This is a genomic window from Arthrobacter sp. 05N428_2, assembly GCF_056397065.1.
Genome location: NZ_JBFTMR010000001.1, coordinates 1 through 113,352, shown reverse-complemented (window position 1 = coordinate 113,352; position 113,352 = coordinate 1). Strand labels below are relative to the sequence as shown.

General features: G+C 68.6%; 105 protein-coding genes and 1 pseudogene (1 of these 106 only partly in view). 39 read left to right on the top strand and 67 right to left on the bottom strand.

Annotated features, from left to right (window positions below; all coding sequences use genetic code 11):
- Positions 1-564, top strand: the end of a protein-coding gene (locus AC1DGI_RS00530; RefSeq protein WP_476897361.1) for a C40 family peptidase. Its footprint begins 870 nt before the window's first position; the window shows 564 of its 1,434 coding nt (coding positions 871-1,434); the start codon falls outside the window, past its left edge; the stop codon is at positions 562-564.
- 24 nt (positions 565-588) lie between these two features.
- Here the strand turns inward: AC1DGI_RS00530 and AC1DGI_RS00525 are convergent, their stop codons facing one another.
- From AC1DGI_RS00525 to AC1DGI_RS00505, 5 genes are read right to left on the bottom strand one after another with little or no spacing between them, the layout of a single operon-like run.
- Entirely contained in the window at positions 589-1,431 is an 843-nt protein-coding gene (locus AC1DGI_RS00525) for an ABC transporter permease (protein WP_476897519.1), read from the bottom strand.
- 31 nt (positions 1,432-1,462) lie between these two features.
- Entirely contained in the window at positions 1,463-2,518 is a 1,056-nt protein-coding gene (locus tag AC1DGI_RS00520) for an ABC transporter ATP-binding protein (protein ID WP_476897360.1), read from the bottom strand.
- Positions 2,515-3,615 carry a LolA family protein gene (locus AC1DGI_RS00515; RefSeq protein ID WP_476897359.1) on the bottom strand — a complete coding sequence of 367 codons (1,101 nt, stop codon included), beginning with the start codon at positions 3,613-3,615 and terminating at the stop codon, positions 2,515-2,517. Before AC1DGI_RS00515 ends, AC1DGI_RS00520 begins: the two co-directional genes overlap by 4 nt.
- A 38-nt stretch (positions 3,616-3,653) precedes the next feature.
- Complete coding sequence (locus tag AC1DGI_RS00510) at positions 3,654-6,515, bottom strand: PEP/pyruvate-binding domain-containing protein (protein ID WP_476897358.1); 2,862 nt, start codon at positions 6,513-6,515, stop codon at positions 3,654-3,656.
- Between the two features lie 47 nt (positions 6,516-6,562).
- Positions 6,563-7,600, bottom strand: a complete 1,038-nt coding sequence (locus AC1DGI_RS00505) for a universal stress protein (RefSeq protein WP_476897357.1) — start codon at positions 7,598-7,600, stop codon at positions 6,563-6,565.
- A gap of 377 nt (positions 7,601-7,977) precedes the next feature.
- Here AC1DGI_RS00505 and AC1DGI_RS00500 point away from each other — a divergent pair, with 377 nt between their 5' ends.
- Positions 7,978-8,631 (top strand): FAD-binding protein, encoded by a 654-nt coding sequence (locus tag AC1DGI_RS00500; RefSeq protein ID WP_476897518.1) that lies wholly within the window; start codon positions 7,978-7,980, stop codon positions 8,629-8,631.
- On the opposite strand, the gene AC1DGI_RS00495 is transcribed toward AC1DGI_RS00500, so the two are convergent.
- A complete protein-coding gene (locus AC1DGI_RS00495; protein WP_476897356.1) occupies positions 8,628-9,329 on the bottom strand; it encodes a copper resistance CopC family protein in 702 nt (233 codons plus the stop codon). The genes AC1DGI_RS00500 and AC1DGI_RS00495 overlap by 4 nt on opposite strands.
- Before the next feature lie 112 nt (positions 9,330-9,441).
- Between AC1DGI_RS00495 and AC1DGI_RS00490 the strand changes: the two genes are divergently transcribed.
- Together AC1DGI_RS00490 and hutG are read left to right on the top strand one after the other, a co-directional pair.
- Positions 9,442-10,887 carry an NCS2 family permease gene (locus AC1DGI_RS00490; RefSeq protein WP_441401936.1) on the top strand — a complete coding sequence of 482 codons (1,446 nt, stop codon included), beginning with the start codon at positions 9,442-9,444 and terminating at the stop codon, positions 10,885-10,887.
- A 172-nt stretch (positions 10,888-11,059) separates the two neighbouring features.
- Positions 11,060-12,031, top strand: a complete 972-nt coding sequence (gene hutG / locus AC1DGI_RS00485) for a formimidoylglutamase (RefSeq protein ID WP_476897355.1) — start codon at positions 11,060-11,062, stop codon at positions 12,029-12,031.
- Here hutG and AC1DGI_RS00480 read toward each other — a convergent pair.
- From AC1DGI_RS00480 to AC1DGI_RS00425, 12 genes are all read right to left on the bottom strand, one after another.
- The gene (locus tag AC1DGI_RS00480) at positions 12,012-12,896 is read right to left on the bottom strand and encodes an HAD family hydrolase (RefSeq protein WP_476897354.1); all 885 of its coding nucleotides are present in this window, start codon (positions 12,894-12,896) and stop codon (positions 12,012-12,014) included. The two genes, hutG and AC1DGI_RS00480, sit on opposite strands and share 20 nt — an antisense overlap.
- The gene (locus tag AC1DGI_RS00475; protein WP_476897353.1) at positions 12,893-15,535 is read right to left on the bottom strand and encodes a phosphoribosyltransferase domain-containing protein; all 2,643 of its coding nucleotides are present in this window, start codon (positions 15,533-15,535) and stop codon (positions 12,893-12,895) included. Before AC1DGI_RS00475 ends, AC1DGI_RS00480 begins: the two co-directional genes overlap by 4 nt.
- Positions 15,532-16,713, bottom strand: a complete 1,182-nt coding sequence (locus AC1DGI_RS00470) for an HpcH/HpaI aldolase/citrate lyase family protein (protein ID WP_441402209.1) — start codon at positions 16,711-16,713, stop codon at positions 15,532-15,534. The genes AC1DGI_RS00475 and AC1DGI_RS00470 overlap by 4 nt, the downstream gene beginning before the upstream one ends.
- A gap of 51 nt (positions 16,714-16,764) precedes the next feature.
- Positions 16,765-17,547, bottom strand: coding sequence for a hypothetical protein (locus AC1DGI_RS00465; protein ID WP_476897352.1), 783 nt, complete (start codon positions 17,545-17,547; stop codon positions 16,765-16,767).
- A gap of 2 nt (positions 17,548-17,549) precedes the next feature.
- The gene (locus tag AC1DGI_RS00460; RefSeq protein WP_476897517.1) at positions 17,550-18,092 is read right to left on the bottom strand and encodes a TerD family protein; all 543 of its coding nucleotides are present in this window, start codon (positions 18,090-18,092) and stop codon (positions 17,550-17,552) included.
- Between the two features lie 8 nt (positions 18,093-18,100).
- Positions 18,101-18,622, bottom strand: coding sequence for a hypothetical protein (locus tag AC1DGI_RS00455; RefSeq protein WP_476897351.1), 522 nt, complete (start codon positions 18,620-18,622; stop codon positions 18,101-18,103).
- A 34-nt stretch (positions 18,623-18,656) separates the two neighbouring features.
- A complete protein-coding gene (locus AC1DGI_RS00450) occupies positions 18,657-19,853 on the bottom strand; it encodes a toxic anion resistance protein (protein WP_441402206.1) in 1,197 nt (398 codons plus the stop codon).
- A gap of 32 nt (positions 19,854-19,885) precedes the next feature.
- Complete coding sequence (locus tag AC1DGI_RS00445; RefSeq protein WP_476897350.1) at positions 19,886-20,467, bottom strand: TerD family protein; 582 nt, start codon at positions 20,465-20,467, stop codon at positions 19,886-19,888.
- Positions 20,468-20,534: 67 nt separating this feature from the next.
- Positions 20,535-21,116 carry a TerD family protein gene (locus AC1DGI_RS00440; protein WP_441402289.1) on the bottom strand — a complete coding sequence of 194 codons (582 nt, stop codon included), beginning with the start codon at positions 21,114-21,116 and terminating at the stop codon, positions 20,535-20,537.
- Positions 21,117-21,176: 60 nt separating this feature from the next.
- Positions 21,177-21,767, bottom strand: coding sequence for a TerD family protein (locus AC1DGI_RS00435; protein ID WP_441402290.1), 591 nt, complete (start codon positions 21,765-21,767; stop codon positions 21,177-21,179).
- A 56-nt stretch (positions 21,768-21,823) separates the two neighbouring features.
- Positions 21,824-22,930, bottom strand: a complete 1,107-nt coding sequence (locus AC1DGI_RS00430) for a DUF475 domain-containing protein (protein ID WP_476897349.1) — start codon at positions 22,928-22,930, stop codon at positions 21,824-21,826.
- A gap of 193 nt (positions 22,931-23,123) precedes the next feature.
- Positions 23,124-24,428 carry a cation:proton antiporter gene (locus tag AC1DGI_RS00425; protein WP_476897348.1) on the bottom strand — a complete coding sequence of 435 codons (1,305 nt, stop codon included), beginning with the start codon at positions 24,426-24,428 and terminating at the stop codon, positions 23,124-23,126.
- Positions 24,429-24,618: 190 nt separating this feature from the next.
- Between AC1DGI_RS00425 and AC1DGI_RS00420 the strand changes: the two genes are divergently transcribed.
- Positions 24,619-24,855 carry a hypothetical protein gene (locus AC1DGI_RS00420; protein WP_441402293.1) on the top strand — a complete coding sequence of 79 codons (237 nt, stop codon included), beginning with the start codon at positions 24,619-24,621 and terminating at the stop codon, positions 24,853-24,855.
- 65 nt (positions 24,856-24,920) lie between these two features.
- Here AC1DGI_RS00420 and AC1DGI_RS00415 read toward each other — a convergent pair whose 3' ends face one another.
- The 4 genes from AC1DGI_RS00415 to AC1DGI_RS00400 all read right to left on the bottom strand — a co-directional run bounded on the left by AC1DGI_RS00415 (position 24,921) and on the right by AC1DGI_RS00400 (position 29,735).
- Positions 24,921-25,157 (bottom strand): hypothetical protein, encoded by a 237-nt coding sequence (locus tag AC1DGI_RS00415; RefSeq protein ID WP_476897347.1) that lies wholly within the window; start codon positions 25,155-25,157, stop codon positions 24,921-24,923.
- Between the two features lie 151 nt (positions 25,158-25,308).
- On the bottom strand, positions 25,309-26,901 hold the full coding sequence (gene hutH / locus AC1DGI_RS00410; protein WP_476897346.1) for a histidine ammonia-lyase: 1,593 nt from the start codon (positions 26,899-26,901) through the stop codon (positions 25,309-25,311).
- Positions 26,902-26,997: 96 nt separating this feature from the next.
- The gene (locus AC1DGI_RS00405) at positions 26,998-28,752 is read right to left on the bottom strand and encodes a urocanate hydratase (protein ID WP_476897345.1); all 1,755 of its coding nucleotides are present in this window, start codon (positions 28,750-28,752) and stop codon (positions 26,998-27,000) included.
- Between the two features lie 158 nt (positions 28,753-28,910).
- Positions 28,911-29,735, bottom strand: coding sequence for an IclR family transcriptional regulator (locus AC1DGI_RS00400; protein WP_476897516.1), 825 nt, complete (start codon positions 29,733-29,735; stop codon positions 28,911-28,913).
- A gap of 281 nt (positions 29,736-30,016) precedes the next feature.
- Here AC1DGI_RS00400 and AC1DGI_RS00395 point away from each other — a divergent pair, with 281 nt between their 5' ends.
- A complete protein-coding gene (locus AC1DGI_RS00395; protein WP_476897344.1) occupies positions 30,017-30,439 on the top strand; it encodes a hypothetical protein in 423 nt (140 codons plus the stop codon).
- A gap of 291 nt (positions 30,440-30,730) precedes the next feature.
- Here the strand turns inward: AC1DGI_RS00395 and AC1DGI_RS00390 are convergent, their stop codons facing one another.
- On the bottom strand, positions 30,731-31,480 hold the full coding sequence (locus tag AC1DGI_RS00390; RefSeq protein ID WP_476897343.1) for a 3-hydroxybutyrate dehydrogenase: 750 nt from the start codon (positions 31,478-31,480) through the stop codon (positions 30,731-30,733).
- Positions 31,481-31,681: 201 nt separating this feature from the next.
- Here AC1DGI_RS00390 and AC1DGI_RS00385 point away from each other — a divergent pair, with 201 nt between their 5' ends.
- Positions 31,682-32,596, top strand: coding sequence for a LysR family transcriptional regulator (locus AC1DGI_RS00385; RefSeq protein WP_476897342.1), 915 nt, complete (start codon positions 31,682-31,684; stop codon positions 32,594-32,596).
- A gap of 28 nt (positions 32,597-32,624) precedes the next feature.
- Here AC1DGI_RS00385 and AC1DGI_RS00380 read toward each other — a convergent pair whose 3' ends face one another.
- Complete coding sequence (locus tag AC1DGI_RS00380; protein ID WP_476897341.1) at positions 32,625-33,572, bottom strand: spermidine synthase; 948 nt, start codon at positions 33,570-33,572, stop codon at positions 32,625-32,627.
- Between the two features lie 181 nt (positions 33,573-33,753).
- On the opposite strand from AC1DGI_RS00380, the gene AC1DGI_RS00375 reads away from it, so the two are divergent.
- From AC1DGI_RS00375 to AC1DGI_RS00355, 5 genes are all read left to right on the top strand, one after another.
- Positions 33,754-34,650: a hypothetical protein gene (locus AC1DGI_RS00375; protein ID WP_476897340.1), complete on the top strand. Its 897-nt coding sequence runs from the start codon at positions 33,754-33,756 to the stop codon at positions 34,648-34,650.
- Positions 34,647-35,078: a phage holin family protein gene (locus AC1DGI_RS00370; protein ID WP_476897339.1), complete on the top strand. Its 432-nt coding sequence runs from the start codon at positions 34,647-34,649 to the stop codon at positions 35,076-35,078. The genes AC1DGI_RS00375 and AC1DGI_RS00370 overlap by 4 nt, the downstream gene beginning before the upstream one ends.
- Positions 35,079-35,093: 15 nt before the next feature.
- On the top strand, positions 35,094-35,702 hold the full coding sequence (locus AC1DGI_RS00365) for a DUF3618 domain-containing protein (protein WP_476897338.1): 609 nt from the start codon (positions 35,094-35,096) through the stop codon (positions 35,700-35,702).
- Positions 35,703-35,783: 81 nt separating this feature from the next.
- Positions 35,784-36,908, top strand: a complete 1,125-nt coding sequence (locus tag AC1DGI_RS00360) for a YihY/virulence factor BrkB family protein (protein ID WP_476897337.1) — start codon at positions 35,784-35,786, stop codon at positions 36,906-36,908.
- A 132-nt stretch (positions 36,909-37,040) separates the two neighbouring features.
- The gene (locus tag AC1DGI_RS00355) at positions 37,041-38,045 is read left to right on the top strand and encodes a zinc-dependent alcohol dehydrogenase family protein (protein WP_476897336.1); all 1,005 of its coding nucleotides are present in this window, start codon (positions 37,041-37,043) and stop codon (positions 38,043-38,045) included.
- A 73-nt stretch (positions 38,046-38,118) separates the two neighbouring features.
- Here the strand turns inward: AC1DGI_RS00355 and AC1DGI_RS00350 are convergent, their stop codons facing one another.
- Complete coding sequence (locus AC1DGI_RS00350; protein ID WP_476897335.1) at positions 38,119-41,271, bottom strand: HAD family hydrolase; 3,153 nt, start codon at positions 41,269-41,271, stop codon at positions 38,119-38,121.
- A gap of 61 nt (positions 41,272-41,332) precedes the next feature.
- The gene (locus AC1DGI_RS00345; protein ID WP_476897334.1) at positions 41,333-42,310 is read right to left on the bottom strand and encodes a polysaccharide deacetylase family protein; all 978 of its coding nucleotides are present in this window, start codon (positions 42,308-42,310) and stop codon (positions 41,333-41,335) included.
- Between the two features lie 158 nt (positions 42,311-42,468).
- On the opposite strand from AC1DGI_RS00345, the gene AC1DGI_RS00340 reads away from it, so the two are divergent.
- Entirely contained in the window at positions 42,469-44,376 is a 1,908-nt protein-coding gene (locus tag AC1DGI_RS00340; RefSeq protein WP_476897515.1) for a heavy metal translocating P-type ATPase, read from the top strand.
- On the opposite strand, the gene ppsA is transcribed toward AC1DGI_RS00340, so the two are convergent.
- The 7 genes from ppsA to AC1DGI_RS00305 all read right to left on the bottom strand — a co-directional run bounded on the left by ppsA (position 44,324) and on the right by AC1DGI_RS00305 (position 54,130).
- Positions 44,324-46,723 carry a phosphoenolpyruvate synthase gene (gene ppsA / locus AC1DGI_RS00335; protein WP_476897333.1) on the bottom strand — a complete coding sequence of 800 codons (2,400 nt, stop codon included), beginning with the start codon at positions 46,721-46,723 and terminating at the stop codon, positions 44,324-44,326. The genes AC1DGI_RS00340 and ppsA overlap by 53 nt on opposite strands.
- Positions 46,724-46,804: 81 nt before the next feature.
- The gene (locus tag AC1DGI_RS00330) at positions 46,805-49,450 is read right to left on the bottom strand and encodes a cation-translocating P-type ATPase (protein WP_476897332.1); all 2,646 of its coding nucleotides are present in this window, start codon (positions 49,448-49,450) and stop codon (positions 46,805-46,807) included.
- Positions 49,451-49,608: 158 nt separating this feature from the next.
- Positions 49,609-50,409: a glycosyltransferase family 2 protein gene (locus AC1DGI_RS00325; RefSeq protein ID WP_476897331.1), complete on the bottom strand. Its 801-nt coding sequence runs from the start codon at positions 50,407-50,409 to the stop codon at positions 49,609-49,611.
- Positions 50,406-51,785, bottom strand: a complete 1,380-nt coding sequence (locus AC1DGI_RS00320) for a PIG-L family deacetylase (protein ID WP_476897330.1) — start codon at positions 51,783-51,785, stop codon at positions 50,406-50,408. The genes AC1DGI_RS00325 and AC1DGI_RS00320 overlap by 4 nt, the downstream gene beginning before the upstream one ends.
- Positions 51,779-52,915: a hypothetical protein gene (locus AC1DGI_RS00315; protein ID WP_476897329.1), complete on the bottom strand. Its 1,137-nt coding sequence runs from the start codon at positions 52,913-52,915 to the stop codon at positions 51,779-51,781. Before AC1DGI_RS00315 ends, AC1DGI_RS00320 begins: the two co-directional genes overlap by 7 nt.
- Before the next feature lie 158 nt (positions 52,916-53,073).
- On the bottom strand, positions 53,074-53,751 hold the full coding sequence (locus tag AC1DGI_RS00310; protein WP_476897328.1) for an O-methyltransferase: 678 nt from the start codon (positions 53,749-53,751) through the stop codon (positions 53,074-53,076).
- 52 nt (positions 53,752-53,803) lie between these two features.
- Entirely contained in the window at positions 53,804-54,130 is a 327-nt protein-coding gene (locus AC1DGI_RS00305; protein ID WP_476897327.1) for a thiamine-binding protein, read from the bottom strand.
- Between the two features lie 123 nt (positions 54,131-54,253).
- Here AC1DGI_RS00305 and AC1DGI_RS00300 point away from each other — a divergent pair, with 123 nt between their 5' ends.
- Positions 54,254-54,922 carry a TetR/AcrR family transcriptional regulator gene (locus tag AC1DGI_RS00300; protein ID WP_476897326.1) on the top strand — a complete coding sequence of 223 codons (669 nt, stop codon included), beginning with the start codon at positions 54,254-54,256 and terminating at the stop codon, positions 54,920-54,922.
- Positions 54,923-54,972: 50 nt separating this feature from the next.
- On the opposite strand, the gene AC1DGI_RS00295 is transcribed toward AC1DGI_RS00300, so the two are convergent.
- From AC1DGI_RS00295 to AC1DGI_RS00285, 3 genes are all read right to left on the bottom strand, one after another.
- Positions 54,973-55,203: a hypothetical protein gene (locus AC1DGI_RS00295; protein WP_476897325.1), complete on the bottom strand. Its 231-nt coding sequence runs from the start codon at positions 55,201-55,203 to the stop codon at positions 54,973-54,975.
- A 71-nt stretch (positions 55,204-55,274) separates the two neighbouring features.
- Complete coding sequence (locus AC1DGI_RS00290) at positions 55,275-55,586, bottom strand: AzlD domain-containing protein (protein ID WP_441401703.1); 312 nt, start codon at positions 55,584-55,586, stop codon at positions 55,275-55,277.
- A complete protein-coding gene (locus AC1DGI_RS00285; RefSeq protein ID WP_476897514.1) occupies positions 55,583-56,338 on the bottom strand; it encodes an AzlC family ABC transporter permease in 756 nt (251 codons plus the stop codon). The genes AC1DGI_RS00290 and AC1DGI_RS00285 overlap by 4 nt, the downstream gene beginning before the upstream one ends.
- 219 nt (positions 56,339-56,557) lie before the next feature.
- Here AC1DGI_RS00285 and AC1DGI_RS00280 point away from each other — a divergent pair, with 219 nt between their 5' ends.
- Complete coding sequence (locus AC1DGI_RS00280) at positions 56,558-57,541, top strand: ABC transporter ATP-binding protein (protein WP_476897324.1); 984 nt, start codon at positions 56,558-56,560, stop codon at positions 57,539-57,541.
- Positions 57,534-59,126 (top strand): ABC transporter permease, encoded by a 1,593-nt coding sequence (locus tag AC1DGI_RS00275; RefSeq protein ID WP_441401699.1) that lies wholly within the window; start codon positions 57,534-57,536, stop codon positions 59,124-59,126. The genes AC1DGI_RS00280 and AC1DGI_RS00275 overlap by 8 nt, the downstream gene beginning before the upstream one ends.
- Positions 59,127-59,198: 72 nt before the next feature.
- Here the strand turns inward: AC1DGI_RS00275 and AC1DGI_RS00270 are convergent, their stop codons facing one another.
- Positions 59,199-59,456, bottom strand: a complete 258-nt coding sequence (locus AC1DGI_RS00270; RefSeq protein ID WP_144662938.1) for a metal-sensitive transcriptional regulator — start codon at positions 59,454-59,456, stop codon at positions 59,199-59,201.
- A 124-nt stretch (positions 59,457-59,580) separates the two neighbouring features.
- Between AC1DGI_RS00270 and AC1DGI_RS00265 the strand changes: the two genes are divergently transcribed.
- The 6 genes from AC1DGI_RS00265 (at position 59,581) to AC1DGI_RS00240 (ending at position 64,578) form a co-directional block, all read left to right on the top strand.
- Positions 59,581-60,198 (top strand): rhodanese-like domain-containing protein, encoded by a 618-nt coding sequence (locus AC1DGI_RS00265; RefSeq protein WP_441401697.1) that lies wholly within the window; start codon positions 59,581-59,583, stop codon positions 60,196-60,198.
- Positions 60,195-60,953 carry a sulfite exporter TauE/SafE family protein gene (locus AC1DGI_RS00260; protein WP_476897323.1) on the top strand — a complete coding sequence of 253 codons (759 nt, stop codon included), beginning with the start codon at positions 60,195-60,197 and terminating at the stop codon, positions 60,951-60,953. Before AC1DGI_RS00265 ends, AC1DGI_RS00260 begins: the two co-directional genes overlap by 4 nt.
- Before the next feature lie 37 nt (positions 60,954-60,990).
- Entirely contained in the window at positions 60,991-61,332 is a 342-nt protein-coding gene (locus tag AC1DGI_RS00255) for a rhodanese-like domain-containing protein (protein ID WP_476897322.1), read from the top strand.
- A gap of 30 nt (positions 61,333-61,362) precedes the next feature.
- The gene (locus AC1DGI_RS00250) at positions 61,363-61,659 is read left to right on the top strand and encodes a rhodanese-like domain-containing protein (protein WP_476897321.1); all 297 of its coding nucleotides are present in this window, start codon (positions 61,363-61,365) and stop codon (positions 61,657-61,659) included.
- Between the two features lie 121 nt (positions 61,660-61,780).
- Positions 61,781-63,190, top strand: coding sequence for an MBL fold metallo-hydrolase (locus AC1DGI_RS00245; protein WP_476897320.1), 1,410 nt, complete (start codon positions 61,781-61,783; stop codon positions 63,188-63,190).
- A gap of 188 nt (positions 63,191-63,378) precedes the next feature.
- Positions 63,379-64,578 (top strand): MFS transporter, encoded by a 1,200-nt coding sequence (locus AC1DGI_RS00240; protein ID WP_476897513.1) that lies wholly within the window; start codon positions 63,379-63,381, stop codon positions 64,576-64,578.
- Between the two features lie 72 nt (positions 64,579-64,650).
- Here the strand turns inward: AC1DGI_RS00240 and AC1DGI_RS00235 are convergent, their stop codons facing one another.
- The 3 genes from AC1DGI_RS00235 to AC1DGI_RS00225 all read right to left on the bottom strand — a co-directional run bounded on the left by AC1DGI_RS00235 (position 64,651) and on the right by AC1DGI_RS00225 (position 66,497).
- Complete coding sequence (locus AC1DGI_RS00235; RefSeq protein WP_476897319.1) at positions 64,651-65,430, bottom strand: polysaccharide deacetylase family protein; 780 nt, start codon at positions 65,428-65,430, stop codon at positions 64,651-64,653.
- 354 nt (positions 65,431-65,784) lie between these two features.
- A complete protein-coding gene (locus tag AC1DGI_RS00230) occupies positions 65,785-66,096 on the bottom strand; it encodes a DUF202 domain-containing protein (RefSeq protein ID WP_441403225.1) in 312 nt (103 codons plus the stop codon).
- Between the two features lie 20 nt (positions 66,097-66,116).
- Positions 66,117-66,497 (bottom strand): YidH family protein, encoded by a 381-nt coding sequence (locus tag AC1DGI_RS00225; protein WP_441403226.1) that lies wholly within the window; start codon positions 66,495-66,497, stop codon positions 66,117-66,119.
- 185 nt (positions 66,498-66,682) lie between these two features.
- Between AC1DGI_RS00225 and AC1DGI_RS00220 the strand changes: the two genes are divergently transcribed.
- Together AC1DGI_RS00220 and AC1DGI_RS00215 are read left to right on the top strand one after the other, a co-directional pair.
- Positions 66,683-67,759, top strand: a complete 1,077-nt coding sequence (locus AC1DGI_RS00220; RefSeq protein ID WP_476897318.1) for an MBL fold metallo-hydrolase — start codon at positions 66,683-66,685, stop codon at positions 67,757-67,759.
- On the top strand, positions 67,756-69,111 hold the full coding sequence (locus AC1DGI_RS00215) for an MFS transporter (RefSeq protein ID WP_476897317.1): 1,356 nt from the start codon (positions 67,756-67,758) through the stop codon (positions 69,109-69,111). Before AC1DGI_RS00220 ends, AC1DGI_RS00215 begins: the two co-directional genes overlap by 4 nt.
- Positions 69,112-69,136: 25 nt before the next feature.
- Here the strand turns inward: AC1DGI_RS00215 and AC1DGI_RS00210 are convergent, their stop codons facing one another.
- Together AC1DGI_RS00210 and AC1DGI_RS00205 are read right to left on the bottom strand one after the other, a co-directional pair.
- A complete protein-coding gene (locus AC1DGI_RS00210) occupies positions 69,137-70,066 on the bottom strand; it encodes a LysR substrate-binding domain-containing protein (RefSeq protein ID WP_476897316.1) in 930 nt (309 codons plus the stop codon).
- A gap of 68 nt (positions 70,067-70,134) precedes the next feature.
- Complete coding sequence (locus AC1DGI_RS00205; protein ID WP_476897315.1) at positions 70,135-71,022, bottom strand: glycerophosphodiester phosphodiesterase; 888 nt, start codon at positions 71,020-71,022, stop codon at positions 70,135-70,137.
- 50 nt (positions 71,023-71,072) lie between these two features.
- Here AC1DGI_RS00205 and AC1DGI_RS00200 point away from each other — a divergent pair, with 50 nt between their 5' ends.
- Positions 71,073-72,383 (top strand): DUF445 domain-containing protein, encoded by a 1,311-nt coding sequence (locus tag AC1DGI_RS00200; RefSeq protein ID WP_476897314.1) that lies wholly within the window; start codon positions 71,073-71,075, stop codon positions 72,381-72,383.
- Between the two features lie 65 nt (positions 72,384-72,448).
- Here AC1DGI_RS00200 and AC1DGI_RS00195 read toward each other — a convergent pair whose 3' ends face one another.
- The 15 genes and pseudogenes from AC1DGI_RS00195 to AC1DGI_RS00125 form a co-directional block, all read right to left on the bottom strand.
- Positions 72,449-73,627, bottom strand: coding sequence for an MFS transporter (locus AC1DGI_RS00195; RefSeq protein ID WP_441401932.1), 1,179 nt, complete (start codon positions 73,625-73,627; stop codon positions 72,449-72,451).
- Between the two features lie 89 nt (positions 73,628-73,716).
- Positions 73,717-74,330: pseudogene (locus AC1DGI_RS00190) on the bottom strand (respiratory nitrate reductase subunit gamma).
- Positions 74,331-74,332: 2 nt separating this feature from the next.
- A complete protein-coding gene (gene narJ, locus AC1DGI_RS00185) occupies positions 74,333-74,953 on the bottom strand; it encodes a nitrate reductase molybdenum cofactor assembly chaperone (RefSeq protein WP_476897313.1) in 621 nt (206 codons plus the stop codon).
- On the bottom strand, positions 74,950-76,650 hold the full coding sequence (gene narH / locus AC1DGI_RS00180; RefSeq protein WP_476897312.1) for a nitrate reductase subunit beta: 1,701 nt from the start codon (positions 76,648-76,650) through the stop codon (positions 74,950-74,952). Before narH ends, narJ begins: the two co-directional genes overlap by 4 nt.
- Positions 76,650-80,360, bottom strand: a complete 3,711-nt coding sequence (locus AC1DGI_RS00175) for a nitrate reductase subunit alpha (RefSeq protein ID WP_476897311.1) — start codon at positions 80,358-80,360, stop codon at positions 76,650-76,652. The genes narH and AC1DGI_RS00175 overlap by 1 nt, the downstream gene beginning before the upstream one ends.
- A gap of 81 nt (positions 80,361-80,441) precedes the next feature.
- Positions 80,442-81,191 carry a LamB/YcsF family protein gene (locus AC1DGI_RS00170; RefSeq protein WP_441400260.1) on the bottom strand — a complete coding sequence of 250 codons (750 nt, stop codon included), beginning with the start codon at positions 81,189-81,191 and terminating at the stop codon, positions 80,442-80,444.
- Positions 81,175-82,023, bottom strand: coding sequence for a hypothetical protein (locus tag AC1DGI_RS00165; protein ID WP_476897512.1), 849 nt, complete (start codon positions 82,021-82,023; stop codon positions 81,175-81,177). Before AC1DGI_RS00165 ends, AC1DGI_RS00170 begins: the two co-directional genes overlap by 17 nt.
- Before the next feature lie 125 nt (positions 82,024-82,148).
- A complete protein-coding gene (locus AC1DGI_RS00160) occupies positions 82,149-82,592 on the bottom strand; it encodes a YdeI/OmpD-associated family protein (RefSeq protein ID WP_441400258.1) in 444 nt (147 codons plus the stop codon).
- A gap of 61 nt (positions 82,593-82,653) precedes the next feature.
- Positions 82,654-82,992: a YciI family protein gene (locus tag AC1DGI_RS00155; RefSeq protein WP_441400256.1), complete on the bottom strand. Its 339-nt coding sequence runs from the start codon at positions 82,990-82,992 to the stop codon at positions 82,654-82,656.
- Positions 82,989-84,395, bottom strand: coding sequence for an RNA polymerase sigma factor (locus tag AC1DGI_RS00150; protein ID WP_476897310.1), 1,407 nt, complete (start codon positions 84,393-84,395; stop codon positions 82,989-82,991). Before AC1DGI_RS00150 ends, AC1DGI_RS00155 begins: the two co-directional genes overlap by 4 nt.
- Positions 84,377-84,703, bottom strand: a complete 327-nt coding sequence (locus tag AC1DGI_RS00145; RefSeq protein WP_476897511.1) for a YciI family protein — start codon at positions 84,701-84,703, stop codon at positions 84,377-84,379. The genes AC1DGI_RS00150 and AC1DGI_RS00145 overlap by 19 nt, the downstream gene beginning before the upstream one ends.
- A 108-nt stretch (positions 84,704-84,811) precedes the next feature.
- The gene (locus AC1DGI_RS00140) at positions 84,812-87,145 is read right to left on the bottom strand and encodes a glycoside hydrolase family 65 protein (protein ID WP_476897309.1); all 2,334 of its coding nucleotides are present in this window, start codon (positions 87,143-87,145) and stop codon (positions 84,812-84,814) included.
- 89 nt (positions 87,146-87,234) lie between these two features.
- On the bottom strand, positions 87,235-87,966 hold the full coding sequence (locus AC1DGI_RS00135; protein WP_476897308.1) for an HAD family hydrolase: 732 nt from the start codon (positions 87,964-87,966) through the stop codon (positions 87,235-87,237).
- Between the two features lie 102 nt (positions 87,967-88,068).
- Complete coding sequence (locus AC1DGI_RS00130) at positions 88,069-88,308, bottom strand: hypothetical protein (protein ID WP_476897307.1); 240 nt, start codon at positions 88,306-88,308, stop codon at positions 88,069-88,071.
- A gap of 167 nt (positions 88,309-88,475) precedes the next feature.
- Positions 88,476-89,093: an alpha/beta hydrolase gene (locus tag AC1DGI_RS00125; RefSeq protein WP_476897306.1), complete on the bottom strand. Its 618-nt coding sequence runs from the start codon at positions 89,091-89,093 to the stop codon at positions 88,476-88,478.
- Between the two features lie 227 nt (positions 89,094-89,320).
- On the opposite strand from AC1DGI_RS00125, the gene AC1DGI_RS00120 reads away from it, so the two are divergent.
- The 7 genes from AC1DGI_RS00120 to AC1DGI_RS00090 all read left to right on the top strand — a co-directional run bounded on the left by AC1DGI_RS00120 (position 89,321) and on the right by AC1DGI_RS00090 (position 95,822).
- Entirely contained in the window at positions 89,321-89,584 is a 264-nt protein-coding gene (locus AC1DGI_RS00120; RefSeq protein WP_441401771.1) for a DUF6458 family protein, read from the top strand.
- Between the two features lie 599 nt (positions 89,585-90,183).
- Complete coding sequence (locus tag AC1DGI_RS00115; protein ID WP_476897305.1) at positions 90,184-91,011, top strand: DeoR/GlpR family DNA-binding transcription regulator; 828 nt, start codon at positions 90,184-90,186, stop codon at positions 91,009-91,011.
- Positions 91,008-91,997, top strand: coding sequence for a 1-phosphofructokinase family hexose kinase (locus AC1DGI_RS00110; RefSeq protein ID WP_476897304.1), 990 nt, complete (start codon positions 91,008-91,010; stop codon positions 91,995-91,997). Before AC1DGI_RS00115 ends, AC1DGI_RS00110 begins: the two co-directional genes overlap by 4 nt.
- A 2-nt stretch (positions 91,998-91,999) precedes the next feature.
- Positions 92,000-94,057, top strand: a complete 2,058-nt coding sequence (locus AC1DGI_RS00105; protein ID WP_441402246.1) for a PTS fructose transporter subunit IIABC — start codon at positions 92,000-92,002, stop codon at positions 94,055-94,057.
- 58 nt (positions 94,058-94,115) lie between these two features.
- Positions 94,116-94,394, top strand: coding sequence for an HPr family phosphocarrier protein (locus tag AC1DGI_RS00100; RefSeq protein ID WP_441402245.1), 279 nt, complete (start codon positions 94,116-94,118; stop codon positions 94,392-94,394).
- A gap of 643 nt (positions 94,395-95,037) precedes the next feature.
- Positions 95,038-95,532 carry an SRPBCC family protein gene (locus AC1DGI_RS00095; RefSeq protein ID WP_476897303.1) on the top strand — a complete coding sequence of 165 codons (495 nt, stop codon included), beginning with the start codon at positions 95,038-95,040 and terminating at the stop codon, positions 95,530-95,532.
- A 2-nt stretch (positions 95,533-95,534) separates the two neighbouring features.
- The gene (locus AC1DGI_RS00090; RefSeq protein ID WP_476897302.1) at positions 95,535-95,822 is read left to right on the top strand and encodes a DUF7218 family protein; all 288 of its coding nucleotides are present in this window, start codon (positions 95,535-95,537) and stop codon (positions 95,820-95,822) included.
- Positions 95,823-95,864: 42 nt separating this feature from the next.
- Here the strand turns inward: AC1DGI_RS00090 and ku are convergent, their stop codons facing one another.
- Positions 95,865-96,905: a non-homologous end joining protein Ku gene (gene ku, locus AC1DGI_RS00085; protein ID WP_476897301.1), complete on the bottom strand. Its 1,041-nt coding sequence runs from the start codon at positions 96,903-96,905 to the stop codon at positions 95,865-95,867.
- Positions 96,906-96,945: 40 nt separating this feature from the next.
- Between ku and AC1DGI_RS00080 the strand changes: the two genes are divergently transcribed.
- The gene (locus AC1DGI_RS00080) at positions 96,946-99,480 is read left to right on the top strand and encodes an ATP-dependent DNA ligase (protein WP_476897300.1); all 2,535 of its coding nucleotides are present in this window, start codon (positions 96,946-96,948) and stop codon (positions 99,478-99,480) included.
- 39 nt (positions 99,481-99,519) lie between these two features.
- Here the strand turns inward: AC1DGI_RS00080 and AC1DGI_RS00075 are convergent, their stop codons facing one another.
- The 3 genes from AC1DGI_RS00075 to uriH are packed head-to-tail and all read right to left on the bottom strand — an operon-like array spanning position 99,520 to position 102,859.
- On the bottom strand, positions 99,520-100,470 hold the full coding sequence (locus AC1DGI_RS00075; protein ID WP_476897299.1) for a ribokinase: 951 nt from the start codon (positions 100,468-100,470) through the stop codon (positions 99,520-99,522).
- A gap of 2 nt (positions 100,471-100,472) precedes the next feature.
- Entirely contained in the window at positions 100,473-101,897 is a 1,425-nt protein-coding gene (gene uriT / locus AC1DGI_RS00070; protein WP_476897298.1) for a uridine transporter UriT, read from the bottom strand.
- Positions 101,894-102,859, bottom strand: coding sequence for a uridine-preferring nucleoside hydrolase UriH (gene uriH / locus AC1DGI_RS00065; RefSeq protein ID WP_476897297.1), 966 nt, complete (start codon positions 102,857-102,859; stop codon positions 101,894-101,896). Before uriH ends, uriT begins: the two co-directional genes overlap by 4 nt.
- A gap of 291 nt (positions 102,860-103,150) precedes the next feature.
- On the opposite strand from uriH, the gene AC1DGI_RS00060 reads away from it, so the two are divergent.
- Positions 103,151-104,146, top strand: coding sequence for a LacI family DNA-binding transcriptional regulator (locus AC1DGI_RS00060; RefSeq protein ID WP_441402552.1), 996 nt, complete (start codon positions 103,151-103,153; stop codon positions 104,144-104,146).
- Between the two features lie 256 nt (positions 104,147-104,402).
- Here AC1DGI_RS00060 and AC1DGI_RS00055 read toward each other — a convergent pair whose 3' ends face one another.
- Positions 104,403-104,660, bottom strand: a complete 258-nt coding sequence (locus AC1DGI_RS00055; protein ID WP_476897296.1) for a hypothetical protein — start codon at positions 104,658-104,660, stop codon at positions 104,403-104,405.
- 122 nt (positions 104,661-104,782) lie between these two features.
- Positions 104,783-105,016, bottom strand: a complete 234-nt coding sequence (locus AC1DGI_RS00050; protein ID WP_441402550.1) for a hypothetical protein — start codon at positions 105,014-105,016, stop codon at positions 104,783-104,785.
- 400 nt (positions 105,017-105,416) lie between these two features.
- Here AC1DGI_RS00050 and AC1DGI_RS00045 point away from each other — a divergent pair, with 400 nt between their 5' ends.
- On the top strand, positions 105,417-107,006 hold the full coding sequence (locus AC1DGI_RS00045; protein ID WP_476897295.1) for an MFS transporter: 1,590 nt from the start codon (positions 105,417-105,419) through the stop codon (positions 107,004-107,006).
- Between the two features lie 119 nt (positions 107,007-107,125).
- Here the strand turns inward: AC1DGI_RS00045 and AC1DGI_RS00040 are convergent, their stop codons facing one another.
- The 4 genes from AC1DGI_RS00040 to AC1DGI_RS00025 all read right to left on the bottom strand — a co-directional run bounded on the left by AC1DGI_RS00040 (position 107,126) and on the right by AC1DGI_RS00025 (position 110,422).
- Positions 107,126-107,914, bottom strand: a complete 789-nt coding sequence (locus tag AC1DGI_RS00040; RefSeq protein WP_476897294.1) for an SDR family NAD(P)-dependent oxidoreductase — start codon at positions 107,912-107,914, stop codon at positions 107,126-107,128.
- 34 nt (positions 107,915-107,948) lie between these two features.
- On the bottom strand, positions 107,949-108,662 hold the full coding sequence (locus tag AC1DGI_RS00035; protein ID WP_476897293.1) for a hypothetical protein: 714 nt from the start codon (positions 108,660-108,662) through the stop codon (positions 107,949-107,951).
- Between the two features lie 84 nt (positions 108,663-108,746).
- Positions 108,747-109,091 carry a GNAT family N-acetyltransferase gene (locus AC1DGI_RS00030; protein ID WP_441399656.1) on the bottom strand — a complete coding sequence of 115 codons (345 nt, stop codon included), beginning with the start codon at positions 109,089-109,091 and terminating at the stop codon, positions 108,747-108,749.
- Positions 109,088-110,422 (bottom strand): acyltransferase family protein, encoded by a 1,335-nt coding sequence (locus AC1DGI_RS00025; RefSeq protein WP_476897292.1) that lies wholly within the window; start codon positions 110,420-110,422, stop codon positions 109,088-109,090. The genes AC1DGI_RS00030 and AC1DGI_RS00025 overlap by 4 nt, the downstream gene beginning before the upstream one ends.
- 142 nt (positions 110,423-110,564) lie before the next feature.
- Between AC1DGI_RS00025 and AC1DGI_RS00020 the strand changes: the two genes are divergently transcribed.
- The 4 genes from AC1DGI_RS00020 (at position 110,565) to AC1DGI_RS00005 (ending at position 113,172) form a co-directional block, all read left to right on the top strand.
- Positions 110,565-111,416, top strand: coding sequence for an SGNH/GDSL hydrolase family protein (locus AC1DGI_RS00020; RefSeq protein ID WP_441399654.1), 852 nt, complete (start codon positions 110,565-110,567; stop codon positions 111,414-111,416).
- A gap of 86 nt (positions 111,417-111,502) precedes the next feature.
- The gene (locus AC1DGI_RS00015; protein ID WP_441399653.1) at positions 111,503-111,712 is read left to right on the top strand and encodes a dodecin; all 210 of its coding nucleotides are present in this window, start codon (positions 111,503-111,505) and stop codon (positions 111,710-111,712) included.
- 18 nt (positions 111,713-111,730) lie between these two features.
- On the top strand, positions 111,731-112,702 hold the full coding sequence (locus AC1DGI_RS00010) for an aldo/keto reductase (RefSeq protein ID WP_441399652.1): 972 nt from the start codon (positions 111,731-111,733) through the stop codon (positions 112,700-112,702).
- 206 nt (positions 112,703-112,908) lie between these two features.
- Positions 112,909-113,172, top strand: a complete 264-nt coding sequence (locus tag AC1DGI_RS00005; RefSeq protein ID WP_441399651.1) for a GlsB/YeaQ/YmgE family stress response membrane protein — start codon at positions 112,909-112,911, stop codon at positions 113,170-113,172.
- Positions 113,173-113,352 lie beyond the last annotated feature (180 nt).

Sequence of the window (113,352 nt, the reverse complement as noted above, 5' to 3'; positions counted from 1 at the left end):
GCACAGGCACCAGCACCGGCACCGGCACCGCCGGCAGGCGTGGTGCCCGCTCCGGGCGTTCCGGTGGCACCCCCGGTCTCCGGCCCGGTCCCGCCCGCCCCCGCCAAACCGGCGCCGGTTGAACCAGCGCCCGCACCGCCGGCCCCGGCTCCCGCTCCGGTACCCCCGCCCGCCCCCGCACCTGCGCCCGGCGGTTCCAACCAGACGGCCATCTCCGTTGCACTCGGCAAGGTGGGCGCGCCCTACTTCTACGACTACGGCGGAACGGGCGCCTACGGCTTTGACTGCTCGGGCCTGGTCCAGGCCGCGTTCGCCGCGGCCGGCAAGAGCCTGCCCCGCACGGCGGCCCAGCAATTTGCGCAGGCACCGATTCGGGTGCCCCTGGCCGCGGCCCAGCCCGGGGACCTGATGGTGTGGGGCTCGGCGCCAGGGTTCTACCACGTGGCCATTTACCTGGGCGGCGGCCGAGTGGTCCAGGCCCTGAACCCGTCAAGCGGGATTACCGTGACGGACCTTGCGTCCATGTCCGGGATGCAGCTGTACCCCTACGCCGCCCGGTACTGAAGTCCCCGCACCAATCCCGGCAACCTAGGAGAGCACGTCCTTCGTGGCGAACCTGGCGTAGGCCAGGGCTCCGAAGACGGCCACGTACCCGGCCTGCAGGAGCGCGTTGGCGGCGAACGAGTCCCAGGCGATCGGCTGGCGCAGGAGATCGGCGAAGTCGAGCCAGCGGTGGCTGAAGAGCCAGGAATGCAGCCATTCCAGTTGCGGCAGCGCATCCGCGATCTGGGCGGCGACGGCGAACACGACGGTGGCGGCCATCGCGCCCACCGGCACGTCCGTGAGGCTGGACATGAACAGTCCGATGGCGGAGAGCCCCACCAGGGACACGGCCAGGTAGGCGGCAATCAGCAGCAGCCGCCCCAGGGCGTCGGCCGGACCGATCGTGTCGCCCGAGAGCAGGGTCACGGGCCCGACCGGGAACAGCGCCGCCCCGATTCCGGCGCCGACGAGGGCCACCGTGAGCGGGGCCGCCGCAGCGAAGACGACTGCGCCCCCGTACTTAACCAACAGCAGCCGGCCCCGTCCGGCCGGCGCCGCCAACAGATACCGAAGGGTCCCGAGCCCGGCCTCGCCGGCCAGGGTGTCGCCCGCGACCACCCCGACGGTAAGGGGCAGGAACAGCGGAATGGCCACCAGCATGGCGGTGACGCCGACGAACAACCCGTTCTGGCTGATCCGGTCCAGGAACGCCGGTCCGCGGCCGGGGGGCACCGCGGAGGAGAGTCTCACAGCCAGGGCGATCAGCACCGGGATGGCGGCCAGGGCCAGCAACATGGCCCAGGTCCGGCGGCGGCGGAACAGCACTCCGAGCTCGGAGCCGAGCAGCAGCAATCCCGGTGCCCGGACTCTGTCCGGGCCGGCCTCCAGGCCCCTGTCCCGGCCCCTGCGCGCGCTCGGCTTACCTTGCAACCTCAAAGCCCTCCCCGGTCAGCTCGACAAAGCGGTCCTCGAGGCTGCCCTGCTCGAGGGCAAAGCCGCGGACCCGGACGCCGGCCGCGACCAGCGCCGTCACCACGGCTTCCGGCGTGAGGGTTCCGGTTCCCGCGCCGTCGGGCAGCGGCGCGTACAGCACCGCACCGCCACCCGGGCCGTCTGCACGCACATCGCCTGCGTGGATGCCGTCTGCGCGGAGATCGGGGGCGGCGGCGGTCTGGCCGCCGGCGGCAGTACCGCCGTCGACCGTCAGCCCGAAACCGGCCAGGACCCGGGCAGCGGCGCCGGGGTCCGGGGTCAGCAGGCGGATCCGGGCGTGGCCGGCCTGCCGGAGTTCCGCCAACGCGCCCTGCGCCACGAGCCGCCCGGCGCTCATGATCGCCGCGTGCGTGCAGATCTGTTCGACCTCGGCGAGCAGGTGGCTGGAGACAAACACTGTGGCGCCGTCCGCGGCGAGGGATCGCACCAGATGGCGGACCTCGCGCGTGCCTTGCGGGTCCAGGCCGTTGGTCGGTTCGTCGAGCACCAGCAGCGCCCGCGGCGCCAGCAGGGCGTTGGCGATGCCGAGCCGCTGCTTCATGCCCAGCGAATAGGCCCGAACCTTCTTGTCCGCGGCGTGCGCCAGGCCCACCCGTTCGAGCGCCATCCGCACCCGCGCACGCCGGGTGCCGGGCGGAGCTTGCGGATCCGCGGCATCGAAGCGCGCGAGGTTCGCGGCCCCGGAGAGAAACGGATAGAAGGCCGGTCCTTCAACCAAGGCGCCCACCCGCGGCAACACTGTCCGCAGCTGCCGCGGCATCTCCTCACCCAGAACGCGCACCGAGCCGCTCGACGCCGCGGCGAGACCCAGCATGATCCGGATGGTGGTGGTCTTGCCCGAGCCGTTGGGGCCCAGGAATCCAAAGACGGAGCCCTGCGGCACCGCCAGGTCGACGCCGTCGACCGCCAGTTGCCGGCCGAAGCGTTTGCTCAGGCCCCGGGTCTCGATGCTCAGCTCGGCGGTGGGCGCGACGGCTGTCACCGGGCAGCGGCCGCGGCCTGGAGCCGATCCAACGGGACGGAGCCGGCGAAGACACGGCCGTCGTCGAGGATCAGCACGTTTATCAGGGCGGTGGAAAGCAGCCTGCCGCCGGACACCGGGACGGTCGCCTGGGCCAGCAGCGACGCCGCGTTGCCGGTCCCGCCGGACTGGCCGCCCGGCTGCTGTGCCGGTCCCTTCGCCGACGCACCGGCCGGGAGCTCGACGACGGATTCCCAACCGGTCCCGCTGACGTTGTGCCGGCTGTCCTTGGCTGCCGGCCGGTCCTTGGTGCCGGACGACTTGTGGTCCGTGGCCGGGAGTTCCTTGACCGTGGCGCCGGGCGGCGGGCTGAACTGGAAGACCGCGGCGTCCGGGGGCTCGAGCGAGAGCTTGGTGAACGCGACACGGAACGCCGGATCGGACTGCCCGCGGGCCTTCAATTCGACGCCAAGTGGCATTCCGCTCTGGCCATCCACCGAAATCGCCACCGAAGCCACCAGCGTGGAAGAGGACTTCGGTGTGAGCATCAGCTGGTACGCGGCGCGTCCGGCCACCTGGACCTCCGCGCCGACGGTCACGTCGGTGCTCGGGTCGAGCTTGGCCAGCAGTTCTTCGGCCAGCGTATCGGGGGCGGGCACGGCTTCCTGTCCGGACGGCTGATGGCTTCCGGTTCCGGCAGGAAGCACGGCGTGGGCCGCGGTATTGTCCTTTGAGTTGTAGAGCCAGAGGTCGTTGCCGTGCCGGATCACGTCACGCTCGGCGAGCCGATCCATGACCTGGACGCGGGCGTTGTCCGTCCCGTCGCGGTAGACCCGTGCGGTGTGCGGTCCCGTCAACAGCTCCAGCCAGCCGGTCTCCCCGGAAGACGCTCCCGGACCGGCCTGCGGGAGTTCCGGCAGGCCCAGCTTGGAGGTTTGTTCCAGCGTCCCGGAAAAGGACACTTCGCGGTGCTGGGCGATCAGCTGCAGCACTTGCTCCGGCGATTTCGCGGGCAATGGATCCCCGGCGCTGGCCGGCAGTGACCCCGCCAGAACCCCGGCGGCGATCACGGCGGGAACGGTGATGGCCGGCAACCAGCGCAGCCAAGTGCGGGTCATCGCGACCGCGCTCCGATATTGCAGCTCATCTTTCAACATTACGCCCGGAAGGGCACGGCATCACCGTGCCCGGGCAGATTTCTGCGGCGCTCCTCCGGCGCGGTCCGGGCGTCTTCGGGCGGGGCCGCCGGCACCACGGTGGCCGCGGCGCCGTCGACCGTGATGGACTGCCCGGTGACGATCAGGGTGGTGGCGTCCGGGACGCCCACTACCGCGGGAATCCCGTATTCCCGCGCGACGACGGCGCCGTGCGAGTTGGAGCCGCCCATTTCCATCACCAGTCCGCCGGCTGTCAGGAACAGCGGGGTCCAGCCCGGGTCGGTGGAGGGTGCCACCAGGATTTCGCCGGGTTCCAGCCGCGCGCCTTGGGGGTCGAGGATGACGCGGGCCGGGCCGGTGGCGGTGCCGGCCGAGGCGGGGCTGCCGGTCAGCACCCCCGCGGTTCCCGTGTCCGCCCCGGCGGGACGAGGGCGGACGGCCTCCGGCTCGGTTCCGTCCGAGAGCAGCACCCGCGGGATGTGCCGGCGGCCCAGTTCGCGGTCATAGGCTTCGCGGCGCTGCGCCACGAGGGTGTGCAGCGGCGTCCCGGCGAGGCCGCCGCGGGCCTCGACCAGGTCAAGGAAGAAGATGTCGTCCGCGGCGGCGATCCGGCCGGCCGCGGCCAGTTCCGTCCCGATGAGCTGGAGCTGGCCGCGCACCGCAGCCAGGGCCTCCACGATATGGTACTTCGGCAGTTCCCGGAGGCCGGCTAACAACCGGGTGCGCTTAAGTGCCGCCCGGACCAGCACCGCCCGCAACCAGCTCCGCTCCCCGGCCATTGCGGTCAGCCGCCGTACCTGGGTCTCGGCGTCCTGGACCGCCTTGCTGAATAGGAGATCCGGCGCCTGGCCGGGGTCATCCAGCCGCAGGTAGTTGGCCAGGACGCCCAGGATGTGGGCCGGGTCATCGGCCCAGCGGGGCATCCCGAGGTCGACTTCCGCCACTGCCCGGTGCCCGTAGCGGTCGAGGAAGCCGTCGAGCCCGGACTGCACGACGGCGGGCAGTGCCCTGGCCCGGTAGCGGCGGACCAAGTCCGGCACGCCCCCACCGCCCAATGCGGTGGGGTCGGACACAGCGTGATCGAACACAGCAGCGTCGAACACGGCAGCGGCGTCGGCGTCAGCCCGGATGGCGGCGGCGAGCTGCCAGAGCGCCAGATCCATCTCCGTGGTGACGTTGTTCGGCAGCCCCCGCAGGACCGGCTGCAGGCTCCCCGGGCCGGCAGCGGGGCCCAGCAGCCGGCCGGCGGCCGCCAGCATGCCAAAACCCAGGGCCGCCAGCGGCAGGACGGCGGGTACCACCGGGAACAGCTCCTGGCCCAGGATGCGCTCCACGTGATCCAGCCGCTGCACAGCGGTGGCCCCGGGCGGCACCGCGAGCGCGGCCCGGAACCGGTCGCCGAATTGTTCCACCCGGCGCAGCGCGGCCTCGGGCCGCAGCAGGGCGCGCAGGAGCGCCTGCGGGACCTTGGTATGCGCCGCAACAGGGACGAGGTGCCGCAGCAGCCGCCACGGGGACCTGCTCGTGACGGAAAACCTGGGGTCCTCGAACAGCAGGCGCAGCACCGCCGCGGAGCGGGCCTCCATCACGTCGAACACCCGCGGCACGATAGCCCGGCCGACGGCGCTGCGCAGCACCGGGGTCAGGTCGAAGAAGATCCGCTGCCCGGGCTGGACGTACGGTGTCGGACCGTCGTGCGGCGCTGGAACGTCGAACCGGGCCGCACGGGCCACGGACGAGGCGATCAGCCGGAAACCTGCCAGCCCCATCGGGGTCAGCGGCCGGGTCAGGCCCTGGGCGAGGCTGAAGCAGAGGTAGACGCGGGTCCCGTCGGCAATCCGCTGCCGCGCCGGCACCGGCACCGGCACCGGGAAGAGCGTGGTGATGGGCCGGGACTGCGTCAGCCACCGCACGCCGCCGTCGTCGATGGCCCACTCGAGGTCCTGGGGCACGCCGAAGTGCACCTCCGCGCGGCGGCCGAGCAGTTCCAGCGCCAGAAGCTGGGCGTCGTTGAGGCAGGGCTCCGAGCGGGCCCCGGGCGTGGCAGTGCGGACGGTGCCGCCGCCGGGCACCGGCCGGACCGCCACACCTTTGCTTCCGATCCGGCGCTCGATGACCCGTCGGGTGGCGCCGTCGACGACGAAGTGGTCCGGGTTGACCGACCCGGAGACCACCACCTCTCCGAGCCCGGGGCTCGCGTCGATCACCGCCTCGTGCCGCCTCCCGGTGACCGGGTTCGCAGTAAACAGGACCCCGGCGACGGTTGCGTCCACCATCCGTTGGACCACCACGGCGAGCGACACGGCTGCCGGGTTGATCCCGTGGGTGGCCCGGTAGCTCACGGCGCGGTCCGTCCAGAGCGAGGCCCAGCACTGCCGGACGGCGGCCAGCACGGCGTCGACACCCACCACATTGAGGAAGCTGTCCTGCTGGCCGGCGAAGCTGGCGAAGGGCAGGTCCTCGGCAGTTGCGGAGGACCGCACCGCCACCGGGACGTCCGCGCCCAGCGCCGCATAGGCGTCGCGGATGGCCGCAGCCACGTCCGCCGGAACGTCGGCGGCCAGCACCTGCCGGCGGGCGCTGTCGGCCAGGGCGGCGAGCCCAGGAAGGTCGTCCGGCGCGGTCCCGGCCACGCCGGCATGCACGGCGTCGAGCCCGGCGGCGGAGGTGGCCCGCCGGTAAGCCAGCGTGGTCAGGCAGAATCCGGCAGGGACCGGCAGCCGGGCCCGGATCAGTTCTCCGAGGTTGGCGGCCTTGCCGCCGACCTCGGAAAGCAGCTCCGCGCCCGCCAGCTCGAGGGCAAGGACCAGCTCCGGCCGGGGCTGTTGCCGCGGTTCAGCTGGCTGCGGTTGCTGTGCCACCCGCCGGTCCTCCGTTCCACCAGGACATGGTCGGTCCCGGCCCCGCGCTACGAGTCGCCGAGCATGGGTCCGAAACTGGGCCGGTCGGCCAGTCTCGGGTCGTCGCGGTCCGGGATCGCCATGACGGGACCCTTGGCATGGTGCAGGACGCCGTCGGAGGTGGATCCCAGCAGCATCTCGGCAAAACCGCCCCGGCCGCGGGTGCCCACCACGACGAGTTCCACATGTCCGCTCGCCTCGACGAGGATGTCGACCGGGGAGCCGTCCACGAGCTGGGTCTCCACCTGGAGCCGGGGGTAGTGACTCTTCAGCCACGCCACTCCGGCGTCGAGCTGGACCTGGATATCGGCGAAGAGCGCCTCGCGGTCCATCGGCGCGGGAACCCAGGCGAGCGAACCGCTGTATTGCGGCACAGCGCAGACCAGACGCAACGGCGCCGAGAGGCGTTCGGCCTGGGCCGCTGCTTCAAGCACCGCGACCCGGGCCTGTTCGGAACCGTCCACACCCACGACCACGACGTTTTCTATTGGCTGGTGCCCGGATTTCACCCGTTCCGCCCGGACGTGCTTGTCATCGGTGGCCACGCCCAGCCGGTCGCCGCAGATGAGCGGCACGGTCACGGTGGGACATTTGGCGTGTGCGGGCAGGGCGCTGCTGACCGACCCGAGGAGCCGACCCACAAAACCGCCGCGGCCGCGGGTACCGAAGACCAGCAGTTCGGCGGTTCCGGTCATCTCCAGCAGGACGCCGGAGGCGTCGCCGTTCTCCACCGAGGCATCCACCTCGATGTTGTAGCCGGCCACCTTGTCGAGTGCCTGCTGCAGGATGGCTTCGGCGCCCTCGCGGATCACCGAGTCGTCCACCGTCGCGTATCCGCCGTCCAGCCCGGACGCGGCGAACACCGGTACCGAGTAGGCGGTCACGATGTGCAGCGGGCTGTGCCGGCGTTCCGCCTCCCGGGCGGCCCACACCAAGGCGCAGTGGCTGTGGTCCGACCCGTCCACGCCCACCACGATCCCCCGATGGGCGGAGTGCTCCCCGGCGGCGTCTCCCGCCGGGTCCGGATGCACCTGTTCTCGGGCCATGGGGTCCGCCTCCTCGCGTAACGTGGCTCTGTTGCGGCTATTCTGCCAGAACTCCCCGGGTCCGGGGGCGCCGGCCCGGCGGGGAAGATTTACCTAGTGTTTACACGTTTGCCACCGCGGCCCGGAAAGCTTCGAAAAGACGGAATCCGGGCGCGGGGAACTCTCGAAGAACCGCGGAGAGCCGCGAAAACTCAACGGCGGGCAGACCCTGTTCATACCCAGCTTTCTTGGGTATCCTCTGAGGCATTGCTGAACCGAGACTCGTCTTTCACATCGCAGGCTCCCCGCGGAGCGCGTCCGGACGGATCGATGGCGAGGCGCACCGGGTATTGGCCCGGAACCGGCATCATCAGAGGAAGGACCCCGCAGTGTCGAGCATGCCCGTGTACGGCGGAATCGAACGGACCAGCACCCTGGTCATCGGTACGGGGCTGTCCGGGCTGGCGGTGGCCAGCGAGCTGCAGCGCAGGGGTGTCAGTGCCATCGTGGTGGACGGGCTGGACCTGCTCGGCGCCGGCAACCCGGCCAACACGTCCTCGCTGCAGCGCTGCGACGCGGCGGATGCGGCGTCCCTGCGGGAGCGCAATGAGATCCTGCGGCACCTGCGCAACTACGCCAGCAGCCATAAACTCGACGTCCGCAATAACGTCCGTGCCCTGCAGTTGGACCATCTGGACACCGATGGCGTGGGTGCCGGCGGTCCGGACTTCCACGGAACCGGGCACCCGGCGCAACAGTGGGCCGTCAGCACGCCCAACGGCATCCTGTATGCCGACCACCTGGTCCTCACGCGCTGCGCCCACAGCCAGCTGCGCCGCATGCTGGCCGAGTTGGGCGTCGCCGCGGGCCAGAACCTGATGGCCGCCATGCACGCCTTGGGCATGTACCTCGTGGGCGTCGGCGAGCTCATCACCCCCACCCCGAAGGAAGTCCTGCGCCAGGCGAAGCTGGTGGGCCAGGCGATATCCGCGAAGGTCCACCCCGACGGCGTGCCCTCGCTGTTGTCCGGCGGCTTGGCCCTGCCGGCCTAGGAGCCTAAGCCCGGCGGGGCCGCCCGGCCGGCGTCTGGCCCGCCCTCGTCGGAACCGCCCCCGCGCTCGACCGAACCGTCGTCGTCACCGGAACCGTCCCCGATACCGTCGTTGAGACGCCGCTTCGCCGTCAAGCCCAGGGCCACCAGGATGCCCACGGCCACGGCGACGAAGAGCACGATGCTCCACGGGAACGGCTGGGAAGCGTCAGGTGCGGGTGAAGACGCAATAGTGGTGCCCGGTTCGGCGGTGCCGAGCGTCGGGACCGTACCGGGCGCTGTTCCCGCCGCGGCGGAGCCTCCGCCGGCCGCCGTGGCGGTAAAGCTGAAGGTGCCCTCGATCGGGTGGCCGTCGGCGCTGACCACCCGCCACTGCACCGTGAAGAGTCCGGCCGGCGCCCCCGTCCGCAGCTTCTGCGAGACGACGTTGTCCACGATCTGCACCCCGCCGTCGGCCCAGTCGGTGCCGGCGGCATCGCTGACCTTGAGCTGGGTGCCGAGCGTTAGCGGATGGTTGCTGAGTGTGAGAGTCACAGCGTCCGGCGGGGTGGGCACCGTCGCGCCGGCGGCGGGACTGGTCGACTCCACCGCGTCGTGGGCGGACGCCGGGCCGGCTCCCAGGAGCGCGACAGCCAGCAGGACTGACAGCACGGTGATCAGGCCCAGCAGGGAGCCCGGAAGTTGTCTGACGATACGCATTGCTGGCCTGCTCCTAGTGTTGGCTTCCTTACAGACTAGGCGAATTTGGCGGGTGGGCGCCGTCACGCCCAATAGGATTTACCTAACACCCCATTTCCCTCCCGGAGGACCAATGCTTAAGCAGGGCTCTGCACTCGACCGGTATTTTAAGATCTCCGAGCGAGGATCGAACTTCTCCCGCGAGATCCGTGGCGGGTTCGCCACGTTCTTCGCGATGAGCTACATCGTGGTGCTGAACCCGCTGATCCTGGGCGGCCCCGACTCCTCCGGCGCCACGCTCGGCTTCCCGGCGGTCGCGGCTGCCACGGCATTCGTCGCCGGCATCCTCACCATCCTGATGGGAGCCTGGGCCAAGCACCCCTTCGCACTGGCGACCGGCTTGGGCGTCAACGCCTTCGCCGCCGTCACCGTGGCCACCAACCCGGGCCTGACCTGGCCGGACATGATGGGCCTGATCATGCTCTCCGGCGTCACCATGCTGATTCTGGTGCTGACCGGGTTCCGCACCGCGGTGTTCAGGGCCGTCCCGGACGGGCTGAAAACAGCAATCGTCGTCGGCATCGGCCTGTTCATTGCGCTGATCGGACTGGTCAACGCCGGCTTCGTGCGGCGCATCCCCGATGTCGCCGGTACCACAGTCCCGGTCGGCCTTGGCTTCGACGGCAAGCTCCTGGGCTGGCCCACCCTGGTGTTCGTCTTCGGCCTGGTCCTGACCATCGCGCTGGTGGTCCGCAAGGTCAAGGGCGCCATCCTGATCGGCATCATCACCTCGACCGTCCTGTCCGTGATCCTGGAATTCACCTTGCACATCGGCCCCAGCGTCCAGCCGGGCAAGCCGTTCAACCCGCAGGGCTGGTCACTGGTGGCACCCAAGTTCACCGACTGGGCCGCCCCGGACCTGTCCCTGATCGGCAAGGCCAACCCCTTCGGCGCCTTTGAGCACCTCGGCGTGGTGGCCGCAGCGCTGCTGGCCTTCGTGATTCTGCTGAGCATCTTCTTTGACGCCATGGGCACCATGGTGGGCCTCGCCACCGAAGCCGGCACCATCGACAAGGACGGCAACATCCCCAACGTGGACCGCGTGCTCCAGATCGACGCCATTGGCGCGATCGCGGGCGGCGGCGCGTCCGTCTCCTCCAACCAGATCTTCGTCGAATCCGGCGCCGGCATCGGCGAGGGCGCCCGGACGGGCCTCGCCTCGATCGTCACCGGCCTGCTGCTGCTGGTCGCGATGTTCTTCACCCCGCTGATCAACCTGGTCCCGTTCGAAGCCGTTGCGCCCGCGCTCGTCGTTGTGGGCTTCATGATGGTGTCCCAGGTCGGCAAGATCGACTGGCAGGACTGGGGCATCGCGATCCCGGCGTTCCTGACCTTCACCCTGATGCCGTTCACGTACTCGATCGCCAACGGCCTCGGCGCCGGATTCATCTCCTTTGCGCTGATCCGGATCTTCCAGGGCCGTGCCCGCGAGGTGCACCCGCTGATGTGGGCCGTGGCGGCCGCGTTCCTGCTGTTCTTCGGCATCGGCCCGATCGAGGCCGTCCTCGGGGTGAAGTAGTCCCGGGCCTCCGCCCGCGCGTCCCGCCGAGGTGGCAGCTCGCGGCAGTGTTTTCCGAGAACATTGCCGCGACCTGCCATCTCGGCGCTGTTTAACGGCAGCATCCGGGATTCTGGACACCCCGACGGCGGTGCTGCTGGTTTTACGGTCCGGGCTGCGGTGAGCTAGGGACATGCCAAAGCCCGCCCACACCGCCGACGTCCCGCCGCAGTCCTGGACCGGACGGTTCGACGGCGACGGCGCCGAACACCGCCGCTGGTGGCAGGCCGCAACGCCGTATGCGCCGCAGCCGGTCCCCCGTCAGCTCCCCCCGGCCCCAGGCGGTGCCCGGCCCGCCGTCATCCTCGGCTTCGGCAGCGACGCCGGGGTCCGCCGCAACAAGGGCCGGACGGGGGCGGCGGCCGGCCCTGCCGCCATCCGTGCCGCACTTGGACCGCTCGCGTTCCACCTGGACCGGGAGGTCCACGACGCCGGCGATGTCACCGTGGCCGGCGACGCGCTCGAGGCCGGGCAGGCACGTGCCGGGCTGGCCATCACCGGGTTGCTCGACGCCGGAGCCCTGCCGGTGGTTCTCGGCGGCGGCCACGAGACCGCCTACGCCAGCTACCTTGGGCTGGCCGGTTCCGCCGCGGTCCGTGACGGCCTGCGCGTCGGCGTGCTGAACCTGGACGCCCACTTCGACCTCCGCGACGAACCGGTGCCCAGCTCCGGCACCCCGTTCCTGCAAATGGCCCGGGCCGAAGCGGCCGCGGGCCGGGAACTGCAGTACGCCGTCGTCGGGATCTCCGAGCCCAACAACACCGGCGCACTGTTCGGGACCGCGGCGGAGCTGGGCGTGAACTACCTGCTGGACGAGGATTGTTCGGCAGAGGCGGCGCAGGCCTTCGTGGCGGCGTTCCTGGCCCGGGTGGACGCGCTGTATCTGACGATCGACCTGGACGTGCTGCCGGCGTCGGTGGCGCCGGGCGTGAGCGCCCCGGCCGCCTACGGCGTCCCGCTGCCGGTGATCAGCGCCGTCTGCCGTCAGGTGGCCGCGAGCGGAAAGCTGTTGCAGCTGGATGTCGCGGAGCTGAATCCGGAGTTCGACGTCGACGGCCGCACCGCGAGGGTGGCTGCACGGCTGATCAATACGCTGCTGCGGTAGTCGGCGCCGGGGCTCCCGCCACCGGAGCTCCCGCCGCGGCCTGGGCCAGCACGCTGGTCACGAAGCGCAGGATCTCCTCGCCCGCCAGGATCCCGGTGGCCGCCGTGACGGTCAGGTTTGACCGGCTGTACGCGTCGCTGTCGAGTTCCCCGTGTGCCGGCCGGATCGCGATGTCCGCCAGCTCGAGAATCCCCGCATCCAAGCGGGAGTCGCCCGCTGCCACCAGGAGACCTGCCCCGCACCGCTGCCGGATCTCCGCCGCTGCCGCTTCCTTGGTGATCGGGGACGGCACACAGTAGAGCTTTCGCCCCTGCAGGGACGTCGTCCAGCCGCGGGCGGCGCACCAGGCGTCGAGTTCCGCCAGGTACCCGTCCGGGAGCGCCTGCCGGTCAACGATCGAGTAGGCGAAGACGTCTTCGGCGGTCCGGACCCGCAGAATCGCAGGCACCGCCGCGGGCCCCGCGAGGTGCCCCAGCACGTCGTCCAGCGGCGCGCAGGCCGAGCCCAGGGACCGCTGAATGTGGCGGGACCAGTCGCGGTCCGGCTCGCCGTCGTGCAGGAGCACGGCACCGTTCGTCGTCACGGCGTACCCTCGGCCGAAGCCGGGCAGCCGCACCCGGGAGAACTGGGCCCGGGTACGGGTGGTGACCGGCACGAACACGCTCCGCTGCACGATCCCCTCCAGCAGTTCCTCGGCGGCCCGGGTCATGAAGGACAGCGGGGCGGCGTCGTAGACCTCGGCGACCACCAGGCGGGGGGCCAGATGGTCGCTGCCGCTGAGCGCCATGGAGTTGGCCGAGTAGATCAAGGTCCGGTCCAGGTCGCTGGCCACCATCACCGGGGCTGTGCGCGAGTGGGTGTTCATACGTCCACCACGGCCTTGCCGTCGGCGCCGGTGGCTCCCGGGGTGTACAGCGGATGGATCAGGCCGACGCAGCTGTACGCCAGCCCCGGAACCTCCAGCACCTCGACGCCGCGCTGCTCGGCCAGGTGCAGCACGTGGGCGATGTCACCGAGCGCGTCCGGACGCACCAGCACCTTCCACGGCACCCGCCGCAAGAGCACCCGGGTGGTCTCCCCGACGCCGGGTTTGACCAGGTTCACGTTGTTGATGCCGAAGCGCCTGCTGATGTCTTCGACGGCGGACCAGCCCGCCCAGTCCGCCTCGGGCAGCTCCTCAACCCGGGTTGGTGTGGAGACCGCCGCCGTCAAGACCTCGTCCCGAACGGCGGGGAACTGCGCGGTGACGGTGTCCAGGAAGTGGTTTGAGACGTCGCTGCCGGCAAGTTCCGCGTAGAATTTGGCGCCATGGAAATCGCCGGGGCGGATCAGCTCCTTGTTGTAGACGGTGCGGGAGACGAGCCCGGAGACGGTCGAGTTGAGGCAGGCCGACGGAACCAGGTAGTCCTCCCTCGTCCCGAAGATCCGCACGCAGTGTCCCGGATCCGCGAGGACCGCGAGGTCCGGCCGGAAGTCCGGCCCGTCGGTCTGGCGGAAGAGCTCGACGGCGGCGGCGAGTTCGCGGGCGATGGCCCCCTTCCCGGTCCAGCCGTCGACGAACATGACGTCTTCCGGCCGGTGCCGGGCGGCAAGGTAGCCGAGGGCGGTCTGGTCGATGCCGAGCCCGCGGACAATGCTGATGGCATAGTGCGGCAGCTCCAGGCCGTGGACTTCCCAGGCCCACCGCTTCATCAGGATTCCCACCGGGGTTCCGGCCCGTGCCAGGGACACCAGCACGGGCGTGTTTCCCCGCAGCTTCAGGACCTGCTCGGTGAGGGTTCCGGCGGCGTGCGCGATCCGGCCGGCGGAGCTCTCCAGCGCCGCCTGGAAGAGGGCGCGGTACTCGGGGGAGGGCTCGAATTCCTGCGGCAACGACTCGGCGTAGCTGGCCTTGCCGGACTGGATGGCGGCTTCGCGTTGGGCCTTCGGTGCCTCCAGTTGCGCGAAGCTCAGATCCTTCAGCAGCCACTGCACGTCCGCCGGCGGATAGGACCCGAAAGCGGGGCCGCGCAGCGGCGTCGGGAAGGGGGCCTGGCCCGGCAGCAGGACCAGCCGGACGTCCGCCGTGCTGTCCGCGACGGCGTCGGCGATCTTGCCCGGGGCCAGGAGTCCGGCGGACGGAGTGCCGGGCTCGGCTATGATCAGCACCGTCTCGAAGCGCTCCTCGGGGTGCATGAAGTTGTAGGCGAACCGAGGCCCGGGGCCGTCCGGGGACTCGTCGCCGCCGCCGAACGCGATGGCGGAGCGGACGGCGTAACCCGGTTCATCCAACGCGGCGATCGGGGACCGGGTACTGGTGGAATAGCGGATTTCAAGGTCGGGGCGCAGCTCCTGGAGCCGCGCGGAGACCGCCAGCGGAAGCGCCATGAATTCCTCGGTCGCCAGGACCAGGACCCGGGTTCCCGCCACGGCGGTGCCGAGGGACGGCGCGAGGGCCGCCGCGATCGCCGCCGCCTGCTCCGGATCCGGACGCCCGGCAACGCCGAATCGGGCGCTCCGGATGGGCGGGACGACGCCGTTCAGGTCCACCAGCCGGATCCGGCCCCGGAGTTGCCCCGCCGGACGCGGCACCGGGAGGCCGCCGATCAGCTCCGCCGCATCCGCGGCGAGCGTGGCCGGCAGCTGGATGCTTCCGTGCGCCAGGGCCACCGCGCTGATCCTGGTACCGAGTTCGGTGGCCAGTTCGTCGAGACGGTCCCGGTCCGCCGGGGAGCGAAGGTCAACCAGGGAGGCGACGATATACCGGCGGTGCGGTGCGGTGCCGTGCAGGTCCCGGATGGTGTTGATGATCGTGGCACCGGTGCTCAGCTCGTCATCGACCAGGACCACGGTCTCGGCCAGGTCCAGGGCGGCCCGGCTGGTCGGCAGCAGGCGGTGCGAGGTGGCATGGGAGTGCAGCTCCTCGAAGGCGCCGTAGGGCACCACGGAGCCGCTGCCGTGCCGTGTGGAGTGGATGTAATAAGTGCCCAGTTGCCCGGCCACCAACTGGCCCAGCCCCGTGGCGGTCTCCGCATAGCCGATGGTCGCGACGCCGGGAAGCTCTGTCTGCTGCCGGGTGAGCAGCTCGCCCAGGGCGGCGACGGCGGTCATCCGGGCCTGGCGTTTTTCCTGGTCCTGGTTCGTTTCACCGGTCGGGTGGGCTTCACCTTCGAGCAGCCGCCCCAGCCTCTCCGCTGCCTCGTCGATATCGGCGGTCAACGATGCAGCGGTCACGGATCGGGCGGCCGCGCCACCTTCGGACCCGGCGGCATCCTGCAGTTCCCGGCGGACCAGGAGTCCCAGCAGCCGGCCAGCCGCCGTCGCGATCCCGGGTTCGGTGGGGACGTGCTTGGCGAGGACCCTGGAGACCAGCAGGTGGGCCCGTTTGGGATTGCGCCGCAGCGCGAGTCCCACGAGGGCTTTTACCGGCAGCACGCTGCGCCCGGGGTCCGGGACGACGTCCACGCCGAGGGCGTCGCGCACGTACCCGCCGCTCCAGCGGGCGACCGTGTGGAGAGCGTTCACCGCATGCTCGCTTCCAGTAGTTCAACAAAGTTCACGCCGGGCCTGGCCACGCCGAAGGCCCGTGCGCGCAGCAGGGTGCGCTCGGCCCACGCCCGGTGCGGCTTCGCCTCGTTCATCTTGTTCCCGTAGGCCGAGGCCTTGGCGCCGCCCCCGGCGCTGCCGGCGATGTCCAGCGCATCGAGGTATTCCTCGTGGCTCACCACGCACATGGAGTGCACCACGGGCACGTGGCTGGGATGGATGACCGTCTTGCCTAGCAGGCCATTGGCCAGATCCAGCTCGATCTCCCGGATCAGGCCGTCCAGGTTGTCCATCAGGATGCGCTGGCGGAGCTGGCCCCCGTTGGCGGCTTCGAACGGCGTGGACCGCAACTGCGGGCGCAGCACCCGCTCGGTGTTGACGAAGTGTTCCCAGACAGGGCCGGAGATGACCCAGCCGTCATTCGGGCGGCCGAAGATGTTCACGACGTCGCCGATGATGTTTGCGACGACCTTGACGTTGTAGATGGTCAAGTCGCGGGAACGCCGCAGGCCGAAGGCACTGGACATGTCCGTGGCGCCGATCCGGACGCACAGCACCAGCTCGCGGAACTCTTCGACGAGGGCTAGATTGTCCGTCAGCACCCGGACCCGCGACTCCAGATGGGTTGTCGAAAGGTCCTCGATGATTGGCATGGCCTTGAGCGCAGGTTCCGTCGATGCCGCGCCGCGGCCGGTCTCGTCATTCAACAGCCGCAGTGCCGCCAGGAATTCGCGGCCACGCCCGGTTTCGTTCTCGAACTTGGGCAGGACGAAGCCGTAGACGACGCCGAGCGCGGCACCGGCCCGGCGTCCGACATCCAGCAGTTGAGCGGGGGTGCGGCACCGGATGAAGATCAGCGGGAGATCATCCGGATGGTCCAGGGACAGCTCGGCCAGCGCAGCGAGCAGGTTCTCCTCCGCGGCGGCCACTTCCTCGTCGGGAACGGCGTCTTCAAGGCAGATGACGGTGCTCAAGCACCCGGCCCCCGTTTGTTTCCGGATTCCTGCTGCCAGCCCGCGTCGTGTGGCGGGCGAGTACAGCGTGGCCCCCAACGCCACGGCCAACAGACCGGCGTCCGAGGTGCGGTGAAGCGGTTCGGGACGCAGGTGAAATAGTCGGTCCTTGACAGGTTCGGCCAAGGCTTCGAAGTGCTGCATTGTCCCCCAAAATTGATAGCTGCAGGTGTTCGTTGCGCCGGCTTCCCCGGCCTAGCGCAGGAGCACCCGTTGGTCTAGCGGAATGGTCATCGTGAAACCGAACCAGGCCCAGATGGCGGCATCGGGGGCATCGGCCGGGACGAACTCCGTGCGCAGCTCCAGCACCGCGCCGATCCGCACGACATAAAGAACGCTCCGCAGCCCGGCATCGTTCCGGGCGGCGACCGCTGCAGCGGCGCCGTCGAAGACCGCGACCGTCAACGGCGTCTCCCCGGCGACGAACAGCGCCCGGCGCAGGAGCCGGACGTGACGCAGGGCGACAATGCCTGAACCATCCTGGAGGCCGGCCAGGGGCCTGTTCCCGGGGGTGCTCACCGAAGTGCCGGCGTGAAGCCCGTCGGCGTGCTGGGCTCCCGTGGTGAGCTTCTGGTCCTCCCACGCCACGGAGCGGAGCCCTGCCACCAGCAGCGAGCCAATCGCGGATTGCCTCGCATTCAGGCGCACCACCGGGTTCGCCGCCCCCAGCTCCCGCACGCTGCCGAAGTCCGGGGCCGGGAAGAGCCGGTCCGAGACCCCCGGGGCTGGGCGCTGTGCCGCTTGTGGGGCCGCCGCGCCGGCGGCGGGCCGGGTCCCGGCGGCGGCCCGGGTGGCCACCGACTGCGTGGGCACCGGGCCCAGGGTGAGTCCCGTGGAAGCCGGCCGGCCGGCCCCGACGTCGTGCGTCCGGGCGGCAGGCTCCGACGACGGCGGCGAGGGCTCCGGCTGCCGAACCGGCTTTCGGCGCCGGCTGAGGTAGCCGATATCTGTCCGCGCGGAGCTTCGATTCAATGCCATGCTCAGAGCTTCAACTGGAAGTCGGCGGCGACGGCCGCGAGCCCGGCCTCGTAGCCCTGGCCGAGGGCACGGAACTTCCAACCGCCGGCGTGCCGGTACAACTCGCCGAGAATCATGGCGTTGATCTTGTCCAGGTTGCCCAGGGCAACGCTGAAGCGCAGGAGCTCGCGGTTCTGCTCGTTCGCTACCCGCAGGTACGCGTTCTTGACCGCGGCGAAGGTGCCGGATCCCCGGACATCCGGATCCACGTAGAGCAGGACGGCGATCTTGGCGACCGACTCGGGCACCCTGTTGAGGTCGACGTCGATCTGTTCCTCATCCTCGGTTCCGGCGAAGGCAACGCTGCTGTCCGGGCTCGCGATCTGGTTGAAGAAGACGAGATGGTCATCCGACAGGGCGCGGCCGTCCTTTCCGCACATGATCACCATCGGAACCAGTTCGGCCTGCGGACCGCGGCTGGGGACCATGTCCCAGCCGATCCCCAGCAGCACCTTTTCCAGCCCGGGGTTCTCGGCAGTGAGGGCGGCATTGCTGCCCGCAACCATAGAAGCCACTAGCGTCCTTCCAAATGAAGACCATCAATATCGAATTTGTCCCGTAGGAACTGGCCGTGCACCGCCAGTTCCGTGACGGCCCCCGTGCGGACCTGGTTGTCCAGGTTTTTCACAGTCGAATAGAGCGTCTCGAGCTGCTCCAGCAGCCCCCTCGTCTCGGCCGACTCCTCGTGCCGCGACTCGGCGGCCAGCATCAGGTAGGCGCGCAACGGAGACGGCAGGTAGTCGGTAACGACGGCGTTCAACAGGACGCGCTGCTCCGTTGACGCCCCGGACCGGCCGATGTAACCGATCAGGGCGCGCAGGACGTCAACCACCTGCAACAGCTGCGAGACGACGACGGTCGGCAGCTCTGAGCCGCGCCCCAGCGCCATCCGCCTCAGCTCCTCGAGCGCGGTGCCGGTGACTGTCAGCTCATCGGCGGCTGGCCCGGCGGTGGAGCGGGATTCGGCGTCAGATACGGCAGCGGAGCCGGGAACTGCTCCGCTGCCGAACAACGCGCCAAAGAATTTTGCGACCATAGCCCGTAAGCCTAATTCTCAGGGGCGATGGCTGCTAATTCCCTTCCTGCTGACGCACCCGATCCAGGTACGGGCGGGCCCGTTCCAGTCCGGTTTCGAGAGCATGCACGGTGCCTTCCATGCTCTTGTTGGCCTGGGACCGGAAGGTGTCGATGGCGTCCATGGTCTGGAAGACGTTGTCGAAAGCCTTCTGCAGCGTTTCGACGCTGACCCCGGAACTCGCCGCCTGCTGGTGGATCCGCGCGGTCTGATCCTTAAGCATCTCGGAGGTCTTGAGGATCATGTTGTTCGTCGTCGTGTTGATGGCGTCGATCTGGTCCAGCACCATTTTCTGGTTGGCCAGGGCCTGTGCCACAATCACGGCGGTACGCAGCGCGGAGATCGTAGTGGTGCGCGCCCGCTCGACGCCCTTGATCAGTTCGGTGTTGTTTTTGCGGATCATGTCGATCGCCAGGTAGCCCTGCACCGAGACGGCCAGCTGGGTCAGGATGTCCTGATGGCGCTGGCGGATCGGATACAGCACGTCCGAGTCGAGCTTGCCCGCCTCTTCGATCTGGCCTTGCATCTTCATCTCGTCGATCCTGCTGGCCGTTGCAGTGTCCAGGGCCTTGGCGAACACCGCATATTCGCTCAGTCCCTGCATGGTCTCCCACAGCTGGGTCTTTTCCTGCGCGAGCGAGGCGTTGTCCTTGAGCAGCGCGTCCTGGCCAGCCATCAGGGACTTGATGATCTTGTCCAGCTGGGTCTGCGCACTCTCGTATCGCTGGAAATACTTCGCGAGCTTGTTGCCGCCCGGGATGATCCCCAGGATTTTCCGGCCGACGCCCAAGTCAGCGTTGTTCGGCGTCAGGTCCTCGACCGTCGAGCGGAGCTCACCCAGCGTTGAGGCAACCTGCACCTGGGCGCTGCTGCCGGACTTCTTCGCACCGGCCAGCGACGTCGATGACCGCTCGAGCAGCCGGCTGGAGGTGTTGGCGGAGGCCACCAGTTGCTGACCGCCCAGCCGGTTGATGCCGTCGATCTTGCTGGAGTACTCGGGGCTGAACGGGCTCATCGCCGACACCTCGCTGATGAAGGCGCGGGCCTGGGCGTTGATCTCCTGCTGGCGTTCGGCCGGCACCGGAACCATGCCGGGGGCGTCGTCGACCTTGACGATGTCGACGGTTTCCGGCGCGTTCAGTACCAGCGGCGTCGATGCCGCCGCCTCCGGCGGTGTCAGTTGCATACTCATGGGTCCGTCTCTCTTTCTATGGTCTGGGGTGCTTAGCCGAGCTGGACGCCGAAGTCCCCGGCGACGCCGGCGAGGCCGGTTGCGTAGCCCTGGCCGACAGCCTTGAACTTCCAGTCGCCGTTGTGCCGGTACAGCTCCGAGAAGATCATGCAGGTCTCCGGCGCCGCGTCCTCGCTCAGGTCGTAGCGGACCACCTCGGTGTCGTTCTCCGAGTTGACCACCCGGCAGTAGGCGGCGCGCACCTGGCCGAAGTTCTGCCGGCGGGCTTCCGCCTGGTCGATCGAAACCACGAAAACGATCCGCTCAACATCCGCACCAACGGCGGAGAGTTCGACGGCGATCATTTCGTCGTCGCCGTCGCCCTCGCCGGAGCGGTTGTCGCCCTTGTGGACGACCGAGCCGTCGGCAGCCGCCGGCTGGTTGTAGAAAATGAAGTCCGCCGAGCTGCGGACTTTGCCGTCGGCGCCGAGCAGGAGCGCCGAGGCGTCCAGGTCGAAGGCATCACCGGTGGTGGTGCGGGGGTCCCAGCCCAGGCCGACCAGAACCTTGTTCAGCCCCGGGTCGGCCTTGGTGAGCGAGAGGTTACTGCCTTTGGTAAGTGTCAGGCCAGCCATGGTTGTTCTCCTTGTTCAATCCAGTGAAAGTGCGGTGCATGGCCCGGCATGGCCGGGCCATGCACCGCTAGTCCAGCGAGATGCCGAAGTCCGTGGCCACGCCATGGAGGCCGGACGCGTAGCCCTGCCCCACGGCACGGAATTTCCATTCGCCGCCGTTCCGATAAAGCTCGGCAAAAATCATGCACGTTTCCGCCGCCGCATCTTCGGTCAGGTCGTACCGGACAACTTCGTTGTCCGATTCCTGGTTCACGACCCGGCAAAAAGCATCGCGCACCTGGCCGAAGTTCTGACGCCGCGCGTCGGCCTGGTCGATCGATACGACAATTACGATCTTCTCGATGTCCGACGCGACGGCTGCGAGGTCGATCAGGATTTGCTCGTCGTCGCCCTCCCCTTCGCCCGTGCGGTTGTCGCCCTGGTGCACTACCGAGCCGTCCGGCGTGGCCAACTGGTTGTAGAAGATGAAGTCCGCGTTGGAGCGGACCTTCCCGTCGGCCCGGACCAGCAGGGCGGAGGCGTCAAGGTCGAACTGTTCACCGGCGGTGGTCCGCGGGTCCCAGCCCAGGCCGATCATGGCCTTGCGGAGCCCCGGATCGGCTTTGGTCAGCGACAGGTTGCTGCCCTTACTCAGAGTCAGGCTGGACAAGAGAAACTCCTTCGTTTTGTCGTGTACATTCAACGGCGCAGGGGCGCCGGTTCAGTCGGGTTAAAGGGAAGCCGCTGCGGCGCCGCGGACTTCACCGGGCGTGCGCCCGTTGGCCGGGGTGCCGATGGCCTTGAAGTTCCAGACGTTGCCGTTCCGCGAAAGCTTGGACATCACCATCGCCGTATACCGGCCCGATTCGGTGAGGTCGTAGCGGGCGACCTCAGGGCTTCCCGCCACCGAGTCGTCGATCACGCGGCAGAACGCGTTCTGGACCATGTCGAAGGTCTGCTGGCTGTAGCTGGTGATGATAAAGACGATGTGCGCGACGGCTGGCGATACGCTCGACAGGTCGACCATGAGGGTCTCGTCGTCGCCGTCGCCTTCACCCGTCAGGTTGTCCCCCGTGTGCCGGATGGAGCCGTCCTTGCTGGTGAGCTGGTTGAAGAAGACGGTGTCCAGGTGCTGGCCGGCGGCGTCAAACAGGAGCGCGGAGGCGTCCAGATCGATCTCCACCGTCTTGGTCCCGCCGAAGAAACCCCGTTTGGCGGGGACCGCGGAGTCCCAACCCAAGCCCAACCGGACGTGCGTCAGCGAATCACCGTTCTGCTTGGTCAGTGACAGCGACTGGCCCTTTTGCAAACTCAATCCCATTGAAATGCCTGCTTTCCTAGTGGTGGCTGTGGTGTGTTGCGTCTAATGCTGGGTCGCTAGTTCTGCGCCGGCTCGAGTGGTTGGACCGGTTCGGCGGCGCTGGCCCTCTTGTTCCGGAGTACCGAGCCGGCAAAGGCGGCGCCGATGAACACGACGCCGATCAGGCCGGTCACGACCTCGTTGACCGGAACCACGATCGTGACCAGCAGGATGACGGCCAGGGCACCGATGGCCCAGTGGGCGCCGTGGTCCAGGTATTCGAACTCGTCCAGCGTGCCCTGCCGGACCAGGAATACGGTCAGCGAGCGGACGAACATGGCTCCGATGAAGCCGAGTCCGAGGGCGATGATGATGGGGTCGGACGTGATGGCGAACGCGCCGATGACGCCGTCGAACGAGAACGACGCATCGATGACTTCCAGGTACAGGAAGAGCATGAAGGCGGCCTTGCCGGCCAGCCGAGCGGCGCCGGAGGGACCCGAGTGAACCACCAGGTCTGCGTCCGCGGCATCTATGTCGCCGTCTTGATCGACGTCGAAGAGGTTTCCGAGGCCGTTCACGAGGAAGTATGTGATCAAGCCGAACAGGCCCGCGAGCAGGACGATGCCCTGCTTTTCGCCGGATACGGCACCGGCAACGGCCAGCACCACCATGCCGATCACCAGGGACGCGCCTTCGAGCTTGCCCAGCCGGGCCAGCGGGACCTCGAGGAATTTGATCCACTTGATGTCCCGGTCAGCGAGGATGAAGTCCAGGAACAGCATCAGCAGGAACATTCCGCCGAAGGCCGCGATCTGCGGGTGGGCTTCGTGCAGCAGGAAGCCGTAGCTACCCGGGGTGTGCGGATCGCCCTTTTCCATGGCCAGGCTGACGGCTTCAACAGGGTTCAGGTTGGCCGTGACGCCGACGATGAGCAGCGGGAACAGGATCCGCATGCCGAAGACGGCGATGACGACGCCCACGCTGAGGAACATCTTCTGCCAGAACGGGTTCATCCGTTCCAGGATCCGGGCGTTGATCACGGCGTTGTCGAAGCTCAGGCTGATTTCCAGAATGCCCAGGATGAGGCACAGGATCAGTGCCTGGGGTCCGCCGTACAGGAAAGCGACTACCAAAGCGACGAGGGTGACCCCGAACGACCAGCCGAAAGTCTTGAAGAACACGCTCGAACAACTCCTGAAACGAAAGGTCCTGGCCTGGCTACGCCGGCAGGATGCAGAAAACGTCCCGGAAGTTACCCCCAAGACTTCGTGCCCTCAGCATAACCGGCGGGTGCGACGCCCAATAGCCCGACGCCCTGCCTTCTTTATAACAAGAGCGCGTCATTCCAGTGGCTGCCTGGGGCCCGCACCGCCCTCAGATGGCGGTGAGCGGCGCCTGTCCCTCGTCGCCGTGCTGCTCCACGGCGCGGCGCTGCCGCAGCCGGTCCAACCGGTTCATCACCGGTGCCGTCGTCGCGCCGTGCAGCACGATGGACATCGCCACGACGAGTCCCACGAAGGCCCAGAGTTCGTGCGCCTGGGCGCCGAAGTTCCCGTGCGCCAGGGCGAAAGCGAGGTAGTAGAGAGAACCGATGCCGCGGATGCCGAAGAAGGAGATGGCGGTCCGCTCCCGCGGGCCCGTCTTGCCCCGGGCCAACCCGAGCCAGCCCGCCAGCGGGCGCACCAGGAGCAGGAAGGCCAGCGCAACCAGCACCTCGGTCCAGCCGATCCCGGCGAGCAGGCCGCGCGCGATCGCGCCGCCCAGCAGCACCAGGATGACCACCGTCATGAGCCGCTCGAGCTGCTCCACGTACGAGTGCATCACCCGGTGGAACCCGTGCGTCCGCTCGGCCGCCCGGATGGTGACGGCGCAGACGAACACCGCGACGAATCCGTAGCCCTCGATCATCTGCGTCACGCCGTAGGCCAGGAAGGTCGCCGCCAGCGCCACGAAACCCTCCGCATGGTTGGACAGCCGGACGCTCTCATGCCGGGCCGTGAAGAAGAGCCGTCCCAGCAGCTTGCCCATCGCGAGGCCCAGCAGCACGCCGATGCCGATCCGCCACAGCACATCCACGGCGAGCCAGTGCCCGAACCAGCCGGACGGCGCGGCGCCGACGAGACTGATGGCGATCGCGAGGTAGACAAAGGGGAACGCGAGCCCGTCGTTCAGCCCCGCCTCGGAGGTCAGCCCGAAGCGGATCTCGTCCTCCCGTCCGGTTCCGCCCTCCTCATCGGCCGGCTCGCCCACCTGCACCTCGGAGGCGAGCACCGGGTCCGTAGGGGCCAAGGCAGCCGCCACGAGGAGCGCCGCCCCCAGTCCGAGCCCGAGGAACCACAGTCCGAGCAGGGTCAGGCCGACGATGCACAGCGGCATGGCCAGGCCCAGCATCCGCCAGGTCGTGGACCACAGCCGCGGGCCCAGGGGCCGGTCCAGCGCCAACCCGGCGCCCATCAGCGAGATGATGACGCACACTTCGGTGAGGTGGGTGACGAATTCCCCGTACTGCAGCGGGTCGGGGTTCGGCAGGTCGGGGAGGAGGGCAAACGCCAATATCCCCGCGCCCAGGAACACCATCGGCATCGAGAGCGGAGCGTTACGCAGGAGTTTGGGCAGCACGGCCGCGATAAAGACGGCGATTCCGGCCGCGGTGAAGACAACGCTGGAAGCTTCGAACATGCGCACGCCCTCCTGCCGCAGCCGTGATGGCGCCTCGAAATGGGGCGGGGCACCGTCCCAACGGAACGGTGCCCCCTCGCCTCAAACTTATCCCGCTAAGGGCACATTATCGGCTTCCGTCAGGGAAGCCGCGCCGGACAGACTAGAATAGAGGGCGGCCAAACGGCCGGATTCTACGAAAGACCAGTCAATGAACACACACACCATGCAGACCGAGGCCTCTGACGCGACGTCGATCAAGCTCTCGTTTGCCAGTGCCCACGAAGTCCACCACGGCCTGGAAACCGCCGTCAACACCCTGATCGCCTCGGCCGTCCACGACCGCCGCTGCGGGATCCGGGTTACCCGCCACGAGGCTGGCGCCTACACGGTGGCGCTGGATGAAACCGTGCCCTTCGGCGAGACCCACGAAGACATGGCCGCCTAGCCGCGAGCCGGCAGACGCCGAGGGCCGGTGAGGGGTAGTCCCCTCACCGGCCCTTTCGTTGGTGCCTAGCTCCGCCGCACCTGCACGCCGTCGGACTTTAGGAACGACGCCGCTTCCGACTGTGCGCCCGGCACCAGCCAGAGCACGTTCCCGCTGGCCGAGACTTCTTCAACGTCTCCGGCCGCGAGCAACTGTGCGTGCTTGAGGATTTCGACCTGGTCCCCAGCCTTGAGGCTTCTCCAGTCGGAGACCGTGGCGGCGTACGCCGCGCGCCTGGCCATGACCGTCCCGCGTGCTTTCATGAACTTCTACCCCTTTGTAGGTCCCTGCCACAACGTCGTCGGTGTGGGCTTGCTCATATATTTACTACACTTCTTTCGCCGCCGCGGGCCGTGTGCCAGAACATTTTGGGGGTGGCGGAAAATCCCCGCCGTCGGCGTATTTTCTTTGCCGTCAGGCCAGATTTCCGACGGCGGATTCGGCCGCGGCCCGGATCTTGCCCGAGGCGACCAGCCGGTCGGCGGCCTCCAGCTCGGGGGACAGGAACCGGTCGGTTCCCGGCCCGTCCACCACCTCGCGCAGGGCCCCGATCACCGCGACGCCGGCCGGCCCCGGCGTCAGTTCGCCGCCGGAGAGCTGGGTGCGGATGTCCAGGGCCCGGGCTGCGGTCACGAGTTCGATGGCCAGGACCCTCCGCAGGTTCTCCACCGCCCGGCGCAGTTTGCGGGCGGCATGCCATCCCATCGAGACGTGGTCCTCCTGCATGGCCGAGCTCGGGATCGAGTCCACCGACGCCGGAACGGCCAGCCGCTTGTTGTCCGAGACCAGCCCGGCCTGGGTGTACTGCGCGATCATCAGTCCGGAGTCCACGCCGGGGTCAGCGGCGAGGAACGCCGGCAGCCCGTGTGAGCGTGCCGGGTCCAGCATCCGGTCGGTCCGGCGTTCGGCGATGGAGCTCAGATCCGCGACGCCGATCGCCAGGAAGTCCAGCACGTAGGCCACGGGGGCGCCGTGGAAGTTGCCGTTGGAGCTGACCCGGCCGTCCGGCAGGACCACCGGGTTGTCGATCGCGGCGGCCAGTTCGCGGGAGGCGACCAGGGCGGCGTGGTCCACGGTGTCCCGGATGGCGCCGGCCACCTGGGGTGCGCAGCGCAGCGAGTAGGCGTCCTGGACCTTGGTGTCGTTGATCCGGTGCGAGGCCACGATCGCCGAGTTGGAGAGCACCCGGAGCATGTTGTCCGCGGCGGCGGCCTGGCCCGGGTGCGGGCGGAGCGCCGCGTGCAACTCGGGCAGGAACACCTGGTCTGTGCCGAGCAGCGCCTCAACGCTGAGCGCGGCGGTGATGTCCGCCGTCGTCAGCAGCTGGCGGAGGTCCGCGATGGCCATCAGCAGCATGCCGAGCATGCCCTCGGTGCCGTTGACCAGGGCCAGGCCCTCCTTCTCCGCGAGCGTGACGGGTTCGATCCCGTGTTCGGCGAGGAGCTCGGCGACGGCGGGTTCCCCGCGGCCGCCGTACCGCACGCCGTCGGGTCCCTCGGCCTCGCCTTCGCCCATCAACACAAGGGCACAGTGCGACAGCGGGGCGAGGTCGCCGGAGCAGCCGAGGGAGCCGAATTCGCGGACCACCGGCGTGATGCCGGCGTTGAGGACATCCACCATGGTCTGCAGCACCACGGGGCGGACGCCGGTGCGGCCGGACGCGAGGGTTTTGGCGCGCAGGAACATGATGGCGCGGACCACTTCGCGCTCCACGGCCGGGCCCATGCCGGCGGCGTGGCTGCGGATCAGGGACTTCTGCAGCTGGGTGCGCAACTCTGCCGGGATGTGCCGGTTGGCCAGGGCGCCGAAGCCGGTGGAGATGCCGTAGGCCGGGGTCTCGCTGTGCGCGAGGTCGTCGATGTGGGCGCGGACCTTGGCGACGGCGTCGAGGGCGTCCTGGGCAACGCTCACCTGGGCGTCGTGGCGGGCGACGGCGACAACGTCCTCGGGGGTGACGCCGCTGGAGCCGAGGGTGACGGTGAGGGGTGAGTGCGTGGTGATGGTCATGATTCCTACTTCGTTATCGTCGACTGCTCCGTAACGGCCCTTTTGGAGGCTCAAAACGGCGTTTACGGAGCAATCGACGAGGATTTGCGGGCTTGGTTAGCGGGACTCTGGGGCCACGCGGACAGGGTTCCCTGGCCGAGCTTGCGAGGTGAGGGAGTCCGTGGGGAGCATGGGGATCCGGACACCGCGTTCGTTGGCGACCTCGACGGCGCGGTCGTAGCCGGCGTCGGCGTGGCGGATGACGCCCATGCCGGGGTCGTTGGTGAGGAGGCGTTCGAGCTTCTGGGCTGCGAGGTCGGTGCCGTCCGCGACGGAGACCTGGCCGGCGTGGATGGAGCGGCCGATCCCGACGCCGCCGCCGTGGTGGATGGAGACCCAGGTGGCGCCGGAGGCGGTGTTAAGCAGGGCGTTGAGCAGCGGCCAGTCGGCGATCGCGTCGGAGCCGTCGGCCATGGCCTCGGTTTCGCGATACGGGGAGGCGACGGAGCCGGAGTCGAGGTGGTCGCGGCCGATGACAATCGGTGCCTTGACCTTGCCCTCCGCCACGAGACGGTTGAACAGCAGCCCGGCCTTGGCGCGGTCGCCGTAGCCGAGCCAGCAGATCCGGGCCGGCAGACCTTCGAATTCGACCCGCTCTGCGGCGGCGTCGAGCCAGCGGTGCAGGTGCTTGTTCTCCGGGAAGAGCTCTTTGATGGCCTTGTCCGTGACCGCGATGTCCTCGGGGTCACCGGAGAGCGCCACCCAGCGGAACGGGCCGAGGCCCTCGCAGAACAGCGGCCGGATGTAAGCCGGGACGAAGCCGGGGAACTCGAACGCGCGGTTGTAGCCGCCCTTGCGGGCCTCGTCGCGGATGGAGTTGCCGTAGTCGAAGACTTCGGCGCCGGCGTCCTGGAACTCGACCATGGCTGCCACGTGCCTGGCCATCGAGGCCTGCGCCTTTTTGGTGAAGCCTTCCGGGTCGGCCGCGGCCTCGCGGTGCCAGTCTGCCACCGTGATGCCCTCGGGCAGGTAGCTGAGGGGGTCATGGGCGGAGGTCTGGTCGGTGACGATGTCGACCGTGAGTTCGCCGGCGTTGTGGCGGCGCAGGATCTCAGGGAAGACCTCGGCGGCGTTGCCCACGTAGCCCACGGACCAGCCGCGGCGCTCTTCCTTGGCTTTGAGCACCTTGGCGATTGCGGCGTCGAGGTCCGTCTCTACCTCGTCGAGGTAGCGCTTGCCGGCCCGGCGGCGCAGGTGGCTTTCGTCGACGTCGACAATCAGGCAGGCGCCGTCGTTCAGGGTGACGGCGAGCGGCTGGGCGCCGCCCATGCCGCCGCAGCCGCCGGTGAGGGTCAGGGTGCCGGCCAGGGTGCCGTTCTCATCCCCGGTGAGCTTGCGCGCGATCGCGGCGAAGGTCTCGAAGGTGCCCTGCAGGATGCCCTGGGTGCCGATGTAGATCCAGGAGCCGGCGGTCATCTGGCCGTACATCATCAGGCCCTCGGCCTCGAGCCGGCGGAATTCGGGCCAGTTCGCCCAGTCGCCCACCAGGTTGGAGTTGGCCAGCAGTACCCGGGGCGCCCATTCGTTGGTGCGGAAGACGCCGACCGGCTTGCCGGACTGGACCAGCAGGGTCTCGTCCTTCTCCAGAGTTTCGAGGGTGCGGGTGATCGCGTCGAACGCGGCCCAGGACCTGACGGCGCGCCCGGTGCCGCCGTAGACCACCAGGTCATCGGGGCGCTCGGCGACCTCGGGGTCGAGGTTGTTCATGAGCATGCGCAGCGGGGCTTCCGTCTGCCAGCTCTTGGCGGTGAGCTCGGTGCCGCGGGTTGCTTTGACCGGGCGGGCACCGGTGGTGAAATCGGCGGGTGCCATGGAGACTCCTTAGTTGGCTGGACGGTCCGGGGAAGCGGTTCTGTCTTAACTAAAGCGCGTGGGGTGTGCCTGAAACAGGGGGTCTCCGCGGTCGCTGTCCGGGATGCCAGACCCAACTAACTCGCATTACTTGTCGCTTTGGGCGCCCAAAACGGCACTTACTGCGAGCTAGTTGGGGCCGGGCGGCCATGGATCCGGACCGAGAGATCGTCGGCGGCTTTCTTGACCCGCGCGGCCAGGACCGGCCACTGCTCCGCGGGCAGCTTGTCTTCCAGGAACGTCACGGCGACGGCGGCCGTCGGCCAGCCCGCATGGTCAGTGACGGCTGCCGCGATCGAGCCGAAGCCGGGCGTCACCTCGCCGTGTTCGGTGGCGTAGCCGCGCTGCCTCACCTGGTCCAGGTGCGAGGACAGCGCGGAGTACTTCATGATGGCGCCTTCCATCTCATGCCGGGCGGTGAACGCGGCGGCATTTGGGTACAGCGCGCGAACCTGCGACTTGGGCAGCGCCGCCAGGATGGCTCGGCCGCTGGCGGTGAGATGGCTGGGCAGCCGGACCCCGACGTCGGTCACCAGCGACGGGCGGTTCTTGGCCCGCTCCTCCACGATGTACAGCACGTCCCGCCCATGCAGCACGGCCAGGTGTGCGCTCTCGCCGATCGCGTCCACGAGCGAGGCCAGCAACGGCCGGCCGAGCCGGGACAGCGGCTCTTGCCGCGAATAAGCCGAACTCAGTTCGAAGGCGCTGATGCCGAGGCCATAGCGCTGTTCCTCGTGCAAATGGAGGACAAACCCGTTCGCTTCCATCACCCCGAGCAGGTGGTAGACGGTGGAACGCGGCAGGTCGAGAGCCGTGGCAATGTTCGACGCCGCCATCGGGCCGCGCTTGGAGGCCAGCAGCTTCAGGATCCGCAGGGTGTTCTCGGCGGCCGGAACCTTGGACGCCGGCCTGGCCGGCGAGGAGTTGGTGCTGGCGGTTGGCATGGGTTCCTCTTCGATGTCGGGCGGCGTCGGGGCAGCGGCGCGGCGGCGGCGCCCCGGGCGGCGCGCCGGGGTGTCCGGGATCCCGTACTCCAGCATGCACCCGGCCGCCTGGAACCGGGAAGTGCCTGACCGGCACAGCGTCTGGGATACCGGACGTTCGCGCGGCGGGCCGCCGGCACCCGCGGTCCGGCGCTGCCCCGAGCGCGGGACCTCCGCCCCTAGGCGGTGCCAGGTAGTGGTGCTTCGCTGTTCAGACCCGTCGGAATGCCAGGAGGTCCAGCGTGCGCTGGTTGATTGCGGGCACGGCCGCAGCCGGGGCGAAGGACGCGGAAGATCGGGGCCGGCGGTGCCGCAACGCCGGGCTGAAGGCCGTAAAAGCGGTCCACACTTTCGCCTGGTTCACCATCGAGGCAGCGATGGTCTACGTCCTCTACGCCGGCTTCCGCGGCCGCTCGGACCGGAAAGCCGCGCTGGCAGCTGCCGTGGTCGGCACTGAAACTGCGATCTTTGCGGCCAACGGCTTCCACTGCCCGCTGACGGCGGTAGCCAGGAACCTGGGCGACACCGACGGATCCGTGACGGACATCTATCTGCCGAAGTGGTTTGCTCACAATCTCCCGGCCATCCATGTCCCCCTGATTGTATTGGCGGTCGCGCTCCACGGGCGGAACCTCCGCCGGCAGGCCGGGCCTACCCGCAGGTAAGTAGTCCGAGCCTGCGGCCCGAGTGATTGGCGGCACTAAAGGGGTAGCTGTTACTCGTGTTACTCACGACGCCGGACCTTACCGTGGTTGTACGACGTTACCGGACCCACCGGCACCTCTGCTGGGGAGTCTGCCGCTAGGGCCGGACCGCCGGGGCTCCGCCGCTGACCTGAGCGGCGGCGGGAAGCCCGCCGCGCTGAGGTGAGACTTGGTGCTCCGGTCTCAGAAACTGGGCACAAAGTCTCACCTCGGCAGCAGCGTCCCGCGGAGGGGCGAGTACCCCCGGGCTCCCTACCTGGCGGACCAGCCGCCATCCATGGTGTAGCTGGCGCCGGTGACCATGCCGGCGTCGTTCGAGGCCAGCCATGCCACCAGCGAGGCCACCTCTTCGGGTTCGACGAGCCGCTTCACAGCCGCCTCGGTGAGCATGATCTTGGCCAACACCTCGGACTCCGGAATGCCGTGCACCTTGGCCTGGTCCGCGATCTGAGACTCGACCAGCGGCGTCCGGACATATCCCGGGTTGACGCAGTTGGACGTCACCCCGTGCGCGCCGCCCTCCAGTGCCGTCACCTTGCTGAGCCCTTCCAGGCCGTGCTTGGCCGAGACGTAGGCGCTCTTGAACGGCGAGGCCCGGAGCCCGTGGACCGAGGAGAGGTTGATGATCCGGCCGAATCCGCCGGCATACATGTGCGGCAGCGCGGCCCGGATCAGCAGGAATGGCGCCTCCAGCATGAGGGTGATGATGCGGCGGAAATCGGCCGGATCGAACTCCTCTATCGGGCTGATCCGCTGAATTCCGGCGTTGTTGACCAGGATGTCGCAATCCAGGCTGAGCGTCTGCAGCGTTTCGACGTCGAGCAGGTTGACTGTCCAGGCGGTTCCCCCGACCTCGTCGGCGAGGGCGGTGGCGGCGGCTTCGTCGACGTCGGCAACCACCACCTTTGCGCCCCTGGCGGCCAGGGCCCGGACGCAGGCTGCGCCGATCCCGCCGGCGCCGCCGGTGACCAGTGCCTTGCGGCCGTTGAGCGTATTTTCCATTCCCAAGCCTTCCAATTCAGAGATTCGCGGCCCTCAGGTTCACGCGCTTCAGTGGTGGATGCTGCCAAGCCAACACGATCGGTGTCGACCCGGTCCACGACTGTGACGCGCGGCACTAAAAATGGGCTTCATTGAGTATCGCCGCACAGTCCCTGCGGTTCAATGGGCAAACCGGCACCACATGTGTGCAGAATTGCAGACATGAATGCAAATCCCGACGACCTCCTGGTGCTGCTGGCGGTCTCGCGCTCGGCCCGGTTTACAACGGCGGCCCAGGTTCTGGGCCTGAACCACACCACGGTTTCGCGCCGGATCTCGGCACTGGAGAAGGCCCTCGGCGGCCGCGTCCTGTCCCGGGCCTCCGGCGGCTGGGAACTGACCGAGCTCGGCGCCGCGGCGGTCGCCGTCGCCGAGCAGGTGGAAGGGGCAGTGCGTTCGCTCGAACAGCCAGGCAAGGCGCCCGACCCGGTCACCGGCGTCGTGCGCATGACGGCCACGGACGGTTTCAGCGCCTACATCGCCGCACCCGCGGTGGCCAAGCTGCGCCGCCGCCATCCGGGGCTCAGCGTGGAGATCATCACCGTGACCCGCCGCGCGCTCCAGCAGCGCTCCGGGTTGGACATCGAGGTGGTCGTCGGCGAGCCGCAGGTGCACCGCGCGGAGGCGGCGAGGCTCGGCGAGTACATGCTGGGCATGTACGCGTCCCGGGACTATCTAGCCGAGTACGGGACGCCGACCTCGGTGGACGAACTGAAGGAGCACCCGCTGGTCTACTTTGTGGACTCGATGCTCCAGGTGGATGACCTGGACGCACCGCGCCGGCTGGTTCCGACCATGCGGGACGGGCTGAGCTCCACCAACGTCTTCGTCCACGTGGAGGCGACGCGGGCCGGGGCGGGAATCGGCTTCCTGCCGTGCTTCGCCGCCGACCTGCACCCGGACCTGGTCAGGTTGCTGCCGGACCAGTTCGCGGAGCTGCTCCCCTACTGGATGGTGCTCCGGCCAGATTCCTTGCGCCGGCCCGCCGTGGCCGCCGTCGCCCATGCCCTGCGCCGGCAGACGACCGCGCACCGCGAGGCGCTCCTGGGCCGCGGAGGCGCAGCGGCTGCTCCGTAAACGCCGTTTTGGGGCCGCAGAAGGGCCGTTACGGAACAGTCGACGACGGCGGGAGCCCGGCTTCCGGGGCGGCCGCCGGATGCTCCGACGCCGGGTCGTGGCGGACAGCCGCGCCGGCGGCGAAGGCCCGCACCCGGGCGTCGTCCCAGATCTGGGCCGGCACCGCGCCGCCCAGCAGGCGCCGCGCGAGGCCGGGGTCGTCGGCGAACGGCAGGTCGCTACCCGCAATGATCATGTTGCCGTAACGCCGGCCCTTGAGCATGGCCGGGTCCGCAATGATCACCGTGTGCTCGAAGGCCGCCGCGATGGTGGACGCATCCTCCCGGGCGTTGGTCAGGGCGGGAGCGTCGCCGGAGTTCACCAGGTAGACACCGCCGGGCGCCAGGACGCGCTTGGCCTGCTCGGTGAACTCCTTGGTGGTGAGCGGCCGCGGGGTGACGGCGCCCGCGAACACGTCACGGATGACCAGGTCCCTCGTCTGCGGCGTGAGGCTCTCCGTCACTTCCCGGGCTTCGCCCACACGGAGCCGCAGCAGCGGCGCCTTGGGCAGGTCGAACCAGCCGCGGACGTACTCGGCGAGTTTGCCGTCCAGCTCCACCACCACCTGGCGGGCATCCGGGTAGGCCGCGTGGAAGTAGCGCGCCAGTGAGCATGCTCCCCCGCCGAGGTGCAGGGCGCGCAGCTTCGGCCGGTCCGCCGGCGGCCAGCGCGACTCCACCAGGGCGGCGATCCAGCGCATGTACTCGAAGTCGAGGAACAGCGGGTCAACCAGGTCGATGTGGGAACTCATGACGCCGTTGATCCGAAGCAGCCAGCCCGTTGAATTGTCCTGGTCCGGGATCAGCTCGCAGTCACCGGTGTCGATGTAATAGACGCCCGCCACTGGACCGTCCGGGCGAGTGCCCTTCGGCACTTCCACCACTCCCGGGCTCGAGGTCCCGGTATTCCGGCCGGCAGCCCTGCCCCGCTTCGCCATCAGCCGTCCACCGATTCACCCATGGTTCAACCCTAGCTGGCTGTCGGGACGGGAGATTTTCCGAATCTGCTTGTAATCGAATAGTCAGCGTGCTTACTATGAATTAGTAATCATGCTTACTATTCGAGTTCGGCGTCGCAGTACCCAGCCGGCGCCAGATCTACAAGGAAAGAGAGCGACGATGACAGAGAACCAATGGCCCCAGGACAGCACCTACGGTACCCCCGGACTGGTAGAGGGCGAGCCTGAATTGCGGCCGAGCTCAACGTTCCCGCCCGCTTACTCCGGCACGTCCACGACCGAGACGTCCTCGAAGACCGACGCCGCGAAGGGGGAGGCCGGTGAAGTGACCCGGCAGGCTGCAGACTCGGCCCAGAACGTCGCCCAGACTGCCAAGGACGAAGCGGCAAACGTGGCCGGCGAAGTGAAGAGCAATGCCAAGGACCTCCTCGCCCAGGCGCGGACGGACCTTACCGCGCAGGCCGGCACCCAGCAGCAGAAGGCCGCCCAGGGCCTGCACTCCATCTCCAGCGAACTCCACTCGATGGCAGACGCCTCGGACCAGCCCGGCGTTGCGACGGACCTGATCCGCCAGGCCGCCGAGCGCTCCCAGTCTGTTGCCACCTGGCTCGACAACCGGGACCCGGGTTCGCTGCTCAACGAGGTTAAGTCGTTCGCCCGCCAGCGCCCCGGCACGTTCCTGCTGGCAGCCGCCGGCGCCGGCATCCTCGCCGGACGCCTCAGCCGGAGCCTGAGCGCCGGCGCCCCGGATACGGCCTCCAGCGGCACTGCATCCACCGGCACCGCGGCACAGTACAACGCGCCGGTCACCCGGGTGCCCGACGCCGGCGTCGCGGTTCCGCCGCCGCCGGTCACCTACCCGGAAACGACGACGGCCGGCTTCGCAGGCACCTACCCCGCCACACCGGGCGTCGAGACCTACCCGCCGAACCCGCTTGAGGGATCCGGAACGCAGGCCGACCGGTGGGCCGACGACCCACTCGCCGCGGATCCGTACCGCCTCGATCCGGCAGTCGACCCCGACCGTGAGGATCCGTTGAACGGAGGCCGTCGATGAGCAGCGAGATGCCCACGGGCGCCCCGATGCCTCCCACTGAGGCCCATGTGAAGGCCGAAACCAACTCCCTGGGCGACCTGCTCGGCGACGTTACGCGGGACATGTCCACCCTGATGCGTCAGGAAGTGGAACTCGCCAAGGCCGAACTGAAGCAGAGCACCAGCCGGGCCGGCAAAGGCAGCGGCATGCTGGCCGGCGCCGGCGTCGCGGGCCACTTCGTCCTGCTGTTCCTCTCCCTCGCGCTTTGGTGGGGGCTGGGAACGCTGATGGGACTCGGATGGTCCGGCGTCATCGTCGCCGTCATCTGGGGCATCATCGGCGCCGTTTTGGCCTCGATGGGCCGCAAGGAACTCAAAGCGATTAAGGGCCTGCCCCAGACCGCGGCGACGATCCAGGAAATCCCCCCGACCCTCAAGCCCAGCCACTAGAGCGAGGAATACACAATGAGTGAAAACCCGGATGCCATCCGCGCCGACATTGAAGCAACCCGCGCCCGGCTCGGCACCAACGTCGACGCCGTGGCCGACAAGGTCACCCCGTCGCACATCGTCCAGCGCCAGACTGACCGAGTCAAGGAAAACGTCAAGGACGCCGTCTTCGGAGTGAAGGAGAAGGTCATGGGAGCAGCCGACCACACCGCCGGCGGCGTGCAGTCCGCCGGCGGCAGCGCCGCCTCACACCTGAACGACGCCGGCTCCGCCGTCGCCGACGCGCCGCACCAGGCCAAGGTCAAGACGCAGGGGAACCCGCTCGCCGCAGGGCTCATCGCCTTCGGCGCCGGCCTGCTGGTGTCCTCCCTGATTCCGGCCAGCCAGAAGGAACGCGAGGCGGCAGACGCCCTCAAGACGGCCGCCGAACCGCTCACCACGGAGTTGAGCCACGCAGCGCAGCACGTGGCCGAGGGGCTCAAGGAACCGGCCCAGGTTGCCATGGAGAACGTCAAGGCCACGGCCACCGACGCCGCCCAGAACGTCAAGGACGAAGGCCAGACGGCAGTCTCCGATGTGAGGGACCGCGCCGCAGACGCCAAGGACAACGTCCAGCAGGCCTAGCCTGACCGGAAAACGGCCGGTTGCCCTCGCTGACGCGCTGGGCAGCCGGCCGCTGCGCTTAACCTACGAAGGAAGATTCCGATGGCCAAGAACCTCACCCAGACGGACACGGGCTCCATGGACGACGCCGAGTCCGCCGAGAGCAGCACCGCCAAAACCCGCACGGCGCCCGCTCCGAATGATCCGCGCAAGCCAGGCGCCCCCACCGACGTCACCAAGCCCTCCTGGAAGTACATCGCCAGGAAAACCCTGCGCGAGTTCACGAAGGATAAGTGCCCCGACTTGGCCGCGGCCCTGACCTACTACTCGGTGCTTTCGATCTTTCCGGCGATGCTGGCGCTGGTATCCCTGCTCGGTCTTTTCGGGGACGCCCAGAAAACCACCTCCGCTCTGCTGGACATCGTCCAGGGCATCGCACCGGGTGAAACGGTGAAGACGATCCGCCCCGTGGTGGAAGACCTGGCCGGTTCCTCGGCCGCCGGCTTCACGTTCATCCTGGGCCTCCTCACCGCCCTCTGGTCCGCGTCCGGCTACGTTGGCGCCTTCGGCCGCGCCATGAACCGGGTATACGAGACCGACGAGGGCAGGCCGTTCCTCAAGCTTCGGGGCACCATGCTCGGCGTCACCGTCGTCAATCTCCTGATCGTCGTCGTGCTGGCCGCGATGCTTGTGCTCAGCGGGCCCGTGGCGGAGTCCGTCGGGAACATCATCGGCCTGGGCGGGACATTCCTGGCCGTCTGGAACATCGCCAAATGGCCGGTGATGCTGGTGCTGATCATCGTCGCGATTGCCATCCTCTACTACGCCACCCCCAACGTGAAGCAGCCGAAATTCCGCTGGCTGAGCATGGGGTCGGCGATCGCCTTGGTCGTGTTTCTGCTGGCGTCCCTGGCATTCGGCTTCTACGTGGCCTACTCCAACAGCTACAACAAGACCTACGGCGCGATCGGCGGTGTGATCGTCGCGCTGCTCTGGCTGTGGATCCTGAATATGTCGCTGCTGTTCGGCGCCGAGTTCGATGCCGAAACCGAGCGCGGACGCCAGCTCCAGGCCGGCATTGAGGCCGAGGAGACCATCCAGCTGCCGCCGCGGGACACGAAGCAGAGCGACAAGCTGCAAGCCAAGGAGGAAGAAGAGATCCGCCGTGGCCGGGAGCTGCGGGAAGAACACGGCGGCAGCGAACGGGCTGGGGACCAAAGCCCCTAGCCGATCCGCGCCGGCACGGGCTGTACTGGGGGGACGCACGCTGGGGGTGCGAACGTCCGCCTACCGGGGAGGATTCATGCCGGCACCCGCAGCAGGTTCCCAGCCAGCGGCCGTCCGGGAAAGGGAAGCCCTGTGCGGGCCTGGTGGGTTGCGCAGCCGGGGCCAATAGCGGGCGGCCCGCTGGTGTCCGGCGAGCGCCCGGATCCGGTTCCTGGCCGGGGGGAAGTCCTCGTGCGGGTGCGGGTCTGCGGGGTGTGCCGCACCGACCTGCACCTGGCCGAGGGCGAACTATTGCCGCGACGCCCCGACGTCGTTCCCGGTCACGAGGTCGTTGGCGAGGTGATAGGCAGCGGCCCGGGCGCGGCCCGGTTCAGGCGCGGCGAGCGTGTCGGGGTGGCATGGCTCGGGGGCACCTGCGGATCCTGCCGGTTCTGCGTGCGCGGGCAGGAAAACCTGTGCCTGTCCCCCACCTTCACAGGCTGGGACCGCGACGGCGGCTACGCCGAATTGATTACCGTCGCGGAGGACTTCGCCTACCGGATTCCGGAGACCTTCCGGGATGAGGAAGCGGCCCCGCTGCTGTGCGCCGGCATTATCGGCTACCGTGCCCTGCTTCGCGCCGAACTGCCCATCGGCGGCCGGCTGGGCATCTATGGGTTCGGCGCCTCCGCGCATCTCGCCGCCCAGCTGGCGCTTTACCAGGGGGCGCGCGTGTACGTCATGACGCGGTCGCCGGACGCCCGGCGCCTCGCCCTGGACCTCGGCGCCACCTTCGCCGGCGGGGCCGAGGACGAGCCGCCGGACCCGCTCGATGCCGCCATCCTGTTCGCGCCCGCGGGCGCCCTGGTGCCGCCGGCGCTGCGTGCCCTCGACCGCGGCGGGACCCTCGCCGTCGCCGGCATCCACCTCAGCGACATCCCGCCGCTGAACTACGCCGCGGAGCTTTTCCAGGAGCGCCAGCTGCGCAGCGTTACGGCCAACACGCGGGCCGACGGCGAGGAGTTCTTCCGGCTTGCAGCAGAGATTCCGCTCCGGCCGACCACCGTTGCGTACCCTTTTGACGCCGCGGACCGGGCGTTGCGGGATCTCGCCGCCGACAGGGTCACCGGCGCCGCCGTCATCCGTGTGGCCCCCTGACATTCCGCCCAACTAGCTCGCAATTGATGCCCTTTTGAGGGCTCAAAACGACACCTACTGCGAGCTACTTGGGTCAGCGGCCGGTGCGGAGGAATTCGTGTTCCTCGCCGGCCCGGAGCAGCACCTTCCGGGTGCCTACCCGGACCAGGACGGGGGCGGCGTCGCCGGGGGCAGCGGAGACCACCAGCCGGTCGGTTTCCAGATGCACGGCCAGCAGCTGGTCCCGGTAGCGGACCTGGAAATCGACCCGGCGGAGTTCGGCCGGCAGCCGGGGTGTGAAATGGAGGGCGTCGCGGGTGATCCGGAGCCCGGCGAAGCTGCGCTGGACGACGTCGATGGAACCGGCCATGGCGCCCAGGTGGATGCCCGAACTGGTGGTCCCGCCCTGGGTGTCATCCAGGTCGGCGTCCAGGGCTTCCCGGAAGGTGGCCCAGGCCCGTTCCGGGTCGCGCTGGGCCAGGACCGAGGCGTGCGCCACCCGGCTCAGGGTGGAGCCGTGCGCCGTCCTGGCCAGGTAGAAATCCACCGTCGCGGCCATCTGCGTGGGCGTGACGGCGTAGCCCAGCCGGTCGAGGAACGCCAGGAGCTGGTCCTCGCCCAAGACGTAAAGCAGCATCAGGACGTCGGCCTGTTTGGCGAGCCGGTAGTGGTTGGTGCTGTCGCCCTCGGCCTCCAGGATGAGGTCCAGCCGCTCGATGTTGCGGTAGCTGCGGCGGTAGTGGCTCCAGTCCAGTTCCTGGAGCTCGCCGTAACCGTCGAACTGGCTGATGATGCCGCCGGCGAGGAACGGCACGAACATGCGCCGGCTCAGCCGCGCCCAGTGCGCGATTTCCGCCGTCGTGATGCCCAGCCGGGCGCGAAGGTCCTCCATGTCGAAGCCTTGGACGGAGCGCATGATCCATTCGGCCTGGTCGAACACCCACGCGGCCATGATGTTGGTGTAGGCGTTGTCATCCAGGCCGCCGCCCGGGTCGCCGGGGTTTCCGGTGTGGTACTCGTCCGGGCCCATGACGCCGCGCAGATGGAACCGGTCGGCGGCGGCGTCGTAATCCGCCATCGAGGCGAACAGGCGGGCGACGTCGACAATGAGTTCCGCGCCGTGTTGGGTCAGCCAGCCGCGGTCCTGGGTGGCTTCGAAGTACTGCCACGCGTTGAAGGCGACGGCCAGTCCCACGTGGCGCTGCAGGTGCGAGTGGTCCGGTATCCAGTGCCCGGACAGCTTGTTGTAGAGCAGCTTGGGTGTTTGTTCGGTGCCGTCGCTGCCGCTTTGCCAGGGGAACAGGGCGCCGCGCAGTCCGGCCGCCCGCGCGGCATCACGGGCCGGCCCGAGCCGCCGCCAGCGGTAGTCGATCAGTTCCCGGGCGAGTGCGGGCAGCCTGGAGTTCAGCACGGGGAGGACGAACAGCTCGTCCCAGAAGACGTGCCCGCGGTAACCCTCCCCGTGCAGTCCGCGCGCCGGGACGCCCGCGTCGAGCTCGGCGGTGTGCACCGTGAGGGTCTGCAGCAGGTGGAAGACGTGCAGATTCAGGATCAGCTGGGCTTGTGAGGGGGCGTCGGACTCGATGATGAACGGTGCCAGCAGCAGCGACCAGGCGTTTTGGTGCTCGGCGAGCAGCGCCGCGAAGCCGCCCGAGCGCGCCAGCACGGCCTCCGCGCCGGTCAGCGGCGAGGAGATCGCGTGGTCCCGGGAGCTGGCCACCGCCACCGTCTTGGTAACGGTCACCGCGGCCCCGTCCCCGGCCGGCAGCTCGAGGCGGTGCGCGTACAAGCCATCCAGCTGCTCAAAGCTGGAATTGGCCGGTCCGGATACCTCCGTCCGCAGGGCCAGGGCGATGCCGATCCGGCTCTGGCTGGTCTGCGCCTGCACGCGCAGTCCGACGGCGCCCCCACCTGTATCGCTGTCCGTCACCTCCACCGCCGCCAGGTGCCGTTTGGACAGCTGCGCGTCCGCCGGGACGTTGGAGTTGGTCACGGCCGTGTCGCAGCCGCTGCGGACACTGATGCTGCCGCTCCAGCCGTCTGCGGTGAGCACGGTCTCCAAGGCGGCGAGGTGTGGTTCGGCCATCGACACGACGCGGCGCTGCACCAGCCGCAGTCGCCGCCCGACGTCGTCCTCCAGGAGCGCTTCCCGGGTGAGCAGGGCGCGTTTGAGGTCCAGGGTGCGGCGCTCCCGGCGGAGCAGCAGGCCTCCTTCGGACCACCAGGCGCCATCCTCGATCCGCACGTCCAGGTGCAGCCAGTCCGGCATGTTCACCATGTGCTCGTCCACTGTCCGCTGGCCCTGCACGACGCTGGCCAGCCGGTTGTAGACCCCCGCCAGGTAGCTTCCGGGGTAGTGGATTGCGCCGCCGCGGTGTTCAGGGGCCGCGCCCCGGGTCGCCATGTAGCCGTTGCCGAGGGTGGTCAGGGCCTCCCGGTGCCCCTCGTGCGCCGGGTCGAAGCCTTCATAGACCAGGAGCCAGGGGTCCGTGATGACCAGGCCGATGTCCAGCTCGCTGACGTCTTCCACAACGATGTCGGCGCCGGCGGCCTCCAGTTCGGCCCGCCGGCCGGTCCGGTCGATGCCCACCACCAGCCCGAAGCCGCCGCGGCGCCCCGCTTCCACCCCGGCGACGTCCGCCTCGATGACCATGGCCCGCCGGGGCGGGATGTCCAGCCGGTGCACCGCGGCCAGCGCCGGGGATGGCGTGCCGGCGTCTCCGCCCCGGTGCGCCGGCTTCCCGCCGGCACCCTGGTCGAAGTATCCGTCCAGGCCGACGGCGGCGAGGAGCTCTCCCGCGTTCGGATCGGACGTGGCGAGCAGCACCGGGATCCGGCCGGCCCTGAGCCGTTCGAGCAGTGCCACGGTGCTTTGGAAAGCCCTCGGCGGCTGGTCCCGCAACAGCTGCCCGAAGAGTTCGTCCTGGCGTTTCCCGAGTCCGAACGCCGTCCAGTCGCCCGGTCCGTCCGCGGGCAAACCCGCCGGGAGCGGAACCCCGCGCGAGGCCAGGAAGGCCGAAACGCCGTCGGCGGGCGCCCGGCCCTCGATGAAGGCCGTGTACTCGGCGTCCGCCAGCGGATCCCGGCGGGCACGTGGCGGCAGCCGCCGGTCCTGGAAGACTTCGTCGGCCAGGTGCCGCCAGGCGGCGGCGCGGAGCTCCGCGGTGTCGAGCACCACCCCGTCCAGTTCGAACACCACCGCGTCGACGGGCGCCAGTGCGGCGGCAACTGTGGGCGACTCCGTCATGAGTTATTCGTACCAGTCCCGGGAGGCCGGCGACAGTGGCGGGTGACCGGGTGGCCGGCCATCAGCCGAGCAGCGCGTCGAGGGTGGCGAACGCGTATCCGGCCTGGCGGATCCGGTCGATGAGCTGCGGCAGGGCGTCGGCGTCCAGGGTGCTGCCGTCGTCCGGGTTGGAGCCAACGTGCATCAGGATGATCTCCCCCGGTTGCAGTCCACTCAGCGCGCGGTCGGCGACGATCTGGGCCGTGATGCCGCCGCTGGTGCCCTTCCAGCCCAGGGTGTCCACCGTCCAGCGGACCGGGACGTAGCCCAGGGCATTCACGGCGGCGATGGTGCGCGCATCCCGCTCGCCGAAGGGAAAGCGGAACAGCGGGCGGGAATCCGCACCGGCGGCGGTAATTGCGGACTGCGCCCCGGCCAACTGCTGGGCGATTTGGGCGTCGGAGAGGGTGCTGAACCCGGGATGCGTCATGGAGTGGTTGCCAACCCGGTGACCGGCAGCGGCTATCGCGGCGACCCCCGCGGGGTTGGCACCGGCCCAGGTGCCGGTGAGGAAGAACGTCGCCCGCACTCCGGCCGTTCCGAGGGTCTGCAGGATGCTGGGCAGGCCGGCCGAGTTGGCGCCGGCGTCGAAAGTCAGGGCAACCGTGCGGCCGGCGTTCGGGACCACCTCGACGTCGGCTCCGCGGAGCGCCGCCGGGAACGGGTCCGCCGTCGGCGCGGAGGGCAGCGGTGGAGCGTCCGTGGCCGGGGCTTCCGGGGCTTCCGGGGCTTCCGCGGACGGTACTTCCGTACCCGGCGGCGGGACGCTCGACGGCGGCGCTTGCGGCTCCGGCGTTGAAGTCGGCGTCGGAGTCTGCGTTGGGGTCTGCGGCCGGACCGAAGGGCTACCGGCGCCGGGGACCACCGGGGGCGCAGCATCCCGGGGTCCCGCGCCGAGGATCACGGCCGTCACCACCGCGCCGGCCAGCAACACCAGTGCGGCCACCACCACGATGACCGCAACCACCCGGCGGCGGCCGCCGGCGAAGATCGCCCACATGCTTCACCATGGCGCCGGATCACCGGCAATGGTAGGGCTGAACGGCCCGCGGGCGGGCGGGACGGCCGCAGTAGGATGCAAGTAACCGCAGACGCCGGGTCTTGCGTGGAGAACGAGGCGGGACAACCGTGAAAATTGCGTTCCGGTATCCGCTGGTGATGGGCACTGTCGTTGCCCTTTTAGCAGTGGTGTTGCTGCTGGCTTCCGGCCAGGAAGGGATCGCGCGGATCGCCGCGAGCATCTACGCGCTGGCCGTGGCCGCGTACCTCGGTGTCGGCATGGTCCGCCGGCTGCTCCGCGGCCAGTGGGGCATCGATATCCTGGCGGTCACGGCCATCGTCAGCACAGTGCTGGTGGGTGAGTTCATCGCCTCGATGATCATCGTGCTCATGATGGCCGGCGGCACCGCGCTAGAGGACTACGCGGCGGGCCGGGCCAAAGGCGAGCTGACGGCCCTGCTGGAGCGCGTACCGCAGACCGCGCACCGGGAACGCCCCCCCGCAGCCGGGACCTCCGTCGCCGGAACCCAAATTGACGGTCAGCACGAGGACGTGCCCGCCGTCGACGTCGAAGTCGGCGACATCCTGCTGGTGCGGCCCGGCGAAGTGGTGCCGCTGGACGGGGTGCTGCTCTCCACGTCCGGGACCTTCGATGAGTCCTCACTCACCGGCGAAAGCCTGCCGGTGGAACGCGCCGCCGGCGACGGCCTGATGAGCGGGTCCTTGAACGGCCAAGCCGCCATCCGGATGCAGGTCACGGCCCTGATGGAGAACTCCCAGTACAGCCGGATCGTCGCCCTGGTAAAGGAGGCGGCAGAGAGCAAGGCGCCCATGGTCCGGCTGGCGGACCGTTACGCCGTCCCGTTCACCGCCCTCGCCTACCTGCTGGGCGCCGTCGGGTGGATCATCAGCGGCAGCCCGGCCCGTTTTGCCGAAGTGCTGGTGGTCGCCACTCCCTGTCCGCTGCTGATCGCCGCACCGGTCGCCTTCCTGGGCGGCATGAGCCGTGCCGCCCGCGGCGGCATCATCGTCAAATACGCCGGCGTGCTGGAACTGCTGGGCCGGATCAAGACCGCCGCCTTCGACAAGACCGGAACCCTCACCTACGGCCGACCGGCCTTGGTGGAGGTCCGGGTCACCGGCACCCTGGCCGAGGACGAGGTGCTGCGCTGGGCGGCCTCCGCGGAGCAGTACTCCTCCCACGTGCTCGCCGCGTCCGTGATGGACGCCGCCCGCTCCCGGGCGCTGGGCTTTGAAAGCGCCTCCGGGGCCACCGAATACGCCACCCACGGGGTCCGGGCCAGCTTCGGCGGCCGGGACGTGGTGGTGGGCAAGCCCACCTTCGTGGCCGAATCGGCCGCCGGAGTGGAAGAGACGGAACTGGCCAGCGGCGAACTGGCCATCTATGTGGGGGTTGGCACGGAATACGTCGGCTGCCTCGTGATGAGCGATCCGATCCGCGCCGAGGCGCGGCGGACCCTCGCCGAACTCCGCGCCCTGGGCGTCACCGAGACCGTGATGCTGACCGGCGACGCCCAGGCCACCGCCGAGCACATCGCGGAGGCCGCCGGGGTCACCAATGTCAGGGCTGAATGCCTGCCGCCGGACAAGGTGGACGCCGTGCGGTCGCTGCCGCACCGGCCGGTGCTGATGGTGGGCGACGGCGTCAACGACGCCCCCGTCCTGGCCGTCGCCGACGTCGGAATCGCCATGGGAGCGCGGGGCTCGACGGCGGCCGGCGAGTCCGCCGACGTCGTGATCATCCTGGACGACCTGTCCAAGGTGGCCTCGGCCGTGCGGATCAGCCAGCGGACCGTGAAGGTGGCGCTGCAAAGCATCTGGATCGGGATCGCCCTCAGCGTGGCGCTGATGGTGGCGGCTGCGGCCGGCTACGTTCCCGCCATCGCCGGCGCCTTGTCCCAGGAGCTGGTGGACCTGGCCACCATCCTGAACGCGTTACGGGCCCTCAGTTCCGGGCGGCGGCCTACGGGCCCGGGGGCCGGTGGCGGTCGCGTTACTTCCCGGACGCCTGCGACTCGGCTGCCGCGATCCGCGGGACGGTCCTGAGGTAGCTGTCCGGGTTCAGCGAGATCGAGTCGATGCCCTCGCCGACCAGGAACGCCGCAAACTCCGGGTGGTTGCTGGGGCCCTGCCCGCAGATGCCGATTTTGATCCCGGCCGCGTGCGCCTTGCGGATCGCCTCGCTGATCATCGCCATGACGGCCTCGTCGCGCTCGTCGAACAGGGCCGCAAGCTGCGCCGAATCCCGGTCCACACCGAGGACCAGCTGGGTGAGGTCGTTCGAGCCGATTGAGAAACCGTCGAAGCGGGACGCGAACTGCTCGGCCAGGACCACGTTGGACGGGATCTCGCACATCATGTAGACCTGCAGGCCCTGCTCGCCGCGGACCAGTCCGTTCTCCGCCATCACCGCGAGCACCTTGTCCGCCTCCTGCGGTGTCCGGCAGAACGGGACCATCACGATGATGTTGCTGAACCCGAGTCGTTCCCGGACCCGTTTCAGCGCCCGGCATTCGAGCGCGAAGCCGTCCCGGTACCGCTCGTCGTAGTACCGGGACGCGCCGCGGAAGCCGAGCATCGGGTTCTCCTCCGCCTCCTCGAAAGAGCCGCCGCCAATAAGGTGCGCATACTCGTTGGTCTTGAAGTCGCTGAGCCGCACAATCACCGGGTTCGGGTGGTAGGGCGCGGCGATCTTCGCGATGCCCAGGGCCAGGGTGTCCACGAAGTAGTCCTTCGGATCCGCGTAGCCGCGGGTCAGTTCCCGGATCTGTGCCGCCTCCTGCCGATCGGCGACCCGCTCCGGGTGGACCAGCGCCATCGGATGGACCCGGATCAGGGCGCTGATGATGAACTCCATCCGGGCCAGCCCGACGCCGGCAGCCGGCAGCCGCCACCACTGGAAGGCGGCCGCGGGGCTGGCGATGTTGACCATGACCTTGGTGCGCGTCTCGGGCAAATCCCCAAGGTCCACGTCCTCGGTTTCAAACGCGAGGCTGCCGGCGTACACGCGGCCCTGGTCGCCCTCGGCGCAGGACAGGGTCACGGCCTGGTCCTCCGCGAGGACGCCCGTGGCGTTGCCGGTCCCGACGACGGCCGGCACCCCCAGTTCCCGGCTCACGATCGCCGCATGGCTGGTGGGGCCGCCGTGGTCGGTGACGATCCCGGCCGCGCGCTTCATGATGGGAACCCAGTCCGGGTCGGTCATCTCGGTGACCAGGATGGCGCCGTCGCGGAACTTCTCAATGTCGGCGGCGCTCCGGATCACGCACGCCGTCCCCTGCGCGATCGAGTCGCCGATCGCCGCGCCGGTTACCAGCAGGGTGCCCGTTTCCAACAGGTGGTGGAGGGTGAACCGGGAACCGGTCTTGAGCGACTGCACGGTCTCGGGCCGGGCCTGGACCATGAAGAGTTCGCCGGTCTCGCCGTCCCTGGCCCACTCCATGTCCATCGGCCGGCCGTAGTGCTCCTCGACGCTCACCGCCCAGCGGGCGAGGGCGAGGATCTCGGCGTCGGCCAGGACGAATGCCCGGCGCTCGGCGTCGGAGGTGTCCATGGTCCGGGTGCGGGCGTGGCCGCCGCGGCTGTACACCATCTTCCGCTCCTTGGCGCCAAGGGACTTTTCGATAATCGGGCTGATTCCCTGCGCCGCCGCGTCCTCGGTCAGCAGCGGCTTGAACACGAGGTACTTGTCCGGGTTGACGCTGCCCTGCACCACGGTCTCACCCAGCCCCCAGGCGGCACTGATCACGGCCACCCGCGGGAAGCCGGAGTCCGTGTCGATAGAGAACATCACCCCGGAGGCGCCGACGTCGGAGCGCACCATCCGCTGGACCCCGATCGAGAGGGCGACGTCGAGGTGGTCGAAGCCCTTGACCTCCCGGTAGCTGATGGCCCGGTCGGTGAACAGCGAGGCGTAGCAACGCCGGCAGGCGTCCATCAGCTCCCGGTCGCCGGTGACGTTCAGGAACGTTTCCTGCTGGCCGGCGAAGCTGGCATCGGGCAAGTCCTCGGCGGTGGCGCTGCTGCGGACGGCGACGGATAGCCGCTCCAGGCCGGCGCGCTGCCCGAGGTCCCCGTAGTGCGAACGGATGGACTCAGCGATGTCCGGCGGAAACTCGCTCGCCAGGAACAGTTCCCGGATGGCCTCCCCGGTTTCGCGCAGCGTCGCGTCACCCGCGCGGTAGGCCAGGATCCGCGAGCGCATCGCCGGTTCAATCCCATTGGCCGCGATGAAGGTCCGGTAGGCCGCGGCGGTGGTGGCGAAGCCGTCGGGAACCCGCACCCCCCGGGGTTTGAGGGACTGGATGAGTTCGCCCAGGGAGGCGTTCTTCCCGCCGACCTGCGGGACGTCGCCCATGCCGATGTCTTCAAACCAGACCACGTGTTCGGGCATGCCGGGGCTCCTCTGGTGTTGGTCCGCCTGTGCTCTGATCCTGCTGGCCGGCGGCTTCCGGGGTCAGAGTCTTTGGACCTTTTAGGCGGCGCGGGCCTTGCGGCCTGACCGACGGTGCCGCGCCAGCTTATAGAGCCAGTCCGCGAGCAGGACCGCGGGGATGGCGCCGAGGGCCACGGCCAGCCCCCCGGGTGTCGGCGGGGACTGGCCCAGCAGGGCGGCGAGCGGGCCGAGGAACAGGAACACGGAGAGCAGCCCCAGCTCTGCCAGCACGGCCCAGAGCAGCAGCCGGTTGGTGAACCAGCCCAGGCGCCAAGGCGGGGCGGTGGCGCTGCGGCAGGCGAAGGCGTTGGCAAGTTGGGCCAGGACCACGGTGGTGAACGCTGCGCCCGAGGCTGCCATCAGCACGTCCGACAGCGGCAGTTCGGCCCCGGGGCTCCAGCCGGCGCCGAGGAGCACGGCGGTGTAGGCCGTCATCTCCATCAGCGCCTCCACCGGGCCCAGCAGCCCGAAGACCCGGAACATGAGGGCGCGGTCCATCAGGTGCCGGCGTTCCGGCGCTCGTTTCAGGGCCCCTGTGCTGGGCGCTTCGCTGCCGAGGGCGAGGGCCGGCAAGAGGTCGGTTCCAATGTCCAGGGCGAGGATCTGCAGCACGCTCAGCGCCAGCGGGAACCGCCCGCCGGACAGGGCCCAGATCACGAACGGCGTCAGTTCGGCCACGTTGTCCGTGAGGTGGTACGTCAGGAAGCGGCGGATGTTCGCGTAGGTGGCGCGGCCCTGTTCCACCGCCGCGATGATCGTGGCGAAGTCGTCGTCGAGCAGCACCAGGTCCGCCGCCTCGCGGGCCACATCGGTGCCGCTGAGACCCATGGCGACGCCGATGTCTGCCTGCTGCAGGGCAGGCCCGTCGTTGACGCCGTCTCCGGTCATGGCCAGCACGTGGCCGCGGTGCTGCAACAGCCGGGCCACCCGGAGTTTTTGTTCCGGCGTCACCCGGCTGACCACGACGCCGTCGCGGTCCAGCAGCGCGGCCAGCACCTCGTCGTCCTCCGGCAGGGCGTGGCCCTCCAACACCGTCTCCGGGGAGCCAATCAGGCCGGTCTCCCGCGCAATGGCAGCGGCCGTGAAGGCGTGGTCGCCGGTGACCATGCCCACCTTGATGCCGGCCTCGCGGGCCGCCTGCAGCGAGAGCCGCACCTCGGCGCGGGGCGGATCGTGCAGGCCGATCAGCCCCAGCAGCGTCAGCCCGGTCTCAACCTCCTCGAGCTTGAAGCGGTCGCCGGGCAGGCCTGGCAGGCTCCGCTGCGCGACCGCCAGGACCCGGAGCCCGTGCGAAGCCATCTGGTCGACCATCTGCAGGGCGCGGTCGGCGCCGCCGCCGCCGTCGCCCCTGCATAAGGGGATCACGGACTCCGGGGCGCCCTTGACGAACAGCGTCGTGCCGACGATTGCGGACTCCCGCAGCCGGCGGGGATCGAAGGCAAAGCGGTGCGACGGCGCCGGTTCCTCGGGGCCGGCCAGCCGGGTGGCCAGCGCATCGATCGCGGCTTCCATCGGGTCTCCCTCCGCGATCCACTGCCCCTCGTGCGGCACCGCCCGGCCCACCGAGGCGGCACGGGCGGCGGCGCTGAGCCGCTGCCCCGCCTGGAACGCTCCGGCCCCGGCGGGGGCGCCGCCTTCCCCGGTGACCAGGGCCTCCGGCCCGTAGCCCGGGCCGGTGATGCCGAGCAGCCCGGCGGGCGTCCAGACCTCGACGGCGTTCATCCGGTTCTGCGTGAGGGTTCCGGTCTTGTCCGTGCAGATGAAGGTGGTGGAGCCGAGCGTCTCCACCGCCTGCAGGTTCCGCACCAGGGCGTTGCGCGCGGCCATCCGCTGGGCACCGATGGCGAGCGAAAGGGTGACGGTCGGGAGCAGGCCCTCGGGCACCAGCGCCACCGCCACGCCGATCGCGAAGAGGAATGCATCGCGCCAGGAGATGCCCACCAGCAGCGAGAGGATGAAGAACAGGGCGCCGATGCCCAGGGCCACGCCGGCGACAATTCGGACAATCCGTTGCAGCTCCAGTGCCAGCGGGCTCGGCGGGGCCTCGACCTTGCCGGTCAGCGACGCGATCTCGGCGAGCCTGGTCTGTCCGCCGGTGCTGGCCACCAGGCCTTCGGCCGTGCCGATAACCAGGAAGGTTCCACCGAACGCGGTGTCGCCGGCGGCCTTGCTGACCGCTTCGCTTTCGCCGGTGAGCATCGATTCGTCCACGGTGCAGCCCGCGGCCAGCGCCAGCCGGAGATCCGCGGGCACCCGGTCCCCGGCAACCAGCACGACGGCGTCGCCGGGCACGAGTTCGGTGGTGTGTACCTTGATGACCCGGTTGTCCCGGCGGACCGAGACCATGGCAGGCAGTAACTCCCGCAGTTTGGCGGCGGCGTGCTGGGCGCGTTCCTGCTGGATGTAGGCGAACACCCCGTTCACCACGATGACGACGACAATCGCGACGCCCAGTTGCGGCATCCCGGCGATGAAGGCGAGGACGGCCGCGACCCAGAGCATAAGCGCAAAAAAATGGGTCAATTCCGCCAGGAGCCGTCGCCAGCCCGGGACCGTGCTGACTTCCGGCAGCCGGTTCGGTCCGCTGCGTTCCAGCCGCTGGGCCGCCTCCGCTGAGCTGAGGCCGGGGAGCCCGGGCAGGGGCACCACGCCCGCGGGGGTCACCGCCCGCCGGTCTTCATGCACAGCACCAACCTCGGCCCCGCGTCCGGCACCTCATGCTCCCGAGGATGCCCCTGCAGGTAGCGGCTGGTAAGGGCCAAAGGTCACCGCAGGGACGCAGGAACTCCGGATAGGAGCCTAGGGTTCAGCGACTCCGGCACCACGGCCTCTCCAGCCGGGCGTCAGTTGCCTGCGGGCGCGGGCGGCCGCTGCCGCCCCAGGGCGCGGAGGTAGGCACCGAAGCCCTGGGGTGCCCGCGCCTGGGTCCGGCCGGAGGTCAGGACCCGCATGCTGTCGGTGGCGATGACGGTGAAGGCCAGGCTGCGCAGGCTCTGGACCAGGCTTCGGTCCTCATGCGATTCCTGTTGGGTGAAACCGCCCGCGGCGAGGTAGGCGGAGGCCCGGACGCCGAAGTTGGCGCCATAGACATGCGGGTGGTTCTCCTCGAAGGGGTGGCGGTCCAGCCAGCGGCGCAGCAGTTCCGGGTCCATGCCCGCCGGGTCAGGTTCCACGGAACCCAACACCGCATCCGCTCCCGCCTCGGCGAACTCCAGTTGCCGGACCAGCCAGTGCACCGGGACCAGCGAATCGGCGTCCGTGTTCGCCAGCCAGGTCCGCCCCGGCCACGGCGCGGGCGTGGAGCGCTGCCCGCGAACGGGCCGGGGCCGGCGGAGCACCGCGGCGCGGATGCCTGCCGCCCGGCTCGCGCCGGCACTGCGAAGCCGGACTTCGAGCGCGCTGATGCGCGGGTCGGCGTCGGCGTACCCGGCGGTGATCGCGGCAGAGCGGTCGGTGCAGGTGTCCAGGACCACCACCACCCGGACGGCGACGTCGGGCCGCGTCCGCTGCAGCTCGTCGGCGGCGCGCTGCACCGCCCGCAAGGCCCGGTCGAGCTGCTGTTCCTCGTTGTGGGCCGGCATGACGACGGCGACGGCGTCGATGCCGGGGCGCCGCGGCGGGGGCGGGGCGGCCGCGCCGGTCACGGGAGCTGCTCCGGGGCGCGGAAGACTTCCAGCACGAAATCGCGCTCCCGGTGCAGGCCGGCGCCGGGCCAGCGAAGCTGCTGCCGCGCGGCGGCGTGCACGGTGTCGCCGTCGAGCTCCCAGCCCTCGATGGGGTGGCGCCAGTGGCAGAGCGCCAGCGTGCCGCCGGGCAGCAGGGTGGCTTCGACCCGTTCGAACAGCGCCGCAAGTTCCGCCGGTGAAAGGTAGTAGCCCAGCTCCGACACCACGATCAGGTCAAAGGCGCCCTCCGGCCAGTCCTGCGGGACGGTGAGGTGGCGGGTGTGCGCGCCCGGCAGGTGCTCAAGCCGCACGGCGGCGTGCGCCAGGGCGGCGCTGCTCGCGTCGACGGCCAGGAAGGTCTCGCAGCGTTCGGCGAGCTCCAAGCTGAGGGTGCCGATCGAGCAGCCGATCTCCAGGCCGGCGGTGTACCTCGGCTCCGGTAGCGCCGCAAGCGTCAGGGCGCGCTTGCGGTGTTCGTACCAGCTGGTGGCGTACTGCCAGGGGTCCTCGTTCCGGGTGTGGACCGCATCGAAGAGGGCCTCCGCGTCCGCCGCGCCGTAGCCAGGCCCGGATCCGGCGGCGCCGGCGGGCCGGTGCCAGGCGAAGGTCTCCCAGGGGCGGGAAAAATGCTCCAGGAAGGCCGCAGGGAGCAACACCCCATCCCCCGGCTGGTCGGACAATGCCTGCACCTGCGAGGTGTGGGCAGCCATGGCCTGCGCCTTGGCCCGTTCCTCCCCCGGGATCAGCGGGACCTGCAGCCAGGACTGCCAGGCCGGGTCCCCGGGGCCGGCCCAAAGCCAGTACCAGATCGGGTACTCGAGCAGCCCGTAGCCGGCCGCGCCGGCCACCTCGGCGGCGGCGGACCCCAGCGCCTCGTGGTCGGTGTGTCCGTCGTTGCGGTAGGGCGCAACCAGGACCACGCGGGCCGCCGGTTTGCCAATGGCAGCCGCGGCTTCGTGGATCGCGGCCAGCAGCGGTTCGCGGTGTTCGGCCAGCTTCCCGTCCGGCAGGCCGAGGAACCGCCAGCCGGCGCCGGGGACGAGGTGCCCAAGCGCTCCGGCGAACTCCCGCAGGCGCAGCGCGGCGAGCTGTTCCGGTGTGGCCGTGGGCGAATCGGGATGCGAGGCCTCCCCGGCCGTGCACAGCAGCACCCGCACCTCGGCGCCGAGGCCGTGCAGCCGGCTGAGCAGGCCGCCGGCGCCCAGCGATTCGTCGTCGGGGTGGGCCGCCAGGACAATAAACGCCGTGCCTGCCAGCTCTCCGGCGTCGAGCGGCAACTCCGGGAGGGCTGCAAGGCCGCTGCGCGCCCAATCCTCTTCGCTGGTCCCGGCATCGTGGTGCGTGAAGCTCACCACGGGTGATCCCCCGTGAACGTCAGGGCGCCGAGCTTGGCGTCGTCGCGCATGGCATGGTGCTGGCGGATGTAAAGCGAGAGGTCGGCCATGCGCTTGCCGTAGCGCCGATCGAAGGCCAGCGGGCCGGGTCCGAGGTTTTGGCTCACCAGCGCCTGGATGCGTTCGACGGCGGCGGCTGCGCTGCCGCGGATGCGCAACGCCTCGCTCCACGCACCGGGTCCGGAGAGCTCCCCGCCGTCGATCCGGGCCGCCGTCCGGGCGAAGTACCCGAGGAGGCCGGCCAGCGTACGGTCGATTTCACCGAGGTGCGCGAGGGCCAGCTGGTCCGGTTCGCGACCGCGGTCGGCGGCCGCCAGCAGTGCATCCTGGTACCTGCGGGCCACGGCGACGGCGCCGCCGAGCCAGCACGCGGCGACGCCGATGCCGCCCCAGGCGAATCCCGGACGCTGGTAGTACCAGCCGGGCGCACCGAGCGAGACGGCCGGGACAGCGTCGAAGTGCACGGTGCCGCTGGGAACTTCGCGCAGCCCCAGGCTGGTCCAGGCAGGGTCCGCGAAAGTGACCCCGGCCGCGTGCAGGTCAACGGCGAAAGCAGCGCGGCCGCCGCCTGCCAGCTGCGCGGTGAGCACGGCATGGTCGAGTTGCGCGGCGATCGAACACCACGGTTTGGAACCGTGCAGGAGGGTCCGGCCGCCGGCATCGCTGGCTTCCAGCGTCAGCCCGGGCGCTTCGGCGGCGAACACTCCCCAGGTCCCGTCGAACGGGATGTCGTCGAACGGGATGCCGTCGGAGAAATTATCGGGGACGTCGCCCGGCCCCTCCACCCCGGCGGCCTGCGCACCTTCGGCCTGCGCGAGAATCGCGGCGGCGTCGAGGTGGGGTTCCAGAATCCGGCCGGCGGCGACATCGACGGCGGTGACCGAGGCGAGGATTTCCCAGAGGAAAGCGGTCCGGCCGGCGCCCGGCTTCGGCGCGGACTCGCCCACGTCCTTGGCGAGGGCCAGTAGGGCCGGGACATCTCCGACGCTGGCTCCGACGCACTCCAGCAGCGGTCCGAGCGCGGCGAGGTCCTCGGGGGCGGAGCTGATCCGGACGGCCCGTGGAGAGCGGGAGTCCTGCGTCGCGTTCATTACCTGGTGTCCTTTGCGAAGTGTGCCCGGTGCGGTTCCGAGCCCGCGGTTGCCGATCGAAGCGGCCTTTTGGCCAAATCTCAGCATACTTAGTATTTGGCTGGCCCGCGCCGCCACACAGCGTCAGCGCCGCGCTTCCGCACCCCGCCACCGCCTCGCTACCGCACGAGGGCGAGGGCGAAGCCGTCCCAGCCTTTCGATCCGACCGTCTGGATGACCGTGCCGTCCAGCCGCGGGTCCTCACCCATGAGCTGCAGCGCCGCCACGATTCCCGGGGCATTCACGGGGTCCAGAGCCGGTTCCAGCACCGCGCCCTCCCAGACGACGTTGTCCATCACCACGACGGTGCCGGGCCGGCCGAGCCGGATGGCCCAGTCCAGGTACTGCGGGTTGTTTTCCTTGTCCGCGTCGATGAAGACGAGATCAAAGGGGCCGACGCCCTCGCTTTCCAACGCCGGCAGCGTGTCCAAGGCCGCGCCCACACGGACTTCGACCAGGTGGCCCAGGCCGGCCTGGTCGAGATTGGCCCTGGCCACTCCGGCGTGCCGGGGCTCGTATTCGCAGGTGATGAGCCGGCCGCCGTCGGGCAGCCCCTGTGCCATCCAGATAGTGCTGAACCCGGCCAAGGTGCCGATCTCCAGCACGCGGCGGGCACCGGAGAGCTGGACCAAGAGCTTGAGAAGTTTCCCGGCGTTGGGCGCGACCTCGATGGGCGGCATCCCGGCGGCGACGGCGGCGGCCGCCACGTGCCGCAGCGACTCGTCGGGTTGGACCACGACGGCTGACAGGTACTCCTCGACCGCCGTCCAGCGGGGCGTGGGCTGATGCTCGACCATGCGGCCCAGTCTTGCAGTTGCCCCGCCTGCAGGGTAGGCCCTCGGCCTCCTGTTACTCGCCCAGGGCCTTTTCCAGTCGGTCCAGTTTGCCCGTCAGTTCGCCCGTGTAGCCGGGGCGGATGTCCGCCTTGATGACGAGGGCGACGCGGCTGCCGTAGCGGCCCACGGCTTCCGTGGCCCGCTTCACGACGTCGAACACCTCGTCCCACTCGCCCTCGATCGTGGTGAACATGGAGTCCGTGTGGTTCGGCAGGCCGGAGTCCCGGACAATCCGCACCGCCTCTGCGACGGCGTTGTGGACGGAAGCATCATCGGTTCCTGGACCGGCCTCGGAACCGGAGGGGCGGCCTGAGGGTGCGACAGAAAAGGCAAGCAACATGGCTCCAGTCTGCCACGCCCGGACCGGGGCCGTCGTGGGCCGGACGCCGCGGACGACACGTCACAAACAGGCGTACCGGCCGGTAACAGGTTTCCTCCAACCTTGCGTTGCTACCCTGAGCAAATGAACCGGGCAGTAGACCGCAGGCCACTCCGCGCGGACGCCGCGCGCAACGTCAATAAGATTATTGCGGCGGCCCGTCAATGCTTCCGCGAATACGGTCCGGAAGTGCCGCTCCAGACCATTGCCGTCACCGCAGGGGTGGGCCCCGCCACGCTGTTCCGGAACTTCGCCGATAAGGAGGAGCTCGTCCTCGCTGCCCTGCACCAGCAACTGAAACTGCTGGTCAACCCGGTGATGGAAGAGGCGCTGGCAGGCAAAGACGCCGCCGAAGGCCTGTTCCGCGTGGTCGATGCCCTGATGAGCGTCGCCAGTGACGAAGCGAACCTCCTCGGCGCGGTGGCCGGGCGCCGCGGCGTACTCACCGGCATCACGGGGGACCTGATCGATTCGGTGGCTGTGCTGCTGGGCCGCGGCCAGGGCCAGGGCACGCTGCGCAGCGACATCTCGATGACCGATATGATCCGGCTCCTGGCCATGCTGATCGGCGTCGTGGACACCATGGAGGCCGGATCGGACGCCTGGCGCCGGTCGGCGGCACTGCTGGAGGACGCCATCCGCGCGGCACGGCCCGACCGCCCGCTGCCGCCCCAGTCACCGTTGCCCGGACCCGGGTTTGGCACCGCCTTCGGGACCGCCTTCGGGTCCACCTACGGGACCACCTACCGCTAAGCCACCGATGCGACCTGACGGGACCGGACGGGGGCCGCCGACCGGGGCCACTAACCGTCAGCCGGCTTTTCCTTCGCCGCCTGCAGGTGCTGCTGGAGTTTCTCCTCGGCCTCGCGCCGGCGTCGTGCCATCTCGCGCAGTTCCCGGGTGGACTCGGCCCCCGGAGAAACGATGTGTTCGTGCGCCTTGGGCTGGCGAGCCTTGCGGACAGCCTCCGAATGCGCAGGGGGCGCCCCGTCCGGGTCGTACGCAGCGGTACCCGGATTGTCATTTTCGGTCATTCCCGAATGCTTCCATCGGCCGTGCGGCCCAACAAGGGGCTAAAGCCCGTTGAGCACCCGGCCGCGGCGCGTCAGTTCCAGCCGAGCAGGCGCAACCCCGCCGCCGCACCGGCGCCGGCCAGCACCACCACCAGGAACGGCGCCCGGAACAACAGTGCGATGGCAGCAGCAGCGAGGGCGCCGAGCCGGGCGTCCAGCGCCAGGGACTGCCCCGACGCCACGGTGTTCACGACCGTCAGGGAGGCGAGCAGACCGATCGTCATGGTGCCGGCGATCCGGGACATCCGGGGATTGCGCAGCAGGCTGGCAGGCACGAGGTACCCGACCAGCTTCCAGGCGTACGCCAGCACGCAGGACAGCAGGAGCCATCCCCAGAGCGTCATGCGCCCTCCCCCTGGCTGCGGCCGGCGCGCCGGGCATCCAGGTGCTGCTCTGCGTACGGGTCCACATCCGGTTCCAGGCCCTCGTCGCTACGGCCATGGCTGAACCAGCCCACCACCGCGGCGACCAGCGCAGCGACCAGAATCGGCACCCCGGCCGGCACGAAAGGTACGGCAAGGACGGTGGCCAGGGCGCAGACGACGGCGATCGCGATAGGTTCGCGGCCCTTGAGCCGCGGCCACAGCAGGCCAAGAAACGCCGCCACCGCGGCGCCGTCGAGCCCCCATTGTTTCGGGTCACCGAGCGCGCTGCCGGCCAGCGCCCCGACGGCGGTGAAGAGGTTCCAGAGCACGAAGACGCCGATACCCGCGGTCCAGAAGCCCCGGCGCTGCTCCGCGGGGTCCGCTTGGCCGGTGCTCGTGGCGGTCGATTCATCGATCGTGACGTGGGCGGCCGCGAACCGCCGCCAGCCCCGCGGCTGGAGCAAGGCGTTGAGCTGCATGCCGTAAATACCGTTGCGCATGCCCAGCAGGGTGGCCGCGCTCATGGCCGCGACGCCGGAGCCTCCCCCTGCCACGACGCCGATGAAAGCGAACTGGGAGCCGCCGCTGAAGAGCAGCAGGCTCAGCGCCATGGTCTGCCAGAAATCGAGCCCGGAGGTCACGGATAAGGCCCCGAAGGACACTCCGTAGAGCCCGGTGGCGATGCTGATGGAGAGCCCGACGCGGGCGGCCGGGGACTGCGTGAGCTTCACCGGCTCACCGGCAGCCTGCTCAAGGGCGGCGCGGAAAGGGTTCCGGTTGCCCGGGGTGACCAGCGGAAAGACATGGAACCATGCAACCACAGCCGCGGGACGCCGGGTAACCGGGCGGTAACCGGCTCCGTAATCTGGTCCAGGACCTGCGTCGGCGGCCCGCCAAAACGGGACTTTTCGCAGGGGGCCGGGCGGAGCTACCGGGGGTACCTTTTGACTATGAGCAGTGTTGTGGAGATGACCGGCGTCGTTAAGCGCTTTGGGGCAGTGACTGCCCTCGATGGCCTGGACTTCGAGGTGGCAGCTGGCGAAGTGCACGGCTTCCTGGGACCCAACGGGGCCGGCAAATCGACCACACTGCGGCTGCTTCTGGGCATGCTGCGGTCCAATGCGGGGTCCGTCCGCGTGTTGGGAATGGATCCCTGGCGCGACGTCGCGACGCTGCACCGCCGGCTGGCCTACGTTCCCGGCGACGTGTCCCTGTGGCCCAACCTGACCGGCGGGGAGGTGATTGAGCTGCTCGGCAAGCTGCAGGGCGGCCAGGACCGCGCGCGGCGGGACCGGCTGCTGGAGCTCTTCGAGCTGGATCCCACCAAGAAGGCCCGCACCTATTCCAAGGGCAACCGGCAGAAGGTGGCCCTCGTCGCCGCGCTGGCCACCGATGCCGAATTGTTCCTGCTGGACGAACCCACCAGCGGGCTGGACCCGCTGATGGAGGATGCCTTCCGCGGCTGCGTGCGGGAACTCCGGGCCCAGGGGCGCACGGTGCTGCTGAGCAGCCATATCCTCAGCGAAGCCGAGGCGCTCTCCGACCGGGTCAGCATCATCAGGGCCGGCCGGGTGGTGGAGACCGGCCCGCTGGAGCAGTTGCGGCACCTGACCCGCACGTCCGTCACGGCCGACGTCGTCGCCGTGCCGGCCGGGCTGGAACTCCTGCCCGGAGTGCACGACGTGGTGGTCGCCAACCACCGGATCAGCGCCCAGGTGGATCCCGCCGGGCTGGGTCCGTTCCTGCAGGCCCTGACCGCTGCCGGGGTGCGGGCGCTCACCAGCCAGCCGCCCACGCTCGAGGACCTCTTCCTGCGGCATTATGGCTCCGGCACCGGCGCGGGGCGTCCGGAGGATCGTGCGGGCGCCGGCTCCGCCGCCGCTGGCTCCGGCGGTGCTTCCGCCGCCGTTCCAGGCGGGCCGGGCAATGCGTGAGACGCTGGCCGGCACCGGGATGCTGGTCCGGCTGGGGTTGCGTCGGGACCGCTGGCTGCTGCCGGTGTGGGTGCTCGGCTTCGCCCTTGTTGCGTATTCGACGGCGGCGGCCGGCGCGGGCCTCTACCCTGATGAGCGCAGCCGCGTCGAAGCCGCCAACGCCCTGAATGCCACCGCCTCTATCGTGGCGATGTTCGGACGGATTTACGATCCGTCCTCGCTGGGGGCCCTCTCGCTGATCAAGTACACAGCGTTCATGACTGCAGTCCTTGCGGTCCTCATGGTTGTGCTCATTGTCCGGCACACCCGGGCCGACGAGGAGAGCGGCCGGCTCGAACTGCTCGGCGGCGGACGGCTGGGACGCGACGCCCCGCTGGCCGCCGCCCTCCTTATCGGACTGGCCGCCAGCCTGGCCGTGGGGCTGCTGTCCGCCGCCGCGCTCACCGCCGGCGGCCTGCCGGCCACCGGTTCGCTGGCATTCGGTCTCGGCTGGACCGCCACCGGGATGGCCTTCTGCGCCGTGGCCGGCGTCGCAGCGCAGCTGACCGCGAGCGCCCGGGCTGCCAACGGCCTCAGCGTCGGTGTCATCGCCGTCACCTACGGCCTGCGCGCCGTCGGAGACCTCGCCGAACCGGGACCGTCGGTGCTCTCCTGGCTCTCACCGATCGGTTGGAACCAGCAGATCAGGGCGTTCGCCGGGGACCGCTGGTGGGTGCTGGTGCTCCCGGTCGCGCTCTGTATCCTCCTCATCCCGGCTGCTTTTAGCCTCCGGGCGCGGCGGGACCTCGGCGCCGGGCTGCGCGACGAGCGGCCCGGCCCGGCAGTCGGCTCGCTCACCGGGGTCTGGGCGCTGGCTGTTCGTCTGCAGCACCGGGTGTGGGTTGCCTGGGCCGTGGCGTTCGTCGTCTTCGGCGTTGTGGTCGGGTCCTTGATCGGGAACGTTGCGGAGATGCTGAGTTCTCCGAACGCCCAGGACATGGTCAAGCTGCTGGGCGGTGCGTCCGCTCTCCAGGATGCTTTCCTGGCGGCGGAGATCAGCGTCATGGGCCTGCTGGCCGCGGCCTACGGCGTGACCGCCGCGAACCACCTGCGCGGCGAGGAAACCGCAGGCCACACCGAGGCACTGCTGGGCACGGCCACCACGCGCAGCCGCTGGGCCAGCAGCCATTTCGCGTTCGCGCTGGCGGGCGTGACCGTGCTGATGGTGCTGACAGGGGTGTCGATCGGCGTCGGAGCAGCCCTCGCCGTTCAGGACGCCGGGTTGATCGGCCGGGCCATGGTCGCCTCGCTCGCCCAGATTCCTGCCGCGTGGGTGCTGACCAGCGTGGCCCTGGCCGTGTTCGGCTGGGTGCCGCGGCTGGCCGGCGCGGTCTGGGGCGTACTCCTGGCCTTCGTGGCGTTGGGAGAGTTCGGAGTGCTGTGGAATGCCCCCGGATGGCTAATGGACCTTTCGCCGTTCCGGCATTCGCCGCTGCTGCCTGTAGGTGCGGACTCCGTGCCGGATTTGGTGGCCCTCACCGCCGTCGCCGCCGGATTGGCCGCCCTGGGCTACTTCGGCTGGCGCCGCAGGGATCTGGCGCCCTAGCGTCATCGGCCGCCGCCCCATAGGGGGCACCCGCTGGGGCGCCGCCCCAGTGGAGGACGGCTCGTTTGCTTGTCAGGCGAGGGAGAGGAAGAGCTTTTCCAGCTCCTTCTTGTCCATGGTGGTGTCTTCGCGGACGATGCACTGCTCGAGGCCACTGGCGATGATGGCGAACCCGGCCCTGTCCAAGGCCTTCGAGACCGCCGCCAACTGCGTGACGATGTCCTTGCAGTCCTTCCCTTCCTCCAGCATGCGGGTGACTGCAGCGAGTTGCCCCTGGGCGCGCTTGAGGCGGTTGACCACGGGGGTCAGTTCAGTCGAGTCGAGTTGCATGAGTCTCCAAAGGGGTGGATGTCTTGCTGCCAACTATATACCCCACAGGGTGTTTTGGATACCGGCCGGGGTATCTGCAATACTCGGTGGGGTATCCACTAACGCTCGCTTTCGAGAGGCCTCCATGACGCCCCCTTCCCCTAACGGGACCATCACCTCCCTCACCCCTGACACCCTTCGCCGCTGGGTCGCCGAGCATCAGGACCTCCTGGTGATCGATGTACGCTCCGCCGCTGAGTTCGAGTCCCTGCACATTCGCGGCTCCTACAACATCCCGCTGCCGCTGCTCTCCGAGCACTCCGATGAATTGGCTGCCCGCCTGGGCAGCCGTGTCGTATTGGTCTGCCAGTCCGGAATCCGCGCCGAACAGGCTCGCCAGCGCCTGGCCAAGTCCGGTATCGCTACGGCCTACGCCCTGACCGGCGGAGTGCCCGGATTCGCAGCAGCAGGCGGGCACGTCGTCAAGGGCAAGAACCGCTGGGACCTGGAACGCCAGGTCCGCCTCGCCGCGGGGTCCCTCGTGGTCCTCGGCCTGGCCGGCGGCAAGTTCGTCTCACCAAAACTACGGATGCTCGCCGGCGCCATCGGAGCCGGGCTGAGCTTTTCTGCGGCCACCAATACCTGTGCCATGGGCAAGGCGATCTCGGCGATGCCGTGGAACCAGGCGGCCACGGAGCCCACCCGCGAGAGCGCCATCCAGCAGCTTCCGACGGCTGACGCGACGCGGACCACGGCAGCATGATCGCGGCCCTGTCACTGGGGCTCTTCGTCGGGGCCGTGCTCGGTGTAGTCGGTGGCGGCGGCTCGATCATCGCCGTTCCGGCCCTGGTCTACGGCATGGGCCTGAGCCCCGCAGCGGCCATTCCCACGTCCCTTCTGGTGGTGGGGCTCTCCTCCCTGGCAGCGCTGATCCCCCGGCTGCGCCAAGGCATCAACTGGCCGGTCGTCCTGATTGTCGGCGCCGCGGGCATCCCCGCCGCGTGGGGCGGCACAGCAGTGGGCCGGCTGCTGGATCCGACCATCCTGATGCTCGCCTTCGCCGCCATCATGGTGGCCGCGGGGGTCCGCATGCTCATGCGCAGCAAGGAAGCGGAAGGTTCCTGCAGCACCGGCCCCGGCCGCGCCTTCCGCTCCTGCGCCCCCAAGGCCGTGGGGGTCGGGCTCCTGGTGGGCTTCCTCACCGGACTGCTGGGAGTGGGCGGGGGCTTCCTGATCACCCCGGCCCTCACCATGTTCCTGGGTCTGCGCATGAAACAGGCCGTCGCTTCATCCCTTGCCATCATTGTGATCAATTCGGCTGCGGGCTTCGGAGCCCATTCCGCCGGATTCGCCATCGACTGGTCGAGCGTCCTGGCGTTTGCCGTCCCCGCCATTCTTGGTTCCCTCGTTGCGGCCCGCCTGGCCCGCCGGCTGCAGGACAAACACATCCGGGTGTCCTTCGCCATGCTCATCTTTGCCGTCGCGGCCTGGGTCACGGCAAGCACCGTCACCGCCTGAGAAGCGAAACGCCAACCACAAACCAAAGGAGAACACGATGGGCCTGATCAGCTCACTGAAGAAAGCATTCGGCAAGCCCTACAAGACCGTCACAGTCGCGGAAGCAAAGGAAATGCTGGCCGCAGGGGCCGCCTTGATCGACGTGCGGTCCACCCAGGAATGGCGCTCCGGCCACGCACCGCAAGCCAAGCACTTCCCGCTCGACAAACTTCAGGCCGGCGCCCCCGGGATCTACAAAACCCGGCCCGTGATCGCGATGTGCCAATCAGGGGTTCGCTCCGCCTCGGCCGCCAGAATCCTCGCCGCACAAGGGTATGAGAGCTATTCCCTGCGGGGCGGCATGGGCGCCTGGCGCCAGGCCGGCGAGCCCGTCCGCTAATAACAACCAAACCCGCTCGAAGGAGAAGCCATGGCTGAAATCACCGTCAACGAAGCTGATCAGCGCCGTTCCACTGCCCTGATCCTGGACGTCCGGGAGGACTTTGAAGTTGCCGAAGGGATGATCCCCGGAGCGCTGCACATCCCGATGGGCCAACTGCAGGCCCGACTTTCAGAGCTGGACCCCGCCGCACCGGTAATTGCAGTTTGCCGCAGCGGGAACCGCTCCGCCCGCGTCGCCGATGCCCTCAACCGCGCCGGCTTCACCGCCGATACCATGACCGGCGGCATGACCGCCTGGACCCACGCGGGACTCCCCACCACCTGACCGGACGGCTGGCTCCGGCCTCGCAAAGTCCGGGGGTAACCCAGCATTGCTGCATACCCCCCTGGGTATTAGAATTAATGCAAGAACAACACCGCACATCCCTCGTGAAGGAGAGCACCAGATGCTTATCGAACGCATTTACGACGAAGACCTCGCCCAGGCCAGCTACCTGATCGGCTGCCAGGCCAAGGGTGAGGCAGTAGTGGTTGACGGCCGCCGCGACATCGCGGTGTACCAGGAACTGGCCCAAAAGAACGGCATGAAGATCGTCGCCGTCACCGAGACCCACATTCACGCCGATTATCTGTCCGGTACCCGCGAACTGGCCGCCGCGACCGGCGCCAAGATCTACGTTTCCGGCGAGGGCGGCCCGGACTGGCAGTACGGGTTCGACGGCGAACGGCTCTACGACGGCGACACCATCACCTTGGGCAACGTCAGCATCCAGGCGGTTCATACCCCGGGCCATACCCCAGAACACCTGTCCTTCCTGGTCACCGACGGCGCCTTCAGCGACCAGCCCGGTTATCTGCTGTCGGGTGACTTCGTCTTCTCCGGCGACCTGGGCCGGCCGGATCTCCTGGACGAGGCAGCAGGGGGCATCGACACCCGGTTCGTCGGAGCGAAGCAACTGTTCGTTAGCCTGCGTGAAAAGTTCCTGACCCTCCCGGACTATGTCCAGGTTCACCCCGCCCACGGCGCCGGCAGCGCCTGCGGCAAGGCCCTTGGCGCCATCCCGTCTTCCACGGTCGGCTACGAACGCCTCTACGCCTGGTGGGGGCCATACCTGGCCGCCAACGACGAGCAGGGCTTCATCGACGAACTCCTGGACGGCCAGCCCGACGCCCACGCCTACTTCGGCCGGATGAAGCGCGAAAACCGTGAAGGCCCCGTCATCATGGGCGAGCGCAGCCCGCTGCCCGAACTGGACCAGGCCGGCGTTGCGAAGGACCTCGCCGAGGACAACGTCACCTTCATCGACACCCGCCCCAACGGCGAAGTCCACCAAGGCACCGTTGCCCGCTCCCTGAACGTCCCGGCTGGCAAATCCGTCGCCAGCTACGGCGCCTGGGTGGTCAACCCGGAAACCGACAAGAACCCGCTGGTGCTCCTGGCCGCCGACCAGCATCAAGCCCAGGACATGTGGGACCACCTGGTCCGGGTCGGCATCGACAATGTCGCCGGCTACGTCACCAGCATCGAAGGGCTGCCCGTCTCCACCCCCAGGCTCGTCCAGCCGGCTGACCTCGCCGGTTTCGATGCGGCCATGGTTCTGGACGTCCGCAACCGGACCGAGCACACCGCCGGGCACGTCCCCGGGTCCCACCAGCTCAGTGGCGGCCGCGTCATGTGGCACCTGGACGAACTGCCCGCGCACGGCACCATCGTGACTTATTGCCAGAGCGGTGTCCGGAACTCCGTGGCCGCCAGTGCGCTGCGTCGGGCCGGGTACGACGTCGTCGAACTGGACGGCAGCTACGCCGCCTGGAGCGCATGGCAGCAGGCCCAGGAATCCGTATCAAGTAACTAAACCAAAGCAGCACGTCCCCTGACGGACAGTGGCGGCGGCACGGTAGACCCGGCCGCCGCCAATGCCCTGCCGCGTCCCGTACTGACAGCTGGAGTGTATCCGTGAGATCAGACCCCACCGCTTCACCACGGCGCCCCGGTCCAACGGATGCCATCAGGCTTGGCCTGCGCCAGAACCTGGCGCAATTCATCCTCCTAGTTGCCGTCAACGCCCTCGTCGGGGGAACGCTCGGCCAGGAGCGCATGGTGCTGCCGCTGCTGGCCGAAAAAGTCTTCCACCTGGACCGGTACTCCTCGGCCCTGACCTACATTGTGGCGTTCGGACTGGCCAAGGCTGCCACGAACTACTTCGCCGGAACCCTCTCGGACCGCTACGGCCGCAAGCCGGTACTCGTCGCCGGCTGGCTTATCGCCATTCCAGTTCCCGTGCTCTTGATCTTCGGTCCTTCCTGGGGTTGGATCGTCGCAGCCAACGTGGTGCTCGGCATCAGCCAGGGCCTGACCTGGTCCACCACTGTGATGATGAAAATGGACCTCGTCGGCCCCGAACGCCGGGGCCTGGCCATGGGGCTGAATGAAGCAGCCGGTTACCTCGGCGTGGCGGGCACCGCGCTGGCCACCGGCTACATCGCGTCCACCTACGGGCTGCGTCCGGGTCCGTTCCTGCTGGGTGCGGCCTTCATCGCCGTCGGACTCGGCCTGTCCGTGCTGTCCGTCCGCGAGACACGCCACCACGCCCGGGCGGAGGCAGCTGTGCACGTCCCGGTCCACGCCGGGAGCCACGCCGGGCTGAGCAGCAGTGCCGTCTTCGCCCTGACCAGTTTCCGGGACAGGTCCTTGTCCTCGGTCAGCCAGGCCGGGCTGGTGAACAACCTCAATGACGGCCTCGCCTGGGGGCTCTTTCCGGTCCTGTTCGCCGGGGCAGGGCTCAGCATCGAACGCATCGGCGTCCTCGCCGCCGTCTACCCGGCAGTGTGGGGCGCCGGGCAACTGGTCACCGGTGCCCTGTCGGACCGGATCGGCCGCAAACCACTGATCGCCGGAGGCATGTTCGTCCAGGCGGCAGCTCTGGTGATGGTGGCCGTCGGAAGTGACTTTGGAACCTGGCTTGCCGCCGTGGTCCTGCTGGGCGCCGGCACCGGCATGGTCTACCCCACGCTGCTAGCAGCGATCGGCGACGTCGCCCACCCCGAGTGGCGGGCCAGGTCCGTGGGCGTCTACCGGCTGTGGCGCGACGGCGGGTTCGCCGTGGGCGCGCTGCTCTCCGGAGTCCTCGCCGACGCCTACGGCATCCCCGCCGCGGTCGCCGCCGTCGCTGCCCTGACTGGGCTCTCGGGCATCATCGTTGCTGTGCGCATGCGAAGCAGCGACCACCGCGGCCAGGAATGACCGGGGACGCACTTAGCAGGACGGATGATTGGGTTGTCCAAACCGCCCTGTGCCACCGGTGGGACTGGTTGCTCACCGTGACAGCAATGCAGCGGGAACAGCTGCGGGCGCCCGCACCGCGGATTGCCCCAGGGCCTGGGCGACGGTACGGACCGACGTCGTTCCATTGGCCGTTCGCGCCGCGAGCCAGGTGACGAAGCTGTCGAACAGCGCGGGGCTGACCGTCAGGGTCGGATCGGTACCGACGGCGATGTGGTGGAAGGTCAACTGGAGCCAGCCGCCGGTTGCTTCGGCGTTGGTCACCAAGTCCTGGAGGTTCTTGAGGGTCCAGGTGCTGTCGGCTTCGTCCGGCGCCTTGGTGACCATGGGGTTGCTCGGCGGTAGGGCCTCCGCGAAGGGGCATCCCGCGCAGCTGGCGGGCGAGGTGATGTCACCCAGGCCGCGGGCGCTGGCGTAGCCGCAGTTGCGGACAGCAGTCTGCACGGCGGCGTTCTCCGCCGCGAAGGGGTACGCAAAATTGCGGACCGTAAAGCCCCAGTTTTCAAGGGTGGTTTTGCCGTTGCAGACCTCAGCGGCGGCGGCCGAGGGAGTCAGGGTGGTCAGGTCCGGGTGGGTGACGGTGTGGCCGCCGATCTCATTTCCATCGCTGGCCAGCGTCTGCAGATTCGCCTGCGTCAGGTAACCGGCCGTGCCGATCCAGCTGGTCGTAATGAAGAACGTTCCCGCCAGTCCATGGGCCTTGAGCACCTGGGCGGCGGCGAGCTGGTTGGCATTGCCGTCATCAAAGGTGAGACTCACAATGGTTGCGGGCGCAGCGTGGGCGGGCAACGCAATGCCCGACAGGGATGCCATCGCGAGCAGCAGGATGCTGGCCGCGGAACCCCACTTGCTCTTGTGTGGTCCTCCGCCGCCTGGATGCCTCGGCTGAGCCGTGGCTTGGTCTGAATTGTGAACAGCACGACTTAACCAGCGCATCATTCCTCCAGGGTGGCGGCCCCGCGGCGGACTATGAACACAGAGGCCCACTCCCATGCTAGAAGCGGAGTCGGGAAAGGTCACGGGTGGTCGCTTACCGGACTTTGCGGCCTGACGCCGGCCCGGCTACTTGTCTTTTACTCGTTTTCACCGGCTGCCGCGTACGCCCGGCGGACCTGGGTGGCCGGACTGCGGCGCGGCCCTTCAGGACGCCCGAGCCGCTGCGGGGCGTTACCCCGTGAGCAGGATGACCATGCCCAGGGTCCCCAGCAGCAGGACAGAACCGCTGGTCCAGAAAACGGCAGCCACGTCCGAATGGAACCCTTCCGCCGCAATGCCCCGCACACGCGCGGAATAGCGGCCGCGCTGGGTGGTGTAAATGCCGGCCGCGATGCTTCCTGCCACGCCGACCAGAACGAGGATCCAGAGACCGTAATGCGGCAGCCAACGGAGGAAAACCAGCGCCGCGGCAAAGAGGGCCAGCGCGGTCCGGCCCCAGGAGAGCACCGTGCGTTCGGGCTGCAGCCCGGGATCCTGGTGCATGGGGGCAGCCGGTCCCGGCATCAGTTGACCGTGATCAGCACGATCACCACCGCTGCGGTGGCGGCCCCGCCCAGGCCTAGGAGCGGGACGATGACGGGCAGGGGCAGGGGCTTTCCGTGCCGCATGCTCGACTCGATCGAAACCCAGCGCACCGCGGCGCCGGCACTGATCAACATTCCGATGGCCACCAGGAGTACGGCCAGCACTTTGCGCAACGGCTCAGGGAAAGCTGCGATCGCGAAGGCTTCCAGCGCCAGCCCGCCAGCCAGGAAAGCCAGGGACGTCCGTACCCAGGCAAGGAAGGTGCGCTCGTTAGCGAGCGTAAACCGCGGGTCCGGCTCCTCGCCCCCTGGCAGCACCCGGCGCGCCAGCCACCCGCGACGTTGATCCAGTTCGGTCATTTCACTCCTGACAGTGTGGTTTTGCCCATGGTATGCCGCCCCGAGGCACCGGACGAATCCGGTCAGTCATAGGCAAACCCGGTGAACATGGCTGCTTTAACCAGTTTTACAGATCTTTTCGATACGGGCAGAGTGGCTTCCTGAGACCCCCGTCACGTTGACGGCGGCGAATGCGAAAGGTCACAGTGAGAGCCACCCTGAACCCCCATGTAGTTACCCTCGGAACGGCCGGCGGCCCCCGCTGGTGGACTGGCGCCAACGCGGGCAAGCGTGCGGGCATTTCTACCGCCGTCGTTGTCGGGGACGCCGTGTATCTGGTGGATGCCGGAAGCGGCGTCGGGAACCAGCTGATGAAGGCCGGCTTCTCCGTCGGCAATCTTCGCGGGATCTTCCTCACCCATCTGCACTCGGACCACTGCATCGATCTGGCCAGCCTGGCCATCTTCGGGCTCTTCACCCTCCGCCCGGACCAGGAACCCATCAGAATTATTGGACCCGGAGACCGCGGTGCCCTGCCGCCGGCATCGCCCCGCGCTGTGGTTCCGCCGAAGCCGCTCTTCCCGGAGCAGCCGACGCCGGGCACGAAGGTGATGTTTGAGCACCTCATGCGGGCCTATGGTGCCGACCTGAACGACAGGGTCATCGACGCGCTGCGCCCCTCCCCGCTGGACCGCTTCACCGCTTCGGACATCGAGCTTCCGGCCGGCACCGGTTATGACCCGAATGCAAGCCCGACGCCAGCAGACATGGTTCCCTTTGAAATCTACCGGGATGAACTGGTGACGGTGACGGCCACGTTGGTGGAACATCCCCCGGTTGCCCCCGCCTTCGCCTTCCGCTTCGATACCGCGGAAGGATCGGTGACTATTTCCGGGGATACCGCACCCTGTGAGAACCTGGTCCGGCTCGCCCACGGCACGGATCTGCTGCTCCACGAGGCGATCGACTTCGACTGGGTTTCCCGCGCCTACGGCAATGTGGCAACAGAAGAAGCCCAGGCCTCTATGGACCACCACCGCCGCTCACACACCTCGGCCCGGGATGCGATCGCCTTGGCTGGCAAAGCGGGAGCGGCACGGCTGGCGCTCCACCATCTGGTTCCCGGCACGACTCCCAGATCCGTATGGCTCTCCCACGCCGAAGAATTCTCCGGCACCTTCCTGGTCCCCGACGACCTGGACGTGATTCCTTTCTCCACCGTCATCGACAAAGAAGCCGATGACGCCCCCTACACTGAAGTGGAAATGGCGCCCTCCCTATGAAAACACCGACACAGACACCCGCCTCGGGCCAGTTGCAGGCTCCGGAGAGCCTGAAGGAGACGGGCTTCAATACCCCGCAGATGCGGCGTATCTTGGCGTCCTCCTTCATCGGCAGCGCGATCGAGTTCTACGACTTCATCCTCTACGCCACTGCCGCCTCGTTGGTGTTCAACAAGGTCTTCTTCACCAACCTCGATCCCGCCGTGGCCATCTTTGCCTCATTCGCCACCCTGGCGGTAGGTTACCTGGCGCGCCCGATCGGCGGCATCGTCTTCGGCCACTTCGGCGACAAGCTGGGCCGCAAGGGCGTTCTGATTACCTCGATGCTCATGATGGGCATCGCGACGACCCTGATCGGGCTGTTGCCCACGACGGCGCAGGTGGGAATGCTCGCCCCGGTGGCTCTGATCGTGCTCCGCGTGGTGCAGGGCCTGGCCGTTGGCGGCGAGTGGGGCGGCGCCATGCTCATGGCGCTGGAACACGCGCCCAAGGAACGCCGTGGCTTCGCTGCCAGCTTCGCAAACATGGGCGGTCCAGCCGGTGCGGTACTGGCCACCCTCGCCGTGTCCGCGGTTTCCGTCCTGCCCAACAATCAGTTTCTCAGCTGGGGCTGGCGGATACCCTTCCTCATCAGCATCGCCCTTATCGCCATTGGCCTCGTCATCAGGCTCAAGGTTTCCGAGTCCCCGCTGTTCCTCGCACTGGAGAACAATGCAGAGGAAAAGAAGATCCCCATCATGGAGGTTCTCACCAAGTACCCGGTGAGCGTCATCAAGGGCACCATCGTGGGCATGAGCTCCTATACCGTGCAAGGTCTGATGACGGTCTGGGCCATCTCTTTCGTGGTCGACAGCGCCGGCATGGACCGCACCGCGGTCCTGAACGTCAAAGCAATTGGCGCAGCGCTGACCGTCGTAGGCATCTGGTTCGCTGCCCGCTACTCTGACAAGCTGGGCCGCCGGCCGGTCATGTTCGCCGGCATCATCGTCGGCGCCGTCATGGCGCTGCCCATCATGTGGATGCTAGAACTAGGTGAGCTGTGGCTGTTCGCTCTTGCGCTCTTCGTAGCCAACGGCATCATCCAGGCCGCAATCTTCGGACCCTTCGGCGCGTTTTCCGCCGAGCTGTTCCCCACTCGCATCCGGTACACCGGCGCCTCGTTGGTCTATCAGCTCTCCTCGACCCTCGGCGCCGGGTTCACACCGATGATCATCAGCGGACTGGTGCTTGCGTCGGGCGGATCGCTCTGGCTGACAGGCGCCGTCTGGGCAGGGACCTTCGTCCTCGCGGGGCTGTGCCTGCTGACCGTCAAGGAAGGCAGAGACCAAGACCTCACCGCGGAGAACATCTAGCCCTCCCCCGAAGTACGGGAGTCGGTCAGCCCTTGCGGCCGGCCGGCTCCCGTTCCTTCTTCTCCCCGGTCTCGATGCAGAAGTCAATGAAGGCCCGCAGGCGCAGGCTAGGGCGGTCGGATTCGATATACGCCACACAGATATCACTGTGGCCCACGCTGTCCTCGATCTCCAGGACGGCCAGCGGCAGGGCATCGTAGCTCAGATCAACGGGCGGCCGCTGAACCAGGACGGTGTAACCGAGGCCCTTGGCCACCATGCCCCGCACCGCTTCCAGGCTGCTGGACTTCCACACGATTTTCGGGTCAAGACCAGACTCGCGCAAGTTGGCCAGCTGGTTGTCCCGGACCGAGGGGATATCCAGGGAGACAAAGTCGTCGTTGGCCAGCTCGGCAAGGCGTATTGTCTTTCGCTGGGCCGCCCAGTGGCCCTGGGACACGAGTACATAAGGGACCCCGGACATCACCGTGGTCCATCCCGCGCGCGGGACCAGGTGACGGGTGTGCGTCAACACGGCATCGAGATAGCCGTCCAGCATGCGTTCCTGCAGTTCACCGCCGTCGCCTTCGATCAATGTCACCTCCAGGCCGGGGTTGGGCTTCATAAAGCCATGGCCAATCTCAGGAAGCCAGAAGGCCGAAAGGCCGCTGTAGCAACCAATAACCAGCGGGCCTACGAGCCGGTCTTGCCGCTCGATGACCCTGCCCTGCACCTCCTCGGCATGCCGGACCAAGGCCTTGGCGTCACGCAGGAAGTGCGACCCTACGGCAGTCAACACGATGCCCCGCGCCCGGTGACGGACCACCAGTTGGGAGCCCACGATCCGCTCCAGCTCGGTGAGGGCCTGCGACATCGCGGCCTGCGAGATATGGGAGGCCGCAGCAGCGGCCGAAATCGAACCTTGATCGGCGACGGCGACGAAATACTGCAACTGCTTAAGGGTGTAATCAAGCACTTACCCAGCGTAGAGGACGGACCCGCCGCTGCGGGGCGGCAGAACAACCGGCAGGCGCCTCTTCGAGTCTAGAGCGGGGCGAGGACCTGAGAGAGAACTTCGGCGGGGCGGTTGGTGGTGATCTCCTGGATCCCCAGCTCGCGGCAGAGGGCGACGTCGTCCGCCGAATCCACCGTCCAGACCCGAAAGCGGCGGCCGGAATCCAGCCAGCGCCGGACCGTGCGCGCATGACCGCGGACGTAGTCGATACCGGGCCCGGCCAGACCCACCTCGCCGTCGTCCAGGATCCGCTCCCCCTCGCTCTGAGCGGCCTTCAGGACATTGGCGACGGCGCCGCCGGTGAGGATCCCCAGACCCAGTTCCTCCCGGATTTCGTCGACGTTTACATCGTCGACGAGCTGGCAGATCGCCGCCGCCGGTACGGACTCCAGCAGGTGCTTCACCGAGTCGGGGCTGAAGCTCATGAAGGAGACCCGGATGTTGTCCAGCATCGAGGTGGCAGGGTTCCAGCCCTCAGCCCCGAGCACCGCCAGGACCCGGTCCTCAAGCTTGAGCTGGTAGGGGCTCGGATGCTTGAATTCGATCGCCAGCCCAATCTCGCGGCCTGCCATGCGCAGCAGGTCCAATAGTTCGGGGAGGGTGAGGAACTGCTCGGACGGGGCGCCAAATTCCTCGGGAATCCGGGTGCCCTTCCAGGAGCAGAAGTCCAGCAGCCGCAGCTCGTCCAGGGTGCGGTCCGCGACCGGGCCGGTGCCGTCCGAGGTGCGGTCGAGGTTGGCATCGTGGAGCAGCACCACGTGCTGGTCCCGCGTCAGGTGGACGTCGCACTCGACGCCGTCGACGCCGTCGGCGATCGCCTGGAGATAGGCGGCACGGGTGTGCTCGGCGAAGGCCGCGCTGGAGCCGCGGTGGGCGTAGATGAGCGGACGGGCGGCTGCGGACTCCTCGGTGGTCATGCTGACACGTTAGCGGACGTCCGTTGCGGATGCCGGGCTAGGCTGGGCACATGCAGGTGAACACTGAGCAACCCGTCCGTCCGGCCGTCCCTGCGCCCGGCGGCGAACACCGGCTCTCCGCCGCGGATGCCGACAAGGCCGCGGCGCTGCGGAAGATGAAGCTGCTGGCGGTATCACTGCTGATCGGCATGGCTGTCATCTTCGTCGTCGCCTTCGCGCTGCAGAAGCAGTACCCGTGGCTGGAGTACGTGCGGGCCGCGGCGGAGGGCGGCATGGTGGGCGCCCTTGCCGACTGGTTCGCCGTGACAGCCCTGTTCAAGTACCCGATGGGCCTCAAAATCCCGCACACCGCGATCATCCCCCGGCGCAAGGACCAGATCGGTGCGTCGCTGGGCGAATTTGTGGAGACCAATTTCCTCTCCGAACAGGTGGTTACGGAGAAACTGGCCAGCGTGGACCTCGCCCGGAAAGTCGGCAGCTGGCTGTCCGGACCCGGCGGCGCCGAGCGGGTGGCCAAGGAGGGCGCCGCGGTGATCCGTGGCGCGTTTAAGGTATTGAACGACGACGACGTCCAGGCGGTCATCGAGGGGATGGTCCGCAGGCACCTGCTGACCCCGCCGTGGGGACCTCCGGTGGGGCGGCTCGCCGAGCGTGTGTTCGACGACGGCCACCACCACGCGCTCGTGGATCTGCTCGTGGACCGCGCCGTTGACTGGGTGCGGGACAACCACGAAACGGTTAACCGGCTGGTCACTGACCGCTCCCCCACCTGGGTGCCCACCTTCGTGGACGGGCTGGTGGGCGACAAGGTCTACGTGGAGATCCTGAAGTTCACCCGGGCCGTGCAGTCGGATCCGCAGCACCAGGTGCGGCTGGCGATCGACAAGTACCTCAAGGAACTGGCCCAGGACCTCCAGCACGATCCGGTCATGATCGCGCGCGCCGAAGGAGTCAAGGCCCAGGTGCTCGGCGACCCGGAGGTCCGCGAACTCGCCTCCCGCACGTGGGGCACGATCAAGGCCGCGCTGCTCGCCGCCGTCGACGATCCGCACAGCGAGCTGACGGTGCGCTTTAAGGCTGCCGTGCACGACTTCGGCACCCGTCTGGTAGTTGACCCCGAGTTGGCCGGAAAGGTGAACACCTGGATCGGCGACGCCGCGGGGTACCTCGTCAACAACTACCGTTCAGACATTGCCGGCGTGATCACCGAAACGGTGGCCCGCTGGGACGCCGAGGAAACCTCGCAGAAAATCGAGCTCCAGGTGGGCAAGGACCTGCAGTTCATCCGGATCAACGGCACGGTGGTGGGAGCGCTGGCCGGCCTGGCCATTTTCACCGTGGCGCACTTCGTCTTCGGCTAGACGGGATGGAGCTGGCGGATACGGCGGCGAAGCTGACAAGCCGCCAGAACCGGCGGCGCGAACGTCTAGGCGGTCGCGACCTTGGCCCGGGCGCGGCCGCGCAGGGCGAAAACCGTGTAGGCGAGCGCCACTAGCGCAGTGACCACAAGCAGCAGCAACCCGATCGAGTAGCTGTGGGTCGCGGCGTCGTAGGTGGCGCCCATGACCAGTGGCGGGAAGTAGCCGCCGAGGCCGCCGGCGGCGCTGACCACCCCGCTGATGCTGCCGACCTTGCCGGGCGGCGCTAGCACTCCGACCCAGGCGAAGACGCCGCCGGTGCCCAGGCCCAGTGCCGCCGCCATGGCGACGAACGTCAGGCCGGCGGGCACATCGCCGTCGGGCTGGAGGTTCACCACCCAAGCGAGCACGGCGACGCCGGCGAGCGAGACCACCACCACGGGTTTAGGGCCGAACCGGTCCGCGAGGACGCCGCCCACCGGCCGGGCCAGCACGGCGGCCAGGGCGAAGCCTGCCGTGCGGGCGCCGGCGGCGCTGGGATCGAAGCTGTAGACGTCCCGGAGGTAGGTGGGCAGGTAGGTCGCGAAGGACACGAAGCCGCCGAAGACGACGGCGTAGAGGAAACACATCTTCCAGGTCACCGGCGCTTTCGCGGCGTCGAGCAGCTTGGGCAGGACCGGGGCATTGTTGCGGCTCCAGCCCGGGGCTTCCTTCATCAGGAACCAGACCAGCGCGGCCATTACGGCCAGGACGCCGGCGATCAGCAGGTGCGTCGGGAAGTAGCCGATCCAGGCGACCAGGCGGGGGTTCAGGAAGGCGGCGAGGGCGGTGCCTCCCATCCCGGCGCCGAAGACCCCGGTGGCGAAGCCTCGCCGTGAAGGTTCGAACCAGGCACTGACGAAGGGGATGCCGACGGCGAAGACCGTTCCGGCAACACCTAGGAGCAGGCCGGCGCCCAGCACCAGGGCGAAGGATCGGATGGTGCCGCCGACGGCCACCAGCAGAATCGGGACGATGGCAGCCAGCAGGACGAAGCTGAACAGCGCGCGGCCGCCGTACTTGTCCGTCAGGGCGCCGACGACGATCCTTCCCAGCGAGCCGACGAAGACCGGCATCGCGACGAGGATGCCCGTGGTGGCAGCGTTGAGGTGCAGGTTCTGCGTATAGAACGCCCCCAGGGTGGCCACCGAGTTCCATGCCCAGAACCCGGCCACCGAGGCGGCGGTGGCCAGCACCAGGTTGCGCATCCGGCCGCCCTCGGCGACTGCGGGCTGGGGCACTCCTCCGGCCAACGGGGCCTCCTCTCGATTCGGCAACTCAGGTCAGCAGGTTCCGGTCAGCGGTTGCGGGTGTCACGGTCGCGGGTGCCGACGGCGGACCAGCCGCGGCGGGCGGCGGTGCCGGAGGGCCGCGCCGCCGCGGTGCCTGCCGTGCTGCGGTCCCGGTCCCGGTCCCGGGAGCGGTACACGATGTAGGGGCGGAAGAGGTAGTGGAAGGGCGCGGTAAAGGCGTGGACCAGGCGTGTGAACGGCCAGATGACGAACAGCGCCATGCCTACCAGGGTGTGCAGGTGGAACGAGAACGGGGCCGCCGCCATCGCCGCGAGATCAGGCTGGAAGACAAACAGCGAGCGGAACCACGGGGCCACGGTCTCGCGGTAGTTGTGCCCGTGCTCGCCCTCAAAAACGCTCGCCAGGGTGGTCCACAGCCGAAGTGCCCGGCGATCACGGCGAGCAGGCCGAAGTGGAACAGCGGCGAGGCGATCCGGAGCAGCCTGGACTCGTAGAGCTGAGAGGACCGGGTGGTCCAGCCGAACTGGTCATATTTGTAGCGCCAGATGAGGCCGCCCACCAGCACGACGACCATGACGTAGGGCAGCACGCCCCAGAGCACAATGTCCAGGGCGGAGAGTTCGACGGCGGACCCGGCCGCGGCTTCGAATGCCAGCATTCTCAGGCCCCCTTCACGGGCAGCAGGCGCGGATCGTACGGGTCCAGGCCCACCGCCTCGGTGGGCGGCCCGTAGCCGGCCATCCGCATCACCGCTTGCTCGTCCGCGGGCGATTTCCCGGGCAGTGTGGCACAGATGGCCTGCAGGATGCTGGCATGCGGGAGCTTGTCCCGGAGCAGGCCGAAGCGGAGCATCTCCAGACTTGCCCGGAACCGGCCCAGCAGGCCGCGGCCGGCCGCGAGGTCCACCAGTGCGGCGTATTCGAGCACCATCGGAAGGTAGTCCGGCAGTTCGCCGTGGGTGTCCACCAGGATGTCGCTTTGCCGGTAGGTCTGCTTGAAGTTGCCCAACACTTCGCCGCGGCGCCGGGTGTCCCCGTCGGTCCAGTAGGAAAGATGCAGGGCGTGCCGCTTTCCGAGGTCGAACTCGCGCACGTAATGTGCCTGGATTTCCATGAGCGGCCGGGATTCCAGCACCTCCAGCACCTCGGCGAAGGCCTCCCCCGCGCCGGGAAACTCGGCCAGCGCGGCCCGCATGAGCGGGACCTTATCCAGCAGATCCTCATCCGGGTAGGACAGGCACCAGGCCGCCGCCATGTACACCACCTGCTCGCGCCGGCTCACGGCTGGTCCTCCGCCGCTGCGAGAGTTCCCGGTTCGCCACCGGGGGTCCGCCCCGGGAAGAGCCCGGGCGGCGCCCCGCGGCCGTCCCAGTTCAGCAGGTTGACCCGGCCATGGAGGCCGGAACCGGAGCCCATCTCGTCCGTGGTCTGCCGGTCGCGGAGGGCGTGGAAGGTTTCCACCGCCACCGGGACCGGCCGGCCGCTGGCCTCGCCGAACGGGGAGGAGTCCTGCATGCCCGGGCCGCCGTCGAAGTCCAGCGAGCAGCCCATCTCTTCCAAGTCATGGGCCTGCTCCACGTGCGCCTTGGGAATCACGTAGCGTTCCTCGTACTTGGCGATCGCCATCAGCCGGTACATCTCGTACATGGTCTGGCTGTCCATCCCCACGGCTTCCGGGATCGAGTCATCGGGATCGTTGCCCAGGCTGATGCCGCGCATGAAGGACCGCATGGCCGCGAGTTTCCGCAGCACGGCGGTGACGCGGTCCGTGTCCCCGGCGGTGAAGAGTTCGGCGAGGTACTCCACCGGGATGCGCAGCGCGTCGATGGCACCGAACAGGTTGCCGGCGTCCTCGCCGTCGTGCCCCTGGTCGCGCAGCAGGTCCACCACAGGGGAGAGCGGCGGGACGTACCAGACCATCGGCATGGTCCGGTATTCGGGGTGCAGCGGCAGCGCCACCTTGTAGACCTTGGCCAGGGCATAGACCGGCGAGCGCCGGGCGGCGTCGATCCAGTCCTCCGGGATCCCCTGGGTCCGGGCATCCGCCTGCACGGCGGGGTCGTTGGGATCCAGCAGGACGTCCATTTGGGCGTCGTAGAGCTCCTGCGGGTCCGTCACCGCGGCCGCCGCGGTGACGGCGTCGGCGTCGTACAGGAACAACCCGAGGTAGCGCAGCCGCCCCACGCAGGTCTCCGAGCAGACCGTCGGGAGCCCTACCTCCACCCGCGGGTAGCAGAAGGTGCATTTCTCGGCCTTGCCGGTCTTGTGGTTGAAGTAGATTTTCTTGTATGGGCAGCCGGTGACGCATTGCCGCCAGCCGCGGCACCGGTCCTGGTCCACCAGCACAATCCCGTCCTCCACCCGCTTGTAGATCGCGCCGGACGGGCAGGAGGCCATGCAGGAGGGGTTCAGGCAGTGCTCGCAGATCCGCGGCAGGTAGAACATGAACGTTTGCTCGTAGGCGAACTTGATCTTGTCTTCGGATTCGCGCCGGATTTTTTCCACGACCGGGTCCAGGTGGCCGTGCTCCGTGGAGCCGCCCAGGTCGTCGTCCCAGTTCGCGGACCAGGTGATCTTGGTGTCCTCGCCGGTGATCAGGGACTTGGGCCGGGCCACTGGGAAGTCATCGCCCAACGGCGCGTCCACGAGGGTTTTATAGTCGTAGGTCCAGGGCTCGTAGTAGTCCTTGAGTTCGGGCTGGACCGGGCTGGCGAAAATCCCGAACATCTTCTTGACCCGGCCGCCGGCCTTGAGCACCAGCTTGCCGCGCTTATTCAGCTCCCAGCCGCCGCGCCACCTGTCCTGGTCCTCGTACCGGCGCGGGTACCCCTGCCCGGGACGGGTTTCGACGTTGTTGAACCAGACGTATTCGGTGCCCGCACGGTTGGTCCAGGCCTGCTTGCAGGTCACTGAACAGGTGTGGCAGCCGATGCATTTGTCCAGATTCATGACCATGCCCATTTGAGCCATGACACGCATCAGTACTGCACCTCCTGGGAACGACGGCGGACGGTGGCCACCATGTCGCGCTGGTTTCCGGTGGGGCCAAGGTAGTTGAACGCGTAGGCCAACTGGGCGTAACCGCCGATCAGGTGCGAGGGTTTGACCAGCAGCCGGGTGACGGAGTTGTGGATGCCGCCGCGCCGTCCGGTGGCCTCGGACTTGGGCACGTCGATGGTTCGTTCCTGCGCGTGGTGGACGTAGACCACGCCGGCCGGCATCCGGTGGCTGACGATCGCCCGGGCCACGAGGACGCCGTTGATGTTGACGCACTCCACCCAGTCGTTGTCCTTGACCTCGATGGCGGCCGCGTCCGCCGGGCTCATCCAAACGGTCGGGCCGCCGCGTGACAGCGAGAGCATGAGCAGGTTGTCCTGGTATTCGGAGTGGATGGACCACTTGGAGTGCGGCGTCAGATAGCGGACCACCACCTCCATGGCGCCGTCCCGGCCGAGTTTGGGTTCGCCGAAGAGCCGGTGCATGTCCAGCGGCGGCCGGTAGATCGGCAGGGCCTCGCCGATGTCGATCATCCAGTCGTGGTCCAGGAAAAAGTGCATCCGCCCGGTCAGGGTGTGGAAGGGCTTGAGCCGTTCGATGTTGATGGTGAACGGGGCGTAGCGCCGGCCGCCGGTCTCCGAGCCGGACCACTCCGGCGAGGTGATCACCGGCACCGGGCCGGCCTGGGTCTGGGCGAACGTGATGAACTTTTCCTCGGAACCCTCGGAGAGGTCCGCCAGCTTCCGGCCGGTGCGGACCTCCAGATCCTTGAAGCCCTGCACGGACAGGGCGCCGTTGGTGGTCCCGGAAAAGGCCAGGATGGCTTCCGCCATTTTCGCGTCGGTATCAATTGCCGGCCGGCCGTCGGCCGCCCCGCCGAGCATCACGCCGTTGGAGCGGCTGAGCCGCTGCAGCGGTCCGGCGAGTTTGTAGGTGACGTTCTTGACCGTGAAGCCCAGTTTGTCGGCCAGCGGCCCGACGGCGGCCAGCTTGTCCGCGATGGCGGTGTAGTCCCGCTCCACGACGGAGAAAATGGGCATGTTCTGCCCGGGGACAGCGGGAATGGCCGCGTCCCGCCAGTCCCGGACAACACCGCCGGGCTGGGCGAGCTGGCCGGGCGTGTCGTGCTGCAGCGGCACGCTGACCAGGTCCCGGCGGACGCCCAGGTGGGTCTTGGCCTGCCGGGAGAACTCCTGGGCCAGCAGGTGGAAGGTGTCGAAGTCCGTCTTCGTTTCCCACGGCGGGTCGATCGCCGGGGTGAAGGCGTGCACGAAGGGGTGCATGTCGGTGGAGGACAGGTCGTGCTTCTCGTACCAGGTGGCTGCCGGGAACACCACGTCGGAGAGCAGCGTGGTGGAGGTCATCCGGAAGTCGGCGGAGACCAGGAGGTCCAGCTTCCCCTCGGGCGCCTGCTCGTGCCATTTCACGTCCCGGGGCTTGAGGCCTTCGGCGTGGTCCTTGCCGAGCACGTTGTTGTGGGTTCCCAGCAGGTTCCGCAGGAAGTACTCGTTGCCCTTGGCCGAGGAGCCGAACAGGTTGGAGCGCCACAGCACGAGGGTCCGCGGCCAGTTTTCCGGGGCGTCCACGTCTTCGATCGCCGGGTTCAGGGTGCGGTTCTTCAGGGCGTCCGCGATGAAGCTCGGTGTGTCGGATGCGGTGCCGGCGGCGACGGCGGCTTCCGCCTCATCCGCGAGGTCCAGCGGATTGCGGTCAAACTGCGGGTAGAACGGCATCCAGCCGAGCCGCGCGGACTGCGCCATCGCGTCCGCGGTGTGCATGCCGTCAAGGGCACCGGTGGACAGCGGGGACTTCAGCGCGTCCGCCGAGTAGCCGTCCTGCCGCCACTGGTCCGTGTGCATGTACCAGTAGCCGGTGCCGATCATGGTCCGCGGCGGCCGCGACCAGTCCAGTGCGTTCGCCAGGGACACCCAGCCGGTGGCGGGCCGCGTCTTTTCCTGGCCGACGTAGTGCGCCCAGCCGCCGCCGTTGCGGCCCATGCAGCCGGTCAGCATCACCAGTGCCAGCACGGCCCGGTAGGTGGCGTCGCCGTGGAACCACTGACAGATGCCGGCGCCCATGATGATCATGGATCGGCCCTTGGACTGTTCGGCGTTACGGGCAAACTCGCGGGCCACCCGGATGCAGGCCTGCGCCGGGACGGAGGTGATCCCTTCCTGCCACGCCGGGGTGTAGGGGGTCGCCGCGTCGTCGTAGCCGCCGGCCCAGTCCCCCGGCAGTCCGCCGCGGCCCACGCCGTACTGGGCCAGCATCAGGTCGAACACGGTGGTGACCAGTTGGCCTTCCACCTCGAGGACGGGCACGCCGCGGCGCAGCACGCTGCCGGCGCCGCCGGCGTCCTCGAAGCAGGGAAGCAGGATTTCCGCGCTGTTTTTGGAGACCTCGCGGAGCGACAGGGCCGGTTCGATTCCTTCCAGGTCCAGGTTCCATTTGCCCTCGCCGCTGGCGGAGTACCGGAACCCCATGGAGCCGTTGGGGACCGCGGGCCGGCGGGCCGCCTTGTCGTACAGCACGGTGCGGAAGGCCGCGTCCTCGGCCAGGGACTCGGCCGGGAGGTCCCGGGCGGTGAGGAACTTCCCCGGGGTGAGGGCGCCGTCGTCGCGCCGTTCCAGCCGGACCATGAACGGCAGGTCCGTGTACTGCTTCACATAGTCCGTGAAGAACGGGACCTCGCGGTCCACGAAGAATTCCTTCAGCATGACGTGGCCCATCGCCATGGCGAGCGCGGCGTCGGTGCCCGCCTGGGCGGGGAGCCATTCGTCGGCGAACTTGGTGTTGTCCGCGTAGTCCGGGCTGACCGTGACCACCTTGGTGCCTCGGTACCGCACCTCGGCCATCCAGTGCGCATCCGGGGTCCGGGTCACGGGGACGTTGGAGCCCCACATCATCAGGTAGCGCGCGTCCCACCAGTCGCCGGATTCCGGGACGTCCGTCTGGTCGCCGAAGACCTGCGGGCTGGCCACGGGCAGGTCCGCGTACCAGTCGTAGAAGGACGTCATCACCCCGCCGATCAGCTGGATGAAACGCGTCCCTACCGCGTGCGAGACCATCGACATCGCCGGAATCGGTGAGAACCCGGCGCAGCGGTCCGGTCCGTAGGTCTTGATCGTGTTGACGTGCGCGGCGGCGGCGATCTCGATCGCCTCCTGCCAGGAGACGCGGACCAGGCCGCCCTTGCCGCGGGCCTGCTGGTAGCGGCGGCGGCGCTCCGGGTCGCCCACGACGTCGGCGAAGGCCAGCACCGGATCGCCCAGCCGGGCTTTGGCCTCCCGGTACATTTCCACGAGCACGCCGCGGGCGTACGGGAACCTGACCCGGGTGGGCGAGTAGGTGTACCAGGAGAAGGCCGCGCCGCGGGGGCAGCCCCGCGGCTCGTATTCCGGGCTGTCCGGGCCTACGGAGGGGTAGTCGGTCTGCTGGGATTCCCAGGTGATGATGCCGTCCTTGACGTACACCTTCCAGGAGCAGGACCCGGTGCAATTCACCCCGTGCGTGGAGCGGACCACCTTGTCGTGGCTCCAGCGGTCCCGATAGAAGATGTCGCCCTTGCGTCCGCCTTCCCGGAACACCGCCCTTCCGTCGTCGGTCTGGTCCCATTTCGTGAAGAATCGGCCCAGCTTCAACATCGCATCCGAGGCGGGTCCGTCCAACCCCGCAGAGCCTCCGGCAGTCATCCCCTCAAGTTATGGGCCTGCATCAGGCCCGGATAGGGCCGTATGACCTGCCCTAGCGCGCGTGGTCCGGCCGGGGTGTTGCTAGGCGAAAGACTCCAACTCCACCCCGGCCTGCTCCAGCGCGGCGCGGACGGCGGTGGCCGCGGCCACCGCACCGGGGGTGTCGCCGTGCAGGCACAGCGAATGGGGCGTGAGCCTGACGACGGTTCCGTCAACGGCTAGGACTTCGCCTTTGAGGGCCAGGCGGAGCGCCCGTTCGACGATCTCGTCGGGGTCCTCGATCACCGATTCTTCCTCCAGCCGGGGCACCAGAGTGCCGTCCGGGAGGTAGGCGCGGTCGGCGAACGCCTCATGGAATACGGGATGGCCGGCCTCCCGGGCGAGAGCCAGCAGGACCGAGCCCTCCAGGCCTAGGATCGGCAGTCCCGGGTCGTAGGCCTGGACAGCGGCGACGACGGCCGAAGCCTGTTCGGCGTCGTGCACCGTGCGGTCGTAGAGGCCGCCGTGCAGCTTGACGTAGTCCACCGAGGCACCCACGGCGTGGGCCACGCCGTCGAGCGCCCCGAGCTGGTAAAGGACCGACCCGAACAAGTCGTCGAAGGTCATGTCCATGGCCCGGAGGCCGAAGCCGCCCAGGTCGGGGTAGCCCAGGTGGGCGCCGACCTTGACGTCGAATTCGTAGGCGCCGCGGCAGGTGTCGAGCATGGTGACGGGGTCACCGCCGTGCACACCGCAGGCCACGCTGGCGCTGGTGACGAGCGGGAACATCGCCGCGTCATCGCCCATGGTCCAGGAGCCGAAGGACTCCCCAAGGTCAGCGTTCAGATCCATAGGTACCGCCTTTCGGTGCCGGGTTCCCCGCCGGGATCGCCCGGTCCGCGTCCGCCCCAGCGGCTTCGCCGGCCGTGCCGGACGTCAGCTCCCCGGGGATGGTTTCCGGCAGGTCGCCGAAGGCTTCCTTGGCGTTGTCGATGACGGCGCGCCCCATTATCCGGTTGCCGACGCCGCCGACCACCGCGCCGATGCCGAACGGCAGCGCCCGGCCCAGCAAAGCGGTGCCCTGGCGCTTGAGCAGGTTTCGCAGGAAGGCGTGCTGGATCCGCTGCCGCACGGAGCCGAAGCCGATCAGCGGGCCCCGGCGCGCGAACAGCGTGCCCCAGGCCTGCGTGGGCCCGGAGCCCCGGCCGGCCGCTTGGCCGCTGAGGGAACTCAGCAGCGCGGTGCCTTCCTCGCCGAGCATGATGGCCATGACCAGGGTGCTGGCTCTCTCGGGATCGACCATCCGGACGCCATGGAGTTCCGCGAGCGAGGTTGCGTACAGGGCGGTGGCCTCCAGGAAGCCGACAGTCGCCGCGGCTGAGAGGCCCAGGGCGGCCACGGTGCCGACACCGGGGATGACTGCGGAGCCGCCGACGAGGGCGCCGCCGCCGGTGACCGCCGCTAGGTAGTTGCGTTCCAGGATGGCGGCGAGTTGCGCCGCGGTGGCGTGCGGGTGCTTCCGTTGCAGCCGGCGCAGGTTCGCGAGGACCAGCGGCCGCTGGATTTCCACCGCGCGCAGAAGCATGTTGTGGACGCCCGGTTTGGGCTTGCCGTCGGCGTCGAACATTGCGCTGTGGGCGGTCTTCTGGGCAATTCTCATTGCCGGGTTGCTGCGCTTGGCCATCATCGCCTCTCCGTGAATCATAAGGGTGCTGAACTTTCGTCCGCCCTTAACACTAGGCCACGACACAAACCGGCCGCCCGGGCGGCCCCTTCCCCGGCAACCGCCGGCAACCGCCAAAGCCTGGGCTACTTCTTGCCGGCCTTGAGGTCGGTGACGATCTTGGCGATCCGGCGGGATCGGGTTTCTGCCGTTTTGGCGTCTGCGATCGGCTCGACGTAGCGCCGCTGGGCGCTGTAATTCAGCGTCGCGTAGAAGGCCTTCGCCTGGGGTTCCGCGTCCAGGGCGGCGGCGAGGTCCTCGGGGACGTCGATGACCCGCGGCAGCGTGTCCAAGGCGATGTCCACCTCCACAGTGTCCCCGGCGGCGGTGCCGGTCAGTTCGCGGTTGGCCGCGCTGACCCCCACCATGTTCTGGCCGCCCATCACCGCGATGCTGCTGCGGTAGCTTCGCCCGTTGATGGTCACGACCACCGGTGGGCGCCGGCCGGCACCGAGTGCACGGACGATCTCCTCCGGGACCTCGATGCCCGCCTTGGTATCGCTGCCCTGGATGGTCGTTGTGAATTTCATGTTCACAGTATGCCTCCCGCCCGCGGTCGACGTCGGGACGCACGGCGTCGACCAGCTTAGGTCAGGGGTCGATTCGGCGTACCTCGATCGGCCACAGCCTCGCCTCTCCGAACTTGGCGGCGATTTCCACGGCGCGGCCCATGTCCGCGCAGTCGACAATGTAATACCCGGCGACGATTTCCTTCGTCTCTATGAACGGACCGTCGGTCACGCTGTAAGTACCGGAGTTATTTCGTACGAATTTGGCTTCTTCGCCGAGCTCATGGGCCTCGACAAACTCTCCGGTCGCCCGGAGTTCCTGCTGCACGGCAGCGTGGGCCCGCATAATGGCCTCGATCTCGGACGTTGGGAGTTCGTTCCAGGTCTCAACGTTGTTTTGGATGAGCAAGAGGTGTTTCATTTTCTCTCCTTCCCGGCGGCAGCCGGGCGCTTGGTCGGGTCGGATTCAAATGGCTGCGCAGGCCCTGTGCTGGTTTCAGCCAGGCGTCTGCTGAGGTAGCGGCGTTCCGCCTCGGAAGGTGCGAGGTCCCGGGCCCGCTGATACTCCCGGCTGGCCTCTGTCCTTCTGCCGAGGCGGCGCAGGAGGTCAGCTTTCGCGGCCGGCACGAGGTAGTACCCCTCGAGCGAACGTGCCTGGTCCAGCCGGTCGATGAGGTCGAGCCCCGCCGCCGGTCCTTGGGACATGGCGACGGCGACGGCGCGGTTGAGCTCAACGACCGGGGACGGGGCAATCCGCGCAAGCTCCTCGTACAGCAGCGCCACTCGTGCGTAGTCGGTACTCCCGGCATCGGGGGCCGTCATGTGGCACTCGGCGATGGCGGCCTGGACACGGTAGCTCCCGGGCCCGGTCCGGCGGGCCACGCCAACCCGATCGGCAGCGGCCAGCAGCGCCACCGCCTCCGCCGTCGCCGCCCGGTCCCAGGATCCGCGGTCCTGATCCTCCAACGTCACCAGGTCCCCGGCGGCGTCGGTGCGTGTCCTGCGCCTGGCGTGGTGGAACAGCATGAGCGCCAGGAGGCCCAAAGCCTCGGGTTCTTGCGGGGCGCCCTCCAGCAGCGCAGCCAGCAGGCGGGTGAGGCGGATCGCTTCCCGGACAAGGGGTTCGCGGCCCAATGCGTCCCCGCCGGTGGCCGAATAGCCCTCGTTGAACATGAGGTAGAGCACGGCCAGTATCCCGCTGGTGCGCTCGTGGATTAGCTCGGGCGGCGGCACCCGGTACGGTATTCCGGCGTTCCGTATCTTGGCCCGGGCCCGGACCAGCCTTTTCGACATGGTGGCCTCCGAGACCAGGAACGCCCGTGCGATCTCAGCCGTCGTCAGCCCCGCGACCGTGCGCAGCGTTAATGCCACCCTGGCTTCGAGCGGCAGGGCCGGGTGGCAACAGGTGTGGATCAGCCGCAGCCGGTCGTCGTCGGCCGCCGGATCGCTGCCGCCCTCGGTTGCCGCCACCTCGAGCTCGGCAAGAACCGCCAGGTCCCGGACCGCCCTCTTTTCACTGGCCGCACTCCGCATCCGGTCGATCGCCCGGTTCTTGGCCACGGTTGTCAGCCACGCCCCCGGATTCCTGGGGACTCCCCGCTCCGGCCAGTCGACGAGGGCGCGAGCAAACGCATCCTGGACACAGTCCTCGGCCAGGGCCCAGTCGCCGGTGATGCGGATCAGGGTGGCCGTGAGGAGCGCGGTTTCACTGACGGAGGCAGCCTCGAGGGCGGCCCGCGCCCCTGTCAGCCCCGGTTCCAAGCCGTCAGTCCTGGCATCATCAGCGTCGCGCTCCGGCCGGGCGGCTACAGCCCGAGCGGCCATACGGGCCTGATCTCGATCTTGCCGAACCGTGCCATCGGGTGTTTCGACGCCACTTCGATGGCCTCGTCGAGATCCGCGCATGCGATAACGTCATAGCCCGCGATCCACTCCTTCGTCTCCGCAAACGGCCCGTCCGAGACCACCACCTCGCCGCCGCGCACGGTGACTGTGGTGGCGTCCTCGACCGGACGCAACCGGTCGCCGTGACGGGCGACGCCGCGCGATTCCATCTCGGCCGCCCATTCCCCGATGTTATCTTCGGCGGCCACATATTCCGGCGCTGCGGGATCGTTGCAGATGAAAAGCATGTATTCCACGATGACTCCTTCTTGGGGTTGCTACACCTGTACGACGGTCGGGATGTCGCCAAAAGGACATGTGGCGGGAATTGATTCCGGGACGAGCCGGACCGCCGCTCAGTTCACCACGCGGATCACCGGGATCGACGACGTCGGCGGCCCGCTGGGGAACACCGTGGGCGGCGGGCTGACGACCTCGTGCAGCGGCACGTTCACCGGTTCGCTGCCGACGGTAAACCGTTCACCGCGCACATCGACCTCCGCCGGGGCAGCGCCGCTGAGGGTCAGGCGGAGTGCCGCGCGGTCCAGTTCTACGTGCAGCAACCCGCCCCGGAGCATCAGGTGAAAGTCCAGGGAACCCCAGTCGGCGGGCAGCCGCGGATCGAAATAAGGAACTTCGCCTTGGTCCCGGAGCCCTGCGAATCCGCTGACCAGCGCGCTCCAGACCCCGCCGGCGGAGGCGATGTGCACGCCGTCGATCGTATTGCCGTGCGTGTCGTCCAGGTCGATGTACAGGGCGTGGATGAAGTGCTCCAGCGCGGCGTTGCTGTGGCCCACTTCCGCGGCCATGATGCCCTGCACACAGGCCGACAGGGTGGAGTCACCGGTCGTGATCGGGTCGTAGAAGTCGAAGGCACGGCGTTTCTCCTCGGCGCTGAAGTCCTGCCAGAGCAGAAACATCGCCAGGACCGTGTCAGCCTGCTTGAGGACCTGGTGCCGGTAGATCACGAGCGGGTGGAAGTTCAGCAACAGCGGGTATTTGGACCGCGGCGTGTCCCAGTCCCACGGCTCGAGGGTCATGAAGTCGTTGTCCTGCGAGTAGACCTGGAGGTCCTCGTCGTAGGGCAGCTGCATCCGGTTCGCGGCCTGCCCCCACAGCTCCCGCTCGGCGTCGTCGATCGCCGGATGGTCCAGCGCCGCCGCGGCCCGCAGATTAAAGCGGGCCATGACGTTGGTGTACAGGTTGTCATTGACGACGGCGGTGTACTCGTCCGGGCCGGTGACGCCGTGGATGTGGAACAGCCCGTCCTTGCCGAAGAAGCCCAGCGAGGCCCACATCCGCGCCGTCTCGATCAGCAACTCGGCGCCCAGGGTCTCCTTGAACTCCGTGTCCCCGGTAGCCCAGTTGTAGCGGTTCGTGGCGAAGGCGACCGCTGCGGCGATGTGGAACTGCGCGGTGCCGGCGGCGTAGTAGGCGCTGGCCTCCAGGCCGTTGATGGTGCGCCAGGGGAACAGGGCGCCGTCCACGCTGAGCTCCTTGGCGCGGACCCTGGCTTCGGGAAGCAGTGCATGGCGGAATTCAAGGACCTGGCGGGCGTTCCCGGGACTGGTGTACGTCAGGTATGGCAGCAGGTACACCTCCTGGTCCCAGAAGTAGTGTCCGTCGTAACCGGAGCCGGACACGCCCTTGGCCGGGATCCCGGCGACGTCGGCGCAGGCAGTGGCCTGCGCCAGCTGGAAAAGGTTCCAGCGGACGGCCTGCTGCAGTTCGGCCTGGCCGCCCACCACGATGTCGCTGGTGGTCCAGTAGGCGCGGTAGTGTGCGTGGCTCTGGGCGAAGATCGCGGCCACCGGAAGCAGGGCGGCCTCGGCGGTGTCGGCGAGGTCTTCGTCCGCGGACCATCCCACCGCGTAGCTGACGCTTTTCTCCAGCACGAACGGTGCGTCCGCGCTGATGGCGAGGACGTACCGGACGCTGCTGTCGTCCTGGTCGATCAGGGTGTCGAACGGCTGGACGCCGGCGGAGGTCCAGTGGTCCACCGCCATGCCGAGCCGCTGCTTGGACTCGGCGGCCTCCCACGACAGCCGGAGCGAGCCGTCACCGCCGTCGAGCCGCACCGGGAGCAGCACGCGTCCGGCGTGCCGGCCGGCGCGGCGCGGGTCATGGGCGGAGTGGTCCCCCGCCGGCTGGTCCTGCCGGTTGACCACCGCTGAGGTCACGTCGGCGGAGATATCGCGGTCGGCCGCAAGTTCCAGGGAGATGCCGAGGGCCCCGCGGGCCTCGTACCCCACCGCGCGGCGTTCCGTGGTGGTCACGGCGGCGCCGGAGCGGCACTGCCAGACGATCCGGCATTCGTACACGCCCGTGGCGAAGTCCACACTGCGCCGGTAGTCCAAAACCGTGGACTCCGCCAGGGTGAGCAGCTCGCCGTCGACCACCACGACAAAGTTGTTGGCGTCCGGAACGTACAGGATGCGTTGGCCCGTGCGGGCGAAGCCATAGGCGTTTTCGGCGTGCTTGATGTCCCAGATCTCGTGGAAGCCGTTGATGAAGCTGCCCGGAAGCTCGGCGTCGGCGGCCGCCCAGTGCGCGCCCCGGATGCCGAGGTGGCCATTGCCGAGGCTGAAAAGTGTTTCCAGGGCTCCGGCGTTGCCCGGCAGGTGGACGGTTTCCACGAGCTTCCAGGGATCATTGGGGAACCTGGCGCGGTCCGAAGTGATGAGTGCCATGGTTGGGGTCCTTTGGCAGTGATGGTTGTGCGGACGGGTGGTGCGGTTTGGTGGCCCGGCGGCCGTGTGGCCGACGGCCGGGCGGCCGGCTAGAGCAGTTCGGCCAGATCGTTGACCACGATCGTGGCGCCGGCGTCGAGCAGGGTCGCCCGGCCGGCGCCGCGATCCACGCCGATGACCGAGTGGAAGCTCCCCGCGCTTCCAGCCTGGACACCGGACACTGCATCTTCGACGACGATGCATTCTTCGCTGGGAAGCCCAAGCAGACGTGCCGCGTACTGGTAGGTGGCCGGGCTCGGCTTACCGGGAAGGCCTTCGGCCACGGCGACGATGCCGTCGACCACCACCGGGAAATAGTCCGAGAGTCCGGCGGCCTTGAGCACCGGGACGGCATTCCGAGAGGAGGAGACGACGGCGAGCTTGAGGCCGCGCGTGAGCGCGGCCTCAATGAAGCGGACGGAACCTTCATAGGGCTTGACGCCGCCGGCCGCGACAATGTCGTTGAAAACCTTGTTCTTGCGGTTGCCGAGGCCGTGGACGGTGTCGTGGGCTGGATCGTCATCCGCCGGGCCCTCGGGCAGCACAATGCCGCGCGAGGCCAGGAAGTCGCGGACGCCGTCGAAGCGGGGCTTGCCGTCGATGTGGTCGAAGTAGTCGCTCTCGCGGTAATGCGCCGCCCCGGGCACCCCCTCAAGGAAGCCGTCGAAGAGTTCCTGCCAGGCGCGCTCGTGCACGATGGCGGTGGGGGTCAGTACGCCGTCGAGGTCGAACAGGATGGCGGACGCGCCGGCGAGCGGGGCGCCGCTCAAATTCTCGGTCATGGATCAGATGTCCTTTCAGACGGTGGCGTGGACATTCTTGGGCGGTCAAGGGCTCCGCGGAACAGCGCCGGGGCGGCGGGCGTTGTTCGGGGGCGGCCGGCATCAGCGTCGGCGGGTCCTCCCGCGCTTCGGCGTCGTGATTTCGACCGGCTGGCGGGCGGGGAGCAGCGACTGGCGGCCGGGGAGCAGCGCAAACTCCGTGCGGTGGGGTCTGTCGCTCGCCTGGACGGCAGCGAACAGGCCCTGATCGCCACGCTGCGCAATCACGGTAAGGCCGGGGAACGGGTGGACTGCCGGGAAGGCGGGAGCGTCCGGGAGGGTCGTGCGGGGAGCCTTAGCCATGCGACACGGGCCTGGACCTTTCTTCCCCCTGCAGTAGTGGGCCGATCAAATTGGCCAAAATAAAGTGTAAGCGCTTACAAATTCGGTGCGCAAGGGGCCGCGCTGCTTCCTGGCTAGGTCCGGCGGCTTGGGCTCGGCCTCGGGGCGAGGCCGGCGTCGGATGCCATTCAGCGCAGCACATAGTGGCGCAAGAAAGCGCCCACGTCGACCAGTTCCGCCGCAGAGATCGAATGGCCCATGCCGGGGTAGCTGCGCGCTGTCAGTTGCGTGTTCCGGTGCAGCCATTCCGCGGTGTGCGCGGTGGCGGCGTCGTTGATCACGACATCCTGCTTATCGCGTCCCCAGAAGAACGGGGGCCGCACGTCGAACGACTCGCTCATCGCCAGCAGTTCGTTATCCAGCACGAATCCGGACAGCCCGACCACCGCGCGAAACCCTTCCGGCCGCAGCCGTAGCAGTGTGCTCGCCATCGCCATGCCCTGGGAGTAGCCGAACAGGCTGACGCTGCTGTGCCGTGCCTTGGCCCCCTCGATCCAGTTGAACACCGCATTCGTGGCGGAGACGACGTCCGCAAAATCGTGGGTGAGAAAGTAGTCCAGCAGGAACCAGCCGTAGTGGTCGCCGATCACCTTGGGCCCGCGAAGCGAGGCGCAGGTGAACTCGGGCGGCAGGGCGCCGAACAGTTGCGCCATGCGAGTCTCGTCCGTGCCGTAGCCGTGCAGCATCACCAGCAGCGGCGTGCCGGTCCGCTCGGTCTCCGGCTTCGACCAGACGACGGTCTCCATGGGGCTAGCCTAGCCATCGCTCGGCGGGGGCGCCCGGCCGCCGGCCGCCGCCCGCGCCCAAAAACCCTCCGGACGCTGGGCGGTGCGGCCGAACTAGGTCACAACGGAGTGAATTTACGGCGGGCCTGCGCCGAAATCGTTGAAACGACATGTACCGGGCTGTAGCGTGACGGTGGACAGCATGCTTAGCAATACCTATCGGTCCCCCGGACATCAAGGAGCAAGTCATGAGAATCGGTTCCTCCATTTTCCTTATCGCCCTCGGCGCCATCCTTGCCTGGGCCATCACGCCCGGGTTGATCCCGAATGTCGACCAGACCATGATTGGCTACATCCTCATGGTCGTCGGCGTAATTGGACTGATCGCGTCCCTGATCCTGGCCTCCCCCGGCCGCAGCCGCACCCGCCGCGTCAGCGAAACCCGCTCCGTTATCGACCCCAACACCGGCGAAACCATCACCCGCAATGAAAGCCGCGACGCCGGGATCTGATCCCGAGGCGCAGCACGCGCCAGCCAGCCGACCTGACGCCGGGCCGGACCGTAAAGGTCGGGCCCGGCGTCAGCCGTTTAACCCGGCGCGCTCCAAGCACTTGCGGACGTGGCGGGCGCCAAGCAACGAGCGGGCACGTCCCACCCCTGGCCCGAAAACTGGGCATGTCCAGTCCTCGGCCCGGCGGATGTACATACGCCCGAAATGCCCACCCTTCGGCCCGAAGACTGGGCATGTCCCACCCAGGGACTCTCCCCCACTGGACATGCCCCGAGTCCAGGCGGAGCACCGGACATGTCCCCCGCGCCCGATCAGCACCGGACATGTCCCCCGCGCCCGATCAGCACTGCGCATGTCCCCAAGCCCGCGGCACCAGGAACGGACATGACCCCCGCGCCACGGAAAATCTTTCTGCGTTCTTGTTGCTTTTCGTTGACAAAGCCACACGAACAAAGATAAAGTCAATCAATTCCACTTCGATGTGATCGGCGTCACCGACGCCTCGCAGCACCGGAGCCGGGATTGCAGCACCCGACTCAGCAGCATCACAGCACCAATCGCAGTAGCACCACTGAACCAACCGTCGCAATGGAGGGCACGTGTTCGCAGAGGAACGCCAGCAACTGATCGTTGAGCTCGTCGCCGCCAGCGGCCGTGCCAGTGTCACGGACCTCGCCGAGCGTTTCAGCATCACCACCGAAACCGTCCGCCGCGACCTGGCCGCCCTTGAGATCGCCGGCACCGTCCGCCGGGTCCATGGGGGCGCCGTGTCGCCGGAACGCTTCAGCACGACGGAAGAAAGCATCCTCGAGCGCACGGTGCAGCGGCAATCCGAGAAGACCCGGATCGCCGAAGCGGCCCTCGCGCTCATCCCGCAAGGCCGGTCCGGAAGCGTCCTGATCGACGCCGGTTCCACCACTGAGGCCCTCGCGGAAATGCTCGCCGCCCGGACGGCGGGCACAGGAGCAGCCGGCACCGGAGCCGCGGGCGCCGGTGTCCCGGGCGAGGTCGAACTCGTCGTCATCACCCACGCGCTGCCCATCGCGGCGAAGCTGTCCGGTGAGTCGGGCATCTCCCTGCACCTGCTCGGCGGCAAGGTCCGCGGCCTGACCCAGGCCGCCGTCGGGCAGTCCACGGTGGAAGCCGCCCGTCGGATCCGGCCCGACATCGCGTTCATCGGCACCAACGGTATTTCCGCGGCCTTCGGGCTGAGCACTCCCGATCCTGAAGAAGCGGCCGTCAAGGCAGCCTTCGTCCATTCAGCGCGCCGCATTGTGGTGCTGGCTGATGCCTCCAAGCTGGACACGGAAACGCTGGTCCAGTTCGCCTCCCTGAAAGATCTGGACACCGTGATCACAGACACGAATCCCAGCCCGGCCCTCACCGCGGCCCTCGCGGACGCGGGAGTGGAGGTGGTGGTCGTATGATCGTCACCCTCACCGCCAATCCCAGCCTGGACCGCACCGTGGCACTGCCCGGCCCGCTGCTCCGAGGGGAGGTCCAGCGCGCTGTTTCCRTCCGGCAGGAGTCCGGCGGCAAGGGCGTCAACGTCTCCCGCGCCCTCGTGGCCTCCGGGCTGAAGACCCTGGCGGTCCTGCCGGGCGGCGAAGCCGATCCCGTCCTCGCGGGGCTGCGGGACACCGACGTGCCGTTCGCGGCGCTGCCCATCGGCGAGGCGCTGCGCAGCAACGTGGCGCTGACGGAGCCCGGCGGCGTCACCACCAAGATCAACGAGCCCGGCCCGGTCCTGAGCGCCGAGCAGCAGGAAGCCCTGATCGAGCTGCTGCTGGAATCCGCCCGCGGCGCCAGCTGGGTGGTCCTGGCCGGCTCGCTCCCACCGGGGGTCCCGACCGACTTCTACGCCACCGTCACCCGGCGGCTGCGCTCCTTGCACGACGACGGCACCGAGACACCCCTCATCGCCGTCGACTCATCCGGTGAACCGCTCGCCGCCGCGATCTCCGGGGACGCCCTCGGGAAACCGGATCTACTCAAACCCAATGCCGAGGAACTGGCGGAACTGGCTGCCGCAGCCGGATTCGCCACGAACAAATCCGCCGAGGAACTCGAAGCCGATCCGGAGGCTGCCGCGGCAGCCGCCGCCGCCGTCGTGCGTTCCGGAGTGGGTGCCGTACTCGCCACCCTCGGTTCCAGGGGTGCGGTCCTTGTAACGGCCGACGGCGCGTGGCTGGCCACGCACCCGCCGGTCAAGGCGGTCAGCACGGTCGGCGCGGGCGATTCCTCGCTGGCCGGCTACCTGCTCGCCTCCGACCAGGGCGCCGCCCCGGCCGATTGTCTGCGTCAGGCGGTGGCCCATGGTGCCGCCGCTGCCTCCTTGCCGGGCTCCACCGTCCCGGCAGTTCACCAAACTACGCCCGATGCCGTTACCATCACGGCCCTGAAGAAGGATTGACAGTGACCCAGCTCATTACTACCGAACTGGTCGAGCTCGACCAGAATCTGGGCAATTCGCCCGAAGACGTGATCCGGCACCTGGCAGGCAGAGTTGCGGCCAACGGACGCGCCACCGAAGTCGAGGGGCTCTTCGCCGACGCCTTCGCCCGCGAGTCGAAGACCGCCACCGGCGTACCGGGCGGCATCGCGATCCCGCATTGCCGCTCGACGGCGGTCCTGGAGCCGACGCTGGCCATGGCCCGACTGTCCCAGCCGGTCGACTTCGGCGCCAAGGACGGCCCGGCGGATCTGGTATTCTTCATCGCCGCACCTGAGGGCGCGGACCAGGAGCACCTCAAGCTGCTGTCCAGGCTGGCCCGCTCCCTGATCAAAAAGGACTTCACCGGAGCCCTGCGGGCCGCATCGTCGCAGGCCGAAGTCGTGGAACTGGTCGAAGCCGCCCTGGCTGACAAACCCGCCGCTGCCACCCCGGCCGAAGCCAGCGTGCCGGCCGCGCCGGTCACCGCCGGCGCTACAGCCGCGGGAGCCGGCGCCCCGCGCACGAAGCGGCTCGTCGCCGTCACCGCCTGCCCCACGGGCATCGCCCACACCTACATGGCGGCCGACTCCCTCGTGGCGGCGGCCAAGGAAATGGGCGTCGACCTGCAAGTGGAGACCCAGGGTTCCTCCGGAGCGAAGGCCCTGGACCCGGCCGTGATCGCCGCGGCCGACGCCGTCATCTTCGCCGTCGACGTCGATGTGCGCGGCAAGGAGCGGTTCGCCGGCAAGCCGGTCATCAACGCCCCGGTCAAGCGGGGCATCGACGAGCCGGAGAAGATGGTCCAGGAGGCCCTCGCCGCGGCCGACAATCCCAACGCCCGGCGTGTGCCGCACTTCGGCGCCGAGGAACAGGCCCAGCACGACGCCGAGGAAAAGGGCGAGCACATCGGCCAGAAGCTTAAGAAGGCGTTGCTCACCGGCGTCAGTTACATGATCCCGTTCGTCGCCGGCGGCGGCTTGCTGATCGCCCTCGGCTTCCTCATGGGCGGCTACCTGATCACCAAGTACGCGGACAACATCGTGGTCCAGAACAGCCTCTTCAACCTGCCCACCGAGTTTCCGGACAACGCCTGGGGTCCGCTCGGCGCCTACCTCGGTGCCGTGCTGTTCAAGATCGGCGCGCTGTCGCTGGGCTTCCTGGTACCGGCGCTGGCCGGCTACATCGCCTACGGCATCGCCGACCGGCCGGGCATCGCACCGGGCTTCGTCGCCGGCGCCGTCGCGGGCTTCATGGGCGCCGGCTTCCTGGGCGGCATCGTCGGCGGTCTGCTCGCTGGCTACATCGCCCTCGTGATCGGCCGGCTCCAGGTGGCCCGTTGGCTGCGCGGTCTGATGCCGGTGGTTATCATCCCGCTGCTGGCCTCGTTGGTCGCCTCCGGCCTGATGTTCATCATCCTGGGCGGACCGATCGTTGCCATCACCAAGGGTCTGAACACCTGGTTGTCCGGCCTCACCGGCGCCAGCGCGATCGCCCTCGGTGTGATCCTGGGCCTGATGATGTGCTTCGACCTCGGTGGCCCGGTCAACAAGGTCGCCTACTCCTTCGCCGTCGCAGGCCTGGGCGCCGCCAGCATGGACAACCAGGCGCCATGGCAGATCATGGCCGCGGTCATGGCTGCCGGCATGGTCCCGCCGCTGGCGATGGCCCTCGCCTCGACGGTGCTGGACAAGCAGCGCTTCAGCCTGGCCGAACGTGAAAACGGCAAAGCCGCTTGGTTGCTGGGAGCCTCCTTCATCTCCGAAGGTGCCATCCCCTTCGCCGCCGCCGACCCGCTGCGCGTCATCCCCGCCAGCATGCTCGGCGGTGCGGTCACCGGCGCCATCTCGATGGCGGCCGGCGTCGGGTCCAAGGCACCGCACGGCGGGCTCTTCGTCTTCTTCGCGATCGACAACTTCCTGATGTTCGTCGTCGCGATCGCCGTGGGCACCGTGATCACGGCCCTGTCGGTGATCGCGCTCAAGCGCTGGGCAGTCAAGAAGACCGTTGATACGGTTGAACCGGTTCCCGTAACCGTCTGAGCCGGTCCGCGACAGACCTTCCAAGCTGATCATCCAAAGCTGAATTCAAGGAGCAGAAATGACCGAACGTAACGCCACCATTGCCAGCCGCGTGGGGCTGCATGCCCGCCCGGCCGCCATCTTCGCCGAGGCCGCAGGCGAGTTCGATCTCGACATCACCATCGCGCGGCTCGGCGAACCCGAGGACGAGGCCATGGACGCCGCCAGCATCCTGTCGCTGATGAGCCTGGGCGCATCGCACGGCGAGGTTGTGGTGCTGCGGGCCGAGGGCGACGGCGCCGACGCCGCCCTCGACCGCCTGGTCCAGATCCTTGAGACGGACCACGACGCCGAATAGCAGTACCCCCTGCACGGCCGCAGGCCCGTCGCCCCTCTCGGGCGGCGGGCCTGCGCCGTTCCCGAGGGACATGCCCAGTCCCCGCTGCCGGCCCCGTAGGACATGCCCAGTCCTCGCCGCGGCTGGTGGACATATAGGCACTATGTCCAGTCGCGGGTCGGCCCGGAGGGCATATCCGGTGGACCCTCCCAGCCTGGCAGGACATGCTCAATCTTCGCTGCCGACCCCGTGGGACATGCCCAGTCCTGGCCGCGAATGGTGGACATATAGGCACTATGTCCAGTCACGGGTCGGCCCGGAGGGCATGTCCGGTGGACCCTCCCAGCCTGGCAGGACATGCTCAATCTTCGTTGCCGGCCCGGTGGGACATGCCCAGTCCCCGTTGCCAACCCCGTGGGACATGCCCAGTCTTGGCCGCGAATGGTGGACATATGGGCACTATGTCCAGTCGCGGGTCGGCCCGGAGGGCATGTCCGGGTGGACCGCGTAAGTGCGACTGCCACCAGCCCCACCCCGCACGACCACGCTCACGGGCCGGTGATGTGCATGCTTGTCACGGCCGGCAGGCGCCGATAGTTTGGAACCGCGGCGCCGGCATGGATTGCCGCAGGAACCGCGTCCCCGCCCCGAAGGAGATCACCCCGTGGCAAGCGTGCAGGAGAGCATCGAAGTCGACGTCCCGGTATCCACCGCGTACAACCAGTGGACCCAGTTCGAGACCTTTCCCGAGTTCATGAAGGGGGTCGAAGCCGTCGAGCAGATCGACGAGACTTCCCTCCAGTTCCACACCGACATCGCCGGCGTGCGGCGCGAGTTCCTGGCCCAGATCACCGAGCAGACCCCGGACCGCAGGATCGCCTGGGTCAGCGCGGACAAACCCCGCAACGCCGGCACCGTCACCTTTGAATCCCTCGGCTCCGAGCGCAGCCGCGTCAACGTCGAACTCGAGTGGGAACCCGAGGGCGTGCTGGAAAAAGCCGGTTCCGCCGTGGGTGCTGACAGCCGGCAGGTCAGCGCGGACCTGGGCAGATTCAAAGAGTTCATCGAGTCACGCGGCATCGAAACCGGCGAGTGGCGCTCGTCCGTTGACCGGGGCGAGGTCGACGACGTCGAGCCCGCTGCGGAGGGACCGCGGTAGCCATGGCCACTAAGAAGGGGGCGCCGCAGGGTTCCGAAAGCCCGAGCATCAAGGACCCCGAACTCTACGAAGCGCTGCTGGAGGACGGCGCGTCGAAGCAAAAGGCTGCGCGCATTTCGAACGCGGCAGCCAAGCGCGGCCGCTCCTCCGTGGGCCGCAAGGGCGGCAAGTCCGGCGACTACGAGGACTGGACCGTGCCGCAGCTGAAGGCAAAGGCCAAGGAGATCGGCCTTAAAGGCTACTCGGCCAAGAAAAAGGGCGAACTGATCTCCGCTCTGCGGAATTCCTGATCAATGGCGGCGGCCCCGCGGGCGAAGAACCCGCGCACGGGCTCAGGCACCCTTGCGTGCCTCCTTCGGGGCAGCCGCCTTGGACGCGCTGGTCTTCGCCGCGGGAGCCTTGGACGCGCTGGTCTTCGCCGCGGGAGCCTTCGCAGCAGCGGACTTCGCCGCGGGAGTCTTCGCGGCGGCCGTCTTCGCGGTGGACCTGGTTGCGGTTTTCGGAGCAGGCTTGGTAGCAGCGGTTTTCGCCTTGCTGCCGGCTGCGCCACCGCCTCCGTCGCTCACCCCGACGCCGCCGGACGCCGCGCCGCGTTTGCGCTCGATGCTGCGTTTGAGCGCATCCATCAGGTCGATCACCTCACCGGTTCCCGCCTCCGCCGCCGGAGCACCGAAGGTCTCCTCCGTGTCCAGCGACTCGCCCTGCTCGATCTTGGCGTCGATCAGCTGCCGAAGCTGCAGTTGGTAGTCGTCCGTGAACTGCTCGGGTTCGAAGTCGGCCGCCATCGAGTCCACCAGGGCTGCGGACATCTCGCGCTCCTGCGCCGAGATACGGACGCTGGTTTCGAGCGCGGGGAAGCTCGCCTCGCGCACCTCGTCGGCCCACAGCAGCCCCTGCAACACCAACACGTCGCCGCGGATCCGCAGCGCCCCCAGCCGGGTCTTTTCCCGCAGCGCGAACTGCACAACCGCCACCCGGTCCGTGTCTTCCAGGGCGCGGCGCAGCAGCACATAGGCCTTGGGCGACTTGGCGTCCGGCTCGAGGTAGTAGCTTTTTTCAAACATCATCGGATCGAGCTGCTCGGCGGGCACGAACTGCACCACCTCGATCTCATGGCTGTTCTCCGCAGGGATCGACTTGAGTTCGTCGCGGCTGAGGATCACCGTGCGGCCATCGTCCTCGTAGGCCTTGTCGATGTCCTCGTAGTCGACGATCTTGCTGCAGATCTCGCACCGGCGCTGGTACCGGATCCGGCCGCCGTCGGCGTTATGGACCTGATGCAGGCTGATGTCGTGGTCCTCGGTCGCGCTGTAGACCTTGACCGGCACGTTGACCAGCCCGAACGCTATCGCGCCTTTCCAGATGGCTCTCATGGCTCAAGTGAACACCAGAGCCGGACGGAGGTGAAGTGTTTTGGCTGAGAGTAGGGAACGCGTGCGGGTTGACGGCCGGGAACTGGTGCTGACCAACCTGGACAAGATCATGTACCCGGAGACCGGGACCACCAAGGCCGATGTCCTCGCCTACTACGCCGCCGTCGCGCCGGTCCTGATCCCCGCCGCGGCGAACCGGCCCGCCACCCGGAAGCGCTGGGTCCACGGTGTGGGGACCGCCGGGGCGCCGGGCGAGATGTTCTTCCAGAAGAACCTGGACCACTCCGCGCCGGGCTGGGTGCCGCGCGCCGCCATCACCCACAAGGAACGCACCATCCAGTACCCGCTGGTCAACGACCCCGCCACACTCACCTGGCTGGCGCAGATCGCGTCGCTGGAAATCCACGTGCCGCAGTGGCGGGTGGACCCGCACGGCAACACCCTGCCGCCGGACCGGCTGGTGCTGGACCTGGACCCCGGCGACGGCGCCGGCCTGGCGGAGTGCGTGGAGGTCGCCAAACTGGCCCGCAGCATCCTGCAGGACGTTGGCCTGGAGCCGGTGCCTGTGACCAGCGGCAGCAAAGGCATCCACCTCTACGCCGCACTCGACGGGACGCAAAGCTCGGACCAGATCTCGGAGTTTGCCCACGAACTGGCCCGGGCGCTGGAAGCCGACCACCCGGAGCTGGCCGTGAGCGACATGAAAAAGACCCTGCGCACCGGCAAAGTCCTCGTGGACTGGAGCCAGAACAGCTCCGCGAAGACCACCATCGTGCCCTACTCGCTGCGCGGCAGGCTCCGGCCCACCGTGGCGGCGCCGCGGACCTGGCAGGAACTCGACTCCCCCTCGCTGCACCAGCTCGACTACCTGGAGGTGATGGAACGGGTCCGGGCCGGCAACGACCCCTTCGCCGCCATCTCCGGCGGCGCGCACCACTTCGCTGCCGCGGACGCCGACGACGCCGACGCCCCGAGGCGGGGATCGCAACGGCCCGCGGGCGTCGGCGATGGCGGCGACACCGATCCCCGGCTGGAGAAATACCGGACCAAACGGGATGCGGCGCTCACGCCGGAGCCATTTACCGCGGAGCAGCACCGCGGCAGCTACGACGGCGGCACGCTCCGGGAGAGCTTCGTCATCCAGGAACACCACGCCAGCCGGCTGCACTACGACTTCCGGCTCGAGCGCGACGGCGTCCTGGTGTCCTGGGCGCTGCCCAAGGGAGTCCCCACCAGCAAGGCCAGGAACCACCTCGCGGTCCAGACCGAGGACCACCCGATGGACTACGCGGACTTCGAAGGCACCATCCCCAAGGGTCAGTACGGGGCCGGGACCGTCAGCATCTGGGACCAAGGGCACTACGAGTGCGAGAAGTGGATCGCCGGCAAAGAAGTCATCGCCACCCTGTCCGGGCGGGAGGGAGGCGGCCTGGGCGGCGTCCGGCGGTTCGCCCTGATCCACACCGGACAGGCGAACGACCAGTGGCTCATCCACCTGATGGAGGCTCCTGCTGCCCTGTCGAACCACACGACGACGGAACGCCCGGCGCCGGCGGCGCCGGCAACGACGGAAACTTCGGCGCCGCACTCGGCCCGGGCCCCTGCCCCGGCAGAGCTCGCGCCGATGCTGGCCAGCGCCGGGACCCGGGCGGACCTGGCGGACAAGGACTGGCAGTTCGAACTCAAATGGGACGGAGTTCGGGCCCTGGTCCTGGGTGACGCGGACCGGATCCGGTTGATCAGCCGCAACGGCAACGACATGTCCGCCAGCTACCCGGAACTTACGGACCGGGCCTGCTGGCCCCCGCAGGACTTCGCCGCCGATGGTGAGATCATCGCCGTCGGGCCGTCCGGCCGCCCCGATTTCGGTCTGCTGCAGGGCCGGATGAAGCTGAGCAAACCGGCCGACGTCGCGAAGGCGCAAGCCGCAACCCCGGTGCGGCTGATGCTCTTCGATCTGCTTACCGAGGGCGGCGAGGACCTCCGGCGGCGCCCCTTGGCTGAGCGCCGGGACCGGCTCGAATCCTTCCTCGGCCACGTACCCGGGCCGGGCGGCTGTCCGGTGGCGCTGTCCGAGGTGATCGACGCCGACGTCGGGCACATCCTGGCCAGCGCCGAGGAGCTGGGGCTGGAGGGGGTGATGGCCAAGCGCGTGGACGGCCGCTACGTCGGGCAGCGGAGCCGCTCGTGGCTCAAGCTCAAGTTCGAGAAGACCCAGGAGGTGGTGGTCGGCGGCTGGCGGCCGGGCAACGGCGGCCGCCGCGACTCGGTCGGGTCGCTGCTGCTGGGGATCCCGGACGGGCCGAAGCTGCGCTACGTGGGCCGGGTGGGCAGCGGGTTCAGCACCCGCGAGCTCAAGGAACTGCGCCAACAGCTCGATGCAATGCCGCGCAAGACGTCGCCCTTCGCCGACGTCCCGGCGGAAGACGCTTCGGACGCCCGGTGGGTGTCGGCCAAGCTGGTGGGCGAGGTTACGTTCGGTGAATGGACCGGAAGCGGGAGGCTCCGTCACCCGGTCTGGCGCGGCTGGCGCCTGGACAAGGCCCCGGCGGACGTCGTCGTCGAACCCTTGTGAGGGTCCGCCGCGGCGGACCCTCACAAGCTGCTGCGGAAGCTAGCGGAAGTCGCTGACCTCTGCTGCGGTGGGATAGGCGGTCTGGGTGCCCTTGCGGGTGGCCGCCATGGCCGCGGCCACGGAGGCGTAGCGGGCGGCTTCCACCAGGGTGTCCCCGGCGGCCAGGCGCGCGGCGACCGCCCCGGTGAAGGCATCCCCGGCCCCGGTGGTATCCACGGCCTCCACCCGGGTGGGGGCAATCCGGACCACCGGGGTGCCGGCGGAGGCGTCGAGCGCCACCGATCCCTGCGAGCCCAGCGTCACCAGCACCTGCATCAGCCCGTGCGCGGCAAACTGCGCCACGGCGGGCTCCCAGTCGGCCTCGGGGGCCGCCGGCGAGGGCAGTTCGAAGCCGCCAAGGAACTGCGAGGCCTCGTGGGCGTTGACCAGCAGCACGTCCGTCAGCCCGGCCAGGGCCGCCGGAATCGGCGCATACGGCGAGAGATTCAGCAGCACCCGGGCGCCGGCGTCGCGCCCGGCCTGCGCAGCCGCCTGCACCGTCTCCAGCGGCACCTCCAGGCAGAGGCCCACGACGGCGGCACCGTCGAAGGCGGCAGGGTCCACGTGCTCCGGCGCCAGCGTGCCGTTGGCGCCGGCGGCGATGATGATGGAGTTTTCCCCGGCCGCGTCCACGGAAATCACCGCGACGCCGGTGGGCTCGGCGGTTTTCCGGACACGCGTGACGTCCACGCCGGCGCCGGCCGTGGAGGCCAGCAGCATGGCGCCGTTGTCGTCCGCTCCCACTGCGCCGATCAGCGTGACGGCACCGCCCAGACGGGCCGCGGCCACTGCCTGGTTGGCGCTCTTGCCGCCCGGGTTGACCGCGAAGCCGCTGCCGTGCAGGGTCTCGCCGGGCAGCGGCAACCGCTCGGTGTAGATGGTCAGGTCCGCGTTCAGCGAGCCCACCACCACGATGCGGCCGGCGTTAGCGGTGTTGGTCGGTGCATTCATAGTCAGTGCCCCACCTCGGCCTCAACCGGTTTGGGGATCAGCATCGAGGCGCCCAGCGCCAGGGCGGTGAGCACCAGGGCCACCACCACGGTGGCCAGATAGGAGCCCGAGCCGCCCATGGAGCCCGCGGACGCCAGCACGGCCGGCAGCACCAGGAAGCTCAATCCGGCGCCCAGGTTGAAGGCGCCGGCGTTCATGCCCGGCAGGAACCCGGGGTTGCCCTTGGGTGAGAGCACGACGCCCAGGCCGTTGAGCATGATATTCACGGTGCCGGCGTACATGATGCCGAGAAGTACGGTCCCGGCGATCATGAACCCGAGGTTGTGCAGGCCGAAGAAACCGATGATGGCCAGCGCCACCAGCGATCCCACCATGCCGATGCGCAGCACCCGGGTGTAGCCCAGCACGGGTGCCAGCCGGCCGCTGATCGGCCCAAAGACCCAGCCCAGCAGCGCGTACGGGGTGAGGATCAGCAGCGACATCTCGGTGGCGCCGATCCCGAAACCGGGGTCCGCGGCCTGCACGAAGGCGGGCACGATGCCGTTGATGACGGCGAAGATGCCCGTCATGGTCAGCGTGGTGGTCAGCAGGGGAGCCCAGGTGGCACGCTGGCGCAGGTGGGCCACCTCCACCATCGGGTGCTTGGAGCGTTTTTCGGTCTTCCAGAACAGCGCAAAGGCCACGACGGCGACGACGGCCAGGCCCACCGACCAGGCCAGCGTCGCGGCGGAGAAGCCGGCCAGCAGGCCGGAGGCCTGGTTCAGCGCAGTCAGCAGGGCGCCGACGGCCACCACGATGAAGAACACGCCGGTCCAGTCCATCCTGGTGCCCTCGCCGGGCTTGCTTTCGCCGGCCAGCCAAACGACCAGGGCCGTGGCGACGACGCCAAGGCCCACCATCAGCCAGAAGATGCTGCGGAAGCCGTAGTGCTCGGCGAAGTAGCCGCCGACGAAGGAGTCGACGCCGGCGATGCCGCCGTTGACGGCGGTGATGAGGCCCATCAGGACACCGTATTTCTTCGGTTCGCTGACCGCCGAGCGGAGCATGATCAGGCACAGCGGGACGGTGGGGCCGCTGACGCCCTGGATGATGCGACCCACAAAGAGCCAGGTGACGTCGGGTGCCAGGGCGGAGATGACGGAGCCGACGGCCATCAGGACCATCATGCTGACCAGGATCTTCTTGCGGCCCACGATGTCGCTCAAGCGCGGCAGGAACAGCGAGAACAGCGCCGCGGCGGTGAAGAAGGAGGTCTGGGACAGCCCGATGACGGCCTGGTCCGCGTTCAGCTCCCGGCCCATGGTGACCAGGGCGGGGCTGAGCATGGAGGCATTGAGCTGGAATGCCACGCAGGCGGCCAGCAGCGCCGTCATCAGCGCGGCGACATTGGCGGTGCCGGACTTGGAGCCGGTCAGGGAGTTGCTCACTGCTCAACCTCCCCGATGCGCACGAGGGCGTCCGTGACCAGGTTCCAGAACTTCGCATGGTCCAGGTCCACGGCGACGGAGGTGTGGCAGTCGGCGGGTGCGGGGGCGCGGAAGTCGGCCACCGTCATGCCGAGGGTGAGCGTGCCGGTGAGCTCGATGTCCACCGGTACCTTGCGGGTGGTCATGACCGTCGGGTCGATGACGTAGGCCACGGCGCAGGGGTCGTGCACCGGGGGGAAATCGAAGCCCTGGGCGTCCTTGTAGGTCTTGGTGAAGAACTCCATCAGCTCCATCACGAACTTGGCCGGCTTGGTGCCCACCGCCTCGATCTGGGCCACCACCTCGGGGGTGGCGAGCGCCTGGTGCGTGAGGTCCAGGCCCACCATGACCACCGGCCACTTTTCGTTGAACACGATGTGGGCGGCTTCGGGGTCGATGATGATGTTGAATTCGGACACGGCGCTCCAGTTGCCCACGTGGTAGCCGCCGCCCATCAGGACCACTTCCTGCACGCGCTCAACGATGCGCGGCTCCTTGCGGGCCGCCATCGCAATGTTGGTCAGCCCCGCGGTGGGGACCAGGGTCACGGTGCCGGGCTCGTGGGCCATGATCGTCTCAATGATGAGGTCGACGGCGTGGCGCGGGTCCAGGGTGATGGCGGAGTCGGGCTGGGCCGGGCCGTCCATGCCGGAGTCGCCGTGGATGTCGGGCGCCGTTTCGATTTTTCGGACCAGCGGGCGGTCGCAGCCGGCGGCGAACGGGACGCCGGTGATGCCGGCGATGGTGCCCACGGCCAGGGCGTTGCGGGTCACCTTTTCCAGCGTCTGGTTGCCGACCACAGTGGTCACGGCCAGCAGGTCGATGTTCGGGTTGCCGTGCGCCAGCAGGAGGGCGACGGCGTCATCGTGGCCGGGATCGCAGTCCAGGATGATCTTGCGCGGCTTGCCGGATGGGACAGTCATGATTACTCCACGTCTTTGGGGCCTCTGCATGGTGCAGCAGAGTCAGATAGAAAAAGTGTGGCACCACGCCGCCGTCGCGTCAAACGCTTAACGCGAATTGCGTCAAACGTTTGATGCCATGTCCCGCCCGATGGGGCTCCGGACCGATAGCATCGAGGAATGCGGCCCAACGACGAATCCACCCCCCGGCGCGGCGCCGCCCCGGCGGCTACCGTTCCCGCCCGCGCTCTTCGTGCCAAGGCTGCGGAAAGGGCGGTGGGCGGCACGCCGGGAGCGCGCGTCACGGCCGCCATGGTGGCCGCCCGGGCCGGCGTCTCGATAGCCACGGTCTCCCTGGTGGCCAACGGCAAGACGGCGGGCCGCGTCTCGGCGGACAAAATCGCCCGAGTCAGCCAGGCGATTGACGAGCTCGGCTACGTAGTGGACGGCATTGGCAGCTCGCTGGCCCGGGGCGGCAGCAACCTGGTCATTCTGGCCGCACCGGACGTCGCCAACCCCTTCTTTGCCAAGGTGATCGCCGGCGTGCGGATCGCTCTGGGCGCGGAGTACCAGCTGCTCCTGGCGGTCAGCGAACCGGGCCAGCTGCCCACGCCGGAGGAAGTCCGTGCCCTGATGTCCCTGCGGCCGGCCGGGCTGTTGGTCGATGCCCCGGATGCGGCGTTCCTGGACCGGCTGCACAGCACTGCCCCCGTGGTGTTGCTGGATGCGCCCGGCGTTGAGGGCTACGCGCCCTCCGTGAACCTCGATGTCGGCCATGGCGCCCGCGAGCTTGCCAAACACCTGGCGAATCTGGGGCATACGCGGGTGGCATATCTGGACAGCACCAGCGGGACGGCAACCTTCCGGGTGCGGCGGGACGCGTTCCTGGCGCAGGCCGCCGCCAGCGGCATCCAGGTGCCCGACGGCGCCGTCGCCAGCACCCCTATCGACGTCGGCGCCGCGGCCGCCGCCTTTGCCGGTTCGTGGCCGGCCTGGCAGCACAGCGGGATCACCGCCGTCGTCTGCTGCACTGACACGCACGCCTACGGTGTCCTGCAGGAGGCCCGGGTTGCCGGCATCGTGGTTCCCGGGCGGCTGGCCGTGGCCGGATTCGACGATCTGCCATACTCGGCCACCAGCAGCCCGGCGTTGACCAGCGTGCACCTGCCGGCGGCGGCCCTCGGCGAACAGGCGGGCCGCGCGTTGAAGGAGCTGATGCGCGGCGGCATGCTCACCGAACCGCAGCAGACCCTGGCCAGTACGCTGATCGAGCGCGCGTCCACCACGGGTCAGGCGGACCGCCCATAGGGCAAACCTCGTCAACTTGTGGGGTGCCGAGCTGACCGGGAGGGTTGGGGGCGAGAACCTCCCCGCGCGGGGAGGACATGCCCAGTCCTGACGCCCGCGATTGGGCACAACGGGCATATGCCCATCCCCCGGTCTCGGCGCGGCGCATGTCCCCCGGAAGCTACGCCAATCCGCAGGAGGACATGTCCAGTGGCCACGCCCGCGCCCCACCGTGCGGGAAGGTGAATCAGCCCGGTACCCCTACCAACCCGCGCGATTACGAGGAGTGCGGGACGTCCGGCTTGCCGGTCCGGTGGACCGCGTTTACCGCTGCCTCCTGGCCCGGCCGGCCGTGTTTGGGGTCGTGTTCCTTGGGGTGGCGATGCTTCCCGCTGCCGTCCGGCCACTGCTGGCCCTCGGACGCCGGGGGTGGAAGGTGGTGCGCGGGTTCGGGTCCGGGGGCCTCGTCCATGGTTTCGGCCAGATGGCTGGCTACCTCAGGCTCGATCCCGTCTACGGGGTGGTGTTCCGCCATTGCTCTTCCCTTCCACTGTGCCGGACAACTATGTGCCGGGCAACGATGTGCCGACTGCCGATGTGCCGTGAAACGAAGTGTTCATCCATCGTAGGTCGGCCCGGAGGAGATGTCTGCAGGAACTACCAGCGGACCTTTTTCTCCGCCGGTCCCTGCTTTCCGCTGGCGTGCGTGGGCTTGTGGCTGTGCCCGATGCTCTGCGTGGAGGCGCCGCCCCGCGATTTGCTGGCGAGCATGTCCTTCTGAGCCTCGGTCAGGCGGGACTTGATGCCCGTCCCGGGGCGCTCGGCTCCGGGCTGTTTCCCGGCGTCTTCCACGTCTGTATCGCTGATCTTGCTGCTGTCTTCGTCGGTCATGGAACCACTCTCCTTGTGTGGCCTGGCCCGCCTGCCTCTTCCCGGCACCCGGGTGGCTCCACTTTATGCGGCCAGGGATCCCCTTGAACACCCTCGTTGCGGCGCCCCAGCGGCGCTCCCGTGGGGTTGCCAGAAACATCAATCCGGGTCTAAAACCGGCCTCTAGAGCGCGCCTGTGGAAAAAGTTTGGCGGCTTCGGAACGAATGTCTTCAGTTCCCAGTAGCCGCGCGGTGAAAGCGGGGAAAAGAACTCCCTGATTAGGGGCCGATTGGGCCGAAAATTCCGGCATCATACGGCACCGAAATCGGAAAATCCATGGAAACCACGTAAAATTGAAAGCCTGCCCGGAGCGGGGCAGCTACAAGTCGTAAGCAAATGACCTCCCTAGGAGCGGCCCAAATGCCCAAAGACCGAAGCACGACCGACTCTTCAGCAGGCGTCTCGAACGCCAGCAGAACCAACCAAGCTGCACCCAAGGGTGCCAAGAAACCGAAACTGCGGCGCCGCCGGCTCCGTGAGTCCGACGTCAACGTTGTCGACCAGCCAATGCTCAAAAAGGCCCTCGGCGGCACCATCGTGGGTAACACCATGGAATGGTACGACGTCGGCGTGTTCGGCTACCTGATCACCACCATGGGTCCGGTATTCCTGCCGGAGGCGGACAAGTCCGTCCAGACCCTCTTCCTGCTCGGCACCTTCGCCGCCACCTTCATCGCCCGCCCCCTCGGCGGAGTCGTGTTCGGCTGGCTTGGCGACAAGGTCGGCCGGCAGAAGGTCCTCGCCGCGACACTTATGATCATGGCGGCCAGCACCTTCGCCGTCGGCCTCCTGCCGGGTTACGCCCAGATCGGCATCTGGGCCGCTGTCCTGCTGGTCCTGTTCAAGGTGATCCAGGGCTTCTCCACCGGCGGCGAGTACGCCGGCGCCACAACCTTCGTGAGCGAGTACGCCCCGGACAAACGGCGCGGATTCTTCGCCAGCTTCCTGGACATGGGCAGCTACCTCGGCTTCGCCGCCGGCGCCGCCCTCGTGTCCGTGCTGCAGCTGACTCTCGGCCAGGACAGCATGGAGCAATGGGGCTGGCGTGTTCCGTTCCTGCTGGCCGGTCCGCTTGGCCTGATCGCCGTGTACTTCCGGAGCAAGATCGAGGAATCCCCCCAGTTCCAAGCCACCCTCGATGCCCAGGCGAACCTCGCCAAGGATGCCACCGCCGCTGACACGGCCGCGTCCAAGGGCCCGGTGGGCATTGTGAAGGCCTACTGGCGCTCTATCATCGTCGCGATGGTCCTGGTGGCCGCAGCCAACACGGCCGGCTACGCCCTCACGTCGTACATGCCGACCTACCTCACCGAGTCCAAGGGCTACGACGAACTGCACGGCACCCTGCTGACGATCCCCGTACTTGTCATCATGAGTCTCTGCATTCCGCTGACCGGCAAGCTCTCCGACCGGATCGGGCGGCGCCCGGTGCTGTGGATCGGTGCCATCAGCACCGTGGTCCTGGCGACCCCCGCGTTCCTGCTGATTGGCATCGGCGAAATCTGGTCCACGTTGGCCGGACTTTCCCTGATTGCGTTCCCTGTGACGTTCTACGTGGCCAACCTGGCCTCCGCGCTGCCGGCCCAGTTCCCGACGGCCAGCCGGTACGGCGCCATGGGCATTGCGTACAACTTCTCGGTGGCCATCTTCGGCGGCACCACCCCGTTCATCGTTGCCGCCCTGATCAACGCCACCGGCAACGACATGATGCCGGCCTACTACCTGATGGCCACCTCGGCGATCGGCGCCGTGGCGATCTACTTCCTCAAGGAGTCCGCCCAGATGCCGCTGCCCGGCTCGATGCCGAGCGTGGACACCCAGGCCGAAGCCCGCGAACTGGTCGCCACGCAGGACGAGAACCCGCTGATCGACCTTGAGCACATGGATATGCCGCTCACCGCAATGGAAAGCAACGACGGCGACGCCGGCAGGGTTCCGTCCCGGGTCTAGTCCCAGGCCGGCCAGTACGGCTCCAGCGCCCCGCCCAGAGAGGCCCGTCGCGCGCGCTTTCCCTGCCAGGGAAGCCCGCGGGGCGGGCCTTTGGCAGGCCCGCGCGCTGCTGCGGCCGTCTACTTCGGCCGGCGCGGCGGCCCCGCGACAAAACGGTTGGGAACCACGCGCGCGGCCGCGACGAGGAGCTTGTAGCGTTTGCTCGGAATCGAGACGGCCCTGCCTTTTCCGTTGTCGGCCAGACCCTCGCGCACCACTTGTTCGGCCCGCAGCCACATCCAGGCCGGGGCCACTGCTGTGTCCATGCCCATCCGGTCGTGGAATTCGGTGTGCGTAAAGCCGGGGCAGACGGCCGTCACCTTCACCCCGCGCCCGGCATAGGCAAGGTTGGCCCAGCGGCTGAAGCTGAGCAGCCACGCCTTGGCGGCGGAATACGTTTCGCGCGGCAGAAATGCCGCCACGGACGCCACGTTGATGATCCGACCCGATTGCCGTTGCAGCATGCCCTGCAGCGCGGCGTGCGCCAGTTCCATCGCCGTCTCGACATGCAGCTTGAGGTGCCGTTTTTCCTCGGCGATGTCGTTGTCCGCGAAGGAGCGCAGCAGCCCCATGCCCGCATTGTTCACCAGGATCTCAACCGGCCGCGCCGGGTCGCTGAGGCGTTCGACGACGGCGGCCACGCCGCCGTCGTCCGTCAGGTCCGCTGCGAGCACCTCGGCGCGCACGCCGTAGCGGTTCGCCAACTCCGCCGCGCTGGCCTGCAGGCGTGCAGTATCGCGGGCCACCAGGACCACGTTGTGTCCTTGTTCGGCGAGCTGGCGCGCGAACTCGGCACCGAGCCCCGCAGTGGCTCCGGTGATCAGGGCGGTGGTGGCCATAGCCGGTGATCCTTCGGCGGGGGTGTTCATAGCCAAAGCCTAGCTGCCCTGGCCAGCCGGGTGATCAGGCCAGGGCCGGAGGCGCGGCAAGCTCGTCTTCCGCCGGGCCCTCTGCGGCCCGGTAGCGTTGCTGCAGCTCTTCGGCCGCAAGCTCATACCAGGTGTGCGCTCCGAAGGAGGGGCTGGGGGTGTCCAGATGGCGGTACAGGGCGTCTGCCAACTGCCCCAGGGCAACGTCGGACAGCGCTTGTACCGTAGCGGCAGGGTCCAGGGTGCCCTCAAAATAATCGGAGAGCGCCATGCCTTCGATGAGATCCGGACCGTCCGCCGCGGCGCTGACCGCGCCGCCCGGCGCCGGGCTGTTCGCCGCCTCGTCGAAGCCGTCGGGCTGGTCGAGCTGGTCGAACTGCTCAAGCTGGTCAGTGAGGCGCCCGTTGACGGCTCCGCGGAGATCGCCGTCCAGGCCGGCGAGGACCTCGCCGTCGGACCCCACGTGCAACAGGCAAATCGGCAGTTCCGCCGGTTCCTGAAGGAGCAGCCGGAAGCCCTCGGCCTGAGTTGCCGCCAGCTGCCGGAGGTAAAGCAGGATCTCAGGGTCGAGGTGCGAGGATCCGTGCAGGTCGATGCTGACATCCGAGCCCGCGGCCAGGCGGCTGGCGCGCCGCATAATGTGCAGCAGGGCGGGGTAGTTTGCCTGGGTCAGGCAACCGGTGACTTCCAGGGTCACATGTCCGGGATCGACTTCCACTCGGACAAGCACACGCAGTTTGTGGTTCACGGGGTTCTCCAAAAAGACTCGTCCTTGAGCCAACTGCATAACTCAACCTCAACCATACGGACTTGTCACGCGGCTCACAAGCGTTCAGGCCCCGGCGGGCGCCTGTTCGGGCCAGTCGATGCACTGGTTGTAGGCATCATGTTTGCGCAGGTAGCGGTAGACGTAGGGGCAGTCCGGGATGATCCGCTTCCCGGAGGCCACCACGTCGTCCAGTGCGAAGTGCACCAAGACCCCGGCCAAACCTTTTCCCTTGAACTTTTCAGCGGTTTCCGTGTGGATGAAATCGATGTGGCCCGGCCGGTCGATGTAGCGCACCTGGACCGCGAGCTCGCCGCCGACATGCAACTCGTAGCGGTGCAGGGCATCGTTGCGGCTCGTGAAGACGTCCGTGGCGAACGTGTCTTCAGTACCTACCGAGTTCTCCGTCATGGTTCGACATTGGCACTTAACGGCGGGTGTGGCAATGCCAGTCCGGATCCGCCCGGACCACTGTGGGAGGAGCCCCGTGCCGGAACCCGGCCCAGCAGCAGCACGGCCAGAGCGAAGCTGACTGCCCCGCCGCCGAGCAGTCCCACCGTCAGGCCGTTGAGGGCCGCGTCGGCCACCGGGATGAAGACCACGACGGCGGCTGTCACCACGGCGACGGCCGGCCGCGCGCGCGATGGGTCAGTCGACGTCGGCCGCTGTTCCAGCCGCCCGAACACGGCCAGTACCGGCAGCAGCAGGCCGACGACGCCGAGCAGCACCAGGGGCCTGGTCCACCACCAGGCGGCAGTTCCCCCCGCAGGCTGTGGAAGACCGGAGAGCAGGATCAGGCCGGACATGCCTGCGAGGAGTGGCAGGTGCCAGAGGTAGACGGTCAGGGAATGGCGTCCGGCCCCGGCCAGCAGCCTACGGACCAGGGCTCGGGCCGCCAGCCGGACCAGTACGGGCCGCAGCAGTTGCAGCGACGCGGCCTGGGAGACGGCCAGGAGGAACAGCGGCAGGTTGGGCGGGTTGAGGTTGACGAGCATGTTGCCGGAATACAGCCGCAGCAGCACAAGCAGCCCGAGCAACAGGTTGCTCGCCGCCACAAGGCCGAGCAGTCCGGACGGCCCGATCCCCGGCATCCTCCGGTCGGCCACGAAGAAGCCGAGCTGCTGCACAGCGCACCACAGGAAGACCATGTTGGCGTAGGCCAGCCACGGCAGCGCACCACGGGCACAGTCCACCGCCACCACCAGGGAGACGAGGGCGGCCAAGGTCAGCCAGGGCGCACGGTCGTGCAGCGCGGACAGCCACGGGAGATTCAGCTGCGCCGCGAGGTAAGCGGCCAGGAACCACAACGGCATGCCCGCGCCGCTGGCCAGCAGCTGGATCACCTGAGGGTCCACGCCGCTGAGACGCGCGGCCCACAAGCCGATAAACATGGCGGCCAGCAGCACCGCGGCCGGGCGGATCAACCGCAACAACCGGCCCTGGACGAATTCGATGGCGTTGCCGCCGGCCGATCGCAGCCGTCGCCAGGAATGCAGACCGGTGACGCCGCCGGCGACGAAAAACAGGGGCATCACCTGAAGCACCCAGACCACGGGCTCGAACCAGCGCTGCTCCCCCAGAGTGTTTTGGGAGCTCACGGTGCCGTCCGGGTGCAGGACCGGGCTGACCATCATCGTGTGCCCCACCACCACCAGCGCGAGACAAAAGAACCGGGCGAGGTCTATCACCAGGTCGCGCTCCGGCGCAGCTGCTGCTGCTTCACCGCTTGCGGGCTGCTGCATGGTGTTCCTTACAGTGGCGGCCGGTTCAACGTCCGCTTTCCTCCATTGTCGGCCCAGCCCGCGGGATCGCAAGGCTTAATCCCCGCTCGATAGGGACAAATGGACCTAGTGGCGTCGGCCTTTCCGGCGTATTGCTGGAAAGGTGAACGCGGCCAGCTTTATCAACCCGGCAATCGCCCGCAAAGGAGTCCCCGCCACAGCGCCCGGCCCCTGGAAGCGCTACGTCGCGCTAGGCGACTCGTTCACCGCCGGCATAGGCGATCCCGAGCCACTGAACCCGGGCGGCGTGAGGGGCTGGGCCGACCGGATCGCCGAGGAGTTCACTGCCTCTCGCCCGAACTTTTCCTACGCCAACCTGGCGATCAGCGGTCTCGTGCTGCAGCAGATTGTGGACCAGCAACTCGGCCCGGCGATCGCCCTGAAACCGGACCTCGTCACGCTTTCCGCCGGCGGAAACGACCTGGTCTTTCACCGTCGCGATCCCGACCGACTGGCGGTGAGCCTGGACGAAGCGGTGGCGGCACTCTCCGCCACCGGCGCCACCGTCGTGCTTTTCACCGGACCGGACTGGGGCGATACGCCGCTGTTCAACCACATCCGCGGCAAGGTGGCCGTCTTCAACGAGAACATCCGGACCATCGCCGTGCGGCACCACGGCGTGATCGCCGACTTGTGGACGCTTCGACAATTGAGCGACCCGCAGATGTGGGATCCGGACCGCCTGCATTTCTCGCCGCTCGGCCACCACACAATCGCCAGCATGGTGCTGGATACACTGCACGTCCCGCACACCCTGCAGCCGCTGCAGCCCAAACCCCTGCCGGCCGGTAACTGGCGGGCGACGCGGGCCGGCGACCTCGCCTGGGCCACGCACTACCTGCTGCCCTGGATGATGCAGCGGGTACGGCCGCGCGGCGCCGACGGTCCTCCTGCCGCGAAACGCCCCGAGCCGGGCCCGGTCTTCCGCGGACCCGGCGAAGCAGCACACCCCTAGCCTGGCCGGAAACTGTCGGCTAACCTTTCGGCACGGCTCCCAGCCGTAGACCTGAACGGCCCGCAGAACGATCATGAGGAGCGAAGTTGCCTAATCACACTTACAGCATTTCCGAAATTGTCGGGACCTCGAACGAAGGCGTGGACGCCGCCGTCCGGAACGGTGTCTCCGAAGCCGCGAAAACGCTGCGGAACCTGGACTGGTTCGAAGTCAAGGAGATCCGCGGGCACCTCGAGAACGGCGAGGTCATCGACTGGCAGGTGACGATCAAGCTCGGGTTCCGGCTGGAGCGCTGAGGTCCGGGAGGTCCCCGCATGCAGTACAGCCAGCTGGGCCGGTCCGGCCTCAAGGTTTCCCGCCTCTGCCTGGGCACCATGAATTTCGGGCCGCAGACCGAGGAACCTGCCGCCCACGCGATCATGGATTCCGCCCTCGACGCCGGCATCAATTTCTTCGACACGGCCAACGTCTACGGCGGGTCCAAGGCCCGGGGCTGGACCGAGGAGATTGTCGGCCGGTGGTTCGCCAAAGGTGGCGAGCGACGTGAGCGCACGGTGCTCGCCACCAAGGTGTACGGCACCATGTCGGACCGGCCCAATGAGTCCAGGCTTTCGGCCCTGAACATCCGCCGCGCCCTCGACGCCAGCCTTAAGCGCCTCGGCACGGACTACATCGACCTGTACCAGTTCCATCACGTGGACCGGAACACCCCTTGGGAGGAGATCTGGCAAGCCGTTGATGTCGCGGTGCAACAAGGAAAGATCCTCTATTCGGGCAGCAGCAACTTCGCCGGGTGGCACCTGGCCCGGGCGCAGGAAGCCGCGGACCGCCGGCATTCGAACGGCCTGGTCAGCGAGCAGTCCATCTACAACCTGCTGACCCGCAACGCCGAACTCGAGGTGATCCCGGCAGCACAGCAGTACGGCCTGGGGCTCCTGCCCTGGTCACCGTTGAACGGCGGGCTGCTAGGCGGAGTGCTCAAAGAAGAGGACGCCGGCGTCCGCAGGTCGGAAGGCCGGGCCCTGGAAGCTCTCAAGAAGCACAGTGACCAGATCCGCCGCTACGAGGCCTTCGCCGAGGAGCTGGGCCACGAGCCCGCGGCGCTGGCATTGGCGTGGTTGCTGCACCAGCCTGCGGTGACGGCGCCCATCGTCGGTCCGCGCACCCAAGAGCAGTTGGACGCCGCCCTCCGGGCGCTCTCCATCGAGCTCGACGTCGAAGCCCTCCAGAGCCTCGACGCCATTTTTCCCGGCCACCGGACGGCACCCGAGGATTATGCCTGGTGAATCCGCCGGTATCCGACGACAGCGAGATCGGGAAAGCTTTTCCCTGCACGGAACAGCGGGAAATTCCCCGTGAACAATAGGATTTCCGCAGCTCTCGCGGCTACCGAGTGGCGTTTTGATAGTAAGCATGATTAGTATTTAGACAGAAGGATGAAGCGCACCCGGCAACCCGGGTGTCTCCTCAATGAAAGAGAAGGGCCAAAATAATGGGTTTTTTCGCATTTCTGATTCTGGGTCTTATTGCCGGTGCAATCGCTAAGGCTATCCTGCCGGGGCGTCAGGGCGGTGGCATTTTGATCACCCTGCTGCTCGGCGTCGTGGGCGCCTTCCTGGGCGGCTGGCTTGGCGGATTGATCTTCGGCACGGGACTGCAGGAATTCTTCTCACTGACCACGTGGCTCCTGGCCATCGTGGGCTCGATCATCGTCCTCCTGATTTACGGCATGATCACCAAGCGCACGGCCCGCTAAAGGCTGAAGCTAACAAAGGCCGGTCCCGGGGTGAACTGCTCCCCGAAAGTTGGACTGAGAAATCGGTCCTTCTATCGGGGAGCAGTTTTATGCAGGACAGTAGTTCGTTATCTGAGGAACAGCGCGAGGCCGCGGTAGCGTTGTTCGAGATGGGTTGGGGCGCGAAGGCAGCGGCGACGA

Coding starts and splice junctions, on each gene's coding strand:
- uriH (WP_476897297.1), bottom strand. CDS start 102,859: ATGACTGTCCCATCCGGCAAGCCGCGCAAGATCATCCTGGACTGCGAT.
- AC1DGI_RS00505 (WP_476897357.1), bottom strand. CDS start 7,600: ATGGCCCGAGAACAGGTGCATCCGGACCCGGCGGGAGACGCCGCCGGG.
- AC1DGI_RS00305 (WP_476897327.1), bottom strand. CDS start 54,130: ATGTTGCTTGCCTTTTCTGTCGCACCCTCAGGCCGCCCCTCCGGTTCC.
- AC1DGI_RS00250 (WP_476897321.1), top strand. CDS start 61,363: ATGGCTGAAATCACCGTCAACGAAGCTGATCAGCGCCGTTCCACTGCC.
- AC1DGI_RS00090 (WP_476897302.1), top strand. CDS start 95,535: ATGGCCACTAAGAAGGGGGCGCCGCAGGGTTCCGAAAGCCCGAGCATC.
- AC1DGI_RS00265 (WP_441401697.1), top strand. CDS start 59,581: ATGACGCCCCCTTCCCCTAACGGGACCATCACCTCCCTCACCCCTGAC.
- AC1DGI_RS00310 (WP_476897328.1), bottom strand. CDS start 53,751: ATGGTCGAGCATCAGCCCACGCCCCGCTGGACGGCGGTCGAGGAGTAC.
- AC1DGI_RS00120 (WP_441401771.1), top strand. CDS start 89,321: ATGAGAATCGGTTCCTCCATTTTCCTTATCGCCCTCGGCGCCATCCTT.
- AC1DGI_RS00435 (WP_441402290.1), bottom strand. CDS start 21,767: ATGGGATTGAGTTTGCAAAAGGGCCAGTCGCTGTCACTGACCAAGCAG.
- AC1DGI_RS00175 (WP_476897311.1), bottom strand. CDS start 80,360: ATGACTGCCGGAGGCTCTGCGGGGTTGGACGGACCCGCCTCGGATGCG.
- AC1DGI_RS00245 (WP_476897320.1), top strand. CDS start 61,781: ATGCTTATCGAACGCATTTACGACGAAGACCTCGCCCAGGCCAGCTAC.
- AC1DGI_RS00270 (WP_144662938.1), bottom strand. CDS start 59,456: ATGCAACTCGACTCGACTGAACTGACCCCCGTGGTCAACCGCCTCAAG.
- AC1DGI_RS00060 (WP_441402552.1), top strand. CDS start 103,151: ATGGTGGCCGCCCGGGCCGGCGTCTCGATAGCCACGGTCTCCCTGGTG.
- AC1DGI_RS00235 (WP_476897319.1), bottom strand. CDS start 65,430: ATGGCATCCCTGTCGGGCATTGCGTTGCCCGCCCACGCTGCGCCCGCA.
- AC1DGI_RS00170 (WP_441400260.1), bottom strand. CDS start 81,191: ATGGATCTGAACGCTGACCTTGGGGAGTCCTTCGGCTCCTGGACCATG.
- AC1DGI_RS00500 (WP_476897518.1), top strand. CDS start 7,978: ATGCCCGTGTACGGCGGAATCGAACGGACCAGCACCCTGGTCATCGGT.
- AC1DGI_RS00055 (WP_476897296.1), bottom strand. CDS start 104,660: ATGGCGGAACACCACCCCGTAGACGGGATCGAGCCTGAGGTAGCCAGC.
- AC1DGI_RS00075 (WP_476897299.1), bottom strand. CDS start 100,470: ATGAATGCACCGACCAACACCGCTAACGCCGGCCGCATCGTGGTGGTG.
- AC1DGI_RS00160 (WP_441400258.1), bottom strand. CDS start 82,592: ATGAAATTCACAACGACCATCCAGGGCAGCGATACCAAGGCGGGCATC.
- AC1DGI_RS00280 (WP_476897324.1), top strand. CDS start 56,558: ATGAGCAGTGTTGTGGAGATGACCGGCGTCGTTAAGCGCTTTGGGGCA.
- AC1DGI_RS00010 (WP_441399652.1), top strand. CDS start 111,731: ATGCAGTACAGCCAGCTGGGCCGGTCCGGCCTCAAGGTTTCCCGCCTC.
- AC1DGI_RS00045 (WP_476897295.1), top strand. CDS start 105,417: ATGCCCAAAGACCGAAGCACGACCGACTCTTCAGCAGGCGTCTCGAAC.
- AC1DGI_RS00350 (WP_476897335.1), bottom strand. CDS start 41,271: ATGACGGAGTCGCCCACAGTTGCCGCCGCACTGGCGCCCGTCGACGCG.
- AC1DGI_RS00405 (WP_476897345.1), bottom strand. CDS start 28,752: ATGGCACCCGCCGATTTCACCACCGGTGCCCGCCCGGTCAAAGCAACC.
- AC1DGI_RS00125 (WP_476897306.1), bottom strand. CDS start 89,093: ATGGAGACCGTCGTCTGGTCGAAGCCGGAGACCGAGCGGACCGGCACG.
- AC1DGI_RS00360 (WP_476897337.1), top strand. CDS start 35,784: ATGGCCAAGAACCTCACCCAGACGGACACGGGCTCCATGGACGACGCC.
- AC1DGI_RS00215 (WP_476897317.1), top strand. CDS start 67,756: ATGAAAACACCGACACAGACACCCGCCTCGGGCCAGTTGCAGGCTCCG.
- AC1DGI_RS00300 (WP_476897326.1), top strand. CDS start 54,254: ATGAACCGGGCAGTAGACCGCAGGCCACTCCGCGCGGACGCCGCGCGC.
- hutH (WP_476897346.1), bottom strand. CDS start 26,901: ATGACCATCACCACGCACTCACCCCTCACCGTCACCCTCGGCTCCAGC.
- AC1DGI_RS00145 (WP_476897511.1), bottom strand. CDS start 84,703: ATGCTTTTCATCTGCAACGATCCCGCAGCGCCGGAATATGTGGCCGCC.
- AC1DGI_RS00340 (WP_476897515.1), top strand. CDS start 42,469: ATGGGCACTGTCGTTGCCCTTTTAGCAGTGGTGTTGCTGCTGGCTTCC.
- AC1DGI_RS00025 (WP_476897292.1), bottom strand. CDS start 110,422: ATGCAGCAGCCCGCAAGCGGTGAAGCAGCAGCAGCTGCGCCGGAGCGC.
- AC1DGI_RS00490 (WP_441401936.1), top strand. CDS start 9,442: ATGCTTAAGCAGGGCTCTGCACTCGACCGGTATTTTAAGATCTCCGAG.
- AC1DGI_RS00415 (WP_476897347.1), bottom strand. CDS start 25,157: ATGAAAGCACGCGGGACGGTCATGGCCAGGCGCGCGGCGTACGCCGCC.
- narH (WP_476897312.1), bottom strand. CDS start 76,650: ATGCGTGTCATGGCTCAAATGGGCATGGTCATGAATCTGGACAAATGC.
- AC1DGI_RS00375 (WP_476897340.1), top strand. CDS start 33,754: ATGACAGAGAACCAATGGCCCCAGGACAGCACCTACGGTACCCCCGGA.
- AC1DGI_RS00050 (WP_441402550.1), bottom strand. CDS start 105,016: ATGACCGACGAAGACAGCAGCAAGATCAGCGATACAGACGTGGAAGAC.
- AC1DGI_RS00195 (WP_441401932.1), bottom strand. CDS start 73,627: ATGCGCAACCTGGTGCTGGCCACCGCCGCCTCGGTGGCCGGGTTCTGG.
- ku (WP_476897301.1), bottom strand. CDS start 96,905: ATGAGAGCCATCTGGAAAGGCGCGATAGCGTTCGGGCTGGTCAACGTG.
- AC1DGI_RS00165 (WP_476897512.1), bottom strand. CDS start 82,023: ATGGCCAAGCGCAGCAACCCGGCAATGAGAATTGCCCAGAAGACCGCC.
- AC1DGI_RS00040 (WP_476897294.1), bottom strand. CDS start 107,914: ATGAACACCCCCGCCGAAGGATCACCGGCTATGGCCACCACCGCCCTG.
- AC1DGI_RS00100 (WP_441402245.1), top strand. CDS start 94,116: ATGACCGAACGTAACGCCACCATTGCCAGCCGCGTGGGGCTGCATGCC.
- AC1DGI_RS00465 (WP_476897352.1), bottom strand. CDS start 17,547: ATGGCATTGAATCGAAGCTCCGCGCGGACAGATATCGGCTACCTCAGC.
- AC1DGI_RS00135 (WP_476897308.1), bottom strand. CDS start 87,966: ATGACCGAGAATTTGAGCGGCGCCCCGCTCGCCGGCGCGTCCGCCATC.
- AC1DGI_RS00225 (WP_441403226.1), bottom strand. CDS start 66,497: ATGACCGAACTGGATCAACGTCGCGGGTGGCTGGCGCGCCGGGTGCTG.
- AC1DGI_RS00290 (WP_441401703.1), bottom strand. CDS start 55,586: ATGACGCTCTGGGGATGGCTCCTGCTGTCCTGCGTGCTGGCGTACGCC.
- ppsA (WP_476897333.1), bottom strand. CDS start 46,723: ATGCCCGAACACGTGGTCTGGTTTGAAGACATCGGCATGGGCGACGTC.
- AC1DGI_RS00155 (WP_441400256.1), bottom strand. CDS start 82,992: ATGAAACACCTCTTGCTCATCCAAAACAACGTTGAGACCTGGAACGAA.
- AC1DGI_RS00345 (WP_476897334.1), bottom strand. CDS start 42,310: ATGTGGGCGATCTTCGCCGGCGGCCGCCGCCGGGTGGTTGCGGTCATC.
- AC1DGI_RS00385 (WP_476897342.1), top strand. CDS start 31,682: ATGAATGCAAATCCCGACGACCTCCTGGTGCTGCTGGCGGTCTCGCGC.
- AC1DGI_RS00255 (WP_476897322.1), top strand. CDS start 60,991: ATGGGCCTGATCAGCTCACTGAAGAAAGCATTCGGCAAGCCCTACAAG.
- AC1DGI_RS00390 (WP_476897343.1), bottom strand. CDS start 31,480: ATGGAAAATACGCTCAACGGCCGCAAGGCACTGGTCACCGGCGGCGCC.
- AC1DGI_RS00450 (WP_441402206.1), bottom strand. CDS start 19,853: ATGAGTATGCAACTGACACCGCCGGAGGCGGCGGCATCGACGCCGCTG.
- AC1DGI_RS00400 (WP_476897516.1), bottom strand. CDS start 29,735: ATGCCAACCGCCAGCACCAACTCCTCGCCGGCCAGGCCGGCGTCCAAG.
- AC1DGI_RS00140 (WP_476897309.1), bottom strand. CDS start 87,145: ATGGCACTCATCACTTCGGACCGCGCCAGGTTCCCCAATGATCCCTGG.
- AC1DGI_RS00230 (WP_441403225.1), bottom strand. CDS start 66,096: ATGCACCAGGATCCCGGGCTGCAGCCCGAACGCACGGTGCTCTCCTGG.
- AC1DGI_RS00460 (WP_476897517.1), bottom strand. CDS start 18,092: ATGGTTGCGGGCAGCAATGCCGCCCTCACTGCCGAGAACCCCGGGCTG.
- AC1DGI_RS00030 (WP_441399656.1), bottom strand. CDS start 109,091: ATGACGGAGAACTCGGTAGGTACTGAAGACACGTTCGCCACGGACGTC.
- AC1DGI_RS00380 (WP_476897341.1), bottom strand. CDS start 33,572: ATGGCGAAGCGGGGCAGGGCTGCCGGCCGGAATACCGGGACCTCGAGC.
- AC1DGI_RS00495 (WP_476897356.1), bottom strand. CDS start 9,329: ATGCGTATCGTCAGACAACTTCCGGGCTCCCTGCTGGGCCTGATCACC.
- AC1DGI_RS00445 (WP_476897350.1), bottom strand. CDS start 20,467: ATGGCTGGCCTGACACTTACCAAAGGCAGTAACCTCTCGCTCACCAAG.
- AC1DGI_RS00515 (WP_476897359.1), bottom strand. CDS start 3,615: ATGACCCGCACTTGGCTGCGCTGGTTGCCGGCCATCACCGTTCCCGCC.
- AC1DGI_RS00295 (WP_476897325.1), bottom strand. CDS start 55,203: ATGACCGAAAATGACAATCCGGGTACCGCTGCGTACGACCCGGACGGG.
- hutG (WP_476897355.1), top strand. CDS start 11,060: ATGCCAAAGCCCGCCCACACCGCCGACGTCCCGCCGCAGTCCTGGACC.
- AC1DGI_RS00005 (WP_441399651.1), top strand. CDS start 112,909: ATGGGTTTTTTCGCATTTCTGATTCTGGGTCTTATTGCCGGTGCAATC.
- AC1DGI_RS00200 (WP_476897314.1), top strand. CDS start 71,073: ATGCAGGTGAACACTGAGCAACCCGTCCGTCCGGCCGTCCCTGCGCCC.
- AC1DGI_RS00420 (WP_441402293.1), top strand. CDS start 24,619: ATGAACACACACACCATGCAGACCGAGGCCTCTGACGCGACGTCGATC.
- AC1DGI_RS00480 (WP_476897354.1), bottom strand. CDS start 12,896: ATGAACACCCACTCGCGCACAGCCCCGGTGATGGTGGCCAGCGACCTG.
- AC1DGI_RS00130 (WP_476897307.1), bottom strand. CDS start 88,308: ATGGCTAAGGCTCCCCGCACGACCCTCCCGGACGCTCCCGCCTTCCCG.
- AC1DGI_RS00455 (WP_476897351.1), bottom strand. CDS start 18,622: ATGGTCGCAAAATTCTTTGGCGCGTTGTTCGGCAGCGGAGCAGTTCCC.
- AC1DGI_RS00315 (WP_476897329.1), bottom strand. CDS start 52,915: ATGAACGCGACGCAGGACTCCCGCTCTCCACGGGCCGTCCGGATCAGC.
- AC1DGI_RS00260 (WP_476897323.1), top strand. CDS start 60,195: ATGATCGCGGCCCTGTCACTGGGGCTCTTCGTCGGGGCCGTGCTCGGT.
- AC1DGI_RS00150 (WP_476897310.1), bottom strand. CDS start 84,395: ATGGCCGCTCGGGCTGTAGCCGCCCGGCCGGAGCGCGACGCTGATGAT.
- AC1DGI_RS00205 (WP_476897315.1), bottom strand. CDS start 71,022: ATGACCACCGAGGAGTCCGCAGCCGCCCGTCCGCTCATCTACGCCCAC.
- AC1DGI_RS00425 (WP_476897348.1), bottom strand. CDS start 24,428: ATGTTCGAAGCTTCCAGCGTTGTCTTCACCGCGGCCGGAATCGCCGTC.
- AC1DGI_RS00370 (WP_476897339.1), top strand. CDS start 34,647: ATGAGCAGCGAGATGCCCACGGGCGCCCCGATGCCTCCCACTGAGGCC.
- AC1DGI_RS00470 (WP_441402209.1), bottom strand. CDS start 16,713: ATGCAGCACTTCGAAGCCTTGGCCGAACCTGTCAAGGACCGACTATTT.
- AC1DGI_RS00275 (WP_441401699.1), top strand. CDS start 57,534: ATGCGTGAGACGCTGGCCGGCACCGGGATGCTGGTCCGGCTGGGGTTG.
- AC1DGI_RS00365 (WP_476897338.1), top strand. CDS start 35,094: ATGAGTGAAAACCCGGATGCCATCCGCGCCGACATTGAAGCAACCCGC.